The organism is Geobacillus sp. G4 (genome assembly GCF_040327975.1).
In the GTDB taxonomy this organism is placed as follows: domain Bacteria; phylum Bacillota; class Bacilli; order Bacillales; family Anoxybacillaceae; genus Geobacillus; species Geobacillus thermoleovorans.
Map to the genome: position 1 here is coordinate 1 of NZ_JBEPJY010000007.1, position 115,343 is coordinate 115,343.

General features: G+C 52.4%; 95 protein-coding genes, 1 rRNA gene, 2 pseudogenes, 1 CRISPR repeat array and 2 riboswitches (1 of these 101 running past the window's edge). Of the genes and pseudogenes, 67 read left to right on the top strand and 31 right to left on the bottom strand.

Translation table 11 applies throughout. The annotated features are described in order from the left end of the window. Positions 1-76, top strand: a 5S ribosomal RNA gene (gene rrf / locus ABS784_RS09960); the annotation flags it as partial. 253 nt (positions 77-329) lie between these two features. Here rrf and ABS784_RS09965 read toward each other — a convergent pair. Next, complete coding sequence (locus tag ABS784_RS09965; protein ID WP_081132875.1) at positions 330-773, bottom strand: Hsp20/alpha crystallin family protein; 444 nt, start codon at positions 771-773, stop codon at positions 330-332. A gap of 148 nt (positions 774-921) precedes the next feature. After that, positions 922-1,023: riboswitch (purine riboswitch) on the top strand. A 110-nt stretch (positions 1,024-1,133) separates the two neighbouring features. Between ABS784_RS09965 and purE the strand changes: the two genes are divergently transcribed. The 12 genes from purE (at position 1,134) to purD (ending at position 13,994) form a co-directional block, all read left to right on the top strand. Next, a complete protein-coding gene (purE, locus tag ABS784_RS09970) occupies positions 1,134-1,622 on the top strand; it encodes a 5-(carboxyamino)imidazole ribonucleotide mutase (protein ID WP_011229766.1) in 489 nt (162 codons plus the stop codon). Next, positions 1,615-2,763, top strand: a complete 1,149-nt coding sequence (gene purK, locus ABS784_RS09975) for a 5-(carboxyamino)imidazole ribonucleotide synthase (RefSeq protein ID WP_011229767.1) — start codon at positions 1,615-1,617, stop codon at positions 2,761-2,763. The genes purE and purK overlap by 8 nt, the downstream gene beginning before the upstream one ends. Continuing rightward, positions 2,760-4,055 carry an adenylosuccinate lyase gene (gene purB, locus ABS784_RS09980; protein WP_049624735.1) on the top strand — a complete coding sequence of 432 codons (1,296 nt, stop codon included), beginning with the start codon at positions 2,760-2,762 and terminating at the stop codon, positions 4,053-4,055. The genes purK and purB overlap by 4 nt, the downstream gene beginning before the upstream one ends. A gap of 75 nt (positions 4,056-4,130) precedes the next feature. Next, positions 4,131-4,859, top strand: coding sequence for a phosphoribosylaminoimidazolesuccinocarboxamide synthase (purC, locus tag ABS784_RS09985; protein WP_033009943.1), 729 nt, complete (start codon positions 4,131-4,133; stop codon positions 4,857-4,859). Further along, positions 4,847-5,101 carry a phosphoribosylformylglycinamidine synthase subunit PurS gene (gene purS, locus ABS784_RS09990; protein ID WP_025948703.1) on the top strand — a complete coding sequence of 85 codons (255 nt, stop codon included), beginning with the start codon at positions 4,847-4,849 and terminating at the stop codon, positions 5,099-5,101. The genes purC and purS overlap by 13 nt, the downstream gene beginning before the upstream one ends. Then, complete coding sequence (gene purQ, locus ABS784_RS09995; protein WP_033016682.1) at positions 5,098-5,784, top strand: phosphoribosylformylglycinamidine synthase subunit PurQ; 687 nt, start codon at positions 5,098-5,100, stop codon at positions 5,782-5,784. The genes purS and purQ overlap by 4 nt, the downstream gene beginning before the upstream one ends. Next, complete coding sequence (purL, locus tag ABS784_RS10000) at positions 5,768-7,996, top strand: phosphoribosylformylglycinamidine synthase subunit PurL (protein ID WP_050368120.1); 2,229 nt, start codon at positions 5,768-5,770, stop codon at positions 7,994-7,996. Before purQ ends, purL begins: the two co-directional genes overlap by 17 nt. Further along, a complete protein-coding gene (gene purF / locus ABS784_RS10005) occupies positions 7,972-9,384 on the top strand; it encodes an amidophosphoribosyltransferase (RefSeq protein WP_352512365.1) in 1,413 nt (470 codons plus the stop codon). Before purL ends, purF begins: the two co-directional genes overlap by 25 nt. A gap of 123 nt (positions 9,385-9,507) precedes the next feature. Then, positions 9,508-10,548 carry a phosphoribosylformylglycinamidine cyclo-ligase gene (gene purM, locus ABS784_RS10010; protein ID WP_021321602.1) on the top strand — a complete coding sequence of 347 codons (1,041 nt, stop codon included), beginning with the start codon at positions 9,508-9,510 and terminating at the stop codon, positions 10,546-10,548. Beyond that, entirely contained in the window at positions 10,545-11,177 is a 633-nt protein-coding gene (gene purN / locus ABS784_RS10015; protein ID WP_011229775.1) for a phosphoribosylglycinamide formyltransferase, read from the top strand. Before purM ends, purN begins: the two co-directional genes overlap by 4 nt. Continuing rightward, positions 11,140-12,678, top strand: coding sequence for a bifunctional phosphoribosylaminoimidazolecarboxamide formyltransferase/IMP cyclohydrolase (gene purH / locus ABS784_RS10020; protein WP_144329963.1), 1,539 nt, complete (start codon positions 11,140-11,142; stop codon positions 12,676-12,678). Before purN ends, purH begins: the two co-directional genes overlap by 38 nt. A gap of 23 nt (positions 12,679-12,701) precedes the next feature. Next, positions 12,702-13,994 (top strand): phosphoribosylamine--glycine ligase, encoded by a 1,293-nt coding sequence (gene purD, locus ABS784_RS10025; RefSeq protein ID WP_011229777.1) that lies wholly within the window; start codon positions 12,702-12,704, stop codon positions 13,992-13,994. Here the strand turns inward: purD and ABS784_RS10030 are convergent. From ABS784_RS10030 to ABS784_RS10040, 3 genes are all read right to left on the bottom strand, one after another. Then, a complete protein-coding gene (locus ABS784_RS10030; protein WP_325048220.1) occupies positions 13,948-14,052 on the bottom strand; it encodes an EYxxD motif small membrane protein in 105 nt (34 codons plus the stop codon). The genes purD and ABS784_RS10030 overlap by 47 nt on opposite strands. Before the next feature lie 90 nt (positions 14,053-14,142). Next, on the bottom strand, positions 14,143-14,307 hold the full coding sequence (locus ABS784_RS10035) for a hypothetical protein (RefSeq protein ID WP_011229778.1): 165 nt from the start codon (positions 14,305-14,307) through the stop codon (positions 14,143-14,145). Beyond that, positions 14,304-14,549: a YgaP family membrane protein gene (locus ABS784_RS10040; RefSeq protein WP_011229779.1), complete on the bottom strand. Its 246-nt coding sequence runs from the start codon at positions 14,547-14,549 to the stop codon at positions 14,304-14,306. The genes ABS784_RS10035 and ABS784_RS10040 overlap by 4 nt, the downstream gene beginning before the upstream one ends. 95 nt (positions 14,550-14,644) lie before the next feature. Here ABS784_RS10040 and ABS784_RS10045 point away from each other — a divergent pair, with 95 nt between their 5' ends. From ABS784_RS10045 to ABS784_RS10080, 8 genes are all read left to right on the top strand, one after another. Beyond that, positions 14,645-16,390 carry an adenine deaminase C-terminal domain-containing protein gene (locus tag ABS784_RS10045; RefSeq protein ID WP_352512369.1) on the top strand — a complete coding sequence of 582 codons (1,746 nt, stop codon included), beginning with the start codon at positions 14,645-14,647 and terminating at the stop codon, positions 16,388-16,390. Positions 16,391-16,417: 27 nt separating this feature from the next. Further along, entirely contained in the window at positions 16,418-17,440 is a 1,023-nt protein-coding gene (locus ABS784_RS10050; RefSeq protein ID WP_031212138.1) for a DUF3048 domain-containing protein, read from the top strand. A 92-nt stretch (positions 17,441-17,532) separates the two neighbouring features. Then, the gene (locus ABS784_RS10055) at positions 17,533-17,868 is read left to right on the top strand and encodes a YerC/YecD family TrpR-related protein (RefSeq protein ID WP_011229782.1); all 336 of its coding nucleotides are present in this window, start codon (positions 17,533-17,535) and stop codon (positions 17,866-17,868) included. Positions 17,869-17,965: 97 nt separating this feature from the next. After that, positions 17,966-18,685, top strand: a complete 720-nt coding sequence (pcrB, locus tag ABS784_RS10060) for a heptaprenylglyceryl phosphate synthase (protein ID WP_014194773.1) — start codon at positions 17,966-17,968, stop codon at positions 18,683-18,685. A 28-nt stretch (positions 18,686-18,713) separates the two neighbouring features. Next, the gene (pcrA, locus tag ABS784_RS10065; protein WP_011229784.1) at positions 18,714-20,888 is read left to right on the top strand and encodes a DNA helicase PcrA; all 2,175 of its coding nucleotides are present in this window, start codon (positions 18,714-18,716) and stop codon (positions 20,886-20,888) included. A gap of 20 nt (positions 20,889-20,908) precedes the next feature. Next, entirely contained in the window at positions 20,909-22,921 is a 2,013-nt protein-coding gene (gene ligA, locus ABS784_RS10070) for an NAD-dependent DNA ligase LigA (protein ID WP_014194775.1), read from the top strand. Continuing rightward, positions 22,918-24,141, top strand: coding sequence for a CamS family sex pheromone protein (locus ABS784_RS10075; RefSeq protein ID WP_023633361.1), 1,224 nt, complete (start codon positions 22,918-22,920; stop codon positions 24,139-24,141). The genes ligA and ABS784_RS10075 overlap by 4 nt, the downstream gene beginning before the upstream one ends. A 175-nt stretch (positions 24,142-24,316) precedes the next feature. After that, positions 24,317-24,880: an LOG family protein gene (locus tag ABS784_RS10080; protein ID WP_023633360.1), complete on the top strand. Its 564-nt coding sequence runs from the start codon at positions 24,317-24,319 to the stop codon at positions 24,878-24,880. A 22-nt stretch (positions 24,881-24,902) separates the two neighbouring features. Here the strand turns inward: ABS784_RS10080 and ABS784_RS10085 are convergent, their stop codons facing one another. The 3 genes from ABS784_RS10085 to ABS784_RS10095 form a co-directional block, all read right to left on the bottom strand. Then, complete coding sequence (locus tag ABS784_RS10085; RefSeq protein WP_020279425.1) at positions 24,903-26,345, bottom strand: flavin monoamine oxidase family protein; 1,443 nt, start codon at positions 26,343-26,345, stop codon at positions 24,903-24,905. Positions 26,346-26,479: 134 nt separating this feature from the next. After that, complete coding sequence (locus ABS784_RS10090) at positions 26,480-27,253, bottom strand: VOC family protein (protein WP_023633358.1); 774 nt, start codon at positions 27,251-27,253, stop codon at positions 26,480-26,482. Between the two features lie 29 nt (positions 27,254-27,282). Further along, positions 27,283-27,789, bottom strand: a complete 507-nt coding sequence (locus ABS784_RS10095) for a hypothetical protein (RefSeq protein ID WP_011229789.1) — start codon at positions 27,787-27,789, stop codon at positions 27,283-27,285. 158 nt (positions 27,790-27,947) lie between these two features. Here ABS784_RS10095 and gatC point away from each other — a divergent pair, with 158 nt between their 5' ends. The 4 genes from gatC (at position 27,948) to ABS784_RS10115 (ending at position 32,632) form a co-directional block, all read left to right on the top strand. Further along, the gene (gene gatC / locus ABS784_RS10100; RefSeq protein ID WP_011229790.1) at positions 27,948-28,238 is read left to right on the top strand and encodes an Asp-tRNA(Asn)/Glu-tRNA(Gln) amidotransferase subunit GatC; all 291 of its coding nucleotides are present in this window, start codon (positions 27,948-27,950) and stop codon (positions 28,236-28,238) included. A gap of 12 nt (positions 28,239-28,250) precedes the next feature. Continuing rightward, entirely contained in the window at positions 28,251-29,708 is a 1,458-nt protein-coding gene (gene gatA, locus ABS784_RS10105) for an Asp-tRNA(Asn)/Glu-tRNA(Gln) amidotransferase subunit GatA (protein ID WP_011229791.1), read from the top strand. Between the two features lie 13 nt (positions 29,709-29,721). After that, complete coding sequence (gene gatB / locus ABS784_RS10110) at positions 29,722-31,152, top strand: Asp-tRNA(Asn)/Glu-tRNA(Gln) amidotransferase subunit GatB (RefSeq protein WP_031212135.1); 1,431 nt, start codon at positions 29,722-29,724, stop codon at positions 31,150-31,152. 175 nt (positions 31,153-31,327) lie between these two features. Next, entirely contained in the window at positions 31,328-32,632 is a 1,305-nt protein-coding gene (locus tag ABS784_RS10115; protein ID WP_352512375.1) for a homocysteine synthase, read from the top strand. Positions 32,633-32,856: 224 nt separating this feature from the next. Here the strand turns inward: ABS784_RS10115 and ABS784_RS10120 are convergent, their stop codons facing one another. The 4 genes from ABS784_RS10120 to ABS784_RS10135 form a co-directional block, all read right to left on the bottom strand. Then, complete coding sequence (locus ABS784_RS10120; RefSeq protein ID WP_011229818.1) at positions 32,857-33,486, bottom strand: ABC transporter permease; 630 nt, start codon at positions 33,484-33,486, stop codon at positions 32,857-32,859. 254 nt (positions 33,487-33,740) lie between these two features. Beyond that, on the bottom strand, positions 33,741-34,868 hold the full coding sequence (locus ABS784_RS10125) for a betaine/proline/choline family ABC transporter ATP-binding protein (protein ID WP_011229819.1): 1,128 nt from the start codon (positions 34,866-34,868) through the stop codon (positions 33,741-33,743). Positions 34,869-34,884: 16 nt separating this feature from the next. Continuing rightward, complete coding sequence (locus tag ABS784_RS10130; RefSeq protein WP_031206583.1) at positions 34,885-35,787, bottom strand: glycine betaine ABC transporter substrate-binding protein; 903 nt, start codon at positions 35,785-35,787, stop codon at positions 34,885-34,887. A gap of 474 nt (positions 35,788-36,261) precedes the next feature. Then, positions 36,262-36,867, bottom strand: coding sequence for a hypothetical protein (locus ABS784_RS10135; RefSeq protein WP_318538571.1), 606 nt, complete (start codon positions 36,865-36,867; stop codon positions 36,262-36,264). 144 nt (positions 36,868-37,011) lie between these two features. Here ABS784_RS10135 and ABS784_RS10140 point away from each other — a divergent pair, with 144 nt between their 5' ends. From ABS784_RS10140 to ABS784_RS10160, 5 genes are all read left to right on the top strand, one after another. Next, positions 37,012-38,502, top strand: a complete 1,491-nt coding sequence (locus ABS784_RS10140) for a TIGR02677 family protein (RefSeq protein ID WP_062898333.1) — start codon at positions 37,012-37,014, stop codon at positions 38,500-38,502. 2 nt (positions 38,503-38,504) lie between these two features. Continuing rightward, positions 38,505-39,701 carry a TIGR02678 family protein gene (locus ABS784_RS10145; RefSeq protein ID WP_062898334.1) on the top strand — a complete coding sequence of 399 codons (1,197 nt, stop codon included), beginning with the start codon at positions 38,505-38,507 and terminating at the stop codon, positions 39,699-39,701. Further along, positions 39,661-43,782: a TIGR02680 family protein gene (locus ABS784_RS10150; protein ID WP_352512378.1), complete on the top strand. Its 4,122-nt coding sequence runs from the start codon at positions 39,661-39,663 to the stop codon at positions 43,780-43,782. Before ABS784_RS10145 ends, ABS784_RS10150 begins: the two co-directional genes overlap by 41 nt. Further along, positions 43,779-44,999 (top strand): TIGR02679 family protein, encoded by a 1,221-nt coding sequence (locus tag ABS784_RS10155; RefSeq protein ID WP_352512380.1) that lies wholly within the window; start codon positions 43,779-43,781, stop codon positions 44,997-44,999. The genes ABS784_RS10150 and ABS784_RS10155 overlap by 4 nt, the downstream gene beginning before the upstream one ends. A 142-nt stretch (positions 45,000-45,141) precedes the next feature. After that, on the top strand, positions 45,142-46,068 hold the full coding sequence (locus ABS784_RS10160) for an Rpn family recombination-promoting nuclease/putative transposase (RefSeq protein WP_021322012.1): 927 nt from the start codon (positions 45,142-45,144) through the stop codon (positions 46,066-46,068). Positions 46,069-46,163: 95 nt separating this feature from the next. Then, positions 46,164-46,924: a CRISPR direct-repeat array (repeat unit 36 nt; unit sequence GTCATAGTTCCCCTGAGATTATCGCTGTGGTATAAT). Positions 46,925-47,023: 99 nt separating this feature from the next. On the opposite strand, the gene cas2 is transcribed toward ABS784_RS10160, so the two are convergent. The 3 genes from cas2 to cas9 are packed head-to-tail and all read right to left on the bottom strand — an operon-like array spanning position 47,024 to position 51,429. Beyond that, positions 47,024-47,332: a CRISPR-associated endonuclease Cas2 gene (gene cas2, locus ABS784_RS10165; RefSeq protein WP_023633352.1), complete on the bottom strand. Its 309-nt coding sequence runs from the start codon at positions 47,330-47,332 to the stop codon at positions 47,024-47,026. Positions 47,333-47,336: 4 nt separating this feature from the next. Next, positions 47,337-48,236: a type II CRISPR-associated endonuclease Cas1 gene (gene cas1 / locus ABS784_RS10170; protein ID WP_031212129.1), complete on the bottom strand. Its 900-nt coding sequence runs from the start codon at positions 48,234-48,236 to the stop codon at positions 47,337-47,339. Continuing rightward, entirely contained in the window at positions 48,166-51,429 is a 3,264-nt protein-coding gene (gene cas9 / locus ABS784_RS10175) for a type II CRISPR RNA-guided endonuclease Cas9 (RefSeq protein WP_352512383.1), read from the bottom strand. The genes cas1 and cas9 overlap by 71 nt, the downstream gene beginning before the upstream one ends. A gap of 584 nt (positions 51,430-52,013) precedes the next feature. On the opposite strand from cas9, the pseudogene ABS784_RS17390 reads away from it, so the two are divergent. From ABS784_RS17390 to ABS784_RS10195, 3 genes and pseudogenes are all read left to right on the top strand, one after another. Then, a pseudogene (locus ABS784_RS17390) lies at positions 52,014-52,460 on the top strand (IS3 family transposase); the annotation flags it as partial. Between the two features lie 90 nt (positions 52,461-52,550). Next, positions 52,551-53,297, top strand: a complete 747-nt coding sequence (cas6, locus tag ABS784_RS10190; RefSeq protein ID WP_318538577.1) for a CRISPR-associated endoribonuclease Cas6 — start codon at positions 52,551-52,553, stop codon at positions 53,295-53,297. A 593-nt stretch (positions 53,298-53,890) separates the two neighbouring features. Further along, on the top strand, positions 53,891-54,946 hold the full coding sequence (locus tag ABS784_RS10195; protein WP_318538578.1) for a DmpA family aminopeptidase: 1,056 nt from the start codon (positions 53,891-53,893) through the stop codon (positions 54,944-54,946). A gap of 82 nt (positions 54,947-55,028) precedes the next feature. Here the strand turns inward: ABS784_RS10195 and ABS784_RS10200 are convergent, their stop codons facing one another. The 3 genes from ABS784_RS10200 to ABS784_RS10210 all read right to left on the bottom strand — a co-directional run bounded on the left by ABS784_RS10200 (position 55,029) and on the right by ABS784_RS10210 (position 57,598). Then, the gene (locus ABS784_RS10200; RefSeq protein WP_011229829.1) at positions 55,029-56,261 is read right to left on the bottom strand and encodes an MFS transporter; all 1,233 of its coding nucleotides are present in this window, start codon (positions 56,259-56,261) and stop codon (positions 55,029-55,031) included. Between the two features lie 199 nt (positions 56,262-56,460). Next, complete coding sequence (locus ABS784_RS10205) at positions 56,461-57,114, bottom strand: PspA/IM30 family protein (protein ID WP_144329849.1); 654 nt, start codon at positions 57,112-57,114, stop codon at positions 56,461-56,463. After that, positions 57,074-57,598, bottom strand: a complete 525-nt coding sequence (locus tag ABS784_RS10210) for a hypothetical protein (RefSeq protein ID WP_011229831.1) — start codon at positions 57,596-57,598, stop codon at positions 57,074-57,076. Before ABS784_RS10210 ends, ABS784_RS10205 begins: the two co-directional genes overlap by 41 nt. Positions 57,599-57,797: 199 nt before the next feature. Here ABS784_RS10210 and ABS784_RS10215 point away from each other — a divergent pair, with 199 nt between their 5' ends. Further along, positions 57,798-58,121, top strand: coding sequence for a hypothetical protein (locus tag ABS784_RS10215; RefSeq protein WP_011229832.1), 324 nt, complete (start codon positions 57,798-57,800; stop codon positions 58,119-58,121). 384 nt (positions 58,122-58,505) lie between these two features. On the opposite strand, the gene ABS784_RS10220 is transcribed toward ABS784_RS10215, so the two are convergent. The 3 genes from ABS784_RS10220 to ABS784_RS10230 form a co-directional block, all read right to left on the bottom strand. Next, positions 58,506-60,815, bottom strand: a complete 2,310-nt coding sequence (locus tag ABS784_RS10220) for a YhgE/Pip family protein (protein ID WP_352512387.1) — start codon at positions 60,813-60,815, stop codon at positions 58,506-58,508. Positions 60,816-61,469: 654 nt separating this feature from the next. Continuing rightward, on the bottom strand, positions 61,470-62,843 hold the full coding sequence (locus ABS784_RS10225) for a sensor histidine kinase (RefSeq protein WP_352512389.1): 1,374 nt from the start codon (positions 62,841-62,843) through the stop codon (positions 61,470-61,472). Then, positions 62,824-63,495, bottom strand: a complete 672-nt coding sequence (locus ABS784_RS10230) for a response regulator transcription factor (RefSeq protein ID WP_352512391.1) — start codon at positions 63,493-63,495, stop codon at positions 62,824-62,826. The genes ABS784_RS10225 and ABS784_RS10230 overlap by 20 nt, the downstream gene beginning before the upstream one ends. A gap of 173 nt (positions 63,496-63,668) precedes the next feature. On the opposite strand from ABS784_RS10230, the gene ABS784_RS10235 reads away from it, so the two are divergent. From ABS784_RS10235 to ABS784_RS10260, 6 genes are all read left to right on the top strand, one after another. Next, positions 63,669-64,874 (top strand): S1C family serine protease, encoded by a 1,206-nt coding sequence (locus ABS784_RS10235; RefSeq protein ID WP_352512393.1) that lies wholly within the window; start codon positions 63,669-63,671, stop codon positions 64,872-64,874. 71 nt (positions 64,875-64,945) lie between these two features. Beyond that, a complete protein-coding gene (locus ABS784_RS10240) occupies positions 64,946-65,287 on the top strand; it encodes a zinc ribbon domain-containing protein (RefSeq protein ID WP_031212124.1) in 342 nt (113 codons plus the stop codon). Positions 65,288-65,407: 120 nt separating this feature from the next. Then, a complete protein-coding gene (locus ABS784_RS10245; RefSeq protein ID WP_023633339.1) occupies positions 65,408-65,644 on the top strand; it encodes a hypothetical protein in 237 nt (78 codons plus the stop codon). A gap of 36 nt (positions 65,645-65,680) precedes the next feature. After that, complete coding sequence (locus ABS784_RS10250; protein ID WP_236620403.1) at positions 65,681-66,427, top strand: hypothetical protein; 747 nt, start codon at positions 65,681-65,683, stop codon at positions 66,425-66,427. A gap of 125 nt (positions 66,428-66,552) precedes the next feature. Beyond that, on the top strand, positions 66,553-67,068 hold the full coding sequence (locus tag ABS784_RS10255) for a hypothetical protein (RefSeq protein WP_223812544.1): 516 nt from the start codon (positions 66,553-66,555) through the stop codon (positions 67,066-67,068). Continuing rightward, positions 67,065-67,454 (top strand): Mpo1-like protein, encoded by a 390-nt coding sequence (locus tag ABS784_RS10260; RefSeq protein WP_011229842.1) that lies wholly within the window; start codon positions 67,065-67,067, stop codon positions 67,452-67,454. The genes ABS784_RS10255 and ABS784_RS10260 overlap by 4 nt, the downstream gene beginning before the upstream one ends. Before the next feature lie 136 nt (positions 67,455-67,590). On the opposite strand, the gene ABS784_RS10265 is transcribed toward ABS784_RS10260, so the two are convergent. After that, the gene (locus ABS784_RS10265) at positions 67,591-68,457 is read right to left on the bottom strand and encodes an Rpn family recombination-promoting nuclease/putative transposase (RefSeq protein ID WP_011229843.1); all 867 of its coding nucleotides are present in this window, start codon (positions 68,455-68,457) and stop codon (positions 67,591-67,593) included. Between the two features lie 213 nt (positions 68,458-68,670). Here ABS784_RS10265 and ABS784_RS10270 point away from each other — a divergent pair, with 213 nt between their 5' ends. The 12 genes and pseudogenes from ABS784_RS10270 (at position 68,671) to ABS784_RS10325 (ending at position 83,160) form a co-directional block, all read left to right on the top strand. Further along, positions 68,671-69,210: an NfeD family membrane protein gene (locus tag ABS784_RS10270; RefSeq protein WP_023633337.1), complete on the top strand. Its 540-nt coding sequence runs from the start codon at positions 68,671-68,673 to the stop codon at positions 69,208-69,210. Positions 69,211-69,231: 21 nt separating this feature from the next. Beyond that, complete coding sequence (locus tag ABS784_RS10275) at positions 69,232-70,749, top strand: flotillin lipid rafts scaffold protein FloT (RefSeq protein ID WP_011229845.1); 1,518 nt, start codon at positions 69,232-69,234, stop codon at positions 70,747-70,749. A 142-nt stretch (positions 70,750-70,891) separates the two neighbouring features. Beyond that, entirely contained in the window at positions 70,892-71,812 is a 921-nt protein-coding gene (locus tag ABS784_RS10280) for a diacylglycerol kinase (RefSeq protein ID WP_047817736.1), read from the top strand. Between the two features lie 77 nt (positions 71,813-71,889). Continuing rightward, on the top strand, positions 71,890-73,263 hold the full coding sequence (rlmD, locus tag ABS784_RS10285) for a 23S rRNA (uracil(1939)-C(5))-methyltransferase RlmD (RefSeq protein ID WP_352512398.1): 1,374 nt from the start codon (positions 71,890-71,892) through the stop codon (positions 73,261-73,263). A gap of 37 nt (positions 73,264-73,300) precedes the next feature. After that, positions 73,301-73,426 (top strand): annotated as a pseudogene (locus tag ABS784_RS10290) (DUF4351 domain-containing protein); the annotation flags it as partial. Between the two features lie 387 nt (positions 73,427-73,813). After that, the gene (locus ABS784_RS10295) at positions 73,814-73,981 is read left to right on the top strand and encodes a hypothetical protein (protein ID WP_023633335.1); all 168 of its coding nucleotides are present in this window, start codon (positions 73,814-73,816) and stop codon (positions 73,979-73,981) included. A 12-nt stretch (positions 73,982-73,993) separates the two neighbouring features. Further along, positions 73,994-74,191, top strand: a complete 198-nt coding sequence (locus tag ABS784_RS10300) for a hypothetical protein (RefSeq protein WP_227016103.1) — start codon at positions 73,994-73,996, stop codon at positions 74,189-74,191. Between the two features lie 798 nt (positions 74,192-74,989). Beyond that, complete coding sequence (locus tag ABS784_RS10305; protein WP_352512400.1) at positions 74,990-76,447, top strand: type I restriction-modification system subunit M; 1,458 nt, start codon at positions 74,990-74,992, stop codon at positions 76,445-76,447. A 9-nt stretch (positions 76,448-76,456) separates the two neighbouring features. Then, positions 76,457-77,638 carry a restriction endonuclease subunit S gene (locus ABS784_RS10310; protein WP_352512402.1) on the top strand — a complete coding sequence of 394 codons (1,182 nt, stop codon included), beginning with the start codon at positions 76,457-76,459 and terminating at the stop codon, positions 77,636-77,638. Positions 77,639-77,681: 43 nt separating this feature from the next. Then, the gene (locus ABS784_RS10315) at positions 77,682-81,023 is read left to right on the top strand and encodes a DEAD/DEAH box helicase family protein (RefSeq protein WP_352512404.1); all 3,342 of its coding nucleotides are present in this window, start codon (positions 77,682-77,684) and stop codon (positions 81,021-81,023) included. 121 nt (positions 81,024-81,144) lie between these two features. Next, the gene (locus ABS784_RS10320) at positions 81,145-81,309 is read left to right on the top strand and encodes a hypothetical protein (protein ID WP_014194840.1); all 165 of its coding nucleotides are present in this window, start codon (positions 81,145-81,147) and stop codon (positions 81,307-81,309) included. Between the two features lie 381 nt (positions 81,310-81,690). Continuing rightward, positions 81,691-83,160: an alanine/glycine:cation symporter family protein gene (locus tag ABS784_RS10325; RefSeq protein ID WP_352512407.1), complete on the top strand. Its 1,470-nt coding sequence runs from the start codon at positions 81,691-81,693 to the stop codon at positions 83,158-83,160. 411 nt (positions 83,161-83,571) lie between these two features. Here the strand turns inward: ABS784_RS10325 and ABS784_RS10330 are convergent, their stop codons facing one another. The 3 genes from ABS784_RS10330 to ABS784_RS10340 all read right to left on the bottom strand — a co-directional run bounded on the left by ABS784_RS10330 (position 83,572) and on the right by ABS784_RS10340 (position 84,768). Further along, entirely contained in the window at positions 83,572-83,919 is a 348-nt protein-coding gene (locus tag ABS784_RS10330; RefSeq protein ID WP_023633795.1) for a hypothetical protein, read from the bottom strand. Positions 83,920-84,008: 89 nt separating this feature from the next. After that, complete coding sequence (locus ABS784_RS10335; RefSeq protein ID WP_062898352.1) at positions 84,009-84,380, bottom strand: ArsR/SmtB family transcription factor; 372 nt, start codon at positions 84,378-84,380, stop codon at positions 84,009-84,011. Further along, positions 84,343-84,768 carry an SRPBCC family protein gene (locus ABS784_RS10340; protein WP_013522911.1) on the bottom strand — a complete coding sequence of 142 codons (426 nt, stop codon included), beginning with the start codon at positions 84,766-84,768 and terminating at the stop codon, positions 84,343-84,345. Before ABS784_RS10340 ends, ABS784_RS10335 begins: the two co-directional genes overlap by 38 nt. 254 nt (positions 84,769-85,022) lie before the next feature. On the opposite strand from ABS784_RS10340, the gene rlmD (ABS784_RS10345) reads away from it, so the two are divergent. Continuing rightward, on the top strand, positions 85,023-86,411 hold the full coding sequence (rlmD, locus tag ABS784_RS10345) for a 23S rRNA (uracil(1939)-C(5))-methyltransferase RlmD (protein WP_023633793.1): 1,389 nt from the start codon (positions 85,023-85,025) through the stop codon (positions 86,409-86,411). A gap of 172 nt (positions 86,412-86,583) precedes the next feature. Here the strand turns inward: rlmD (ABS784_RS10345) and ABS784_RS10350 are convergent, their stop codons facing one another. Together ABS784_RS10350 and ABS784_RS10355 are read right to left on the bottom strand one after the other, a co-directional pair. Continuing rightward, the gene (locus tag ABS784_RS10350; RefSeq protein WP_014194845.1) at positions 86,584-87,348 is read right to left on the bottom strand and encodes a sporulation protein; all 765 of its coding nucleotides are present in this window, start codon (positions 87,346-87,348) and stop codon (positions 86,584-86,586) included. A gap of 229 nt (positions 87,349-87,577) precedes the next feature. After that, positions 87,578-88,759 carry a Gfo/Idh/MocA family protein gene (locus ABS784_RS10355; protein WP_011229863.1) on the bottom strand — a complete coding sequence of 394 codons (1,182 nt, stop codon included), beginning with the start codon at positions 88,757-88,759 and terminating at the stop codon, positions 87,578-87,580. 291 nt (positions 88,760-89,050) lie between these two features. On the opposite strand from ABS784_RS10355, the gene ABS784_RS10360 reads away from it, so the two are divergent. From ABS784_RS10360 to ABS784_RS10400, 9 genes are all read left to right on the top strand, one after another. After that, the gene (locus ABS784_RS10360) at positions 89,051-90,094 is read left to right on the top strand and encodes a nucleotidyltransferase family protein (protein ID WP_011229864.1); all 1,044 of its coding nucleotides are present in this window, start codon (positions 89,051-89,053) and stop codon (positions 90,092-90,094) included. Beyond that, a complete protein-coding gene (locus tag ABS784_RS10365) occupies positions 90,091-91,278 on the top strand; it encodes a glycosyltransferase family 4 protein (RefSeq protein WP_352512411.1) in 1,188 nt (395 codons plus the stop codon). The genes ABS784_RS10360 and ABS784_RS10365 overlap by 4 nt, the downstream gene beginning before the upstream one ends. Then, the gene (locus ABS784_RS10370) at positions 91,259-92,374 is read left to right on the top strand and encodes a hypothetical protein (RefSeq protein ID WP_011229866.1); all 1,116 of its coding nucleotides are present in this window, start codon (positions 91,259-91,261) and stop codon (positions 92,372-92,374) included. Before ABS784_RS10365 ends, ABS784_RS10370 begins: the two co-directional genes overlap by 20 nt. Next, positions 92,325-93,734, top strand: a complete 1,410-nt coding sequence (locus ABS784_RS10375) for a phosphomannomutase/phosphoglucomutase (RefSeq protein ID WP_023633790.1) — start codon at positions 92,325-92,327, stop codon at positions 93,732-93,734. The genes ABS784_RS10370 and ABS784_RS10375 overlap by 50 nt, the downstream gene beginning before the upstream one ends. 215 nt (positions 93,735-93,949) lie before the next feature. Then, positions 93,950-95,602 (top strand): LuxR C-terminal-related transcriptional regulator, encoded by a 1,653-nt coding sequence (locus ABS784_RS10380; RefSeq protein ID WP_352512413.1) that lies wholly within the window; start codon positions 93,950-93,952, stop codon positions 95,600-95,602. Positions 95,603-95,938: 336 nt separating this feature from the next. Continuing rightward, entirely contained in the window at positions 95,939-96,421 is a 483-nt protein-coding gene (locus ABS784_RS10385) for an ATP-binding protein (protein WP_352512492.1), read from the top strand. Beyond that, the gene (locus ABS784_RS10390; RefSeq protein WP_223812669.1) at positions 96,318-96,602 is read left to right on the top strand and encodes an STAS domain-containing protein; all 285 of its coding nucleotides are present in this window, start codon (positions 96,318-96,320) and stop codon (positions 96,600-96,602) included. The genes ABS784_RS10385 and ABS784_RS10390 overlap by 104 nt, the downstream gene beginning before the upstream one ends. Positions 96,603-96,608: 6 nt before the next feature. Further along, positions 96,609-98,135 carry a PP2C family protein-serine/threonine phosphatase gene (locus ABS784_RS10395; protein ID WP_014194852.1) on the top strand — a complete coding sequence of 509 codons (1,527 nt, stop codon included), beginning with the start codon at positions 96,609-96,611 and terminating at the stop codon, positions 98,133-98,135. A gap of 286 nt (positions 98,136-98,421) precedes the next feature. Beyond that, complete coding sequence (locus ABS784_RS10400) at positions 98,422-98,835, top strand: RDD family protein (RefSeq protein ID WP_042381023.1); 414 nt, start codon at positions 98,422-98,424, stop codon at positions 98,833-98,835. 42 nt (positions 98,836-98,877) lie between these two features. Here the strand turns inward: ABS784_RS10400 and ABS784_RS10405 are convergent, their stop codons facing one another. The 5 genes from ABS784_RS10405 to ABS784_RS10425 form a co-directional block, all read right to left on the bottom strand. Continuing rightward, a complete protein-coding gene (locus ABS784_RS10405; RefSeq protein WP_023633787.1) occupies positions 98,878-100,083 on the bottom strand; it encodes a type III PLP-dependent enzyme in 1,206 nt (401 codons plus the stop codon). Then, entirely contained in the window at positions 100,071-101,309 is a 1,239-nt protein-coding gene (locus ABS784_RS10410; RefSeq protein ID WP_013144228.1) for an MFS transporter, read from the bottom strand. The genes ABS784_RS10405 and ABS784_RS10410 overlap by 13 nt, the downstream gene beginning before the upstream one ends. 12 nt (positions 101,310-101,321) lie before the next feature. Beyond that, positions 101,322-103,328 carry an IucA/IucC family protein gene (locus tag ABS784_RS10415; protein WP_352512416.1) on the bottom strand — a complete coding sequence of 669 codons (2,007 nt, stop codon included), beginning with the start codon at positions 103,326-103,328 and terminating at the stop codon, positions 101,322-101,324. Continuing rightward, positions 103,325-105,256 carry an IucA/IucC family protein gene (locus ABS784_RS10420; RefSeq protein WP_023633785.1) on the bottom strand — a complete coding sequence of 644 codons (1,932 nt, stop codon included), beginning with the start codon at positions 105,254-105,256 and terminating at the stop codon, positions 103,325-103,327. The genes ABS784_RS10415 and ABS784_RS10420 overlap by 4 nt, the downstream gene beginning before the upstream one ends. Positions 105,257-105,611: 355 nt before the next feature. Further along, entirely contained in the window at positions 105,612-107,987 is a 2,376-nt protein-coding gene (locus ABS784_RS10425; protein WP_352512417.1) for a M14 family zinc carboxypeptidase, read from the bottom strand. 361 nt (positions 107,988-108,348) lie between these two features. On the opposite strand from ABS784_RS10425, the gene ABS784_RS10430 reads away from it, so the two are divergent. The 5 genes from ABS784_RS10430 to ABS784_RS10450 form a co-directional block, all read left to right on the top strand. After that, complete coding sequence (locus tag ABS784_RS10430) at positions 108,349-109,602, top strand: methyl-accepting chemotaxis protein (RefSeq protein ID WP_023633783.1); 1,254 nt, start codon at positions 108,349-108,351, stop codon at positions 109,600-109,602. 135 nt (positions 109,603-109,737) lie between these two features. Next, a riboswitch (TPP riboswitch) is annotated at positions 109,738-109,851 on the top strand. A gap of 171 nt (positions 109,852-110,022) precedes the next feature. Then, positions 110,023-111,711 carry a phosphomethylpyrimidine synthase ThiC gene (thiC, locus tag ABS784_RS10435; RefSeq protein WP_352512419.1) on the top strand — a complete coding sequence of 563 codons (1,689 nt, stop codon included), beginning with the start codon at positions 110,023-110,025 and terminating at the stop codon, positions 111,709-111,711. Positions 111,712-112,309: 598 nt separating this feature from the next. Beyond that, a complete protein-coding gene (locus tag ABS784_RS10440; RefSeq protein ID WP_352512421.1) occupies positions 112,310-113,488 on the top strand; it encodes an aminotransferase class I/II-fold pyridoxal phosphate-dependent enzyme in 1,179 nt (392 codons plus the stop codon). Beyond that, positions 113,485-115,140 (top strand): thiamine pyrophosphate-binding protein, encoded by a 1,656-nt coding sequence (locus tag ABS784_RS10445; protein WP_352512423.1) that lies wholly within the window; start codon positions 113,485-113,487, stop codon positions 115,138-115,140. The genes ABS784_RS10440 and ABS784_RS10445 overlap by 4 nt, the downstream gene beginning before the upstream one ends. Positions 115,141-115,210: 70 nt before the next feature. Then, on the top strand, positions 115,211-115,343 hold the 5' portion of the coding sequence (locus tag ABS784_RS10450) for an aldehyde dehydrogenase family protein (RefSeq protein ID WP_068896326.1). Its footprint extends 1,349 nt past the window's final position; only the first 133 of its 1,482 coding nucleotides appear in the window; the start codon lies at positions 115,211-115,213; its stop codon lies off the right edge, out of view.

Genomic DNA, 115,343 nt, shown 5'->3' on the forward strand with positions numbered 1-115,343 from the left:
GAACACGGAAGTTAAGCCCTCCAGCGCCGATGGTAGTTGGGGCCAGCGCCCCTGCAAGAGTAGGTCGCTGCTAGGCAGGCAAAAAAATGAGGGAGCTGAATGGTTCTCTCATTATTTTTGCCTAATGGGAAATGAGTCATTTTGAATGACGCCATTTTCAATCCTCTCCCCCAAAATGTAAAGCGTGATCATCGTTTCCTAGACCCCCTTTTTCATAAAAGCGATAGGAAACGGAAACTCGCGTAAGGGTGTCCTGTACGGCATGGACACCCTCTTTTTTACTTTTTTTGGAAAGATAGGTATCTTCTTTTTTTGCACTCGTGGGGAGATTATTCGCTTTTTTTGATGACAATTTTCTTTTTCGGCTCGTCAGGGATAAGTCGATGCAGGTGGATGAACAACAGGCCGTTATGGTATGTTGCTTCGATGCGGTCCTCTTTGACGGCGAACGGCAGTGGGATTGTTTTTTGGAATTGGCCTTGGAAAAGGCCTTCTTCTACTAGCTCAAACCCTTTGAAGTTTAGATTAATGGTTGCTTTCACTTCCAACGTTTTGTATGATACATACACTTCTGCATCTTCGATTTTTTCGAGCCCCGGGAGGCTGATGACAACGAGCAGCTCGTTGTCTTTTTTGTAAATGTTCATGCCGGATGATGGCTTGTTCGATGACGGCAGCAACGGCTGGATGCTTCCCCAAAAATCATTTTGGAAAAATTGTTGCCAATGTTTTGTCCAATCGGAAAACGGCATAAATGGATTTTCGTTGGTCATAACGTCTCCCTCCTCCGCTCCTTCATCATATGCCGTCTTCTTCGTTTGGTGATTCAAAAAACACGAACATTTGCTTTGGTGAAATACTAAATGTTCGATTTTTTCCTTGACACGCCGAAAAAAAACCTGCTACTATAAAGGTAACTTCATAGTGTATGAGAAGATCCCTCATATAATTTTGGGAATATGGCCCAAAAGTTTCTACCCAATCACCGTAAATGATTGGACTATGAGGGAAAGGATCGGTTTTGGCTTTTTTTCGATCAGCAACTGTCAAAGCCCAGAACGATGCTTTCCCTCGTTTATGAACGGGAACGCATGTTCTGGGTTTTGTTGTGCTAGCAAAAGGAGTGAAACGGTATGAGCCCGCTCGTTGGGGTGATCATGGGAAGCCATTCGGATTGGGAAACGATGAAACATGCTTGCGCTATTTTGGCGGAATTGGGTGTTCCGTTTGAGAAAAAAGTCGTATCGGCGCACCGGACGCCGGATGAGATGTTTCGGTATGCGGAGACAGCCGAGGAGCGCGGCATCCGCGTGATCATTGCCGGCGCTGGCGGAGCGGCTCACTTGCCGGGGATGATCGCGGCGAAAACGACGCTGCCGGTGATTGGGGTGCCCGTGCAGTCAAAAGCATTGAATGGACTTGATTCGTTATTGTCGATTGTGCAAATGCCAGGCGGGGTGCCGGTGGCGACGGTGGCGATCGGCAAGGCGGGGGCGACCAACGCCGGACTGCTCGCCGCATCGATTCTTGGACTGCTTGAGCCACGCTATATGGAGGCGCTCAAAGCGCGGCGGGAAGCGATTCGCAAACAAATCGTAGAAAGCAGTGATCAATTTGACTAAGCAACGGATCGTTCCTGGGCAGACGATCGGCATCATCGGCGGGGGGCAGCTCGGGCGGATGATGGCTTTGGCGGCGCGCGAGATGGGTTTTCGCATCGCCGTGCTCGACCCAACGCCTGACTCCCCGTGCGGGCAAGTGGCCGATGTGGAGATTACGGCGCCTTATCATGATTTGGACGCCATCGCTGAACTGGCCCGCGTGAGCGATGTCATTACGTACGAATTTGAAAATATCGATGCGCGAGCGCTTGAGTGGCTGGAGGCAAACGCCTATGTCCCGCAAGGAAGCCGACTGCTTGCGGTGACGCAAGACCGGGCGCTGGAGAAAGCGGCGATCGTTGATGCCAGCTTGCCGGTGGCGCCCTATGTCGAAGTGAATGGAGCGGAGGAACTTGAACAGGCCGTTCAGACGATCGGTTTCCCGTGCGTCTTGAAAACGCGGCGCGGCGGCTACGACGGCAAAGGACAATATGTGCTGCGCGGCGAAGGCGATCTAGCCAAAGCGGCTGATTTGCTTGGGCTTGGCCCATGCATTTTGGAAGGCTGGGTGCCGTTTGTGAAGGAAATGTCGGTCATTGTCGCCCGCAACCTCGATGGTGAGACGGCTGTTTTTCCAGTGGCGGAAAATATTCATATCGAGAACATTTTGCATCAAACGATCGTTCCGGCTCGAATTCCGGAAAGCGTGCAAGAGCGGGCCATTCGCTACGCGGAAGTGTTGGCCGCATCGTTTTCGCTCGTTGGGACGCTGGCGGTGGAAATGTTTTTGACTGCGGACGGGGATATTTATATTAATGAGCTGGCCCCTAGACCGCACAACTCCGGACATTATACAATCAATGCATGCGCGACGTCGCAGTTTGCCCAGCACATCCGCGCCGTCTGCAACTGGCCGCTCGGATCGACCGAATTGTTGAAGCCGGCGGTGATGGTCAATATTTTAGGCGAGCACGTCGAGCCGGTCATTCGGCATATCGGTGCGTTCGACGGGGGGACCTACGTCCATCTGTACGGCAAACACGAAGCGAAGCCGAAGCGGAAAATGGGGCATGTGACGGTGCTGGCAGACGATGTCGAGGCGGCGTTGGCGAGAATCGAATCGTGGCAAATTTGGCATGATCGGAGGCTGGAACGAGGATGATTGAACGTTACACAAGACCGGAAATGGGAGCGATTTGGACCGAGGAAAACCGCTTTAAGGCATGGCTTGAGGTGGAACTGCTCGCGTGCGAGGCGTGGGCCGAGCTTGGCGTCATCCCAAAAGAAGATGTCCGCCGCCTGCGTGAAAACGCGTCGTTTGACGTCAACCGCATTAAGGAAATCGAAGAAGAAACGCGCCACGATGTCGTCGCCTTCACCCGCGCCGTTTCTGAGACGCTTGGGGAAGAACGAAAATGGGTGCATTATGGTCTCACGTCGACCGATGTCGTCGATACGGCGCTCGGCTACTTGTTAAAGCAGGCGAACGCGATTTTGCGGCGTGATTTGGAAAACTTCATTCAAGTGCTGAAAGAGAAAGCGCGCGAACATAAATACACGGTCATGATGGGGCGCACGCACGGCGTTCATGCCGAACCGACGACGTTCGGGCTGAAGCTGGCGCTTTGGTATGCCGAGATGGTGCGAAATTTGGAGCGGTTTGAACAAGCTGCCAAGATGGTGGAAGTAGGGAAAATTTCCGGCGCAGTCGGCACGTACGCCAACGTGGATCCGTTTGTGGAGCAGTATGTGTGTGAAAAACTCGGCTTGACGCCGGCGCCGATTTCGACGCAGACGCTGCAGCGCGACCGCCACGCTTACTATATGGCGACATTGGCCTTAATTGCGACATCGATTGAAAAATTTGCCGTCGAGATTCGCGGCTTGCAAAAAAGCGAAGTCCGCGAAGTCGAAGAGTTTTTTGCCAAAGGACAAAAAGGCTCATCAGCGATGCCGCATAAGCGCAATCCGATCGGTTCGGAAAATATGACCGGCATGGCGCGCGTCATTCGCGGGTATATGGTGACGGCGTATGAAAATGTGCCGCTTTGGCATGAGCGCGACATTTCCCATTCGTCGGCTGAGCGCATCATTTTGCCGGATGCGACGATTGCGTTGAACTATATGTTGAATCGGTTCGCGAACATTGTGAAAAACTTGTTGGTCTACCCGGAAAATATGAAGAAAAATATGGAACGCACGTTCGGGCTCATTTACTCGCAACGCGTGTTGCTTGCTTTGATTGACAAAGGGATGACGCGCGAGGAAGCGTACGATTTGGTGCAGCCGAAAGCGATGGAAGCGTGGGAGCGACAAGTGCCGTTCCGCTCGCTGCTTGAGGCGGATGAGCGGATTACAAGCCGGCTCACCAAAGAGGAACTCGATGATTGCTTTGACTACCGCCATCATTTGAAACACGTCGATACGATTTTTGCCCGCTTAGGATTGGATTGAGCAGAAAACGGCTGGCTTTGGGCCGGCCGTCCGAGCGGAAAATTTTCAATCTTCTGGATAACGGAGGCGTTCATCATGCCGACAAAACAACAGCTGCTGTACGAAGGGAAAGCGAAAAAGATTTACGCGACCGATGCGCCGGGCGTGCTTTGGGTCGAGTACAAAGACAGTGCGACCGCATTTAACGGCGGGAAAAAGGCGACGATCGCCGGCAAGGGGCGGCTCAATAACGAGATTTCCAGCTTGTTGTTTTTGAAGCTGCGCGAAGCCGGGATCGCCAATCATTTTCTTGAAAAGCTGTCGCCGACCGAGCAGCTCGTCCAACAGGTGACGATCATTCCGCTTGAGGTGGTCGTGCGCAATGTTGTAGCGGGCAGCTTAGCGAAACGCATCGGCTTGGCGGAGGGAACGCCGCTTGAGGCGCCGCTTGTCGAGTTTTACTACAAAAACGATGATCTTGGCGACCCGCTGCTCGTGGAAGACCATATTGCGATTTTAAAACTTGCCAGCCGCGAGGAGATTGACCAGTTGAAACGCGAAGCGCTCAAGGTGAACGACGTGCTGGGCGCCCATTTTGCGGAACGAAAGGTGAGATTAATTGATTTTAAGCTGGAGTTCGGCCGCACGGCGGACGGGGCGATTGTTTTAGCCGACGAGATTTCGCCCGATACGTGCCGGCTGTGGGACGCTGACACGAACGAGAAGCTCGATAAAGACGTGTTTCGCCGCGATCTCGGCAGCTTGACGGAGGCGTATGAAGTCATTTTACAACGATTAGGGGGAGAATCGGCATGTACAAGGTAAAAGTATATGTGACGCTGCGCGAAAGTGTGTTGGATCCGCAAGGGACCGCGGTGAAAGGGGCGCTGCACAGCTTGTCATATACGGAAGTGAAAGATGTACGAATCGGGAAGTTCATGGAGCTTGTGATGGAAGAGAGCGGCCGCGACATCAACGAGCTCGTTCGCGAGATGTGCGAAAAGCTGCTCGCCAATCCGGTGATTGAAGATTACCGCTATGAAATTGAGGAGGCCGTCGCCCGATGAAGTTTGCCGTCGTTGTATTTCCGGGATCGAATTGCGACGTCGACATGTATCATGCGATCGCCGATGAGCTTGGCGAGGAAGTCGAGTACGTCTGGCATGATGAGGACAACTTGGACCGGTTTGACGCCGTTTTGCTTCCGGGCGGATTTTCGTACGGCGATTACTTGCGTTCCGGAGCGATCGCCCGCTTTTCGAAAGTAATGGCTGCCGTCAAACAGGCGGCTGATGCCGGAAAACCGGTGCTTGGCGTGTGCAACGGGTTTCAAATTTTGCTTGAAGCCGGCTTGCTTCCTGGGGCGATGCGCCGCAATCAAGGGTTGAAGTTCATCTGCCGGCCGGTGCAGCTTGTGGTGGAAAACAATGGGACGATGTTTACATCCGCCTACGAAAAAGGGGAAGTCATTACGATTCCGATCGCCCATGGCGAAGGGAATTATTATTGCGATGAACAGACGCTCGAGCGCTTAGTGGAAAACAAGCAAATCGTGTTCCGCTACCATGGGGAAAACCCGAACGGCAGCCTCATGGATATTGCCGGCATCGTCAATGAGCGGGGCAATGTGCTTGGCATGATGCCGCATCCGGAGCGGGCGGTCGACGCCTTGCTCGGCAGCGCGGACGGGCTGAAACTATTTCGATCGATCGTCAACTATTGGAGGGAGACGCATGTCGTTACTGCTTGAGCCGAGCGCGGCGATGATCAAAGAACAACAATTGTACCGCGAGATGGGATTGACGGATGACGAATTTGCGCGCATTGAGGCGATTTTAGGAAGGCTGCCGAACTACACGGAAACCGGCATTTTTTCGGTAATGTGGTCGGAGCACTGCAGCTATAAAAACTCGAAGCCGGTGCTGAAAAAATTCCCGACCGACGGCCCGCACGTGCTGCAGGGGCCGGGCGAAGGCGCCGGGATCGTCGACATCGGCGACGGGTTGGCGGTGGCGTTTAAAATCGAAAGCCACAATCACCCGTCGGCGATCGAGCCGTATCAAGGGGCGGCGACCGGGGTCGGCGGCATCATCCGCGACGTCTTTTCGATGGGGGCGCGGCCGATCGCGCTGCTCAATTCACTTCGGTTTGGCGAACTGACGTCGCCGCGCGTCAAATATTTGTTCGAGCAGGTCGTCGCCGGCATTGCCGGGTACGGCAACTGCGTCGGCATCCCGACGGTCGGCGGTGAAGTGCAGTTTGATCCGTCGTATGAAGGGAATCCGCTTGTCAACGCCATGTGCGTCGGGATCATCCGCCATGAGGATATTCAGCGCGGCATTGCGACTGGAGTCGGCAACACGGTCATGTACGTCGGGGCGAAAACGGGCCGCGACGGCATCCACGGGGCGACGTTTGCATCGGAAGAGTTGAGCGAACAGTCGGAAGCAAAGCGCCCGGCCGTGCAAGTCGGCGATCCGTTTATGGAAAAACTGCTGCTGGAGGCGTGTTTGGAAGCAGTCAAGTCGGATGCGTTAGTCGGCATTCAAGATATGGGGGCGGCAGGGCTCACGAGTTCATCCGCCGAAATGGCAAGCAAAGGCGGATTTGGCATTGAAATGAATTTGGATCTCGTCCCGCAGCGCGAGACCGGCATGACGCCGTATGAAATGATGCTGTCTGAATCGCAGGAGCGGATGCTGCTTGTCGTCAAGCAAGGGCGGGAAGACGAAATCGCCGCGATTTTTGCCAAGTATGGGTTGGAAGCAAAAGCGATCGGCAAAGTGACCGATGACAAAATGCTTCGTCTCTGGTTCCGCGGCGAGGTGGCGGCGGAAATTCCGGTGGACGCGCTGGCGAAAGACGCGCCGGTTTACCATAAGCCGTCGAAAGAGCCGGTTTACTACCGCGAATTTCAAGCGATGCCGCCGTATATTCCGCACATCGAAGACTACAACCAAACATTGCTCGGGCTCCTCGCCCAACCGACGATCGCGAGCAAAGAATGGGTGTACGACCAATATGACTACATGGTGCGGACGAATACGGTCGTCGCCCCAGGATCGGACGCGGCCGTCGTGCGCATCCGCGGCACGAATAAGGCGCTTGCGCTCACCACGGATTGCAATTCGCGCTACTTGTACTTGGATCCGGAAGTGGGCGGGAAAATCGCCGTCGCCGAGGCGGCGCGCAACGTCGTTTGTTCGGGGGCGAAGCCGCTCGCGATTACGGACTGCCTTAACTTTGGCAGCCCGGAAAAGCCGGAGATTTTCTGGCAGCTCGAAAAAGCGGTCGACGGGATGAGCGAGGCGTGCCGGGCGCTCGGGACGCCGGTGGTGAGCGGCAACGTCTCGCTGTACAATGAAACGAACGGTGTGGCCGTCTACCCGACACCGGTCGTCGGCATGGTCGGGCTCATTGAGGACCTTTCGCATATTACCACCCAGCTATTTAAGCAAGTGGGCGACCTCATTTACGTGATCGGCGAGGCGAAGCCGGAGTTTGGCGGCAGCGAGCTGCAAAAATGGCTGGAAGGCCGCATTTTCGGAAAAGCACCGGAGATTGACTTAGAGGTGGAGGCAAGACGCCAGCGCCAGCTGCTGGCGGCGATCCGCGCTGGGGTCGTGGCGTCGGCGCATGATGTGGCGGAAGGTGGGTTGGCGGTCGCGTTGGCGGAGTGCCTGATGGGGGCTTTAGGGCTTGGCGCCAAGGTGACGGTCGGCGGCGACCTCGTCAGTGAACTGTTCGGCGAAACGCAATCGCGCTTTGTTGTTTCAGTGAAAAAAGAACATCAGGAAGCGTTTGAACAGCTCGTGGAAGCGAAGCGAATCGGCGAAGTGACAGGCGACGGCATCTTGACAGTGAACGGGGAACAGGGGGAAACGGTCATCCGCCTTTCGGTTGACGAGATGCGAAACGTCTGGAAAGGGGCTATTCCATGCTTGCTGAAATCAAAGGATTGAACGAGGAGTGCGGCATTTTCGGCATTTGGGGGCATGAAGACGCCGCCCGGCTCACATATTACGGGCTTCACAGCCTGCAACACCGTGGGCAGGAAGGGGCCGGCATCGTGGCGGCGCATAACGGGAGCTTATCCGGTCATAAAGGGCTGGGGCTGGTGACGGACGTGTTTCAAAGCGGCACGCTCGATGCACTCAAAGGGGCGGCGGCCATCGGTCATGTCCGCTATTCGACGGCGGGCGGGGGCGGCTATGAAAACGTGCAGCCGCTCTTGTTCCGCTCGCAAACCGGATCGATGGCGCTCGCCCATAACGGCAACTTGACGAACGCCATCGAGTTGAAGCTCGCGCTTGAAGGACAAGGAAGCATTTTTCAGACGACATCGGATACGGAAGTGTTCGCCCATCTCATCCGCCGCAGCCAAGCGCCGACGTTTGTCGGGCAAATGAAAGAGGCGCTCAGCCAGATCGAAGGGGCGTTTGCGTTTTTGCTGCTGACGGAAGAAGCGCTCTATGTGGCGCTTGACCCGCACGGCTTCCGGCCGCTGTCGCTCGGCCGGCTCGGCTCGGCATATGTCGTGGCGTCGGAAACGTGCGCGTTCGACGTCATCGGCGCCACATACGAGCGGGAAGTGGCGCCTGGGGAATTGCTCATCATCAGTCATGAAGGGGTGCGTTCAGAACGGTTCGCTCCTAGGCAGCCGCGGTCGATTTGCAGCATGGAATACATTTACTTCGCCCGCCCGGACAGCCATGTCGACGGCATCAACGTCCATACGGCCCGCAAAAACTTAGGGAAACGGCTGGCGCTTGAGGCGCCGGCAGAGGCCGACATCGTCACCGGCGTGCCGGACTCGAGCATTTCGGTCGCCATCGGCTATGCGGAAGCGAGCGGCATCCCCTATGAATTAGGGCTCATCAAAAACCGTTACGTCGGCCGGACGTTCATCCAGCCGTCACAAGCGCTTCGTGAGCAAGGCGTGAAAATGAAGCTGTCACCGGTGCGCGGGGTTGTGGCCGGCAAGCGGGTCGTGATGGTCGACGATTCGATCGTGCGCGGGACGACAAGCCGGCGCATCGTCACGATGCTCCGTGAAGCGGGGGCCGTGGAAGTGCATGTGCGCATCAGCGCCCCGCCGATCACCCATCCTTGTTTTTACGGCATTGATACGTCATCAAGGGAAGAATTGATCGCGGCGAAATATTCGGTCGAAGAGATTCGCCGCTTGATCGGTGCGGATTCACTGGCGTTTCTCAGCCAGGAAGGGATGCTTGAGGCGATCGGGCGCCCGGACGTCTCGCCAGAGCGCGGGCAATGTTTGGCATGTTTCACTGGCCAATATCCGACCCGCCTCGGTCAAGCGGCGCGGCCATGTCTGACGATGAAATGATGGAGGAAGTATAACCGGTGCAGCTGACGAATGTGGTGGCGCGTTTCCGCGAGAGAAACGCTGCGCAACAAGAGCGTCGCCTGGCGTCCTGAGCGTGATGGGCGGCGAAAAGGAGGAGTTGACGTGGCAAAGGCATACAAACAAGCAGGGGTCGACATCGAGGCTGGTTATCAGGCCGTCGCCCTCATGAAAGAGCACGTGCAAAAAACGATGCGTCCCGAAGTGCTGGGCGGGATCGGCGGGTTTGGCGGCTTGTTTGATCTATCCGCGCTTGGTTACCGCCAGCCGGTGCTCATCTCCGGCACGGACGGTGTCGGAACGAAGTTGAAACTAGCGTTTTTGCTTGACCGGCATGATACGATCGGCATCGACTGTGTCGCTATGTGTGTCAACGATATTATTGTCCAAGGGGCGGAGCCGCTCTTTTTCCTCGACTATATCGCTTGCGGCAAGGCGGTGCCGGAGAAAATCGCCGCCATCGTCAAAGGGGTGGCCGACGGCTGCGTCGAAGCCGGCTGCGCCTTGATCGGCGGGGAGACCGCGGAAATGCCAGGAATGTATGATGAAGATGAGTATGATTTGGCTGGGTTTGCGGTCGGCGTTGCGGAAAAAGAGCGACTCATAACCGGAGAGACGATCCAAGCGGGCGATGCGCTTGTCGGCCTGCCATCAAGCGGCCTTCACAGCAACGGCTATTCGCTTGTGCGCCGCATCGTGTTTGAACAAGCGAAATTGTCGCTTGATGAGATTTACGAGCCGCTTGATGTTCCACTCGGCGAGGAGTTATTGAAGCCGACGCGCATTTATGCGAAACTGTTGCGCTCCGTGCGCGAGCGGTTTACGATCAAAGGGATGGCGCATATTACCGGCGGCGGGTTGATCGAAAACATTCCGCGCATGCTGCCGCCGGGAATCGGCGCGCGCATTCAGCTCGGTTCATGGCCGATTTTGCCGATTTTTGACTTTTTGCGTGAAAAGGGCAGCCTTGAGGAAGAAGAAATGTTTTCCGTCTTTAATATGGGCATCGGCCTTGTGCTCGCTGTCAGTCCGGAAACGGCGGCTCCTCTTGTTGAGTGGCTTTCGGAACGAGGCGAACCGGCGTACATCATCGGCGAAGTGGCCGAAGGAGCGGGCGTGTCGTTTGCTGGAGGGGGCCGGGCATGAAGCGGCTGGCGGTGTTCGCTTCAGGAAGCGGCACGAACTTTCAAGCGATCGTGGACGCGGCCAAACGCGGCGATTTGCCGGCTCGTGTGGCGCTTTTGGTCTGCGACCGCCCTGGTGCGAAAGTCATTGAACGAGCGGCGCGCGAAAACGTGCCGGCGTTTGTGTTTTCCCCAAAAGACTACCCGTCCAAAGCGGCGTTTGAGAGCGAGATTTTGCGTGAGCTAAAGGGGCGCCAAATCGACTGGATTGCGTTGGCCGGCTATATGCGCTTGATCGGGCCGACGCTGCTTTCGGCTTATGAGGGGAAGATCGTCAACATCCATCCGTCGCTGTTGCCCGCGTTTCCGGGCAAAGATGCGATCGGCCAAGCGTATCGGGCTGGTGTATCGGAAACGGGCGTTACCGTTCATTACGTCGATGAGGGAATGGATACCGGGCCGGTCATCGCCCAGCGCGTTGTTCCGATCGTGCCGGGCGAGCCGATCGAGGCGCTTGAGGAGCGCATCCATCAAGTCGAACACGAGCTGTACCCGACGGTGTTGCGCATGCTGCTAGGGGAAAAGGAACAACAGGAAGAAAGGATCGAGAACGATGGCAGTGAAACGAGCATTGATCAGCGTGTCCAATAAGGAAGGCATCATTCCGTTTGCGAAGCAGCTGGCTGAACTTGGCATTGATATCATTTCGACCGGTGGGACGAAACGAGCGCTTGAAGACGCCGGCGTTCCCGTCATTTCGATTTCCGATGTCACCGGCTTTCCGGAAATTTTGGACGGGCGCGTCAAAACATTGCATCCGGCCATTCACGGCGGCATTTTGGCGGTGCGCAGCGATGAGCGCCACCAAGCAGCGCTCGCAGAGCATGGCATTCGCCCGATCGATTTGGTCGTCGTCAACTTGTATCCGTTCCAACAAACGATCGCCAAACCGGATGTGACGCTCGCGGAGGCGATTGAAAACATCGATATCGGCGGCCCGACGATGGTGCGTGCGGCGGCGAAAAACTATGCTGATGTCGCGATTGTCGTCGATCCAGCCGACTATCCGATGGTGATTGAAGAACTGAAAACGACCGGTTCGATCCAAGCAAAAACGCGGCAACAACTGGCGGCGAAAGCGTTCCGCCATACGGCGGCGTATGACGCGATGATTGCGGAGTATTTGACAAACCTCACCGGAGAGAACTATCCGGAAACGCTCACGGTCACGTATACGAAAAAACAATCATTGCGCTATGGCGAGAATCCGCATCAATCGGCAGCGTTTTATGCCAAGCCGCTCGGTGCGGCGTTCTCGATTGCCAACGCGGCACAGCTGCATGGCAAAGAGTTGTCGTACAACAACATTAACGACGCCAATGCGGCGATCAACCTCATTCGCGAATTTCAAGAGCCGGCTGTGGCCGCCATCAAACATATGAACCCGTGCGGCGTCGGCGTCGGCGCGACGCTTCTTGAGGCGTTTACGAAAGCGTACGAAGCGGACCCGGTGTCGATTTTCGGCGGCATTATTGCGGTCAACCGTGAAGTGGACAAAGAAACAGCCGAACGGATGCACGACATCTTTTTGGAAATCGTCATCGCTCCGTCATTCAGCGACGAGGCGTTTGCCATTTTGACGAAAAAGAAAAACATCCGTCTGTTGGCGCTTGATTTTACCGCGCCGGACGTCAAGGAAAAAATGCTCGTTTCCGTCAATGGCGGCTTGCTCGTCCAAGAGGCCGATACGTTCACGCTCGAAGACGCTGAATGGAACGTCGTTACGAAGCGCGAGCCGACCGAGGCTGAGCGCGAACAGCTTCGGTTTGCTTGGAAGGTTGTCAAACATGTGAAATCGAATGCGATTGTACTGGCCAAAAACGGGATGACAGTCGGCGTTGGCGCCGGGCAAATGAACCGGGTCGGCGCGGCCAAAATTGCGATCGAACAAGCCGGGGAACAGGCGGTTGGCGCCGTGTTGGCCTCCGATGCGTTCTTCCCGATGGACGATACGGTCGAGGCGGCGGCGAAAGCCGGCATTACCGCTATCATTCAGCCGGGCGGCTCGATTCGCGACGCGGATTCGATCCGCAAAGCGGATGAATACGGCATAGCCATGGTCTTCACCGGCGTGCGCCACTTTAAACATTAAGCGTGGCAAAGGAGAGGGAGACGATGAATGTACTGGTCATCGGACGAGGCGGGCGCGAGCACGCCATCGCCTGGAAAGCGGCGCAAAGCCCGCTTGTTGGCAAGCTGTATGTAGCGCCGGGAAACCCGGGCATCGCGGACGTGGCGGAACTGGTCCATATTGATGAGCTCGATATTGAGGCATTGGTGCAGTTTGCGAAACAACAGGCGATCGATTTGACGATCGTCGGGCCGGAAGCGCCGCTTGCTTCCGGCATTGTTGACCGTTTTATGGCCGAGGGGCTTCGCATTTTCGGCCCAAGCCAGAGGGCGGCGCTCATCGAAGGAAGCAAGGCGTTTGCCAAAGAGCTGATGAAGAAATACGGCATCCCAACGGCGGACCATGCGGCCTTTACGTCGTACGAAGAGGCGAAAGCTTATATTGAACAAAAAGGCGCGCCGATCGTCATTAAAGCGGACGGATTGGCCGCCGGAAAAGGCGTCACCGTCGCCCAAACGGTGGAAGAAGCGCTTGCCGCGGCGAAGGCAGCGCTTGTCGACGGACAATTCGGCACAGCCGGCAGTCAAGTTGTCATTGAGGAGTATTTAGAAGGGGAAGAATTTTCGTTTATGGCGTTCGTTAACGGCGAGAAGGTGTATCCGCTCGCCATCGCCCAAGACCATAAGCGGGCGTATGACGGAGACGAAGGACCGAACACCGGCGGCATGGGAGCCTACTCGCCGGTGCCGCAAATTTCGGATGAGATGATGGATGCCGCGCTAGAGGCCATTTTGCGGCCGGCGGCGAAAGCGTTGGCGGCGGAAGGACGGCCGTTTCTTGGCGTGCTGTACGCTGGATTGATGGCCACGGCAAATGGGCCGAAAGTGATCGAATTCAACGCCCGCTTCGGCGATCCGGAAGCGCAAGTCGTGCTGCCGCGTCTGAAGACCGATTTGGTGGAAGCGGTACTAGCGGTGATGGATGGAAAAGAGTTGGAGCTTGAATGGACGGACGAGGCGGTGCTTGGCGTCGTGCTGGCGGCTAAAGGCTATCCCGGGGCTTACGAGCGCGGGGCCGAAATCCGCGGGTTGGACCGAATTTCCCCTGATGCGTTGTTGTTCCATGCTGGCACCAAACGAGAAGGCGGCGCATGGTACACCAATGGCGGACGCGTTCTCCTGTTAGCGGCCAAAGGGGAGACGCTCGCAAAAGCGAAGGAAAAAGCGTACGAGCAGTTGGCGGCGATCGACTGCGACGGCTTATTTTACCGGCGCGACATCGGCCGGCGCGCTATCGAACGCGCCTCCGCCGCATATACACGTATGAAAGGGCGATAATGCCGCCGATTAACGCGGCCAATACGAACGACATATCGGTCATATACTCGAGCAGCATGGTGGTTCACTCCTTTGTAGTCGAAGGTGTCCCAAGTATGGGACACCTTTTTTGATGATGTTTGGCTAGTCCACAATGCCAAGCCGCAGATCATTTTGCTTTCTTCTCTTTCGTTGACAGTTGGCACTCTTCATTGGCCGTTTCGATACATAGCAACACGTATCGCTCACGATGCGAAAAATGTTGCCGAATGACGGTGGAATGGAAGACATCGGCAAAAGCGGTGCGCAACGTCGGACGGATGTCCTCCCTCATGTCGGATTGACGACCGCTTCCTTTTCCTCTTCAAACAGCTGCCGGCGCTGCATATTGTCAAACAGGGCGGTCATCGGACAAAAACGGGTGATCCCTTCTCCGACTTTCATCGCCCCAAGCAAAGCGGCCCACAAATACGATGTGCACCATGGCCGCCGGGCGAGGCGGGCGGTGGCCCAGGCGATGACAGTCAGGCCAACCGTGATGCGAATGAATGCGTTCACAATGCCGATATTCGCCATCGGTCTGTCCCCTCCTTATATTTTTATTGTGAAAGTCGCTTTTGTGCGTTAAAATGGTTGTATGGAACGATTAGGAAACAAGGGACGGGGTGTCAATGGGCGAACAACGTTACCGATGGAAAGGCAGCGAACTGCGTGCACAAGCAGCGGTGATTGATGGCAAACAATCGCCGACGAAAGTATTGGTGAACGCCACATATTTGCATTCGTATTTTCGTGAATGGGTAAAAGGAAACATATGGATCCATGGCGACCGCATCGTGTATGCCGGAGAGCGTCTTCCCGATCGTGTCGACGAGGCGTGTGAGATCGTCGACTGCCGTGGGTACGTGCTCGTTCCCGGCTACATTGAGCCGCATGTTCATCCGTTTCAATTATATAATCCCCATTCGTTTGCTCGTTATGCAGCGGCGCACGGAACAACAACGCTCATCAACGATAACTTGTTTTTGCTTTTGCAGCTCGATGATGAAGACGCGCTTTTATTTTTACAAGAAATGAATGCGCTTCCAACGTCGATGTATTGGTGGTGCCGGTTTGATGGGCAAACGGAGCTCGAGCGCGAAGAGGAACAAGTGTCCAATGCTCGGATCAAGCGCTGGCTTGACCAAGAGGTGGTGCTTCAAGGCGGTGAGTTGACCTCATGGCCAAAAGTGGCGAGCGGCGACGACATCATTTTGTATTGGATGCAAGAAGCGCACCGGCGCCGCCGCAAAATTGAAGGGCATTTTCCGGGGGCGTCGGAAAAGACGCTTGTCAAAATGGCGCTCTTTGGCGCAGATGGCGATCATGAGGCAATGACGGGAAAGGAAGTGCGCATGCGCCTTTGGCACGGCTATACCGTCGCGCTTCGGCATTCCTCGATTCGCCCGGATTTGCCGGTGCTGCTTGAAGAGATGAAAGCGCTTGGCATCCGGCATTATGATAAATGCTTGTTGACGACGGATGGCTCGCCGCCGGCGTTTTATGAGAATGGGGTGATCGATTGGCTGATCCGCATCGCGATCGAGCATGGCGTGCCGGTGATCGATGCCTATGCGATGGCGACGATCAACGCTGCCCGCCACTACGGCATCGAGCATCTTCACGGCAGCATTGCCACCGGCCGCATCGCTCATATCAACTTTTTGCGCTCGGCTCACGATCCGACGCCGGCGCAAGTGCTCGCCAAAGGCGAATGGGTGAAGCGCGATGGAGAAGCGCCGCCTCTCTGGCCGGCGCCGGAATGGTCTCGGTTTGGCATTCGGCCGCTTTCGTTGTCATGGGAGCTTGAATGGGATGATTTGCAATTTTCGATGCCGATGGGGCTGCGCATGGAAAACGCCGTCATTTTAAAACCGTATTCCGTGTCGATCGATACGTCGCGCGACCGTTTAGGGCATGACCATGATGAGTGTTTTCTGGCCTTGTTTGACCGAAACGGCCGCTGGCGCGTCAATACGATGTTAAAAGGTTTTTCATCGGTGCTTGGCGGGCTGGCGAGTTCTTACTCGAACACCGGGGATTTGATTTTGATCGGCAAGCATAAGGAAGATATGATGCTCGCCTTCCGGCGGATGAAGGAGATCGGCGGCGGTATTGTGCTCGCTGAGGACGGAGAGATTTTGTTTGAGCTCTCGCTTCCTTTAGGCGGCATGATGTCCTCCTTGGAGGTGGATGAATTGATCAACGAAGAAAAAACGTTCGTCCGTTTGTTGCGCGAGCGTGGATATCCGTTCGAAGACCCGGTGTATTCGTTGCTCTTTTTGCAATCGACCCACCTGCCGTATGTGCGCGTCACCCAACGCGGCATTTATGATGTGATGCACAAAACGGTACTCTTTCCTTCGATAATGCGGTAAAATAAAAAAGAAAAGGTTGTGTGTCCATTGAAACATTGGCTGTTCGTCATCAGCTGCGCGGCATTGTTGTTGTTAGGGGGCTGCACGACCAAAAGCGAGCCGAAGCAGGCTGAACCAGCCAAACCGGCTCCTCGGCAGGAGCAGCCGTCCAAGCCTCCGGCGGAGGAAAAACAAACGTTCCCGCTGACGGGGCTGCCGGCGAAAGGGAACATCCATCAACGGGTCGTCGGCGTGATGATCAACAATCACCCGAAGGCGCGGCCGCAATCGGGGCTTCGTGCGGCGGACATCGTGTATGAGGTGCTTGCCGAGGGCGATATCACCCGTTTGTTGGCGTTGTACCAAAGCGAATTGCCGGAGCGGGTCGGACCGGTGCGAAGCGCGCGTGATTACTATATTGACTTGAGTGAAGGCTACCATGCACTGTATGTATGTCACGGCTGGAGTCCGGAGGCGAAAGCGCGTCTTGAGGGAGGCGGAATCGACTATTTGAACGGATTGTTTTACGACGGCACATTGTTTCAGCGCGTCCCGTTCCGCAAGGCGCCGCACAACTCATACATTTCATTCGCCAACATCGAAAAAGGAGCGAAACAAAACGGGTATGCTTGGACGGACCACGTTGCCCCGCTATCGTTTCGCACCGATGAGCCGAGCGGCCAAAAGGTCGAGACGGTTCACATCGCCTATTCGCATCGCGCCTATGCCCAGGTTGAATACCAATATGTTCCTGAACAAAAGGGGTATTACCGGTACAGCGGCGGCGAGCAAACGATCGATTATGATACGCATAAGCCGGTTGTCGTGCAAAACGTCATGATTATCGCTGCCCGGCATCGAGTCATCGATAGCCACGGACGGCGCGACATCGACCTCGCCTCCGGTGGCAAGGGGTACTTGCTGCAGGGCGGCGTCATGCAGCCGATCGAATGGAAAAACGTCGACGGCCGGCTGCTGCCGTACCATAACGGGGCTCCGATCGGATTCGTGCCGGGAAAAACGTGGATCAATATCGTGCCGGAACTGGCGATCGTCCAGTGGAAATCATAACCGCCTTGTCTGTTGCAAGGCAAAGGGGCGGTGGATTCGCAGATTGGTTGGCTACAACATTTTTCCCGCCAAAACGCAAGGAGGAAGCAGCTATGCAAATTGACAAACTGCGCGGCAGAGAGTTGGATCAACTGTTTAAAGCGATTTTATCGCTGCGCGATTTAGAAGAGTGTTACCGTTTTTTTGATGATTTATGCACCGTGAATGAAATCCAGGCGCTCGCCCAGCGGCTCGAGGTCGCCCGCATGCTGCGCGAAGGATATACGTATCACAAAATCGAAACGGAAACCGGAGCGAGCACGGCGACGATTTCGCGCGTCAAGCGCTGCCTCAACTACGGCAATGATGCTTACGCCATGGCGCTCGATCGCATTAAAGAGGAGCAACAGCAAGAAGAGAAAGAAGCCAACGAAGCGGTCACAGACTGACGCGGCAAGGAGATTCCTTCCATTTGCAAAGGAACTCCTTTTCTTTTTGCGGATTTGTTATAATGGAACAATGGAGACGGAGTGGAGGGTTGCCGCTATGGAGGAGATTCGCGCTTGGCGCCATGTGTTTAAACTCGACCCGAATAAACCGATTGATGACGAGCGCCTTGAGCGCCTTTGCGAGTCGGGAACGGATGCCGTCATCGTCGGCGGAACCGACGGGGTGACCATCGACAACGTGCTTGATTTATTGGCTCGCATCCGCCGTTTTTCGGTGCCATGCGCGCTCGAAGTCACCGACGTCGAAGCGCTGACGCCGGGATTTGACGTATATTTGGTTCCGATCGTGTTAAACAGCCGGCAGGCGGAGTGGATCATCGGCCGTCATCACGAGGCGGTGAAACAATACGGTGATATGATGAACTGGGATGAGATTGCCGCAGAGGGCTATTGCATTTTAAATCCGGAATGCAAGGCCGCCAAGCTGACGAGAGCCGATACGGAGCTTGACGTCGACGATATTGTGGCCTATGCCCGTTTGGCTGAGCATTTGTACAAGCTGCCGATTTTTTACCTTGAGTATAGCGGAGTTTATGGAGATCCGTCTGTCGTGGAAAAAGTGAAACAAGCGCTTGATCAGACGCAGCTGTTTTACGGCGGCGGCATCACAACTCCTGAGCAGGCGGAGCATATGGCGCGCTATGCCGATACGGTGGTCGTCGGCAACGCGATTTACGACGCGTTCGAACAGGCGTTGGCGACGGTGGCGGCGGTGAAGCAGATGGCTGGTCAACGCAGCGGCGATGACGGAAAATAGAACATATGTTTTGTTGGTGGTGGACATGATGAATTTTTTATCGGAAAAGCTGCTTGCGCATTTAAACAAAGAGCAGCAAGAAGCCGTTAAAACGACAGAAGGCCCATTGCTCATCATGGCGGGAGCGGGCAGCGGAAAAACGCGCGTGCTGACGCACCGGATCGCCTATTTGATGGCGGAAAAACAGGTGGCGCCGTGGAATATTTTAGCCATTACGTTTACGAACAAAGCGGCGCGTGAAATGAAGGAGCGGGTGCAGGCGCTCTTAGGCGGGGCGGCGGAAGACGTGTGGATTTCGACGTTCCATTCGATGTGCGTCCGCATGTTGCGCCGCGACATTGACCGCATCGGCATCAATCGCAATTTTTCCATCCTTGACCCGACGGATCAGCTTTCGGTCATCAAAGCGATTTTGAAAGACAAAAATATCGATCCGAAAAAATTTGAGCCGCGGACGATTTTAGCGACGATCAGCGGGGCGAAAAACGATTTGCTCACGCCCGAGCAATTCGCAAAGCGGGCATCGACGTACTACGAAAAGATCGTCGGCGACGTGTATCAAGAGTATCAACAGCGCCTTCTCCGCAATCATTCACTCGATTTCGACGATTTGATCATGACGACGATCCACTTGTTTGACCGCGTGCCGGATGTGCTTCAATATTACCAGTATAAGTTCCAGTACATCCATATCGATGAGTACCAGGATACGAACCGCGCTCAATATACGCTGGTGAAAAAGCTCGCAGACCGGTTTCAAAATATTTGCGCCGTCGGCGATGCCGACCAGTCGATTTACCGGTGGCGCGGGGCGGACATTCGCAATATTTTATCGTTTGAGCGCGACTACCCGAACGCGAAAGTCATTTTGCTTGAACAAAACTACCGCTCGACGAAACGCATTTTGCAGGCGGCAAATGAAGTCATTGCGCATAACGTCAATCGAAAACCAAAGCGGTTGTGGACGGAAAACCCGGAAGGGAAGCCAATCGTCTATTATGAAGCGATGAACGAAGTGGACGAAGCGCAATTTGTCGCCCGCCGCATTCAAGAGGCGGTTGAGAGCGGGGAGCGCCGCTACCGCGATTTTGCCGTGCTTTATCGGACGAACGCCCAGTCGCGCGTCATCGAGGAAATGTTTTTAAAAGCGAACATTCCGTACCAAATCGTCGGCGGCTTAAAGTTCTATGACCGGAAAGAAATTAAAGACATTCTCGCTTACTTGCGCGTCATCGCCAACCCCGATGACGATTTGAGCTTGCTTCGCATCATCAACGTGCCAAAGCGTGGCATCGGCGCCTCTACGATCGACAAACTTGTCCGCTATGCGGCCGAGCATGAGCTGTCCTTGTTTGAAGCGCTCGGCGAGCTGGAGATGATCGGCTTCAGCGCGAAGACGGCCGGGGCGCTCGCCGCGTTTCGCGGACAGCTTGAGCAATGGACGCAGCTGCAAGAATACGTTCCGGTGACGGAACTTGTGGAGGAAGTGCTCGACCAATCGGGCTACCGCGAGATGCTCAAGGCGGAACGGACGATTGAAGCGCAAAGCCGGCTTGAGAACTTGGACGAGTTTTTGTCGGTGACGAAGCATTTCGAAAATGTAAGCGACGATAAATCGCTCGTCGCCTTTTTAACCGACTTGGCGCTCATTTCTGATTTGGACGAGCTGAATGGGACAGATCAGGCGGCCGAGGGCGATGCCGTCGTCTTCATGACGCTGCACGCCGCCAAAGGGCTTGAGTTTCCGGTCGTGTTTTTGATTGGCATGGAAGAAGGCATTTTTCCGCATCTTCGTTCACTGGAGAATGAGGATGAAATGGAAGAAGAGCGGCGGCTGGCGTATGTCGGCATCACTCGGGCCGAGGAAGAGCTCGTATTGACGAACGCGCAAATGCGGACGCTGTTTGGCAACATCCAAATGAACCGGCCGTCGCGCTTTTTAGATGAGATTCCCGCGCATTTGCTGGAGACGGTCTCGCGTGGGAAACCGTCTGTTTCCCGTTCAGCGTCCGCTCGCTTGCAGGCAGGCGGCGCCATCAGGGTGTGGAAAGTCGGAGACCGGGCGAACCATCGGAAATGGGGAATCGGTACGGTTGTCAGTGTCCGTGGCGAAGGTGACGACCAAGAACTCGATATCGCCTTCCCGAGCCCGATCGGCATTAAACGTCTGCTCGCTAAATTTGCGCCGATTGAGAAAGTATAGAAAGGAGAACGGGTGAACGTATGGACCGCCAACAAGCCGAACGGCGCGCGGCCGAGCTGCGCGAACTGCTGCACCGCTATGGCTACGAATATTATGTGCTCGACCGGCCGTCCGTCCCGGACGCCGAGTATGACCGGCTCATGCAAGAGTTGATGGCCATCGAGGAACAGTATCCGGAATTGAAAACGAGCGACTCGCCGACCCAGCGCATCGGCGGCCCTCCGCTTGAGGCGTTTCGCAAAGTGACGCATGTTGTTCCCATGATGAGTCTCGCGAACGCGTTTGACGAAGGGGATTTGCGCGATTTTGACCGCCGCGTCCGCCAAGAGGTCGGCGAAGCAGCGTACGTGTGCGAGTTGAAAATCGATGGTCTCGCTGTCTCCGTCCGCTATGAAGATGGTTATTTCGTCCAAGGGGCGACGCGCGGCGACGGAACGACCGGCGAGGACATTACGGAAAATTTGAGAACGATCCGTTCACTGCCGCTTCGGCTGAAGGAGCCGGTGTCGCTGGAGGCGCGCGGCGAGGCGTTCATGCCGAAAGCGTCGTTTTTGCGCTTGAATGAGGAGCGAAAAGCCCGAGGCGAGGAGCTGTTTGCCAACCCGCGCAACGCTGCGGCTGGCTCGCTCCGCCAGCTCGATCCGAAAGTGGCGGCGTCGCGCCAGCTCGATTTGTTCGTTTATGGTTTGGCCAATGCTGAAGAGCTTGGCATTGAGTCGCACAGCGAGGCGCTCGACTACTTACAGGCGCTTGGGTTTAAAGTGAATCCCGAGCGGCGGCGCTGCGCCAACATCGATGAGGTGATCGCCTTCGTCAACGAGTGGCACGAAAAACGGCCGCAGCTGCCGTACGAGATCGACGGCATCGTCATTAAAGTCGACTCGTTCGCCCAACAGCGGGAGCTTGGTGCGACGGCAAAAAGCCCGCGCTGGGCGATCGCCTACAAATTCCCAGCCGAGGAAGTGGTGACGACGCTCATCGGCATTGAGGTGAACGTCGGCCGCACGGGCGTCGTCACTCCGACAGCGATCTTAGAGCCGGTCCGCGTCGCCGGCACGACCGTGCAGCGCGCCACTCTTCATAATGAAGATTTTATACGGGAAAAAGACATTCGCATCGGCGATGCGGTCATCATTAAAAAAGCGGGCGACATCATCCCGGAAGTGGTCGGCGTCGTCGTCGACCGGCGCGACGGGGATGAAACGCCGTTTGTGATGCCGACGCATTGTCCGGAATGCGAAAGCGAGCTCGTCCGCCTAGATGGAGAAGTGGCGCTCCGTTGCTTAAACCCGAAATGCCCGGCCCAGCTGCGCGAACGGCTCATCCATTTTGCCTCAAGAGCAGCGATGAACATTGAAGGGTTGGGCGAAAAAGTCGTCACCCAACTGTTTAACGCTGGCCTCGTCCACGATGTCGCCGATTTGTACCGGCTGACGAAAGAACAGCTCATCGGTTTGGAACGGATGGGCGAAAAGTCAGCAACCAACTTGCTTGCAGCGATTGAGGCATCGAAGCAAAACTCGCTCGAGCGGTTGCTGTTCGGTCTTGGCATCCGCTACGTCGGAGCGAAAGCCGCCCAACTTTTGGCTGAGCATTTTGAAACGATGGAGCGGCTGGAAAAAGCGACGAAAGAGGAATTGATGGCCGTGCCGGAAATTGGCGAGAAAATGGCGGACTCGATCATCGCCTTCTTTTCCCAGCCAGAAGCGGCCGAGCTGCTCCATGAGCTGCGGCTTTACGGCGTCAACATGGCATACAAAGGGCTGAAGCGGGCGGCTGAAGCGCCTGCTGACTCCGCCTTCGCCGGCAAAACGGTCGTCTTGACCGGCAAACTCGCGTCGATGTCGCGCAATGAGGCAAAAGAAGAGATTGAACGGCTCGGCGGGCGCGTCACCGGCAGCGTCAGCCGCAGCACCGACATCGTCATCGCCGGTGAGGACGCCGGATCGAAGCTGGAGAAAGCCCAGCAGCTTGGCATTGAGATTTGGGACGAATCACGATTTTTGCAAGAGATCAGCAGGGGGAAACGATGAAACGAATCTCACCACTTCGCAGTTTGGTTGCCTGCCGTTGGACGAATCGGGCCCGAAAGCGGTTGGCCGCTGTCGGCCTCGCTTCGATTTGTTTGTTGTCTGCGTGTGCGCCGAAGTTTGACAAAGGTGAGGAAGTCGTGCAAGACAAAGGCAGCAAACAGCAAGAAGCCGTCATCCCGAAATACAACATTGCCGACTCGTATTACCGCGTCATCCTTCCGTTCAAACCGTCCGGGGCCCGTGGGGAGGTCGTCAATGATTTAAATACGCGCCTTGATGTCGACGAATTTGAGACGGGGCTCATGCGCTTGGCCACTGAGCAGTTTCCGTCGGATGAGTACTTGTTCCAAGAGGGGCAATATTTAGACAGCGAGACGGTTGGAAAATGGCTCGCTCGCAAGAAGACGACTCGCCAGCTGAAGGAAGAGAAAATGAAGCCGGAAGACAACATCGGCTTAAACCCACCGATCAGCGACACGGGAACAAACGAACAAAAAAACAAACAAAGCCCGATTTATTTGGCGAGCATTTTGGAACATGATTATTTGGTGAAGATCGACAACGACAAAGTGAAGCTCGGCGGCATCGCTATCGGCCTGGCGTTAAACTCCGTCCACTATTATTCGACCGAGCAAGGCTATCCGCGGGAGGTCAAAATCAAAGACGATGTCATCGAACGGGAAGGAAAGCGGATCGCCGCCGAGGTGCTGAAGCGGCTGCGGAGCATGAAAGGGCTTGGGAACGTGCCGATTACGATCGCCCTGTACAAACAAGCGCCCCGTTCATCTGTTGTTCCAGGCCACTTTTTCGCCGTCGCCCATGTCGATGAAGGAAGCAGCACCATCGATGATTGGGAGGCGGTGAATGAGGAATATTATTTATTCCCGTCTGATGAGGCGGAAGAAAACCACCGCGACGACTGGCTGAAATTCAATAATTTTAAATCAGACGTTGAGGACTTTTTCCCGAACTACACGGGCATCGTCGGCAGAGGGCTGTATGTCAACGACCAGCTTCAGAAGTTAACGATCAACATTACGATGCCGTTTTACGGCAAAGCGGAAGTGATCGGCTTTACCCAATACGTGACCGGCTTGGTGATGGAAAAATTCCCGGACTACATCACCGTCAACGTCTACATCGCCTCGGCCGGCCAGCCGGAAAGCCTCATCGTGCGCCAGGCGAAAGCAGACGAGCCGTTTGTGCATATTTATCAATGACAACGTGCCACATCCCCTCTGGACGAGCCAGAGGGGATGTGTTTTTTGCGATGTTGCGGTTCGAAAAGGCTGGTGTAAACGGATTCGGTGGCAGCCTGTCGGTGTGATTTGCCGGATGGGGGACAGACTGATAAAATAATGAAGACCTAGATGCGAGTAAAGGTGTGTCACGATCATGAAAGCCATCTGTGTGTTTTGCGGATCAAGTTATGGACAAAGCGTAAAATACAAGGAAGCGGCGAAAGAGCTCGGAACGTTTTTAGCCCGAAGCGGCATGACGCTCATTTATGGCGGCGGAAAACGCGGCTTGATGGGGGAAGTCGCGGAGGCGGCGCTTCGGCATCAAGGGCGCGTGGTTGGGGTCATTCCGCAATTTTTGAAGGATCGGGAAGTGGCGCATAATCGATTGAGCGAACTGTTGGTCGTCGATACAATGCATACGCGCAAAGCGAAAATGTATGAGTCGGCCGATGGGTTTATCGCCCTGCCAGGAGGGTACGGGACGTATGAAGAGCTGTTTGAAGTGCTCTCATGGTCGCGCGTCGGCCTCCACCAAAAACCGATCGGCCTGCTCAACGTGGACGGGTTTTTCGACCCCCTTCTTCATTTGCTTCGGCATACAGTCGAAAACGGATTTGCCGCGCCGGAAGATCTCGATCTGATTGTCAGTGCTGAGGATGTTTCGACGCTGTATGAGCGGATGAAGACGTTCCGCCATCATCGCTGTTCTGGAACATGAAGGAACGGGTTGCCGCTTCCTGCTAAGCTGGCAAATTGTTCACTTCATAAGCGGCTCGGATGCCGGATTCAATGGCGCCTTGAATCCATCCGTGGTGGGTGGAAGCGTGTTCCCCGGCAAAATGCACCCTTCCTTCGGGAGCGGCGATATACGGCGACAGCTCCGTCACTTGATTCGGCTTCATCATCGTGAAGGCGCCGCCGGAGTACGGATAGCGAACCCAGCTATGGCTTGTTCCGGTTTCAAATTCACGGTACACTTGTTCGCCATGGAGGACAGCTAAGTTTTTGAGCGTGTATTCAAGCCGCTCTTCATCGCTTAAGCTGTCCCACGGGATCGTGTCGTCTTCCCACGTATAGCTCGCCAATACGACGCCAGGCCCTGCCGTGCCGATGCCTTGGCTCGGATATTGGGTGTATCGAATCGGCAAGTCCGAGACCGTTTTGCCGCCGAACATCCCTTCTTTTTCCCAAAATCGTGTTTTAAATTGGATGCCGGTTTTCGTCGAGCCGACGTAATGCAGTTCGCGGATCGCTTTCCATTTGTTTTCGGAAAACGAATGGCGCGGCTCCATTTCGATAAACTGCAAAATCGAAAACGGGATGGTGACGATCACGCGATCTGCGGTGATTTGAAACGGCTGGAGAATTTTTGTATGGGTGGCGTGGATGGTGACGCCGTTTTCGTGCTGGACGATTTTTTGCACTTTATGGCTAAAGAAAATCTCGTCCTTCAGCTGCGGCAAAAAAGCTTTGGGAAGCCGATCGTTGCCGCCGACAATTTCATAAAAGCGAATATTCGGCGTAAACAGCACCATCAGTTCGCGCAGCATCTCCAGAAACGAAAGTTCAGGGAATCCTTCTAACGAGAGAACGGCTTTGATCATATCGATGGCTCCCACGGACAACGGTAGACCGAATGGGTTGTAGCGCAAATAGGCGTCCAGCGAGTAGCGGTCGAGCTGTTCAATGACAATCGGCCAATGTTTTTCCGGATTTTGTTCGATGAATTGAATGACCGGACGAATCGCCATCTGCAATAATTGGGAAGCGGTTTTGCCTCGTTCATGCGGGGCGACCGGAAAGCCAAAGAGGTCGGGATGCCGCTCATATTCACCAAGGCGCGCTTTCACGCCGCGAAAATACAGAATGTCGCGCGGAGTGCTGTTGATAAACGGGTGAAGCGGCAAGTTGAATTTTTTGATGTATTCCAATGTCAATTGATGGGTGTGCGGGATGCGCATGGCGCCAGCTTCAAGATACTGGTCGTCGCGAAAGTTGGAGCGGAGCGTGTAGATTCGGCCGCCGACCCGCTCGGACGCTTCAAGAATTGTGATGCGATGGCCGGCTTGCTTCAGCAATGACGCTGCGACAAGTCCGGCCATTCCGGCGCCGATAATGACGATGTTTTGAGGGGTGGATGTTTTCGTCAACCCATTTCGGATGATCGCAATCATCGTTTCCATTGGGAGTTTCGGAAACACATAAGGATGTGCCACGTTTGAATCCCCCTTTGCCGTTTTCACCGCGCGAGGATGAAGGTGCGGTTATTCCATCTTATTCCGCGGCAAAGGGGAGTATGTGAGAATAGGAATGCCCGTCACGGCCTGGAAACGATATACGTCCCGCCATCGATTTCGATGCGGCGCTGCTCCTGCATGCCCACAAGCCGGCACAAAAAAGGGCGCGTTGACGGTCGATGGTCGGCTTCATAAAAACAAAGGGCGATGCCGCCGACGGCTAGTTCAGCGTACGCCCCTGCCTCATCGCGCCCAAAGCGAGGGACAGGAAGGCCAAACAGCCGCCGATACGCGTCGATGGCGCGGCGAAGGTCAAGCGTATAGACGCCGATGGACGACAAAGAAGAAGCCCCGATTCGATGGTGCATGAGCGGCGCCAGCTCGTTCATCCGCACGTCATCACCGTCGCCCCATTGGATGAAAAACGGATAGCGAAATGCACCGTCTGTGTCGTCTTCGATAAACAGCATCGACCATGTCAGCCGCTTGCCGTCATCGCGCTCGCGGCTGCCGGGGAGCGGACCGATTGGGGTAAACCCGTTTCGTTTGAGATGTGCCGCCACCGCTCCGATGTTGTTCGTGCGGAAGGCAAATTGGGAGAAGCCGTTTCCTTCTTGGCGGTCGGCGACAAGCTGGGCGATGAGCGGATTTCCGCATGTTTTCGCCGTCTGCTCATCGGCGATGCCGATCCACTCAATGTAGCGCAAATGCTCGAAGCAGCATAATGCGTTATACGTTCCCCATGACGGATGGCGGCCGCCGTGGATGGCTGTAAACCCCCATTGTTCAAACGCCGTTTTCGCTTGCTCCGGTCGTTCGGTTAAGTGGACGAGATGGTCAAACGCGACATTCATGGCGGCGACCTCCTCCTAGATGGAATCGATCAGCGGAACAACATTTCTTTCAGCTTGTAAATGATTCGTTCGTTGTCGACGGTGCGGTGGGCGATAAAATTCAAGTCCAGCTTGATGTCTTCGATTTGGGCAGCCAATTGTTCGTAACGGGAGTCCATTTTTTGTTCGAGGCGGTCCACCGTTTGTTTCAATGAGGCAAATTCCTGGTGAAGCTGGTGGACGTCAGCGGCGAGAGCTTCCAGTTTGGCGTCTGTTTCGTCTTGGCGGTGGAGAAGAGCGGCCACGATGCCGTTCAATTCCTTTTGCCCGGCGCGAAGCGAATCTTGTTCTTGACGCAGACGCTGTTGTTCCAAACGGATTTCCTGCTGCTCTTTTCGGATTTCTTGTTGTTCTTTTCGAATTTCTTCTTGTTCCTGGCGAATGGCGATTTGTTCCCGCTCGAGCCGCTCTTGGCCTTCCACGAGCTTTTGCAGCGTCCCGTCCATCGCGTTCAAGCGGTCAAGCACTTGGGCGAGCAAAGCGTCACTCATCGTCATTATTCCCCCTTTTTTGTCCGTTATGGCCATTATAGTACATATGTTCGTTTTCGTCAACGGGCAACTAGGCAAAAGAGGGCCAGACGGTTGCTTTATTTCCTAAACGTTTGGTATCATCATAGTATTGTGGAAGGTCGACCATGTCGGAGGTGAATACAATGTCGCGAATTTCGATTGAACAAGTGAAACATGTCGCCGATTTGGCGCGGTTGGCGATTACGGATGAAGAGGCCGAGATGTTTACGAAACAGCTCGATGCGATTATTACGTTTGCCGAGCAGCTGAATGAATTGGATACGGAGAACGTTCCGCCGACTTCGCACGTGCTTGATATGAGAAACGTGATGCGCGAGGATATTCCAGAACCGGGGCTGCCGCGCGAAGAAGTGTTGAAAAACGCGCCAGATCAGCAAGACGGCCAGTTCCGTGTGCCGGCCATTTTAGAGTAAGGAGGGGGATTTATGTCGCTTTTTGACCATTCCGTGTCAGAATTACATACGTTGCTGAAGAAAAAAGAAGTGTCGATTTCCGATTTAGTCGACGAATCGTACCGCCGCATCGATGAAGTGGAAGAGAAAGTGCAAGCGTTTTTAACATTAAATGAAGAACAGGCGCGGGCGAAAGCGAAAGAGTTGGATAACCAGCTCGCCAAAGGCGAAGAAACGAACCCGCTGTTCGGCTTGCCGATCGGCATTAAAGACAACATCGTCACAAAAGGGCTGCGTACGACATGCGCCAGCAAAATTTTGTACAACTTTGACCCGATTTACGACGCCACTGTCATGGAGCGGTTGAATGCCGCAGGGACGATCACGATCGGGAAGTTGAACATGGACGAGTTCGCCATGGGCTCGTCGACGGAAAACTCCGGGTTTCAGCTGACGCGCAACCCGTGGGACTTAGAGCGCGTTCCGGGCGGCTCAAGCGGCGGTTCGGCGGCGGCGGTGGCGGCCGGCGAAGTGCCGTTTGCTTTAGGTTCTGATACGGGCGGTTCGATCCGCCAGCCGGCGGCGTTTTGCGGGGTCGTCGGGTTGAAACCGACGTACGGACGCGTCTCGCGCTTCGGGCTTGTTGCGTTTGCGTCGTCGCTGGACCAAATCGGCCCGATTACGCGCACGGTCGAAGACAACGCGTATGTATTGCAAGCGATCGCGGGCGTCGACCCGATGGATTCGACTTCAGCGAACATTCCAGTGCCGAACTATGTGGAGGCGTTAACGGGCGATATCAAAGGGTTGAAAATCGCTGTGCCGAAAGAATATTTAGGTGAAGGCGTCGATGAAGGCGTGCGCCAGTCAGTGCTTGCGGCGCTTGCCGTGCTTGAGAAGCTTGGCGCGGCGTGGGAAGAAGTGTCGCTGCCGCATTCAAAATACGCCTTGGCGACGTACTATTTGCTCGCTTCGTCCGAGGCATCAGCGAACTTGGCTCGCTTTGACGGCGTCCGCTACGGCTATCGGACGGACAACGCGAAAAACTTGATCGATATGTATAAACTGACGCGAAGCGAAGGGTTTGGGGCGGAGGTCAAGCGCCGCATTATGCTCGGGACGTTCGCGTTAAGCTCGGGCTATTACGATGCGTATTACAAAAAAGCGCAAAAAGTTCGGACGTTGATCAAGCGCGACTTCGAAAACGTATTTGAACGATATGACGTCATCATCGGCCCGACAACGCCGACGCCGGCGTTTAAAATCGGCGAGAAAACGAGTGATCCGCTGACGATGTACATGAACGACATTTTAACGATTCCAGTCAACCTTGCGGGTGTACCGGCGATTTCTGTGCCGTGCGGCTTTGTTGATGGCTTGCCGGTCGGCTTGCAAATTATCGGCAAGCACTTTGATGAAAGCACCGTCTACCGCGTCGCCCACGCTTTTGAACAAGCGACCGACTACCATAAGCAAAAACCGGTGTTGTAAGGGAGGTTAGGTGATGAACTTTGAAACGGTCATCGGACTTGAGGTGCACGTCGAGCTGAAAACGAAATCGAAAATTTTCTCCAGCAGCCCGAACGCGTTCGGCGCGCCCCCGAACACGCAAACGAACGTCATTGACTTAGGGTATCCAGGCGTGCTGCCGGTGTTGAACCGACAGGCGGTCGAGTTTGCGATGAAAGCGGCGATGGCGTTAAACTGCGAAATCGCGACCGAGACGAAATTCGACCGCAAAAACTACTTTTATCCGGACAACCCGAAAGCGTACCAAATTTCGCAATACGATCAGCCGCTTGGCCGAAATGGCTGGATTGAAATTGAAGTAAACGGAAAAAAGAAAAAAATCGGCATCACCCGCATCCATCTCGAAGAAGACGCCGGCAAGCTGACGCATACGGGCGACGGCTATTCGCTCGTGGATTTTAACCGTCAAGGGACGCCGCTCATTGAGATCGTCTCCGAGCCAGACATCCGCTCGCCGGAAGAAGCGTACGCCTACTTGGAAAAATTAAAAGCGATCATCCAATATACCGGCGTTTCCGACTGCAAAATGGAAGAAGGGTCGCTTCGCTGCGACGCCAATATTTCGCTTCGCCCGCTCGGTTCGGACAAGTTCGGCACAAAAACGGAATTGAAAAACCTCAACTCGTTCAACTTCGTCCGCATGGGGTTGGAATACGAAGCGAAGCGGCAGGAGAAAATTTTGCTCTCGGGCGGCGTCATCCGTCAAGAAACGCGGCGCTTTGATGAAGCGACGAAAACGACCGTTTTGATGCGCGTCAAAGAAGGTTCGGAAGACTACCGCTACTTCCCAGAGCCGGACTTGGTGATGCTCTATATTGACGACGAATGGAAAGAGCGCGTCCGCGCCTCGATTCCGGAGCTGCCGGACGCCCGCCGGAAGCGGTATGTCGAAGAGTGGGGCTTGCCGGAGTATGACGCCAAAGTGCTCACACTGACAAAAGAAATGGCCGACTTCTTTGAAGCGACCGTCGCAAACGGCGCCGATCCGAAACTGGCGTCGAACTGGCTCATGGTCGAAGTATCCGGGTACTTAAACGCCGAGCAAAAAGAGCTCCATGACATCGCCTTGACGCCGGAAAGCTTGGCTGGAATGATCAAACTCATCCAAAACGGCACGATTTCGTCGAAAATCGCCAAAAAAGTGTTCAAAGAACTCGTCGAACACGGCGGCGATCCAGAGAAAATCGTCAAAGAAAAAGGGCTCGTGCAAATTTCCGACGAAGGAGCGCTGCGCAAAATCGTGCTCGAAGTGCTCGACGCCAACCCGCAGTCGGTCGAAGACTATAAAAACGGCAAAGACCGCGCGCTTGGCTTCCTCGTCGGCCAAGTGATGAAAGCGACGAAAGGACAAGCGAATCCGCCGCTTGTCAATAAGCTGTTAGTAGAGGAAATTGGAAAACGATAATGAAACAATAGGAGGCCTGCCCACCGGCAGGCTCTGTTTTCAATAAAAATTTTTGCACTATTAAAAAAATACAATTGACAAACGTTGTGATCGAATGATAGATTTTTTATAAGAAAAAACCAATTGATTTAGTAGGATATGAAATCTCGAAGGGTCAAAGAGGGGAGAGGAAACGATGAGCAATGAACAAACCTTCCGCCCGGAGACGCTCGCCATCCACGCCGGGCAAAAACCGGATGCGGAAACGGGCGCGCGGGCGGTGCCGATTTACCAAACAAGTTCATATGTGTTCCGCGACAGCGAGCATGCGGCCAATTTGTTTGGTTTGAAAGAGGAAGGTTTTATTTATACGCGCATTATGAACCCAACGAACGATGTGCTTGAAAAACGGATCGCGGCGCTTGAAGGCGGGATCGGGGCGCTTGCGCTCTCATCAGGGCAGGCGGCGGTGTTTTATTCGATCATCAACATCGCCTCGGCGGGCGATGAAATCGTCTCGTCCTCGTCCATTTACGGCGGCACGTACAACTTGTTCGCCCATACGCTGCGCAAGTTTGGCATTACGGTGAAGTTTGTCGATCCGTCCGATCCGGAAAACTTTGAGCGGGCGATCACCGACAAAACGAAAGCCTTGTTTGCGGAAACGATCGGCAACCCGAAAAACGATGTGCTCGACATCGAAGTGGTGGCCGACATCGCCCATCGCCACGCCATTCCGCTCATTGTCGACAACACGGTGGCCAGTCCATACTTATTGCGGCCGATTGAATTCGGCGCCGATATCGTCGTCCACTCAGCGACGAAGTTCATCGGCGGGCACGGCAATTCGATCGGCGGTGTGATTGTGGACAGCGGCAAGTTTGACTGGAAAGGGAGCGGCAAGTTTCCGGAGTTCACCGAACCTGATCCGAGTTATCATGGTTTGGTGTATGTGGACGCCGTCGGCGAAGCGGCGTACATCACGAAAGCGCGCATCCAGCTCTTGCGCGACTTAGGGGCAGCGCTGTCGCCGTTTAATGCGTTTTTGCTTTTGCAAGGATTAGAGACGCTTCACTTGCGGATGCAGCGTCATAGCGAAAATGCGCTCGCTGTTGCTAAGTTTTTGGAAGAGGAAGAAGCCGTCGAATCCGTCAGCTATCCAGGGCTTCCAAGCCATCCGTCACATGAACTCGCGAAAAAGTATTTGCCAAACGGGCAAGGTGCGATCGTTACGTTTGAAATCAAAGGCGGCGTCGAAGCCGGGAAAAAATTGATCGACTCGGTGAAGCTGTTCTCGCATTTGGCCAACATCGGCGATTCGAAATCGCTCATCATCCACCCAGCCAGCACGACGCACGAGCAGCTGACCCCGGAAGAACAGCTGTCCGCCGGCGTCACCCCAGGCCTTGTGCGCCTGTCTGTCGGCACCGAAGCGATCGACGATATTTTGGACGACTTGCGCCAAGCCATTCGCCAGAGTCAGACGGTGGGGGTGAAATAGTTAGGAAGGACGAAGTCACCCGGCGAGCGGGTGGCTTTCAAAGTGCGGGGAGTTCTATACGGAAAACGCTTGACGATGGTTCTTTATTCGAATATGCGTTCCCTATTCGCATGATCTGAGGGAGAGACTCATTAGTATTGACGCCAGCCTGTTCCGGCCGTTCCGAGGTGGAAGGGCAGGGACGCGGTGTTCGAATTCTTGTTGGGGTGGCGCCAAAGGGCTGATTACAGCCCCTTGGGCGTCACTTTCTTTTCCACTTTGCGCAGCAGCCAGTCAAACACAATCGCCAACATGGCGGCTGGGATGGCGCCGGCTAAAATTAAGTTTTTGTCGGCGATGCGCAGACCGCGGTCGATCAAGTCGCCAAGCCCGCCGGCGCCGATAAACGTCGCTAAGGCGGCGACGCCGATCGTCAGCACCGTCGCGGTGCGCACGCCGGCCATAATGACGGGAAGCGAGAGGGGAAGCTCGACCATCCATAAAATTTGCCGCGATGTCATCCCCATCCCTCGTCCGGCGTCAACGAGCGTCGGGTCAACGCCGAGAATGCCCGTGTACGTGTTACGCAAAATCGGCAATAGGGCATAAAGCGTCAAGGCGATAATCGCCGGCAGTTTGCCGATGCCGAAAATCGGCAGCATAAACCCAAGCAACGCCAAGCTCGGAATCGTTTGGATGATGGCGGCAATGCCGATAATCGGCTCGGCGAGTTTGCGATACCGCGTCAACACCACACCGAGCGGCACGGCTATGACGATCGCAATGCTCATAGCGATGGCGGATAAGAGCACATGTTCTTGAAAGGCGATCCAAATATCATTCTTTCGTTCGATAAACGTCTGCAATAATTCCATCGTATCCCTCCTTGGCGGAAAAGCGGCAGCGGGTGGCTGCCGCTTGGTCATGGGCTGAGACCGAAAACTTGAAAAGGTTTTGGTTCACTAGCGGAACGAATCCCATCGGCAAGCCCGCTTGGAGCGGCCTTGTCTTTTCAAAATGAGACGTGTGATTCAGGCGGGGCGACGGCCGCGGCAACGTTTCTGGCTAGATGACAAGAAACGGGGCGGCATCGTTTTTTCAAGCCCCCATTCGCCCGTCTTCGTTGGCATTAGGCATGTTGCTGGAACGTCCACTCCGCGAGTGCGCGCATCATGCTCGAGCGCGTGATCCCGCCGACGAGCCGGTCGCCGTCCAACACCGGAATGATGCGCACATCCGGGTCTTGGAACAGGGCGGCGACGTTGGTGACGTCCGCTTCTTTCGACAACGTCGTCACATCGTAGTCGGCGATGTCGGCGACTAATAAATGTTCTTCTTGGTAGCGCTGTTCGATTTGTTTTAAGGTGACGATGCCGAGAAAGACCTGCTTTTTATCGACGACGACCAAACTGTCGACCTTTTTCGCTTTCATCAATCGGAACGCTTCGGCCAAGCCGCGCCGCGGCGAGATCGTCGCGACGTCAGCCGACATTAAATCCTCCGCCGTCGGCACGGCCGTATGGCGGATCCGCAGCCTGTCTTCACCAATAAACTCGCGGACAAAGGAGTTCGCCGGCCGCCGAAGCATTTGGTCCGGCGTCGCAAACTGGACGATTTCCCCGTCTTTCATGAGCGCAATCCGATCGGCGATTTTAATGGCTTCATCCATATCATGGGTGACAAAGACGATCGTTTTGTGAATCTCCTCTTGCAAGCGGACGATGTCATCTTGCAGCTGTTCGCGGCTGATCGGGTCAAGAGCGCTGAACGGCTCATCCATCAAAATGATATCCGGTTCTGCGGCCAACGCGCGAACGACGCCGACGCGCTGCTGTTGCCCGCCGCTGAGCTCCGACGGATAGCGATGCTTGAACGTCGCTGGATCCAATCCGACGAGCTCAAGCAATTCGTCAACCCGTTTTTCATAGGCGTGTTTTTCCCACTTTTTTAGTTTCGGCACAAGTGCGATGTTTTCTGCGATCGTCATATGCGGAAACAGCCCGATTTGCTGGATGACGTAGCCGATGTTGCGCCGCAGCTCAACCGGGTCAAGCTGGGAAATGTCTTGCCCATCGATGTACACTTTGCCTGATGTCGGCTCGATCAAGCGGTTGATCATCCGCATTGTCGTCGTTTTCCCGCAGCCGCTCGGCCCGATGAGGGCGACAAGCTCGCCTTTGCGAATTTCAAGATTGATATTTTTTAAGGCGACAAAGCCGTCCTCATACTGTTTCGTGACGTTTTCAAATCGAATCATCCAAATTCCTCGCTTTCTAGTCGATCAGTCCTTCCGCTTTTAAGAAGTCAATCGCCACTTCACGCGGCCGTTTTCCTTCCAAGTTCACTTCGCCGTTTAGTTCCATCATTTTTTCATCGGTCAAAATGTTGGCCAACTTGTTCAGTTTTTCTTCGAGATCCGGGTTGGCATCCAACACTTCCTGGCGGATGATCGGCACGGCGTGGTACGGCGGGAAGTACTGTTTGTCATCTTTCAATACGACCAAATCATATTTTTTTATCCGGGCATCGGTCGTGTAGGCGGTGATGACGTCAATCTCTCCATTTTTCGCTGCTTCGTATTGCAAGTCTGGGTCGATCGTCACTTTTTTCTTGAACTGAAACCCGTACGTATCAACAAGCCCGTCATAGCCGTCGCTTCGCTCAAAAAACTCGGCGTCTGACCCAAAGGTGAGGGAAGACGAATGTTTCGCCAAATCGGAGTACGTTTTCACCCCGAGCTTTTCCGCGAGGTCCCTGCGCATGGCCAAGGCGTAGGTGTTGTTAAACCCGAGTGGTTTGAGCCAAGCGATGTTGTATTTTTCCTTATATAATTTCTTTGTTTCGTTGTAAATTTGTTCGGGCGTCTTTTTAGGATCGTACGGCTGTTTTAAAATGTTCAAATACCCTGTCCCCGTGTACTCGACATACATGTCGACATCGCCATTTTCAATGGCCTGCTGGAGCATAAACGCGCCGCCTAGACTGTCCTTCACTTCCACGTCCAAATCGGTGTTGGCCTTCACATACTCCGCCAGTAAATGCGTCAAAATAACTTGCTCGGTAAACTTCTTCCCACTGATAACAATTTTTCCTTTCGCATCACTCGTTCCGCTGCAGGCCGCTAGTCCAAATACAAGCCCGACAGCGAGCAAAATCATCATCCATTTTCGCAACACAATTCCTCCTTCTTTTTCAGCTGATATCATACAAATGAACGGGGATAAAAAAAGCAGCAAAAGGACGCGGAGGGAGGTGAAAAAGCGTCACAAACAAAGGATACCGTAATTTGGGTGCGGCTGGCAAATTTGGTATCGGCCGATATGTTTGCTTCTCGCTTGCTCTCGCGGCGATGAGCGTTCTCTCCTCCTTGATCCTGAAAAATGCTCGGGAATGCTTGCGAATCCTCCTAGATGCTCCGAATTCGAGATGTTTGCATAAGCCTCGTGTTCATCCATCGATGCGCCAGCCAGGCATGACCCGCGCCGTTCATCGAGAGTGCGGGGTGATGCTACCACTTGCCGCGAGAAGGCCGGCGCCTTGGCAAATGGTCAAGGTGAAGGCTAATCGATAAACACTCGAACAAAAAAGGCAGCTCACGGCTGCCTAGTGAAAAGGGAATAGGTGTTGAACATTTCTCTGTGGGGAACGTGTTACGCATAAACAAGGCGATGAAGGGCGCTTTCCGTTTTGAAGACGCGGGCGTTTAAAACAGAGAGTCCCGCTTCATGTTCGGCGAGGGCAGGCAGCACTTTGTCTTCAAGGATGGATGTGATACGGGTGAGGTCGCCTTTCATATGATGAAGGTCGTGCGCCATCGCCTCGTATTTGGCGGTCAGCACTTCTTGCCCATGGCGGAGCGCTTCAACGATCGCCTTCGTTTCGTTCGTGCGCTCATCAAGCAGGTCGATTCGCCGTGCAAGCGTGTTCGTCTGTTCGTTCAGTTGGGCGACTTGGTGTTCGACGGTGCCCATGCGTTCGCTCAGTTGGGCGACTTGGTGTTCGAGGTTGCTTGTCCGCTCGTTCAGCTGAGTGAATTGTTGCTCAAGGGCGCTCGTCCGCTCATTGAGCTGGGCCATTTGCGCTTCGAGAGCGCCCGTTCGTTCATTAAGGTTGGCCGCCAGCACTTCAAGGGCACCCGTTCTTTCATTGAGATTGGCCACTTGTCCCTCCAAGGCGCCAACCCGCTGCTCGAGCGACTCGACCGCCGTGCGCGTCGCTTTCACTTCATGCAAAATTTCCCGCAGCAACGCTTCCATTCGTTTCACCTCCTTTTCCCCTCTATTTTACAAAAAACGCGCGCCGATGGCGAGAAAAAATAGGAAAACGGTTTTTGCTAGAAAAAGAGCGGAGAAAATCGTTACAATAAACATAGGAAAAAACCGAAGCAAAGGTGGACGGAGATGGACGCCACGTGGTTGAAGCCCATTGTCGAAACAAAATATTTATCGACGGAAAACGCGCACCGCTACCGGGCGATTTTGCGCTATTTCTACATTCAGCACGAGCGGATGCGGCAATATTTGTTTCCGGAAGAAGTGTACGCCTTTTTAAAGCAGCACGAGGAGTTTGCCGATTACACTGAGGAAGAGCTGCAGCAAGACCTCGACCAGCTCGTCAAATGGAACAACTTGATCGCCCGTCAAGAGACTTCTCACGTGCGGACGATTGAAGAGTTTAAGAAAAAGCGGTTCCGCTATCAATGCAGCCCGTACACGGTCGAAATCGAACGGATGATCCGCACGCTCGAGCAGCTTGGGGATTCATTTGGGGGGTCGCTCGAGAGAACGCGGTTTGACCGTTTGTATGCCTCTCTTTCTCGCATGGAAACGATCATCGCCTCTGATTTTCAAGAGCAGCCGGATGAAATGCATCAAGTATGGGAAGAGACGTTCGATTATTTCAAAAAAATCATCCAAAATTCCGCCGACTATATCGCTTATTTGCACGGTGAAAATTTGGAAGAGCGGATGACATCGGAGTCGTTTCTCGTTTATAAAGAGCAGTTTACTGCTTATTTGCGCGATTTTATCGTCGCCTTGCAAAAAACGTCGATACAGATTGAGCAATTGCTTGAAGACTTGCCGGAAGACGGGGTTCGGCAGTTCATCGAGCATGTCGTCGACTATGAGAGGTCCATCCCTCGCTTTGCCGATGCGCTGCCGCCGCGCGCTGTCCAGATTGAAGAAAAATGGGAGACGTGGCGCAGCCTGTGCGAATGGTTTTTAGGCCGCGATGGGCACGAGAGCGAGCTTTCGTTTTTGCAATACCAGACGAATGAGGCGATTCGCCGCCTGACGCGCGTCGTGCAACGGCTTGGCGAGCGGCATCACCATTTTCGCAGCCGCAAAGGCGACTACTTGCATTTGGCCCGTTGGTTTTCCCGCCTTGAATCGATTGAAGAGGCGCACTGCCTGTCAGCGGTCGTGTTCGGTTGCTTCCATACGAAACATCTCGTCGCCGATTTCGGGGCGACAGACAACATATACCGCGACGTATGGGACGAGCCGCCAGCCGAGTGGGTGACGAAACCGCGCGTCCGCCATTATGGGGAAAAGAAAAAGCCGCAGGCGATTGAAGACAAAGAACGGGAGAAAGAAGAAGCGCGTCTTCGCTATTTGGAAGAAAAAGCGCGCGAGGAAGCCGAGCTGAAGCAATTTGTGACCGACGGGAAAATCGTGCTTGCCGACCTTCCTGAGGTGACCCCATACGTACGGAAAACGCTGCTCGGCTGGATCGCCAAAGCGATGGGGCGCGAGGGGCAAGCAATGAAGACGGAAAACGGGTGGGTTGTCAACGTGGTGAACAAAGAGGGGACGATTTGCCTTCGCGCAGAAGATGGAGAACTCGTAATGCCGAACTACGAAATTCATGTGCTTTCGCGAGGTGAGTGAGGATGGAAACGGCGTTTGACGACAAGGCGAAAGAGGCGCTCGCCGCGCTGTTCGAACAATTTTGGATCATTCGCGACAAAGAGCCGGATTTGTATCAGCTCGTCCGTGAGCGCGAACATGTGTTGAAAAAGTATGTGGAGGAGAAGTTTGGCTATCGGCTCATCGTTCACCGCTATTTTGCCAAGCTCGAGAAAATTCCCGCCGAACCGGAGCCGTGGATGGGCATCGAGTCGTTTCAAGAGCCGCTTGACTATGCGTTGTTTTGCTGTTTGATGGCGTATTTGGAAGGAAAAGCAGTGGAAGAAAAGTTTTTGCTTTCTGACGTATGTGAAGAAATCCGCGCCATGTACCCGGGTGATCTACCGGTCGATTGGACGAACTATTCGCATCGGCGCGCGCTCATCCGCGTGTTGAAAACGGCGGAACAAATCGGACTCGTCCGCCGGATGGATGGGGAGATTGAGGCGTTCGCCCAGCATGTGGAGGAAGAGGCGTTGTACGAAGTGCCAGTGTTGGCTCGTTATTTTATGCGCACGTATCCGAAAGATTTGTTGCAATATGAATCGATCGACGAATTGCTCGCCGAGGAGTGGAAAGCATCACCGCAAGATTATCGGCGCCATCGCCTGTATCGAAAGCTGTTTTTATCCCCGGCGGTGCACCGGACGGAAGGGGACGAGCAAGACTTTTACTACTTGCGCAACTTCCGCCATCGGCTGCGGGATGATATCGAAGCGCATACGCCGTTTCGGTATGAATTGTACAAAAACGCCGCCATGTTGACGCTTCCCGAACGGCAGGCGCCGTACACCGTATTTCCTGATCAGAAAGGAACGTCGGAGGTCATCCTTCATTTTGCCGCCTTGGTGCGCGAGCGGCTTGGGGAATATCCGCCGGATGAATACGGCCGCATACGATTGACGCCTGAACAATTTTCCGCCTGGCTTGCCGATTGCCGGCGCCGCTACGGGGCTGGGTGGGGGAAAACGTACCGCGACATGTCGGCTGCCGAGCTTGTCCGCGTAGTGCTTGCGGCGCTCAACGAATGGCGCATGGCCGATGTGGAGCACGACACCGGAATGATCGTCCTTTATCCCCTCCTCGGGCGGATGTCGGGACGGTATCCGGATGATTTTGACGCGAAAGAGGGAGGAGAACATGGCGAATCCATGGGTGCTTCATCGTGCGGGGCTGATTAATTTTTGGTATTACGACGAGCAGTATTTTCATTTCGCTGACGGTAAGCTGCTCTTGCGGGGAAGCAACGGGGCGGGCAAGTCGGTGACGATGCAAAGCTTGATCCCGGTGCTTTTAGACGGCAAGAAGACGCCCGATCGCCTCGATCCGTTCGGTTCACGGGCGCGGCGCATGGAAGACTACTTGCTTGGGGAAAAAGATGTCGTCAATCGCGATGAGCGGACCGGGTATTTGTTTTTGGAATATAAACGGAAAGAATCCGACCAATACGTCACAACGGGCATCGGCCTGCGCGCGAAGCGGCAAAAAAGCCTCGATTTCTGGGGGTTTGTCCTCTTTGACAACCGCCGCATCGGCTATGACCTTCAGTTGTATAAACAAGAAAAAACAGGTGAAAAAATCCCGCTGACCAAGCGGGAGCTGGCCACAGCGCTCGGCGCGGGCGGGACGGTCGTCGAGACGCAAAAAGACTATATGGAGCTCGTCAATAAGCATGTGTTTCGCTTTGAATCGCTTGAGGCGTTTCAAGAATTGATCGAGCTGCTCATTCAACTGCGCAGCCCGAAGCTGTCCAAAGACTTTAAGCCGACCGTGATTTATGAAATTTTGGAAAGCTCGCTGCCTCCGTTGACCGACGACGAGCTCCGCCATTTATCGGACACGATCGAAAACATGGACCAGGCGAAGCAGCAGCTTGAGCAGCTCGAACGCGACGAGCGGGCGTTGAAGCGTCTTTGCGATCAATACCGCCTTTACAACGAATATATGATCGCCGAAAAGGCGACAGAATACGTAAAAGCGGTCAAGCAAGCTGAACAGCTCGCTGCTGCACAACACCGCCTTCACGATGAAGAAGAGCAGGCGCGAAAGACGCTTGATGAGCTTGATGAGTCCATCACCCGCCTCCGCCGTGAAGAAGACGTGCTGCGTTCACGTGAAATCGACTTGGCTGGCCACGAAGTGTTCCAGCAAGCGGAGAAGTATGAACAGTTGAAATCGGAGAGGGAGCGTCTGCAGGAGCGGTGGGAGCGGCACGAGCAGACGATCGCGGAAAAAGAACGGCTGGAACGCCAACATCGCCGCCGCCTCGATGAATCGGAAGCGCGGCTGGATGACCTTGAACGGAAACTTGAAGACGAGTTGGCGCAGCTGCGAGCGGATGCGGAAGAAGGAGCCTTTTCTTTGCATGAAACGAACGAAGACGATTTTCACCGCCATCGCCAAAAGCAACAAGAGTTTTCGTTTGCCGCTTGGAAACAGGAAGCTGACCGCCATATCGAGCAGCTCGAGGAGTTGGCGCGCCTTTGGCGCAGGCATGACGATGTGAAACGACGCTATGAAGAAGCGAGCACCGAAGCGGGCGAGCGGCGGCGGGAAATGGACGAATGGCGTCATCAGCAACAGAAATGGGAAGAGCTGCTCGAGCAGGAGAAAGAGCGGTTTGAACAAGCCGTGCTTGCCTGGGTCGAGCAAGGAGGAATCGACGTTTCCGAAGCGGACATTCAGGCGTTTTTGCGACAAATGGGCGCCCTCTATGAGCTGTATTCGCTCGATGATCTGAAGCGCCCGTTCGTTCAAGCGTATTACGATGCCGTCGGTAAGAAAAAGGATGAGAAATGGCGGCTCGAACATGACATCCGTCTGTTGGAAGAGAAACGGGCAGAACGTGAGGCCGAACTGCGTCAATGGCGGGAACAACGCGACCCTGAACCCGAACGGGATGAACAAACGACAGCCGCCCGCTTGGCATTGGAACGGGAAGGGATTCCGTTTGTCCCGTTTTATGCCGCGGTCGAATTTGTCGACGATGTGCCTGACGATGTGCGCGAGCGGATCGAATCGGCGCTTTCGCACGCTGGGTTGCTTGACGCCCTCATTGCGGCCCGCGATGTCGACGTCGACTGCGACCGTGTGCTCATCCCGAAACCGGTTCATATGGTGCATACGTTGGCCGATTATTTGCGCCCAGATGCGGATGCCCCTGTGTCAATGGAGCGGATTGACGAAGTGCTCCGAAGCATCGTCATCACCGATGCCGACCAAGAAGGCGGCATGACGATCGATGAAACGGGGCGCTATTCGCTCGGCCTTGTCCGCGGCCATGCACCGCGGGGATCGAAGGCGGCGTTCATTGGCCGTGCGGCGCGCGAGCGGTGGCGGCTTGAAAACATCGCGGCGCTGGAAGCGGAGATCGCCGCGATGGGGCAAGAGATCGACCGTCTGCGTGGGGCGCATGCGGCCGTGGAAGCGGCCATTCAAGCGCTCGCCGACTGGTTGGCGTCCTTCCCGGCGGACCGCGACGTGCGCACCGCGTTTGACGAAGCGCAAGAAGCGCGCCGCCAAGCGGAAAGCAAAGAGCGGGAATGGAAGCGGCAAGAAGAAAAAGCGGCCCTCCTTGCGCGCGAATGGAAACAAATCAAACAGCAGCTTCGTGACGAATCGGCTGAGCTTGATTTAGCCTTCACCTTGGACGGCTGCGAACAAGCCATGCTCGCCATGAAATCGTACGTCCGCCATTTGCACGAACTCGAAGTGCTTTACCGCGAAACGCGCCATACCGAAGCCGTGATCGCTCAGCAGCGCGAGCAGCTTGCGGTGCTGGAAGCGGAGATCGACGAGGCGAAAGGCGAACGAAATCGACTTCGGGATGAAACCGAGCGGCTCGCCTTGCGAATCGCGGAGATGGAGCGGACGCTCGCACAAATGGGAGCGGATGACATTCGCGCCGAAATCGCCCGCATTCAAGAACGGTTGGCGTCTTTGCGCCGCGAAATTCCGCGCCTTGTCAACGAACGGGCGCGGACGGAACAGCAGCTCATGCGCCTGGCCGAAGAACGGGAAAAAGAGGCGCGGCGGGAAGCGTTCGCCCGCGAGCTCGCCGCGATGTGGGAAAAGTCGTTTGCCCGTGAAGCGGCGCTTGGGCTTGTGGATCTTGATCGTTCCCGCTCCCTCCTGGAGCAGGCGAAAGAAGCGAAACAACGGTACGAAGCAGTGTTAAAAGAGACGCGTTCCTCGCTTCTGGCGCGGCTGAACACCGTCTTTTTCCAAGAGTCGTCCAACTTGACCGAATACCGGGCGTCCTTCGAGCCGCTGGAAGAACAAACGAAGCCCGAATGGACCGCCGCTGCCCCAGACGATGAGATGGCCATGAAAGCCGCGGACTGGCGGGAGAAACAAGAACGGCACGTCATTTACCTCGACTACAAAGGCGAGCGCGCCACGCCGTTTGCGGTGCTGGCGGAAGTGGAGCGCGACATCGTCTTGCAGCACGAGTATATGAAAGAACAAGACCGCGAGCTGTATGAGGACGTCATCTTAAAATCAGTCGGCCGCATTTTGCGCAGCCGCATTCAGCGCGCCGAACGGTGGGTGAATGATATGAATAAACTGATGGGCGGCCTCGACACATCATCAGGGCTTGTGCTGTCCATTCAATGGAAGCCGAAAACGGCGGAGACGGAAGCGGAGCTCGATACGAAAGAATTGGTGCGCCTGTTGCGGCTCGATCCGCGGCTGCTTAGAGAGGAAGATTTACAGCGAGTGACGAACCATTTCCGCTCGAAAATCGCCCGCGCCCGCGAATTGCTTGAAGAGCGCGGCCAAGGCAGCACGCTCCATCAAATCATTAAAGAAGTGCTCGACTATCGGAAATGGTTTTCCTTCACTTTGTACTATGAAAAAACAAACGAGCCGAAACGCGAGCTGACGAACCACCGCTTTTACCAATTCAGCGGTGGGGAAAAGGCGATGGCGATGTACATTCCGCTTTTCGCCGCGGCGTATTCGCGCTACCAAGAAGCGGGCGATGATGCCCCGTACATCATTTCGCTCGACGAGGCGTTCGCCGGCGTCGATGAAAACAACATCCGCAACCTGTTCGGACTTGTCGAACAGCTCGGCTTTAACTATATCATGAACTCGCAGGCGCTTTGGGGCGACTACGACACCGTGCCCGCGTTGTCCATTTGCGAACTCGTCCGCCCGCGCAATGCGTCGTTTGTGACCGTCATTCATTACCGTTGGAACGGCCGCGTCAAACAGCTGATGGTCAATGATAAAGAATGGGAGACGATCGAGACGTGAGCACGGCCAAGGAGGCGGCTGCCTTTTTCCGCTCTGAACCGGGCTTCCGCCGTCTGTTTATCGAGATGAAGCACAAGTACGAGTCGCTCGGCCGCGTCGGCGGCGCGGTGTCTTTAGAGGCGTTCACCGATGAAGAGCGGGAGGCGGTGGCCGCCTTTTTCGGCAAAGACGTCTCCCGCGTCTCCCTTATCGCGTTTGAAAAACAGCTCGGACAGACGAGGTTTGCGGGCGTTGGGCTTGTCGAGCTGCTTGAACAGTACTTCGGCGCCCCGCTTGTCTCAAACAAAGAACGGCGCCAGGCGGAGGAAGAGGAACGGGATCGTTTTTTTGCGCGTCTGACCGAGGAGCATCATTGGGTTGAGTCGGTCCGCCCTCAGCGCTTCGTCCAAACGGCGTACGAAACCGACCGCCGCAGCCTGGAGGAGGCCATCCGCCTTGTCAGCGCGGCTCTCGGCCGCCTCCCGCTCCCGTCATACATGCGCCTCCCGCTCTTTGCCCAGCAAGTGGCGGGCGACCCGCATGCGTTCGATTTGTCCACGCTACCGGGGAGATTGTTGCTTTCGGCGTTGCAAGCGACCGTGCCCGGGGATTGGGACATGGCATCTGTAGAGAGCGTCAACGAGTTGCTCCAGTCCGTCGGCTTGCTCCGTGAGGATATCCTGAACTTTGTCACATGCGCCAACATTCTTGCTGAAACCAAGGACGGACCGCATCCTGTTTTCTCCGCTGCCTGGGAGGCGAACACGGCGCTGAACATGCCGCTTAGAGATGTGCTGTCGCTTGTCCGCGCCCGCCCTGCCCATGGGGGGACGGTGTACATTGTCGAAAACGCGGGCGTCTTTTCGACGCTGCTTGACACCCGCGCCCCGCTTGTCAGCACGAACGGGCAAATGAACTTGGCGACGATGAAGCTGCTCGATCTTCTCGCCTCTTCAGGCGCCAAGCTGTATTACTCCGGCGACTTCGATCCGGAAGGATTGGCCATGGCAGAGCGGCTGCTTGAACGGTATGGACAGGCCGTCACGCTCTGGCGCTTTTCCTTGGACGATTATGCGGCCGCCAACCCAGTCGTTGAACTCACAACCGAGCGCCTCGCCAAACTCGCATCCGTCACATCGGAACCATTGCGGCCGGTGAAAGAAGCCATCGGGCGAAAGAAAAAAGCCGGGTATCAAGAGGCGATCATTGGGAGGTTGACAGGGGATATCAACGGGTAGTCCATTCACGAGCTAGAGGAAGGACAAGGGAAGGAGCCCAAAGCGATCGGGTCTCCTTCCTAAAAAGTTACATTCATGAGAAGGAATTGCGTCGCGTAGAGCGAATACATATCGTGAATTCCATGTCGCAAGGAGGGAAAACGTGGCCAAACAGCGAATCGATCACGACCGGTTGTTCAAAGAGCTGCTGTCGACGTTTTTCGAAGAGTTTTTGCTTCTTTTCTTTCCCAACGTGTACGAGCACATCGACGTTCACCACCTTTCTTTCCTCACAGAAGAACTGTTTACCGACGTGACGGCCGGAGAGAAGCACCGCGTCGATTTGTTGGTGGAAACGAAGATGAAAGGGGAAGACGGGCTCGTCATTGTTCATGTCGAACACCAAAGCTACGCACAGCGGACCTTCCCCGAGCGAATGTTCCTCTACTTCAGCCGCTTGTTTCAAAAATACCGCCGCCGCATTGTTCCGATCGCCATCTTCAGCTATGATGAACACCACGATGAACCTTCCTCATTGGTCGTCCAGTTTCCGTTTTTGACGGTTCTCGATTTTCGTTACTTGACGGTGGAGCTGCGCAAACTGCCGTGGCGCGCGTACATCCGCCATGACAATCCCGTCGCCGCTGCCTTGTTAAGCAAAATGGGGTATAATGAAGAAGAAAAGGTCGAAGTGAAAAAAGAATTTTTGCGCATGCTCGTCCGCCTTGAGCTCGATGAGGCGAAACAGCGGCTGTTGTTCGGTTTTTTTGAAACGTATTTGCGGTTGTCCGAAGAGGAGGAAGCGAAACTGCGAAACGAGGTGAGCCAAATGGAGACGAAGGAGGCGAAGCAAGTGATGGAGCTCATCGTCTCGTACGAACAGCGGGGAATGGAAAAGGGAATCGAGAAGGGAATCGAACAAGGGGTCAAACAAGGGATCAAACAAGGTATTAAACAAGGGCGCCAACAAGGGATTGAGGAAGGGAAGCTCGACGTGGTGAAGAGAATGCTGGCGAAAGGGTATGATGTCGACACGATCCACGAACTGACCGGGCTGCCGGTTGAGAAGATCGAACGGGTGAAGGGGTAAGCAGAGCAGACTCTTCGCCGTCGAGCCTCACATTGTCGTCGACCCCCAATCGTGCAAAAATCCCGGGGGATCGACGACAATGGTTTTATGCGTTTGTCATAGTTCCCCTGAGATTATCGCTGTGGTATAATAGATTTTGGATATACGATGTTCTAAAAACAGTCATAGTTCCCCTGAGATTATCGCTGTGGTATAATCATTCTTCTACTTCTGAGTATGATGTTGTAGTCATAGTTCCCCTGAGATTATCGCTGTGGTATAATGTGAGTCGCGCGCAATTATTCAAGCGGAAGGTCATAGTTCCCCTGAGATTATCGCTGTGGTATAATAATGCTACTATATTTTGTATTGTTTCGTAAGTCATAGTTCCCCTGAGATTATCGCTGTGGTATAATTCCGCCGCGCCCACCTGTCGCATTTATCTGGTCATAGTTCCCCTGAGATTATCGCTGTGGTATAATGACTTAAAGGGTGGGCTGGCGTTTCAACGGGTCATAGTTCCCCTGAGATTATCGCTGTGGTATAATTACGTGCTGCGATTAAACTTAGCGAAGCTAGTCATAGTTCCCCTGAGATTATCGCTGTGGTATAATCGCTTGCTTGCTCGTTCGACCGACGAAATCGTCATAGTTCCCCTGAGATTATCGCTGTGGTATAATTACATAGCGGCGTACAAGTTAGGAAAACTCGTCATAGTTCCCCTGAGATTATCGCTGTGGTATAATTTCTATCCGAAAGTTTAGCCTGTCCAAACTGTCATAGTTCCCCTGAGATTATCGCTGTGGTATAATGAAGAAGTATCGTTGGCCGATTTGTTGCCGTCATAGTTCCCCTGAGATTATCGCTGTGGTATAATACACATCTAAAAAAGCCTGCAATCTCAAGGATCGCAGGCTTTTTTGCTTTCAAAAAATGCAAATATGCTTATGCAAAAAAGGGGACCATTTCCGTTTTTTTAAAAAAGTGTAAGTTGGGTGGATGTGATTTTCTTTTCTTGTGCTGTCGGTTCCCCAAGAAGCAGCTGCATTTTTGCGTACTGCTTTTCCGTTACGACCATCGCCCGAATCGATCCTCGAGGAGGTAAGTTGCGTTTTAATCTTGCCAAGTGTTTGTCCGTTGCTTCATGTCCGTGGCAGACGCGGCTGTAGACCGAAAACTGCAACATATCGTACCCTTCGTTTAGCAGGAATGTGCGAAATCGCCGGTATTCGCGCTTCTCCCGGTTGGTCACGACGGGAAGATCGAAAAAGACGAGCAACCGCATAAACTTACTCATACACGTGCAGTTGTAACGGGAGAAGTTCCGGCAATTTCAACAACGAAGGGTCTTGGCTTCGGCTTGCAGTGACGAAGCTTTTTGTCATTTCTTCCACCGCGTTCACGACGGTCAGTTTTTCTCCATTCACTAGTATGTCCATGTTGGCTAAATTATATAAGTCTGCCCGAATGGACGGAGAAAATTCATCGTCCGGTTGAATGTGTTGGGCCACGTATAGGTCAACGAGCGGACGCAATACTTCCATAAAGTCGTCGGCGAGATTAAATTTGTTCAACTCGTTATCATGGTAAATTCCTAAGCATGGGAAAAAACCATACCCAACGAGAGAGCGGGCGACGAGTCCCCGCATAATGGCGTATCCGTAATTTAAAGAAGCGTTCACCACTGAGTCGCTTCGTCGGGTAAATTCACTGCCAAATAAATACTGGAAGTACTTTTTGGCTCCATACGCTTCACGGTTATTGCTGTCTCCAGAGTCGACGGTTTTGCTGATGCGGTATAGCTCGTCGGCTCCTTCTTTGTTCAGGAACTCCAAACACTTTCCTTGATTGATGAGTTTTTGGATCACGACCCGCTGCCAAATTCGCTTTTTAAAAGGCTTGGAGTAGGCGTACTGCATGTGCAGCACGCCCACTTGACGAGAATGTTTTTGGAACGGCTGCAGAACCCCATTGGGGAGCCGTTTTTGGTCACAGGTGAATAATGCAATGTTATGTTCGGCCATTTTGCTTAAAGCGACTGCTGTAACGCTGACAGCTTGCTCCTCGATGATAATGGAACAAATATCCTCCAACGGGATAGAAACTTTTTCTTCCTGTTCAATCACGAGTTGATTGTAACGGACGGATAGTTTCCCCGGTTTTCGAATGAGCAGATGACGCCAACCCAACTCTCTTTTCCCCTCTCACTTTGTAGATGTTGCCGAGCACATCTACTTGATATTTCTCGAATCGTTTGAGGGTTCTTGAACCGACGCCACGGAGCGAGAAACTGTTGTCATGGCTGATCAACTCTAATCCCCCGTTGGCTGAGTCAATCGTTTTGTAGTAGACAAACATATCTTTAATGTTGATCTCTTCGCCTGCGGCTGTTTTCACTGTTTTTTCCCGAGGAAGCTCAATGCGAATGAGATCATTCGGGTACAAGCTGAATCGGAACGTATAGTCTTCCGTCATTTCCTTCCACTCAGAGTACGGTTTGTTCGGCTCGATGGCTTTGTTTGGCAAAACACCTTTCATGATGTCCATTGTATAGACGGGAACACAATAGTATTTCCCATCTTTTTCAAATACGTCAATTCGAACGATGTTGCTGTTGTAGGCGACGGTTTTGCCGTCATTGAGCGGGATGACTTGGTTTTTTGTGTCGATGATTTTCACTGTCCGAATGATAGGCCCTGGTTCCCCGTTCTTTTTCGGTTTGTACAGAGGTTCCTGGAATGCTTTTTTCGGATCATTGTTATGCTCAAGCAACCGCTGGCGGATCGCTTCGTATGTCCTTGGGTCACTTTCTTTGCCGTACATAGGAAAATGTCCGCTTGCATCCAGCTTGATTTCGGACAGTTTCGTTTTGACAACAGTTTGGATTTTCCCGCTCCGTTCATCGATGCCAATATAACGTCGCAATGTCTCTTGATGAGCCGCCCCTGTGACGCTCCGCTTCGGCATGCGGGATACAAAAACCGGCTGCAACGATTCGAGTTTCTGATCATCATAATTTCCAAGATTGAGAGCTTTTATACTCTCTTTCGGATGTTTTGATAAACGCGCCCGCAGTTCATCGGCGAAGTGCGGCCAAGGTTGCGGAAACTGCGGTTCGGTCTTTTTGGCCAGTTCTTTGTTTTGCTCGCGCCGTTGGTAAAAGGCGGTGACTTTGGCGATATCGCTTGGCGTTGTGCAAGCGACGATGGCGGCATCTACTGCATGATGCAAATCGGATTCTTCACGGTTTTTGTTGAAATCCCAGCGGCTGCGCAAATGGGAGGTAACACGGCCGTTGACCGTATATACTTTTTGCTTGTCGTCACTTTCGGCGAACTTCAGATGTTCACGAATAAAGTTGGCGAAAAAGCGTGAAATATACCGAGTGTCATTTAAATTTCGGCTTTTAAATTCCATTTCTTCATTTTCATCGTAATGAAGCCGGAGCAGTCGATCCCGTTTCTTTTTGGAAAACTGCTTGTTTGTTAACACAAACGTTTCAAACTGCTGCCAGCGTTCAGTTCCGACACCTAAATACTCGGCAGGAATGCGGTTGCCTTTTTCGCGGTTTTCTTTTGTCAATACCAACACTTTATTTGTATAACTGTCGTCCAAACTGCGGCTGTACGGGATTACGTGATCCACTTCTACATAACCCGGTTCAAGCAGCCGCTCGATTTCGATCGGTTGAAGCGAGTAGGCGCATCTCCCGTTTTGTTCGCTCCACAGTTTGAATTTGACAATGTCAAGACCGGTTGGATTTAGCGTCAGCCCGTATTCCATGAGCTGGCGGATGGCGGTTTCGTTTCTCTTCCGGTTTTCATCTTGTTCTCTTTTTGTTTTGCGCCGTTCGTCAAACGTTTGTGATAAATCGCGAGCTAGCTCGATATGAATGGATACCGGCGAACCATACTTTTTGATAATGGCATTCACCACTTTTCGCGCCTGTGTCAATGCGCGCATGACAACCGGATTGACGATCGGCGGAATAGTCGGAAGCAGCACCGTTTTTTGTTTTTTCTTTGGCCCTGTAAATGTATATCCAGCCTTCTCGCAAGCAGAAGAGTAGACCTCACCTTGTTCCATATACGGGAGAATGTTGCGGAGCGCCTTTAGCGACAAATGGCCGAATTTTGTAAATGACAAGTTCAACAGTTCTTCAATCAGTTCGTTGTCATATACCTTGTTCGCCAAATTTGCTATCCGTTTCCCGTTTTGTTCATATTCGTTTCGCAAGTAGCTGCGAATATCGGCATCATCTTTAAACAACGTCAAGGCATAACCGAATGTATCGAAATCGATGGGAAGAAACGAACTTGATTTTCCTTTTCCATACACTTTATCGATGGCTTTCCGAATTTGATGATAGGCGTCGAGTTCGAGGAATCGGATGTTTTCGTTTTGCTTTAGCGATTCGCCCCAATCGTACACAATGCCTTTAAAGTAGGTATCATCAGGCAAATGGAGCAATGTCCGTATATCATGATAGGTAATTTTGTTTTTTTGGAACGCCTGTTCATACAAAAGGCGGCGCTCCTTATCAGTGAGCCCCCGTGTGCCTGATGGGGAGACGAGCCGCAATTTATTGATGTGCTCCCAAGCGATGAATGACTGGAATGTGTATGTTGCTTTTGGCGCCCGTTTTTCTTTCGGTTCAAATGTACAAAAGCCCACCTTTTTCTCGATATCATCTTTGGAAGCGACAGGACGTTGCGAAGCCCAAATGGTGATATATTCATTCTCAAACTCTTCCGTGCAACGCATGTTTCCAAACTCACGCTGTTTGGAGAAAATGAGTCGGATCTCATGTTCTAAGTCATCGCGGGCGATCGTGTTTGTGTAATTTTCGCCTTTATTGCGTTTATGGAGCGTAAACTTTGGATCTTTCACAATCATTTCGCCGACGGTCCGATAGCCTGAGAGAATGGCCCGGTTTTCTTCGATATGTTTGAGCATCGTGCTGTTTTCTTTGTTGCTGCGCTCGCTTTGGCGGTTGGATTTGAAGCCGCGCCGCTTGGCTAGATGAAGGAGGACACGGACTAATTCATCGTTATTTAGTTTTCGATCCAATGCTTCAACGCGCAGTTGCCAGACGTCGATTTCGTGTTTCTCCTCGAATAGCTTGTCCAGTTCCTCTTTCGTTAAAATTCCTTCACGAATGACCAAACGGCGAATGCGCTCCAGCCGATGCTTGCGGCGGCGCAATCGACGCCGGGCTGAGCGAGCGAGGCGGCGTGGAAGAGCTAGTGATTCTCCTGTCTTTGGATTTTCTGCACTATCAAAAATGCGGACGCCCAAATCTTCGATGCGAGGAATATCCAGATTAATGACTGCCCAACCCACAGAGGTAATGCCGATATCAAGGCCAATTTTGTATCTCATGTCAATCCCCTCCCGATAGCTATGTAGTAAAAAAGACCTTAGCGTTTTCCGCCAAGGTCTGAGTTTGCGCAAGGATGGGGAATGCCCGCTAAAAGCGGGCGACAGGCGATCCCCAACGCCACGGGTCAGTCTGCCTTAGGCAGAAAGCCCTTATCATAGTAACCCTGAGATCATTGCTGTGGTATGATCCTATTATTATAATAATGGGGAAATTCGGGAAATGCAAGTGCTTTTTTCCACGTATTCCTTAAAATCGGTGCATTTGAGTAAAATCATGTTTGAAGGAAAAAGTGAAACGTACCCGTGGTGCTAGACTAAAAAGTGAACACGGAGAATCGAGAGTGTGAAAATAAAATCAAATGGATTCGAGGTGTCTAAAATGGGTAAATCGTACGACAAGGAATTCAAATTACAAACCATTCGAATGATTCTGGAAGAAGGCAAGCCGGTGGCACAGGTCGCCGGGAACTGGGAATCAACGACAATACCTTGTACCGCTGGGTGGCAGGGTACAAGCAGAGCGGACAGTAAGCTTTTCCAGGAAGTGGAAAACTGAAGTCCGATGACCAAGTGATCCGCAACATGAAGGCTGGCTATATTTGGCGAGCATTATGGATCTATGTACGCGTAAAATCGTCGGTCTCCATATGGACGAGTGGATGACGAAGGAACTGGTCATCCAAGCGCTGGATCAAGCCTACCACCTCCAACGACCGCGCGGTGAAGTGCTGCATCATTCCGATCGCGGCAGCCGATATGCGTCGCGTGAATACTAGGCGCGTTTGAGAAAATACGGGATGACCAGCAGTATGAGTCGCAAGGGCAATTGCTACGAGAATGCCTGTATCGAATCTTTTCATAGCGTGTTGAAGAAGGAACTGATTTACCTGGAAAAATTCCAGACGCGTGAACAGGCGAAAAAGCACATTTTTGAATATATCACTTGTTTCTACAACGGGAAACGGATTCACTCTGCGATTGAGTACTTGACGCCCAATCAATACGAACGTATGTATCGTATTTCTGCGTAATTCTCTCGATTTTTTGTGTCCATTCTGTTGACAAAGGTCCAATTCATTCTATAAGTCAAATGGTATACAATAAGGAAGGCAGGAAAAAACATGAGATTGACAGTGACCATGAGCGGACGGCAAGGGACGGTTTCCTTGCCGCTGCATTATCAGCATTTGTTGCAAGGATTATTGTATCGTTCGTTAGAAAATGAACAATTAGCCGCGTTTTTGCATGACAGGGGATTTCGCCACGAGAAACGTTCATTTAAACTGTTTACCTTTAGCCGTTTATTTGGAACGCATCAAGTGGATCGAGAAAGGAAAACAATTCATTTTTTGGGGGATTTCCAATGGCATATCGATACCGCTCTTCCAGAGCTGACTCAACAACTTGGGCAGAGATTCTTGGTGCAAAGGGAGATTGAGCTTTACGGACAGTTGATTGAAGTGAAAAGTGTCAAAATGGAGAGCGTTGACATACGGGGGCATGAAATTGACGTTGTCATGCTTTCTCCACTGACCGTATACAGCACATATGAGACGATGGATGGGAGAAAGAAAACGCAATTTTTTGATCCTGATGATGAGGTATTCCCCCACTTGATTGAATTGAATTTCTGTCACAAATATGCAGCGTACTATGGTGTTCCGCCAGCGGAACGATTATCGATTCAACCGATTTATGTTCATCGGCGTCATCGTGTGGTCACACTATTCAAGGACATGTATATTACAGGCTGGATGGGACATTATCGTCTTTGTTCTTCGCCAGAACAGTTGACATTTTTGTACCACGTCGGTCTTGGCAGTCGAAATTCACAAGGGTTTGGAATGTTTCGCCTCGCAAGTGGATAAACTAGCCGCAAGATTGTCGTCGACCTCCAATCGTGCAAAAACCCCGGGGGATCGACGACAATAATTTTTGGCGGTTCAGACTTACAGCCACCGAGGTTGAAGGGTATTGACAGAATTTTTGGAACGTGGTACTCTGAAAACAGTGTTAGATCGAAATGCTTGATACAACAAGCATTTTTGGGTTTTTATCGTACCTACGAGGGATTGAAATGAGCTTTGATATAAATGCTGTCTCCTTGTCCAACGTGTTTTTATCGTACCTACGAGGGATTGAAATTCAAAGGGACAAAAGATCGATCATATTGTGTTTTTATCGTACCTATAAGGGATTGAAACTTTGAAATAAAAGAATCATTCGAACCCGATGAGCAGGTACAAGACTGGTTGGGTTGCAGCCAAACCAAAGAAATGATGATGTCGATTCAACAAAGATATGGAAAAAATATTTGGAGATTTATCATCTCGCGCTGAGGAGACCCCCACTTCCACGCGTGGGCGTAGGTGGGAGAGCGTTCAATGTCCGAGCTTTTGGTTCGTTTGGAGTTGTTTCCATCAGTTGGCTTCACATCATTCGGAAGTAAATGGAGGTTGCAATGCGCTCTAAACTTCGCGATCTTGGTTTTTCCATCGGCACGCTTCCGACAGGGGAGCGCAATCAAGTCACCGATGTGCCTGGGGTGCGGGTCGGTCATGTGACGATTCGGGAAGATATGAATGAGCGGACAGTGATCCGCACTGGGGTGACGGCGGTGTTGCCGCATGGGGGCAACTGGTTTTTGGAGAAGGTGCCCGCGGCTTGTTTTGTTTTGAACGGTTTTGGGAAAACGGTCGGGTTGGTGCAGGTCGAGGAACTTGGGTTGATCGAGTCGCCGATTATGCTGACCAATACGTTCAGTGTCGGCGCTGTCTGGCAAGGGACGCTTGAGTATATGCTTGCGATGACGCCGGAGATCGGAGATACGACCGGGTCGGCCAACATTGTCGTCGGGGAATGCAATGACAGCTATTTGAATACGGCGCGGGCGCTTTCGGTGACGAAGGAGCATGCGAAACAGGCGATTGCCGAGGCGCGCGTCGATATGGAAGAAGGGGCGGTCGGCGCGGGGACGGGTATGATGTGCTTCGGCTGGAAAGGGGGCATTGGCAGCTCGTCGCGGATCGCGGGCGGGATGTATACGGTCGGAGCGCTTGTCGTGAGCAATTTCGGGCGGCGTGAAGAGCTGCGGTTTGTGCCGTATGTGCCGCCGTCGTTTGATGAACGGGATGTGCCGGCTGGTTCGATTATGATGATCGTCGCGACCGATGCGCCGCTTGATGCGCGGCAGTTGAAGCGGCTGGCGAAGCGGGCGGCGGTGGGGCTGGCGCGGACGGGAAGCCACGTTCATCATGGCAGCGGCGACATCGTCATCGCCTTTTCGACGGCATACACGGTTCCGCATTTTGTGGATTCAGCGCATCAGGCGCTGCCGCCGCTTGTCCGCGATGATGCGCCGCTCATGAACGAGTTGTTTCAGGCGGCTGTTGAGGCGACAGAGGAAGCGATTTGGAATTCATTGACGATGGCGGAGACGACGACCGGGCGAAATGGACGCGTCGGGGAAGCGATTCCGTATTCGTTGCTTCGATGGATCAAATGGACGGAGAAATGAAACGATGAGAGGAAACGGCCCGAAAGGAATGGTTCTTCGGGCCGTTTCGTTTTTTCTGCCGCGCCTCTTGCCGCTGTGGTTGTCAGTACCGACTATGGAGACGATGTGTCCAAGCGGCGATCTTCTCTTTCATTTCCTCGCGCCATGCACGGTCATGCGTCGCATACCCGACCAATGCGCCGGTGGCGATCAACAAGAGACCAGATAAGACGAAAATGGAGGAAATGGAAAAGAACCCTGCGATCGCGCCTGCGGCGGTCGGGCCAGTCAAGTTGCCGAGGAAGCGGCTGCTTGCCGTGACGCCGAACACCCGCCCTTGAATGCGGCGCGGGCTTTGCGCGTTGATGAGCGCTTGAATAGACGGCCATACGCCGCCAACAACAAGCCCTTGCAAGAAGCGCCACACGTACAGCTCATAAATGTTGTCCGTCCATACTTGCGGCAAGGCGAACAAGCCGGACAGCACAAGCAGTATCGGTAATGTTTTCTCCTGCCCGATCCGGTCGCCGAGTTTCCCTAAGTACGGTGCGCCGATGATCGTCGCGATGCCGGTGATCGACGAGGCGAGGCCGGATAGAAAGGCGAGATTGCTAGAATGGCCGATGAGCGATTGGACAAAAATCGTCATCATCGAGTTGACGCCAAGAACCGCGATTTGCACGAGAAACGTGGCGATAAATAAGACGATGAGCGGCCGGTGTCTGAATACTTCTTTGAAGCTGGCCTTGTTTTCTTTTGTCTGCGGCACGACGGGATCTTTTTCGAGCCAAAAAATGACCGGCAAGAGCGTCAGTAAAATGCAAAGCCCGGTCACGAGAAACACCGGGCGGAAGCCGAACAGGTCGGATAAGGCGCCGCCGATGAGCGGCCCGATGATGTTGCCGGCGATGCTTCCCGTCTGCAGCGTCCCGAGCGCCTCGCCGCTATGGTCTCTCGGCACAACGCGGGCCAAGTATGAAAACGAGACAGTGATAAATCCAGAGAAAAAGCCGACAAGAAATCGGAGAGCAAGCAGCGTCATCGGTGAGGCGGCGAACGCCATGCATCCGGTGATCAAGCCCATGCCGATCCCCGCGCGGATGAGGTTGGCGCGCTGGCCGTACTTATCGGCGAATACCCCCCAAATCGGCGCCATGACAGCGGCTGATAGGAACGTGACGGAAAACACAAGTCCTGTCCAGATGCTCAAGGCGTGGTGCTCAGTGACGCCCATTTGCCATAAAAAGAGCGACAAAAAGGGAATGACCATCGTCATCCCGGCAGAAACCATGAAATTGCACAGCCAAAGAACGCGGACGCTTCGCTTCCAGTTCATAGGAGGTCATCTCCTGTATTATTTCGTTTCTCTAATGATTTTACCACGATGGAAAAACAAAGGAAACGATTTTGCTTCCGAACGGGGGAAAGCGAGAGTCAGGCCGTGCGACGGTGGGGAGCGGTGCCACTTCCCTGAACAAACACCATCCCCCTTGCCTGCCCGGCAAGGGGGTCATCTATGTCAAAGGGGGAGGGGATTAGGCGTTATTGGCTTGGGCTTCCTTCCATTTCGCTAATTCACGTTCCACTTCTTCCTCAAACGGCACGGGGGACAACGCAGCATTCGTCCCGAACCGGGCGGCGGCCGCTTCGGCTTCTAAGGCGATGACGCGCTCTTCCATGCGGGCGAAGCCGCGCAGCGCCTCATCGGCAGAAAACGAAGCGAGCGCCGTGTCGATTTGTTTCAACGCTTGAGCGGCGTTCACCCGCGCCGCGAGCTCGAGCTGCTTGGCGGCGAGTTCGTCGTACCGTTCGCGTAGTTGGTTCAAGCGATTGGCGACCTCAACTGTTTTCGCTTTGATGGCTTCGTATTGTTGTTTGTACGCCTCCAGCTTTTTCTCGTACAACAGTTTATCACGCAGCGCCAGTTTGGCGACCGATTCTTCGTTGCGCTCGAGCGCCAGTTTCGCTTGGCGGCTTCGTTTCTCAATGGTCGCTTCGGCTTGGGCGATGAGCGTCTCATAGCGCCGCTCGGCGACCCATTGTTGGGTGAGCGCTTGGCGGCCTTGTTCGAGTTTTTGCTCAAGCTGGCGCAAATATTGTTTCGTCATGGCAACGGGGTCTTCCCAGCGGTCAATTTGTTCATTCGCCTCAGCGAGAATAATCGTTTTGATCCGGCGAAAAATGCCCATGTTGTTTGGCCTCCTTTTGTATTGTTTTTTCCCATTCATCCAACCAATCGACGGGAACGGACGGCAGTGCTGGCGCCCATACTTCGGCAATTGCCGTTTTTCGCGCTTGACGGCGCCCTAAGGTGTACACGGCGGCCAGCGCCAGCAAGATCAGCACCCATTTCGGCAAGATCGCAGCAACGCCTAAAGCGACAAGCGCCCAACCGATCCAGCGCTTCGACCGCGCCGCGGCGAGCCATATCGCCCCCGCGCCCACGAGCAAAAACGGAATGAGCCACCACATGAACAAACCTGCCATCATCCAGCCTTCGCGCGATCCCATGCCGAACTCTCGATGGTGATGTCCGAATCCATCGTGCACGCCGGCAAATGGAACGCCCGGACGGCCGTGCGCCATCACTTCATGCGGCGTCAGAACATGAAACGCGCTCCATCCAACGAGAGCAGCGAGCGCGATGAATAGGAACGTTTGTGCCTTTTTCACATCGTCACCTCCTTTTTTCGGCAGTGGACTGGCTTACGGTTTGTATTGTAGAGGGGGAAGGAGAAAATTAGGTGAAAAGCGAACATTTTTTTGAAGGATTTTTGAGTATATCATGAATAGGGGATCCGCCGCGAGATGGACGATGATTTTGACGGGCATCTGTTTTTTCTGACATTGTGGGGACGAAGGAGGGGAAGACGTGGTTCGGTCGTATGGGCTTGATGTTGGCGGCGCTTTGTTTGTGTTCTTGTTTTCCTTTTTGTTTCCGACGTTTGATGTCGGATATTATGCGTACGGCTCGTTTCTCGGATTCGCCATCGGCTCGTTGATCGTCGGCTTGGCGAGAATTCGATGGAATCCGCATGCGCGGTTGGGTGGCGCTCTAATCGGTTTGTTCCTCATCATCGCGATCTCTGTCATCATCATCCGCCTGTTTCCCATCGAAATCCGAGATGTCGGAGACTTGGTCATGCCCTATGTCAATGCCATCGTGAATGCGTGTTTTTGTTGCAACTTGTTCTAGGGGCTGTATAATTTCACCGTATGTTTCTAAAATCTTTCCCGATTTTTTATCGACTAGGCTAAAGGATTTTTTATCTCGCTTTTCAGAATAACGTTTTGGCCAACACGACTAGCGATGGCAATCTTTTTTGACCATCGTTAGTCGTTCCGTATCATGTTAGACGTGGATGCTCTCATCCATGTCCATATCCGTCAAGTTCAGCGTTAAAAATCGCTCTATCCATACATAGTGTTTGTGCCATGGGATGAAGAAAAGAATATTTCTCATTTTAGGCATGGGACTGACTCAAAAGGAAATTCATTTGATATCAGAACGAAAAAATCCTCCCGATTTTCGTCGGGAGGGTGCGAAATGTGAGGTGAAAAATAAAGCTTCTGAAGCATATTATGCCTCAGAAGCTTGTTCGACGGCTGTTGCAAATCGCCGGCGATGTTGCATCGTAAAATACGCCATCGTTCCAACCATCATGGCGACGATAAACAGCAGCAACTTACCGATGTTTTCCCACATAAATGAGAAATCGCCGCTTGAGATGACCGCTTTGAATCCGAAAACAGAATAGGTCATTGGGAGCCATGCGTTAAAATGCTGCAACGAACGCGGAATGAGCTCGAGCGGGAACGTTCCGGCGCTTGTTGTTAATTGCAAAATTAATACGACAATCCCAATAAACCGTCCCGGATCCCCGAAGGTTGTGACGAGAAATTGAATGACAGATAAAAAGGCAATGCTTGTGACGACGCTAAACAAGATAAAGAACGGAACGCTTTTCACTTGTAAGTCAAGTCCGTAAAGCAATACGCTATCGGCCAGAAGCGCTTGAAAAATCCCAACCCCAATGAGCACACCAAATTTTGCAAAAAACCAATGAAATGGCGAACGTGGAACCGCTGCTGGTTCGCGAAGCGGGAAGACAATCGAGAGTAAAAGCGCCCCAACAAACAAGCCTAACGACAAGAAATATGGTGTAAATCCTGTTCCGTAGTTTGGCACTTCATTCACTTTTTCATTTTTTACTTTCACCGGTTCTGCAAACATGTCGTATACGTCTTTATTTGCTTTTACGTCGCTTGGTTTTTTGGCCCCTTCTTTTAACTGATCCGCTAGTTCTTCCGAGCCGTCTGTCAGTCGATTCATCCCATTTTGCAAATGCCTTGTCCCACTCGTTAATTCATTCATTCCGCTTGCTAGTTGCTGCGAACCATTCGCCAATTGATGGGCGCCGTCTTGCAGCCGATCAGCTCCTTGAGCAAGCACTTGCAGACCAGAGGTCAGTGTTTGGCCGCCATTCGCGAGTTTGTCAGCTCCTTGTTCCGCTTCTTTCATTTTTTCGTGCAACGTGTTCATGCCTGCGACAAGCTTTTCTTGGCCGTTCAAGAGTGCATTGGCGCCATTGACAAGCTGCTGTTGTCCAGAAAGCAGTTCGTCGACCCCGCGGTCGAGAGCAATATGCCCTTCATGCAGCTGTTTCGCCCCGCTGTTTAACGACGCTGCTCCTGATTGTAATGCTTTGGCTCCATCGTTTAACTGCGCAATGCCGTTTTCGACTTGTTTGCTTCCGAATGATAATTTCTCAACATTTTCCTTTAGCCGCTCATACACCGCCTTTTGTGTCGGATCGGGGGTTTGAGCAATGAGTGCATCAAGCTGCGCCGCTAACTGTTCAAGCCCGCCTGTTACTTGGGTCGCCCCTGTTTGAACCCGAGCCGCCCCTTGTTGCCATTGCGCAAGCGATGATGCTAGCTTTTCGGCTCCCCCGCTTAATTGTTCCGAACCTTGCAAAAGCTGCGGCATGCGGGCATCGAGTGTTTGCATTCCTTCATATACGCGTTTTGCACCGGAAGCAAGATTTGCGGTTCCCTCTTGCGCCTGTTTTGCTCCGTCAAGCAGCTGCCCTTGCCCGTCGACCATGTGTTTCATCCCGTTGTCAAGCATTTGAACCCCTGCTTGAACTTGCGTGGAACCATTGACTGCTTGATTCAATCCGTCAGTAAAGGCCATGGATTTTTCGGCAAGTGTCGCTAAATGATGATGCAAATCTTTGGATCCATCCTCCGCTTTTTTCATTCCATCATACAGTTTGTTTGTTCCATTTTTTGCCTCGCCGAGACCATCATGTAATTGTTTGGCTCCATCGCTCGCTTTTGTTAACCCGTCTGCTAATGTTTGAATGTTTTCAAACATATTTTCTGCGTACGTTTCCGTTAACGTTTTGGCTACTTCTGTTTTGATTTTTTCAACCGCTGTTCCGCCAATTTGGGCTGATAAAAAGTTAAATCCTTCATTGGGCTTGTAAATAAGTTGAAGTTTTTTCGGGTGATCGTCTTGCAACGTCGTCGCATTTTGTGAAAAATCTTCAGGGATTTGAATGAGCATATAGTACTTTTGTTCTTTTAATCCTTTTTCCCCTTCATGTTCGTTTACAAAATGCCAGTTAAACTGTTTTTTTTCTTTTAACTTTTCAACAAGATCATCGCCGAGATGAAACGCTTTCCCCTCAAACGTTGTCCCCTTGTCTTTGTTTACCACGGCGACAGGAAGTTCGTCCAAATGATCGTATGGATCCCAAAACGCCCATAAAAACATGCCGCTGTATAGAAGCGGAATAAATAAGACAGCTATAATCGGAATCAGTGTTTTCCGATTGGATGCAACTGCTTTCCATTCCTGCATCCATAATTGAAATGCACGCACATGCGGAACCTCCTTTTTAATAATATTGACCGATTTGTCCATTTAGTCATTTTTTTTGTAAAAAAGAGAAGGATGGTCATGGAGACAATCCTTTTTACCGATATCAGCCGAACCGTTGGGCAATCTTTTGTTGAAACAATGGTTCGCGTTCCTTCCCCCAATCAACGTTTAAAGTCATGTGCCATTCACTCTGATGAGTTGTTGCATCAATCATTTGTTTCTTTTTATCTAACAGGGGCGTTCATCTTTTTGACCAAATGGACGTTTTGGTCATTTCGTTTTATATCTTATCATAAACAATACCTGCATGCAACAAGCAGAAATGATTCATTCATGTTTGAAGTGCGATAAAATATAAAGCCCATCGTTCATCTATAAAATTTCCGATTTTCCGTTTTCATCTTCCATACAAGCTGAGTGTGAAACGTGGCGAGTAGCCAGCTGAATGCAAAATCAATTTCATCATGTTCAAAAAGAAGGCGCGCCTTGCCGCCTATCAATGACAGCGCGCCGCAAGATCTAAAAGGCTGGTGATTTAGTACAAAATGCTGCTAGTTCCATCTATTTCCCAATTAGAAAAACCTTGCGAAATCAGCCTTCTTTTTTGGCGAAATGCCGCTGATTTGCTCGTGACAGCCGTTTTTCACCGGCCTTCTAAGCAGGCAGACGGACAAGAAACTCCGACCCTTGCCCGAGTTGGCTTTGGACGTGGATCGTGCCGCCGTGAGCCTCGACGATCCATTTGGCGATCGACAGCCCAAGGCCGTGGCCGCCTTGTTGGCGCGAGCGCGTTTTGTCGACGCGGTAAAAGCGGTCGAAAATGCGGCCGATGTCTTCAGGCGGGATGCCGATGCCGGTGTCTTTGACAGAAAGGATGAACTGCTTCGGCTCGGTGCGGATCGATAGCGTCACGTCTCCGCCTTCCGGGGTGTATTTGATCGCGTTGTCAAGCAAAATGTACAGCAGCTGCGTCAATTTGTCCGGGTCGGCGGTGACAATCGCCTGTTCTGGGGCGTGAAAATGCATCGTGATCTGCTTTTTCGCCGCGAGTTCCGACACGAGCTGAAACGTGCGCTCGGCGTGCGGGCGAAAATCAAACGTCTGTTTCGAAAGCTCCAACGCGGCGTTCTTCGCATCGGCACGGGCGAGCGTCAACAAATCGTTCATCAGTTTCGTGATCCGCTTCAACTCTTCGCGCAGGCGGTCGAGCAGGCGGCGGGCGAAGTCGTTTTTCATCACATCCTCTTCCAACGCGAGCGCCTCCACGGACGAGAAGACGACGCTCAGCGGCGTCCGCAGTTCGTGGGAGGCGTCAGCGACGAACTGGCGCTGCCGCTCGTATGCTTCTTCAATCGGGATGAGCGCTCGCTTGGACATAAAGTAGCTGAGCGCCACCCCGACGGCGAGAAACAGAACGGCCAGGCCGATGAGCACAACGAGCAGCCAATGGAACACCCCGAAAAACGACGTGACGTCCATCCCGATATAAAGCATGCCGGCAAAATCCCCATGAATGATAAGCGGATAGGCAACAGCGAGCACCCGCCAGTCGCGGGCGGCGGCGCGGGCGAGGCCGGGCATATGCTCGGGCAGCGACACGGTCACATATACAGGGGTGCGCTCGCCTGTGTCCATGCGGGACAAGACGTTCAAAAAATACGGGCGCAGGCGCGGATGAATTTCATCCCCAGCAAGCAGATCGCCGTTTGGGCCGATTACGTAAAAGAAAAGTTGATCTTCACTAAGCAGGACGACGCTTTCGTCATGAAACAAGTCAAAATCGCTCTGCTTCAGTAAAAACTGCTCGATCGTATTCGCCTCTTGCTCGGCGAGGCGGGTGATGCGCCGCTCTTGATCGGACGTGGTGATCCAGTAAAACAGTGCAGCGGCGATTAGGATAAACAAGGCGAGAAACAAGGTGAAAATGCCGCTATAGAGCGCTGTCAGCCGCCAATGGGCGCGGCGGAACAAGTCGGCGCTTCCTAAGCGGCGCAGCCAGCCGCGCCATTCATTCCATCGATTTATCAATTTTATATCCCACCCCGCGCACCGTTTGAATGACATCGTCTTTCAACTTTTTGCGCAATAGTTTGATCGTTGCATCGATCGTTTTCATCGACACATCCGCATCCCACCCCCAGACGCGGTCCAAAATCGTCTCCCGCGGAACGACTTGGCCTTGGTTTTGCACGAGCAGGTCAAGGAGCTGAAATTCGCGCGGGGTGAGGAAAATTTCCTCATCGCCGCGGTGCAGCGTATGGCTTGTCCGGTTCAATGTGAAGCCGTGAAACGTCACTTTTTCCTCTTGGAGCGGGACGAACGTGCGCCGGGCGAGCGCTTTTAAGCGCGCGACGAGCTCATCGATTTCAAACGGCTTGACCAAATAGTCATCCGCCCCGGCTTCAAGCCCGGTGACGCGGTCTTGCACCGCGTCTTTCGCCGTCAGCATCAAAATCGCACCCGTATAGCCGTTTTGCCGCAGGCGGTTGCAAATGTCCACCCCATCGCCGTTTGGAAGCATCCAATCGAGCACGACGACGTCGTAAAACTCCGCCATCGCGTAATCGTATGCGTCTTCGCCCTCTTGAACCCAATCGATATGGTCGATTCCTTTCTTTTTTAATAAGTGCACAATCAACTCCCCTAAATGGAGATCATCTTCCGCAAGCAAAATTTTCATCGCCTTTCCTCCCGTTCCAGTTTCCTTGTTTTTATCATACCAAACATCCGTGAAAAAACGGTGAAAAAGCTGTGTGCTTGGCTTCGCTCGCTAATGGAAGGGAAGGAATTTCACCATTTTTTCACTTTCCATGGTTATGATGATAGGCGAAGAGGAAAAGGAGGAGATGACAAATGGACATGATGCCATTTGAACCAACACCCACTCCGCAGCCGAAACGCCGCGGCCGCTTCGTATCGTGGCTTGCCGCTTCCGTCGCTGGAGCGGTGATCGGCAGCGCGGCGACATGGTATGTAGCGCCGAAATGGATTTACGGGGAAACCCATTCCCAAACGGAAGCGGCGGAAACGACCGCAAAAAGCGAGGCGCTGCCATTGCAGCCGACGGCGAACGTCAAAACGAATATGATTGACGCCATTAACAAAGTGGCCGATGCGGTCGTCGGGGTCGTCAACATTCAGAAGCAAGTGGACTTTTTCTCTGATCAAGCACAAGATACTGAAGCGGGAACGGGTTCGGGCGTCATCTTTAAAAAAGAAGGCAATGTGGCCTACATTGTGACGAACAACCATGTCATTGAAGGAGCGAACAAAGTGGAGGTGGCGCTCCCGAACGGCAAAAAAGTGAAAGCCGACATCGTCGGCGCGGATGCACTCACTGACCTCGCCGTCTTGAAAATCCCAGCCAATGGCGTAACGAAAGTGGCGAGCTTCGGCGACTCGTCGAAGGTAAAAATCGGCGAACCCGTGGCGGCCATCGGCAACCCGCTTGGTCTTGATTTGTCGCGGACGGTGACGGAAGGCATCGTCAGCGGCAAACGGACGATGCCGGTGTCCACCTCAGCGGGCGACTGGGAGATTGACGTCATCCAGACGGATGCGGCAATCAACCCGGGCAACAGCGGTGGGGCGCTCATTAACAGCGCGGGTCAAGTGATCGGCATCAACAGCATGAAAATCGCGGAAACGGGCGTCGAAGGGCTCGGCTTTGCCATCCCGAGCGAAAACGTCAAGCCGATCATCGAACAGCTCATGAAAGACGGCAAAATCAAACGCCCGTACCTTGGCGTCCAGCTCGTCGATGTGGCCGATTTGTCCGATGAAGTCCGCGCTGATGAACTGAAATTGCCGTCCAACGTGACATATGGTGCGGCCATCACGTCGGTCGAACCGTTCTCGCCGGCGGCCGATGCCGGGTTGAAGTCAAAAGACGTCATCGTCGCCATCAACGGCGACAAAATCGACAGCGTCAGCGCCTTGCGTAAATATTTGTATACGAAAACATCGGTGGGCGATCGCATCAAACTGACGATCTATCGCGATGGGTTTGAGACGACCGTATCGGTCACCTTAAAAGCGAGAGACAGCAGCCAATCGTAAGAAACAGCGCCTCTTTTCAGCCGAAGCGGCTGGAAAGAGGCGATTTTCATTTTCGTGTGGAGCGCTTGCTCATGATGCTGGAGTATAAAGCGAAAGGAGACGGCTGTACGTTGATCCGTGTCGTCAGCACTTTGTATCGAGTCTGCTCATATTGCGAGAGCTGGCATGACGACGCGCAGCCGCTGCATGTCCGAGAGTGGGTGCGCCCGCAATGCAGGGCGCACCATGACCCGGATCATAACGCCGCTCGGAATGATGTTGAAGGAAGGGCTTCGTTTGCTGTCGTCACAAGGCAGCCGAACCGTGGGACGCACGGGGGCGGCTTGGCTGGCAGCCTGCCGTGGGGCGGGTATTTCCAAGAATTCCCCAACTCTAAGCGTGAGCGCAGATGGGAGAGTGTTCGTCCCCTCTAATTTTTGTGAATATATGACTATTTTTCCATTAGTAATAAATACTCTTTTTTTTTTTTTTTTTGAATTTCTAATAGAATTTTAATTACAAATATATTCATTTAACGGAGGTGTTTGTATTTTATGAAAAAATCTGCCTTGCTCTCTCCACTTGTCGCTTTGAGCCTCATTTACACATCGGGTGTTTCGTTGACGTATGCTGATTCGGGGGAGAAAGCAGATAAGGTAAAACTCCAGATGGAACAAGAAATGGACAAGAAACAGCTAGAAGAGCGTCAGGAAATCAGAAATTTAATCAATGAACCTGTTGATCAGGGGGAAAATCTCTCCATAAAGAAGGAAACGTGCTCCATTTCATAGAACATTACAACCATCAAGGCTGGAAGGGGATTCAACATGGGCCCAAGTGCACCGCTATGGATGTCAATGTTGTACTACCTCATGTGCACCGCGACGTTGCTCGCCGGTGTGGTGATGCTGGTGAAAGGAACGGTTCGCCGCTTGTATTCGCTCGCTGCGGTGCTTGCGGTGCCGCTCTTTTTTCTGAACAATTTTCACACGATCGCCAGGGTCGGTGTCGATCCGTTCGACTATTGGCAGCAATCCCTTATCGAAGGGCAATGGTGGGCGTGGCTGTCGCTTGCGTTGTTCCTTTACATCGTATGGTACTGGGGATTGCTTGTCCAGCGCATAGGAGGTAAAAAGGAAGGGCAGGCTTGGTGGAAGCGGCAGAGATGGATATGGGTTGTGCTGGCGGCAGCCGCGCCTGTCATCGTATATTGGGTGCAGAACATTGACAATTCCGTTGTCTCCTCGGTGCGGACGTACGAACCGTCCAACGCTCATTTGCCGCACGGTCCGTCAGCGCGTATTTTCTTTTTGTATTCTCACCCGTTGGAGCGGGAGTCATATATCGTGGAGGCGGACGAACATCATGTGCGCAAAGTGGTGACGCTGAAAGCAGTTGGAATCTCTCACCTTTCGCCCGCTTCTTCAACAAAGGAACTGTTGTTGTGGTCCGATTATACAGGAAAGTATGTGTATCGACTAAATCCAGACACATGGACGGTTGTCGATCAAAAGCGGTCTCCAGCCCTCTTTCCTTTGCCTCATTGGAGGGAGAGTGGGATATTCGTTCGCTGAACCAAGATGTAAAAACCAATAAACTAGAAGTAAGAAAAGAGGGAAAATTGTTATTTTCTAAACGATTCCCTCCCTACGTTCTTCAAGTTTTGCACGTAGCGCCGTATTTCTATGTGTTCGCCGATGTGATTGAAAAGGAACAAGGCGTATTGTATGTGATCGATCAACGCGGTGAGGTCGTGAAAGAAATTCCGTTGCTCACTTCCTCCGCCCGATCGATGGCGGCTTTCCGCAACTACCTTGTCATCGCCACGAAACCTCGTCTCACAATCATTGATCCGCATTCATGGCGAGTGACATATTGGGACATGGGGCAAGAGGAAACACGATTCGATCAGCTCCAAGTGAAAGGAGACGCGCTGTGGGTGAGCTATGTCCAGAGGGAAAAGTCGGGGTGGATTGCTTTGAACGATCAGTTCAAGCTGATCGAAAAGCATGAACTGCCTTCTGTGTACTGGGAAGCACGGTTTCACGGCGATTATGTGTATATATTGTTCGAGCCGCAGGAGGGGAACAAGGCGGACAATGCAGGAGAAATGAACATCTTCCAGCTGCGTACGGCCCAACTTGCCGCCAAGTTTACTGTGCCGAAACAAAAGCACAACTTGCAGACATTTTACGTGATGGATGAAATACAATGATAGTGCAGGAGATGACGGCAAGGGGGGAGAGGGACATACAATTCCGAGACTATGAAGAATTTTGGCCGTTCTATTTGACCCAGCATCGCAAACGAGCGACGCGGCGCTGGCATTTTGTCGGAACGAGCTTTGTCTTTTTGTTCATCATCATCGCGGCTGTAACGGGAAACGCATGGTGGCTGCTTGGCGCGCCGATTGCCGCCTACACGCTCGCTTGGTTCAGCCACTTTTTCATCGAAGGAAACAAACCCGCCACCTTCGGCCATCCGCTTTGGTCGCTTCGAGCTGATTTTCACATGTACGGGCTGATGCTTGCGGGACGCTTGGGGCGTGAGCTTGAGCGGATTGGGCTTTCAGAGGATCGGGATGTCAGCCAAAATGGATAAGAATCACGTTGAGAGGCCTTTCTCCCGACTGATTTCTTCTATCAGTGATTGTCGTCGATCCTCAAGGCTTTTGAGGGATCGAAGGACGACGACAATCCGGGATGAAATATCAGGGAGAAAGGCCCTTGTCCCCGCATTACTTCTTCATTTGTTCAATCTTTTCAAGCGGCAGCCCGGTCAGTTCATGAATCGTGTCGGCATCATATCCTTTTGCCAACATTCGTTTCGCAACATCCATCTTTGCTTTTTCCATTCCTTTCTCCATTCCTTTCTCCATGCCTTTCTGCTCGTATGAAACGATGAGTTCCATGACTTTGGCAGCCTCCTTCTCCTCCATTGTATTCACCTCATTTCGCAGTCGGATTTCTTCTTCATCCGATAACCGCAAATATGTTTCGAAAAAGCCGAACAACAGACGCTGTTTCGCCTCATCGAGCTCGAGGCGGGTGAGCATGCGCAAAAATTCCTTTTTCACTTCCACCTTCTCATCTTCATTATACCCCATTTTGCTTAACAGGGCGGCGGCGACCGGGTTGTCATGGCGGATGTACTCGCGCCACGGGAGTTTGCGCAATTCGATGGCCAAAAAACGGAAATCGAGAACAGCCCAAAACGGAAACTCCACAGTGAAAGAGGAAGGTTCATTACGGATGGCGTCATAGCTGAAGATAGCGATCGGAAGAATACGGCGGCGGTGTTTTTGAAATAAACGGCTGAAATAAATGAACATTCGCTCCGAAAAAGCGGGTTGGATGTAGCTTTGGTGTTCGATGTGGACAATGATCAGTCCATCTTCCCCTTTTAGCTTTGTCTCGATCAATAGATCGACTCGATGTTTTTCCCCTGCAGTAACATCAGTCAACACTTCTTCTGATAAAAAGGAAAGATGGTTAAAGTCAACATGCTCGTATACGCGCGGGAAGAAGAGGAGAACGAATTCTTCAAAAAACGTGCTTAACAACTCTTTAAACAGGCGATCATGGTCAATGCGCGTTTCTGACATGGTCTCCCTCCCTATTTATTTTTGAACTCCCATTTGTTTTATTCGATCCATGCAAGGCAAAATCCTGCCTGATCACAGCTTTTTCACAGAAGTTTTTTGTTCGAAGACAGGAAATAAGAGAAATGCTGTCGAATTTTGATGCTGATGGAAAAATGATGAAACCAACTGATGCTTCGGCCGTATGAATCATTGACGGGAAAGGAGGGGAGGGGGATGTGGTTCGGTCATCCGCCTGAAGTCGTATACGGAGCGGTGTTGGTGGTCAGTGCGCTGCTGACGGTGTTGTATTTTTTCTTCAGCGACGTGCTTGACGGCCTGTTCGATGTAGCCGATCATCCGCTGTTCAGCCCGCAGCTCATTTTATCATTTTTCATCGTCGGCAGCGCGGTCGGGCTGTTGGCGGAAATGTATACGGATTGGGCATCAGGTTCTATCATTTGGCTTAGCATTGGGGTGGCGCTTGTTGCCGTGTTGCTTTTGCACTTTTTCGTTTTTTTGCCGCTCCGCTCGGCCGAGGCGTCGCTTGGGTATACGGACGCCGATTTGGAGGGGGCGCTTGCTAAAGTGATCGTCTCGGTGCCGCCTGACGGGTTGGGCGAAATTCTCATCTCCCGTAAAAGCGGCGCGGTGGCCAAAGCGGCGAAAAGCGCAAATAATGAGGCCATTCCGTCAGGGGAAGAGGTCATCATCGTACAAATGGAAAACGGCGTCGCTGTGGTGGCGAGGCACGATCCGTATCACCTTTCCATCTAAAACAAAGAAAGGGGACCTGTCATGGTTGCGCCATGGTTGATTGTCATTGGTGTCGTCGTCCTGCTTCTTGTCGGACTCATTGCCATTTTCATCGCCCGCTACCGCACGGTCGGGCCGGATGAGGCGCTTATTGTCACTGGCAGCTATTTAGGAAGCAAAAACGTCCACGTGGACGAATCGGGAAACAAAATTAAAATTGTCCGCGGCGGCGGCACGTTCGTCGTGCCGATTTTCCAGCAGGCCGAGCCGCTTAGTTTATTGTCGATCAAATTGGATGTACAAACGCCGGAAGTGTATACGGAACAAGGCGTGCCCGTGATGGCGGACGGGGTGGCGATCATCAAAGTCGGCAGCTCGATTGGCGAAATCGCGACTGCGGCCGAGCAGTTTTTAGGCAAAACGCGTCAAGACATGGAAAACGAAGCGCGTGAAGTGCTTGAAGGCCATCTTCGCTCCATTCTCGGGTCGATGACGGTTGAAGAAATTTATAAAAACCGCGACAAGTTTTCGCAAGAAGTGCAGCGTGTCGCCTCGCAAGATTTGGCGAAAATGGGGCTTGTCATCGTCTCGTTCACGATCAAAGACGTGCGCGACAAAAACGGTTACCTCGATGCGCTCGGGAAGCCGCGCATCGCCCAAGTGAAGCGCGATGCTGACATCGCCACGGCCGAGGCGGAAAAAGAGACGCGCATCAAGCGGGCTGAAGCAGACAAGGAAGCGCGCAAGGCGGAGCTCGAGCGGCTGACGGAAATCGCGGAGGCGGAGAAAATCAACCAGTTGAAGCTCGCTGAGTTCCGCCGCGAGCAAGACATCGCCAAAGCGCGCGCCGATCAGGCGTACCACCTCGAAGAAGCGAAGGCGAAGCAGGAAGTCATGGCGCAACAAATGCAAATTAAAATCATCGAGCGGCAAAAACAAATCGAGCTGGAAGAAAAAGAAATTTTGCGCCGCGAGCGCCAGTACGATTCGGAAGTGAAGAAAAAAGCCGACGCTGAACGCTATGCGATTGAACAAAAAGCGGCGGCGGAAAAGGCGAAGCAAATCGCCGAAGCCGATGCGCAAAAATACCGCGTCGAAACGCTGGCGAAAGCGGAAGCGGAGCGCATCCGTCTCGACGGGCTGGCGAAAGCCGAGGCCGAGAAAGCAAAAGGGGAGGCAGAAGCGGAAATTATCCGCCTGAAAGGTCTCGCCGAAGCGGAAGCGAAACAAAAAATCGCCGAAGCGTTTGAGCGCTACGGCCAAGCCGCTGTGCTCGACATGATCATCAAGATGCTTCCAGAATATGCAAAACAAGTGGCGAGCCCGCTTGCGAACATCGAGAAGCTGACGATCGTCGACACTGGCTCAGGGGCAGGAGGCGGCGCCAACCGTGTCACGGGCTATGCGACGAACTTAATGGCGAGCTTGCAGGAGACGTTAAAAGCTTCGACGGGCATCGATGTGAAGCAGCTGCTTGAGAATCTCACGACAAGCGGTGCATCATCGGCCGTCACGGCCAAGCCAACCGTTGCCGAAGAGGCGAATGCGAGCCAGTCATGAACATGGTGTGCGGCGCCCTTGATCGAACGAAGGGCGCTTTTTTCGTGGTCATACTTGCGACATTCTTCGGAGTTGCGTATTAAGCATTGTTTCGCTATGATGGGAACGAGTGGAATGGAAAAAAGGAAGTAGGTTGAGGATGATGAAACGAGCTCGAATCATTTATAACCCGACATCAGGGCGGGAGCTGTTTAAGCGCCATTTGCCTGATGTGCTCGTGCGGTTGGAAAAGGCGGGCTATGAAACGTCGTGCCACGCCACCGAAGGGCCGGGGGATGCGACGGAAGCAGCGCGCCAGGCCGTCCTGCGGGAATTTGATCTCGTTGTCGCCGCAGGGGGCGACGGAACGATCAATGAAGTCGTCAACGGCATCGCCGATCAGCCGCATCGGCCGACACTGGGCGTCATTCCCGTTGGGACGACGAACGATTTCGCCCGCGCCATCGGCGTGCCGCGCTCGATCGAAGGGGCGTGCGAGGTGATCGCCACGGGCGAGCCCGTACCCATTGACATCGGCTGTGTGACGAACGAAGACAAAACACGCTATTTCATCAACATCGCCGGCGGCGGCCGCCTGACGGAGCTCACCTACGAAGTGCCAAGCAAGCTGAAAACGATGCTCGGCCAGCTGGCCTATTACTTAAAAGGGATCGAGATGCTTCCGTCCATCAAGGCGACCGAAGCGCAAATCGAGTACGACGGCAAACTGTTTGAAGGCGAGATTATGATGTTTTTGGTTTCGCTCACGAACTCGGTCGGCGGTTTTGAAAAACTGGCGCCCGATTCGTCGCTCAATGACGGTCTGTTCGATTTCATCATCGTCAAAAAAACGAACTTGGCCGAATTCATTCGCCTTGTCACGCTCGCCGCGCGCGGCGAGCATATCAACGACCCGCATATCATTTACACGAAAGCGAACCGGGTGAAGGTGCGGTCGCCGATGCAGCTAAACTTAGACGGCGAATTCGGGGGCATGCTTCCAGGGGAATTTGTCAATTTGTACCGCCATTTGGAAGTCATCATGCCGAAAGACAAGGCGGAACAAGTGAGAACAGGAAGATGAGCCTGTTCTTTTCTTATGCCTCTAAGCCAATAAGGGAACGCTAACGGTATAAACCGATCGACAGAAAGGAGACGGACATGACCAAGCAGCAAGCACCAGTCGCCAAAAATGAATATTATGACGTCGTATTCACGGATTTGACCCACGACGGGCTCGGGGTGGCGAAAGTCGACGGTTTTCCGTTGTTTGTGAAACACGCGCTTCCCGGCGAGCGGGCGAACGTAAAAGTCGTCAAAGTGAAAAAAGGCTACGGGTACGGCCGGCTTATCGAGCTGTACGAACCGAGCCCCGACCGCATCGAGCCCCCGTGCCCTGTCTATCGTCAATGCGGCGGCTGCCAGCTGCAGCACCTGAGCTACGAAGGGCAGCTGAAGGCGAAAGAGAAGCAAGTGAAAGAAGTGCTCGCCCGCATCGGCAAGCTAGAAGGCGTCACCGTCCATCCCGTCATCGGGATGAAGAACCCATGGCGGTATCGAAACAAGGCGCAAGTGCCCGTTGGCGAGCGCGAAGGGGGCTTGGTGGCGGGCTTTTACAAAGAACGGAGCCATGAGATTATCGATATGGATGCCTGTCTCATTCAACAAGAGAAAAACGATGACGTCGTCCAAGCGGTGAAACGGATCGTCGAGCGCTACGGCATCCCGTCATACGATGAACTCGCCCATCGCGGCGTGCTCCGCCATATTGTCGCCCGCTACGGCGCGGCAACAGGCGAGGTGATGGTCGTGCTTGTCACTCGCACGAACCATTTGCCGCATGAACAAGAGATCGTTCGCTCCATCGTCCGTGAAATCCCGGACGTGACATCGATCGTGCAAAACATCAACCCCGAGCGGACGAACGTCATTTTTGGCGCCAAAACGCGGGTGTTATGGGGGAGCGAATACATCACCGATCGCATCGGCGACATCCAATTCGCCATCTCGGCCCGCTCGTTTTATCAAGTTAACCCGGAACAGACGAAAGTGCTGTACGACAAAGCGCTCGAGTACGCTGAGTTGACCGGATCGGAGACGGTCATGGACGCCTACTGCGGCATCGGCACGATCTCGCTCTTTTTAGCGAGAAAAGCGAAGCATGTCTACGGCGTCGAAATCGTTCCCGAAGCGATCGAAGACGCCAAGCGCAACGCCGAGCTGAACGGCATCACAAATGTCACCTTCGAAGTCGGCGCCGCCGAAGACGTCATCCCGCGTTGGTATCAAGAAGGCATCCGCGCTGACTGCTTGGTCGTCGACCCGCCGCGCAAAGGCTGCGACGCCTCGCTGCTTGAGACGATCATCGCCATGAAGCCGCCGCGCGTCGTTTACGTCTCGTGCAATCCGGCGACACTCGCCCGCGACTTGCGCATTCTAGAAGACGGCGGTTACGAAACGATCGAAGTCCAGCCGGTCGATATGTTTCCGCATACGGCGCATGTGGAGTGTGTGGCGAAGATTCAGTTGAGATAAGGCAACGGGCCGGTTGATCCGGCCCTGTTGTTTGTAATTTACGATCCAATTTCCGTTCTTTACTGTTCTTGACTTCCGCTTTCTAACGGTGGAATTGCGCAAACTGCCGTGGCAGGAGTACATCCGCCATGACAATCCGGTTGCCGCCTTAGTAAGTAAAGTCCTATAAGACGAGTTATGTTAACTTAAAAATCAAAAGGTTCATATCCCATGTGTCAGCGCCTATCCCTTATATTCATTGATGTGTTTTTGAATGTGAAAAGACACGATGTCAATCATTGAGTCTTTCGATCAAAAAAGAGGTAAATAGGCTATGATGATATTGTGAATATTGAAATGATATGTATTGCGATCATGATAAGACGTGATTCCTCTTCATTGATTTATTCTCTTCTTTGCGTCATTGAGATATATGTTTGTTTACTGTCTTCCCTTTTCCAGATATAATAATGATAAGAACTTGTAGAGTTTGTCCAAAATCCATCATTCTAAATTGTTTTCCCTATGGATATACTGGTACCACCTACATTCTTGATTAGGTGGTGGGAAAATGAAGAAAAAGGAGCGTGAAGACATGACTCCAGCAACAGAAATCAAAAAACCAAGTCTTCAATCATTGATTGAAAGCGGCAAAGTAAAAGTATTTAAAACAGATGATGAAGGCCGGGTTCTTTTGAATCCTGATGATCCAGATGATTTGGAATGGTTTGAAGATTGATGAGGGATCATAATGAACGTCAAGCCTGGAGATATTTATGATGTTTATTTCGGCTTCGAAGATCAACCGGGCGGAAAATTTCGCCCGGTTCTTATTGTGGAGATAGAACATAATATTGCTGCTGCCGTTGCAATCAAAATAACATCAAAAGGACCTAAAGCTCCTCCCACCATACATGATCAATATCGAATTGAGATTCAGTATTATTAGGAAGCGGGATTAACGAAAAAATCATGGGCAAGATGCGAAAAATTCAGGATATTTCCATTATCTGTATTTAATGAGACTAATAAACGTGGCACATTGCATCCTGATGACTTTGAAAGAGTTTACAGTGAATATTGTAAATTACGATTTTTTGAGTGATAGTATAAGTTGAAATTTTATTTTCCATCCAGCCGATCACTCGCCACGTTATATCAAAGTCGACTTGTATGGAGGTAAAACAGAAACGAACAATCAGAAATTCTTTATTGCAACTTATATATAGCATTTGTTAGATCGATATTCCCTCTCTCCTGTTTGCAAGATAAAAGGGAGGAGGTGAAATGATGCCCGCCATCCCACGCTGACTTGAATGGCGCCATCAACATCGCCAAAGCGATTTCGGGTTTGAGCGCCTAACCTAGCGCACTGGTCACAGGCGCGCCGTCCATCGGGGTACATGCTAACCCGATGGGACGGGCTGATGACACAGCCCCAAACTTGGGCGTTGTCCGAACCCGAAAGGGATGAGGACGCGAACGCCCCAAGAATCCCACGCCTTTAGGCGTGTGGAATGTCAAATCAATCCTATTGAGAATCCACAACACTTGCAAGCGTTCCTCAAACGGTTATTGTGAACGACTCCCACTTCAAGCAAAGCGAAGAGGGAGTTTCTCCGTTCCACCACGAAAGCCACCTTCCGTCTTCCTGAGCATCAGCAGGCATAAAACTTATTTTTCTTCCCTTTTTTGCGCCGAAAACAGTATATAATGGAGAGTGGAAATAACAAGGAGGTACATAGGCATGCTCACAGGCGAATTGCGCAATAAAGTCGATAAAATATGGGAAACGTTTTGGACAGGCGGGATAACAAATCCGTTGACGGTCATTGAGCAATTTACATACCTTTTATTTATTAAAGGCCTCGATGAAGCTGAAACCCAAAGAGAACAAGAGGCTGCTTTATTAGGAATTGAGTTTGAACGAATCTTTCCTGAAGATAAACAACACTTGCGTTGGAGCAAGTTTAAAAATCTAGAAGCTTCCCAAATGTATGAAATTGTATCTAAGGAAGTATTTCCTTTTATTAAAAGCTTGCATGGCAATAAAAATTCCGCATATGCCAAGTATATGAGCGATGCAATTTTTATGATTCCTACGCCGCAAATGCTTTCCAAAATTGTGGACGGCATTGATAAGCTCCCGCTGAAAGACCGTGATTTACAAGGGGATTTATATGAATATTTGCTATCCAAAATCGCGACAGCAGGTACGAACGGGCAATTCCGCACACCGCGTCATATTATCAAGATGATGGTAGAGTTAGTCAAACCGACACCGGAAGATATTATTGTCGATCCAGCCGCAGGTTCCGCAGGTTTCTTAGTAGCGGCAGGAGAGTATTTGCGTAAACATCGCAGCGACTTATTTTTAGTGCAAAGTTTAAAAGAGCATTTTAATAACCATATGTTCTACGGTTTTGACATGGACCGCACGATGCTGCGGATTGGCGCGATGAACATGATGCTCCATGGCATTGAAAATCCGAATATCGAATATCGCGACTCCTTGTCGGAACAAAACAAAGATAAGGACAAATACACCCTTGTCCTTGCCAATCCGCCGTTTAAAGGCTCGTTGGATTACGAAGCCGTTTCCAGCGACTTATTAAGAGTCGTTAAAACAAAGAAGACAGAGCTTTTATTCTTGGCGTTATTCTTGCGGATTTTAAAAACGGGCGGGCGCTGTGCCTGCATCGTGCCAGATGGGGTATTGTTCGGCAGCTCGAAGGCGCATAAAGATATCCGCAAAGAAATTGTGGAAAATCATAAATTAGAAGCGATTATTTCGATGCCAAGCGGCGTATTTAAACCATATGCCGGGGTTTCTACGGCGATCATGATTTTTACAAAAACAGGCGTCGGCGGAACGGATCAAGTATGGTTCTATGACATGAAAGCGGATGGCTATTCATTGGATGACAAGCGCACCCCGATTGAAGACAACGACATTCCGGACATCATTGCGCGCTTCCATAACCGTGAAGCAGAAAAAGATCGGAAACGGACAGAGCAATCGTTCTTTGTGCCGGTGGAAGAAATTCGTGAAAATGGCTATGACCTTTCGATTAACAAATATAAAGAGATTGAGTATGAAGAAGTGGAGTATGAAGCGCCAAGTGTGATACTTGAAAAAGTGGAAGCCTTGGAAAAAGAAATTATAAATGGATTAGAGGAATTAAAAAACTTAATAAAGGGATAGAGTGATGCTATGTTTAGTAAATATCAGGACAAGAAATCTTTAAGAAGTTTGCAAAAAAATCCTAATTGGAAGTTATTAAAATTTAGCGATGTTTTAAGAGATGAAACTAAGAATGCAAAAAAAATAAAAAAAGAGGAATACCTTGCACAAGGAAGTTATCCAATTATTGATCAGGGAAAAGACTATATTGCTGGTTTTACCAATGATGGAGACGGTATCTATGATAAATCTCCATTAATCATATTTGGTGATCATACAAGAATATTAAAGTATATTGATTTTCCTATATTTATAGGCGCAGATGGTGTAAAACTACTAAAAAATGTATTCTCGGAGGAAGAAGTTCTTACGAAATACATTTATTATTATCTTCGCACAGTGAATATACCAGACACAGGATATAATCGTCATTTTAAATTTTTAAAAGAAGTTGTAATTCCAATCCCTAGTATAGACTTACAGAAGCGCATTGTTTCTGTACTAGATAAAGCCCAAGAACTCATCGACAAACGAAAAGCTCAAATTGAAGCGTTAGACCAGTTAACGCAAAGTGTGTTTTTAGAGATGTTTGGGGATCCAGCTACTAATCCTAAGAAATGGCCAATGGGTTTTATAAAGGATTTAGCTCTAAAAACACAATATGGTACAAGCAAAAAAGCAAGCGAGGATACAGGGAAATATCCTATATTGAGAATGAACAATATTACGTATGAAGGACATTGGGATCTCACAGATCTTAAATACGTTGATTTAGATGATAAGGAAGTTGAAAAATATCTGGTTCATAAAGGAGAGCTTTTATTTAATAGAACAAATAGTAAAGAACTAGTAGGAAAAACAGCTGTGTATCGCTTCGAAAAACCAATGGCCTTTGCAGGATATTTAGTGAAGTTAATTCCAAATGAAAAAGCCAATGCCGAGTTTATATCTGCGTACTTAAACTCGAAGTACGGAAAAAGTATTTTATTTTCAATGGCTAAAAATATCGTAGGGATGGCAAATATCAATGCTGAGGAACTAAAATCAATAAAAATATATATACCTCCAAAACAACTCCAAGATCAATTCGCTGAGATTGTACAAAAAATAGAATCTCAAAGAGAACTTTTTAAAAAAGGATTAGTCGAGTTAGAAAAAAACTTCAATTCCCTCATGCAACGTGCATTTAAGGGAGAATTATTCAACGATTAGTAAGTGTAAAAGGAATTCGTGTTGGTCGAGGGAGGGGGATTTGTTGTTATCCAACTTTCAGTTTTTAGTAGGCAAGCCTCATTATGAGAGCTTTACGAATGCGTGTTTAGAGGCGGAGAAAAGTTTGGTTGTGAGTCCGGCGACGTGCGCGATTTTGACGCGCCGTGCGCTGGAACTTGCCGTTAAGTGGGTGTACAGCTTTGACAGCGCTTTGAAAGTTCCGTATCAAGATAATCTTTCCAGTTTGATTCATGACAACGTCTTTTTGTCCATTATTGATGAAGACTTGTTGCCGTTGTTGCGTTACATTGTCAAACTGGGAAATGTCGCGGTTCATACGAACTCGATGATTACGAGGGAAGAAGCGATTCTTTCCCTGCATAATCTTCATCAGTTTGTGTCTTGGATTGATTATTGTTATTCAGATGAATATACGGCTACGGACTTTGACGAATTATTGCTGCCAATCGGCGAGGAAAAGCGCGAGCGTCCGGAAGAATTGAAAGATTTATACGAACGGCTAAGTTCCAAAGACAAGCGTCTTGAAGAGATGATGAAAGAAAACGAACAGCTTCGCGCCCTTCTCACCGCCAAACGGGAAGCGAATACAAAAGAATATCACTTCCAAGTCGATGAACTAAGCGAATGGGAAACAAGAAAGAAATATATTGATTTAGATTTGAAGCTGGCGGGTTGGGAATTTAAAAAGGACGTTATTGTGGAATATCCTGTCGTTGGCATGCCAAATCAAGAAGGAGTCGGCTATGTGGATTACGTCCTTTTTGGCGACAACGGGAAGCCGCTTGCGGTTATCGAAGCGAAACGGACAACCGCTGACCCAAACAAAGGAAAGCAACAAGCCAAGCTATATGCCGACTGTATTGAAAAAATGCACGGCCAACGTCCGATTATTTTTTACACAAACGGTTTTGAAACGTATATTTGGGACGACCTTAACTATCCGGCGCGGAGAGTTTCCGGCTTTTACAATAAGGAAGAATTAAGCTTGCTTATTGATCGTCGGACGATGAAGAAGCCGCTAAAAAATGTGCAAATCAATGACAACATTACGAATCGCTATTACCAAAAAGAAGCGGTGTTAGCAGTCTGTGACGCGCTTGAGAACAAACGGCGCAAAGCATTGCTTGTCATGGCGACGGGGAGCGGCAAAACCCGGACGGCGATTTCGATTGTCGATGTTCTCACTCGCCACAATTGGGTAAAAAATATTTTGTTTTTAGCGGACCGCAAAACGCTTGTAACGCAAGCCAAAAACAGCTTTAGCCATTTGCTGCCGAACTTGACGCTTTGCAATTTGCTCGATAACAAAGACAATCCAGAGGAAAGCCGCATGGTGTTTTCGACGTACCCGACAATGATGAACGCGATTGACGAAGCGAAACGAAAAGACGGCAAACGCCTCTTTACCGTCGGGCATTTTGATTTAATTATCGTCGATGAATCCCATCGCAGTATTTATAAGAAGTACCGAGCAATTTTTGACTATTTTGACGCAATATTGCTTGGGCTTACCGCCACACCAAAGGACGAAATTGACCGCAATACGTATGAAGTGTTTGATTTAGAAAACGGTGTGCCGACCTATGCCTATGAGTTAGATCAAGCGGTTCAAGATGGCTATTTAGTGGATTATCGTACCATTGAAACAAAGCTTAAATTTCTTGAAGAGGGCATTCATTACGATGAGCTATCTGATGAAGAAAAAGAACGATATGAAGAAACATTTGATGATGAAGTAGGTGAGGATATTGACAGTGCCGCGTTAAATGAATGGCTGTTTAATGACGATACGATTGATACGGTACTCAGAGATTTAATGGAAAAAGGAATTCGCGTCGAAGGCGGAGACAAACTCGGCAAAACGATTATTTTTGCGAAAAACCATCGCCATGCGGAACGAATCGTGGAGCGCTTTGATCAATTGTTCCCTGAATACAAGGGCGGCTTTGCACGGGTCATTGATTACAGCGTGAACTACTACCAAACATTAATCGATGATTTTTCCGACCGCAACAAATGGCCGCAGATTGCCGTATCGGTCGATATGCTCGATACGGGAGTGGATATTCCGGAAGTCGTCAATCTTGTGTTCTTCAAGAAAGTACGATCCAAATCAAAGTTTTGGCAAATGATCGGGCGCGGGACCCGTTTATGCAAAGACTTATTCGGAGTCGGGAAAGATAAAACGCATTTCCTTATTTTTGACTATTGCGGCAACTTTGAGTTTTTCCGGGAAAATCCGAAAGGAATCGAAGGAAAAGCGGTGGAAAGCTTAACGGAGCGTCTATTTAATGCCAAAATCGAAATCATTAAAGAACTGCAACATTTACAATACCAAGAAGAAGAGTATATTGCCTATCGCAATGAATTGATTGACGAGGTGCTGGCGGAAATCAATAAGTTAAACGAAGAAAACTTCCGCGTACGCCAACATATTCAATACGTACACAAGTTTAAAAACCGGGCTAAATGGGACTCCTTAACAGCGATAGATGTTAATGAAATCAAAGAACATATTTCGCCGCTGATTGTTCCGCTAAACGATGATGAATTGGCGAAACGTTTTGATTTGCTCATGTACACGATCGAATTGGCGAAGCTGCAAACGAAAAATGCCACAAAGCCGATTCGGAGTGTGATTCGCACCGCAGAGGCGTTATCTAAGCTCGGTTCAATTCCTCAAGTGATGGAACAAAAATACATTATTGAAAAAGTACAGACGGAAGAATTTTGGAGCGAAGCCGATATTTTCGAATTGGAAGCCGTTCGCGAAGCGTTGCGTGATTTAGTGAAATTCCTTGAAAAAGAAACGCAAAAAATTTACTATACGAACTTTAAAGACCAAATTTTAGAGGTCAAAGAAAACGGCCCGATGTTTAATGTCAATGATCTGAAAAATTATCGGAAAAAGGTGGAACATTATCTGCACGAACACCGCGACCAGATGGCCATTTACAAGCTGCGAAATAATAAAAAGCTAACCGTCCAAGACGTAAAAACGTTGGAACATATTCTTTGGAATGAGCTTGGCACACAGGAAGATTATCAAAGAGAATTCGGAGACACGCCGATTACAAAGCTCGTCCGCCAAATCGTCGGCCTTGACCCACAGGCCGCCAACGAAGCGTTTTCCGAATTTTTATCAAGCGAACGATTGAACATCCAACAAAGCCGTTTTGTCAAATTGATCATCGATTACTTTGTGAAAAACGGAGTCATGGACAAGCGGGTGCTGCAGGAAGAACCGTTCAAAACCGTTGGCAGCATTGTTGAACTCTTTCAAGACAACATGGATGACGCGCGGAGGATCATTAGCATTATCGATGGGATCAACCGGAATTCGGAAGAAATTGCGGGGGCGTGAGCGATGGGCGGCATCAACCGGGAAGAGGTTCTCGCGGGAATGGATCAATCGCTGGTTGTGATGGCACGGATGGAGATGCGCTGTCTTTCCTAGGGGCAGTGCACGATAAGGAGCGCTGAACGTGAGCATTTCGTCTCTCATTTTGCTTTTGTTGATCATGTCGATCGTGTTGTTCGTGTATGGCGTTGTCCAAAAGAGCAAAGCCGCCAAACGGATCGCCTTTGGTCTCTTCATAGCATCGGTCGGATTAGCGGGTTTTGTCGTGTTTCTCATCGGTTATATGTAACGGAAAGCCAAAGCCGAACACGCTGTTCTGTGTGTTCGGCTTTGCGTTTGCGGCGCTTCGGGAGGGAATCATTCGGAGAAGATGGGGCTCGTGCTTAAAGGCCTCAAGGACTGGGACCCTGCTGCAAGGGGAGGCGGCCGTTCAGGGCGGGTTCACCCGCCTTGCTTCATCTACCATTTTTTGGTTTGGTAGTTATTTTAAAAAAACAACGAAGAAAGTGATTCATTTTTTTGCACAAGGAAAAGTGTAGGGGATATAAAGAAAATGCAGAAAAGAATGATATATAAAAAAATTATTGAAGCAGAAGTGTGTAGTATTTATAATATTATTTGGTTATGTGTTATACAACAAAAGTAATCAGCTGGCATAGGAGGGATTGGATTGATTGAAAAGCTCGTGGAAACGGTGAACGGGTGGCTGTGGAGCCCTTTCTTAATTGCTTTTATTGTCTGTTGTGGTTTGTATTTTAGCATTCGCACCCGCTTCCTGCAAATCCGCCACGTGAAAGAGATGATCCGGCTTGTGACGACGGGGAAGGGCTCTGAGGCCGGGGTGTCTTCTTTCCAGGCGTTGACGATGTCGTTGTCCGGCCGCATTGGCGTTGGGAACGTGGCAGGGACGGCGACGGGGATTGCGTACGGGGGGCCGGGCGCTGTCTTTTGGATGTGGGTCATCACCTTTATCGGAGCGGCGACGGCGTATGTCGAGTCGACGCTGGCGCAAATTTATAAAGAGGAACAAGACGGACAGTACCGCGGCGGTCCGGCTTTTTATATTGAAAAGGGCCTTGGCTGGAAATGGTTTGCGGTTGTGATTGCCGGGGCGATCATTCTCTCCATGGCGGTGTTGATGCCGGGGATTCAGGCGAATTCGATCGCGGATGGGTTTTCGAATGCGTTTGGCATTCCGAAATTGGTGACGGGAATTTTCGTGATTGCCGTTCTTGGCTTTACGATTTTTGGCGGAGTGAAGCGGATCGCCAAAACGGCGGAAATTGTCGTTCCGTTTATGGCGGTTGGCTATTTGTTGGTCGCGATTGCGATTATTGCGGTGAATATTGAGAAAGTCCCGGATGTGTTTGGCCTGATTTTCAAAAGCGCGTTTGGCGCTGATCAAGTGTTTGGTGGAATTCTTGGGTCGGCCGTGATGTGGGGGGTCAAACGCGGCCTTTATGCGAATGAAGCGGGGCAAGGGACGGGCGCCCACCCGGCAGCGGCGGCGGAAGTGTCCCACCCGGCCAAGCAGGGGCTTGTGCAGGCGTTTTCGATTTATTTGGACGTGTTCTTGGTCGTGACGGCGACGGCACTGATGATTTTGTTTACGGGTCAATACAATGTGATCAATGAAAAAACAGGCGAGCCGATTGTGGTTCATTTGAAAGGAGTGGAGCCGGGCGCAGGGTATACGCAGGCGGCGGTGGACACGCTCTTCCCGGGATTCGGGTCGGCCTTTATTGCGATCGCTCTGTTCTTCTTCGCGTTTACGACGATGTACGCGTATTACTATATTGCCGAGACGAACCTCGCCTATTTGGTGCGCAGTGAAAAGAGGGGAACGGCCTTCTTTGCCTTGAAGCTCGTCTTTTTGGCGGCCACGTTCTATGGAACGGTCAAAACGGCGACGACGGCGTGGGCGATGGGCGATATCGGGCTTGGAATCATGGTTTGGCTCAACTTGATTGCGATCCTGTTGTTGTTTAAACCAGCCTATATGGCCTTAAAAGATTACGAAGAACAGCTGAAGCAAGGCAAAGATCCAGAGTTCAATGCGTCAAAATACGGAATCAAAAACGCGGCGTTCTGGGAAAATGGGTATAAGAAAGCCGGAGAAAAGAAAAAGGAAGCTTTATGATGATCGCCTTGTTGCAGCCATCCATGTCTAAGGTTCACCGTACGTTGGTGAGGTTGGTGGTGTTGAGAGCATACGGCGCGAAACCGATCGTTCCTGAAGCGGAGGAGTCTTGCCTCGTTTGATTTTGCTTTCCTAAAAAAACGTTTTGCTGTGAAGGTGAGGTGATTGTTCACCGGTCTTCTAGCAGTCAAGGGTGTCCCGTTGCTTTTGGGACACCCTTTTTCTATTACCATCGATTCACTAGGAGAGCGGTGATTTGCTAGTGCAACCGTTTCCTAGAATCGTTTCTTAAGTAGAGAAACCTGTCGCGTCGGTTTTGCTTTTCGCACGTTTCCCCATCAATCAAGGGAAACAACTGTTTTTCCATCAGCCTTCTAGAGACCCTTTTTCTATGAATTCCTTTTTCGGCGGTCATTCTTTTTTCTTCACCTGAAAGCGTCCCTTTTTACACAGAATGATGGCGTTTGCCCGCTCATACATCCAATAAATGGGATAGAGTGTGACGAGAAACACGATGATTGTTGGCACGTGTTCGACCACGGGCCAATAAGCTGCTGCAAACGCCTTGATTTGGACTGTCAGGAAAAGAAACAACGGGACGATGCCGGCTGCGGCCAGCAGCAAAAACGGCGTGATTCTCGTTTCTTTCAGCTTCACATCGCAATACGGGCATTTCATGGTCCAAGGCGAAGAAAAATGCATGACATCTTTAACAGTAATGGGATTCGTGCACTGCGGGCAAGAGATGAAAGGATCCATCTTCCCGTTCTCCTTCCTCTATAAGATGCAGCTGTTCGTCGTCATTGAAACCGCCTTTGCGCCCCCGTGAATCCATGCGATTTTTGTCATCATGATGACTCCTCATCCGCTTCCACCAAATGCTTGAGAGCCGCAAGCCGTTCATCCCAATACTGTTCAAAGAAGGAAAGCCATGTTTTCAATTCGGCGAAGGGTTCGGGATTGAATCTGTACCTCGTTTCGCGCCCGGCTTTTCGACGGCTCACTAAACCTGCTTCCGCTAGGATATGAAGGTGCTTGTTGACGGCTGTACGGCTGATCGGAAACGATTTGGCAATCGCGGCGATCGACAGCTCGTTGTCGGCCAGCAGCTGCAACATCTGGCGGCGAGTCGGATCGGCGATGGCGTGAAACACATCGTGTTTTGGCACGGAAACGGTCCGTTTATCCTTTGAGATATGCAGGAAGTTTTTGGTTGACAATGTTCTCCCACCCGTCATCCATAATCTTGCGAACGACTGTGTGAGGCTGCCCAAATTCGGTTGTTTTGTCCGCATCCCATCCGGAATGGATCAGGGTGAATTCTGTTTTTCCGTCTTCTAATGCTTTTAATTCAAACGTAAGGTGCCAATCCTTTCCCCAGTCAAACCCCAAGCGGTTAGGTGGATCGAGCTCTGTCACTTTGCATGGCGAATCGCCGAATGGCCCTGCGTGCAAAACAAACTGGTGACCTAAAATCGGCTCAAACGTATTGGGCATCCACCACGCCGCAATACCTTCGGAGGTCGCCACCGCTTTCCATACTTTTTCAATGGGGGCATTCAGCACAATCGTTTTGCGGATTTCCGGCAATGTTTGCTTGGTTTCCACAAGAACTCCTCCATTCACTGGATATGACACCAATAGGTTTCAAAATAAATATATCACCTTTTAGTGTTAAAAGCAAATGAAAACGAATGCAGCTCCCATCGATCGGGAATGATGTTCTGCCGTTTTCAATGAAAGTCGTTCCTTGTTATAATGAAAAACGTATGTTTCCGCCAAGCATAAGTCCGTTGCGACAAAGTGCACAATACACTCAAGAATGAAATAAGGCCGATTCATTTCGAAAAGGAGGGAAACCATTGGGCGGTGTGACGAAACATTCGTTTGTGGCAGAAGTTCATCAGTTGGATAAAAAAGGAATTGGACAAGCCGTCGTTTGGCGTGAAGAGGACGGAAAGAGAAAGAAGCTCAAACTCGCCATTCCGTCTACACTTCCCGGTGAGAAGGTGCGAGTCGTTGTCGATGAGCCAAAACGGCGCAGAGTTCAGGCGCGGTTGGAAGAAGTGATTGAGCCGCATCCGGAACGGCTTGCGCCTTCGTGTCCGCACTTTGACCGCTGTGGCGGCTGTGTCTGGCAGCACTGGCGCTATGAAGGGCAGCTGCGCCATAAAACGGAGCATGTCAAGACGCTCTTGAAAGAGCACGGATTTGACCCTGGCGTTGTCCGCGATACGATTGGCATGGAACATCCGTGGCATTACCGCAATAAAATGGAGTTTACGTTTTCTCCGGAAGGGTTGCTTGGACTGCACGAGCGAGGGAACTTCCGGCAAGTCATTTCGTTGGAGACATGCCTCATTGCCGGCGAGAAGATCGTCAAAGCGGCCATGGAGGTGGCGCGTTGGGCGCGCGATCATCAGCTGCCTGGTTATCACAAAGATACCCACGAAGGGCTGCTTCGCCACGTCATGGTGCGCGAGTCGTTTGCGACAGGAGAGGTGATGGTGGCGCTCTTTGCGACCGAGGCGCCGGAAGGGGATCTGAAAGAAGCGGCGGCCGATTTGACGGAGCGGATCACCAAAATGCTCCCGCAAGTGAAAAGTTTGCTTTGGCTCGAGAATCGGGCGTGGGCGGACCGCACCCAAGCGGAACAAACCCATGTGTTGGCCGGACGTGATTTCATTTACGATGAATTGTGCGGCTTCCGCTACCGCCTTTGGTTTGATACGTTTTTTCAAACAAACCCAGTGCAGGCGGCCAAATTGGTTGAACTGGCGTTGGAGATGGGCAAACCGCAGCCTCATGAAAACATGATCGACCTCTTTTGCGGAGTCGGGACGTTTTCCCTGCCATTTGCGAAACGGGTCAAAGCGTTAGCTGGCATTGAAATTGTTGAAACGTCGATTGAGTCGGCGAAGCGAAATGCGAAGGACAACGGCATTGATAATACGTACTTTTTGGCTCGGGATGCAAGACGCGGGATTGATGAAGTGTTGGAACAGTTCGGGCGGCCGGAGCTGCTGCTTTTGGATCCTCCACGTTCGGGGGCGGGCGGGAAGGTGATGCGCAAAATCGGCCGGGCGCGGCCGGAGCGGGTTGTGTATGTCTCGTGCAATCCGGAGACGTTTGCGTCAGACATTACGGAGCTAGTCTCGTTCGGCTATACATTGAAAACCGTCCAGCCGGTGGACATGTTTCCGCATACGGCCCATGTCGAGTGCTGTGCGTTGCTTGTTCGGGGATCATGATGGAAGGAATCCCGTTTCTCGGATAGGGAGAAACGGGATTTATTGCTTTTGCCATCCTTTTTTGAAACAAATAGAAATCATTTACAGGGATAGATGTGCAACCTATGCCCCACCTACAAACTTCAGAAGCGGAAGGAAAAAGATGGCGGACGGCCCTTTTCGTTTTTTCCGTCTAACTGTACTTCTGGATCGCATCTGCCAGTAATTGCGGCAATGCCGGGATGTCGCCTGTGCCGTATGTGAACCGGACAAACGTCTCGTCCATATCGAGCGCCTCTGCGAACAACCCAGAAAGTCCACGTGCCTTGCGGTCGATTTCCAGCAAGACTTCTACGCTGTTTTCAGACAAAAAGAAGATCGCTTCCAATTCATCAAGACAGCCTTTGAACGGTCCACTTGCCGGCTTGAATTCAAACTCTTGGACAAACGGCAACCGCCGTTGCCAATAGCGCGGCGCTTGTTCGCACTGCACATGGTGGAGGCGGAATCCTAATTGGCGGGCTGCCTCGAGAAACGCGGCGACGAGCGGGTGCGGTTCGATGGCGAGATGGTCGCGGTCTTGCGGGTCGAGCGCCATTTTAATGTCAAGGCCGGTTTGCAGCCATACCCGCGAAGAGCCGAGCGTGACGGGCACGTCGTACGGCAAGGCGAATTGAAACGGGATCGTTTTCGTTTCGTTCGGCCCAATCGTCAGCGAGCCGCTTACTTTGTACCTTGCCAGCACCGCTTTTTCCTCGTGTTTCTTATCATCGATTTCTCGAAGGTAGGTCGTCACTAACGCTAAGTAAATTTCGTCGATATGCTGCTCGATGCTGCCGCCGCGAATGTCGACAATCCCTTCGACTGTTTCGCCTTGGACATATTGCGCTTTCGCTAATTTCGTATCAACAGTGGCTGCTCCGATGCCGATAGAACTTAACAGTTTTTTGAACAACAAGTTCTCCTCCTTGTCATCGATTTCAGTTGAGAATACGGAGCGCCTGGTGAAAAGGTTCCGTCCTTCTTAATTAAAAAGGTGGGAACGATACCGTCCCGCCAAGAGTCTGACGCCAAAGGGCGATGTTCAAGAAGCGAAACGCAATATATTGCTTTTTAACAATTATATACGGCAATCAAAAAAGGTGCCCCGATCTTTTTGGGACACCTTTCCTTTTTGTTTCGTTGTGTTAACGGATGCCGAGCGGATCGGTTTCTTCATCTGCAACGGTGCACGCTTCCGCCAAAGCGAGGTCGGCGGCGGCGTCTTCGGCAGTGACGAGGACGCGCCAGCTCGGGTTCTCGATCAAACGGCAAAAATCAAGAAAGCGCGTTTGGGCAATCGCTTCGTACCACCCGTGGCGGTCCGAGAGCACCACGGTGCGCTCGTACGGGATGCGCGGGGCGTCTGACCGTGGAACCGACGGCAACAGGCGGTTGGCCGCTTGCCTGACTTGTTCGATGGCGCGGGAGGACGGTTGTTTCGGAATGGCATCAAGCAAAGCGTCCATATGCGCTGCCTCATCGGTTGAGACGAGGCCGGAGACGGATAGCTGCGTCGGAATCCAGCCTTCAAGCACGATGCGCCCGCGTGCCGTATGAATGTCCCAGTGCGTCGATTCCGAAGCGGCGGGGTCCATCGTAAAGCCGTGGTAATAATGGACGGGGATGCGCCAGCCGTTGCTTTCATGAATCACCGTAGCGCCGACGCGCGGCCGTGTGCCGTCTGGTTCTCGCAACGCGAATCCGCGTGCGGAAGCCGCTTCGCCAAACCAGTCGCGTCCGACTTCAAAAAAGTGGACGCCGTGCTCGATCAGGATGCCGCCGCTTCGCCGCTCGTCCCAAAACCAATGGCCTTCCGCGACACGGTGAGCCGCGTTGTGAAGGCTTGCGTAGTCCACTGGGCCAAGAAACGCGCGGTGGATGAGTTGCTTGACGGCTTCTGCGAGCGGGTGGTAGCGAAGGACGAGATTGACCGCCAACGCCCGGTTTTGGCGGGCGGCGAGCTGGATGTTCGCCCGCAGCGCCTCGGCGGTGAGGCCGCCTGGCTTTTCAAGCAACACATGTTTGCCTTCCTCAAGCGCCCGCTTGGCAAGCGGGGCGTGCAAATGCGGCGGGGTGGTGAGAATGACGATGTCAACATGCGGGTCAACGATCAATTCTTCAGCTTCGCGGTATTCGCGCACGTCGCCCGCCTGTGCCTGACGGCGGCGATAGGCGTCGATGACGCGCTGGCGTTTTTCGTCCGTCCGCCCGGCGACAGCGGCGAGATGGAAGGAAGGAAGTGGGGCGAGCGCGCCGGCGAGAAATTCAGCGAATGCGCCGGCACCGGCAATGCCAACATGGTAACGGAAAGATGATGAAGAAATCATGGCGTATTCTCCTCCTCCCTCACATATATATAGCATTAACGATACTCATTATACCGCAAAGAAAAAGAAGAACGAGAAAATGAAAGTTTTGAAATTTGCAAGCATCAATCATTCCTCATCGACACCATCCGACAATTATTTCGCTTGCATAGAAGGAGGAATATTATGTATATTATTATTAGCAACCATCGCAGCCGAGTGCTAGCAATCTATGAACTACTTTCATTTTCTCGTTCATCCGTCAAAAAAGGTGTCTATTTTTGTGAAAAAAAGATATGGAGGGATGACGAAATGAAAGCATTGTTGCTGGCAGGAGGATTAGGTACGCGTCTTCGTCCATTGACCGAAAACATCCCCAAACCGATGGCCCCGATTGCGAACCGGCCATGGCTTGAACACCTCATCGTTCATCTTCGCGACCAAGGAGTCAACGAATTTGTCATCGCCGCACATCATTGTTCAGAAGTGATCCGTCGCTATTTCGAAGATGGGAAGCGCTGGAACGTCAAGATTACATACGCGCTCGAACCGTTCCCGCTCGGAACGGCTGGGGCGATCAAAAACGCCGAGCGCTGGCTGAAGGAACGGTTTCTCGTGTTTAACGCCGACATTGTGCATTTGCCGCAATTGATCCCGCTGCTTGATTTCCATCGTCAACATGGCGGTTTGGCGACGATTGTCTTAACGGAAGTAGACGATCCTTCTTCCTATGGGGTGGTCGAACAAGACGATCGTGGGCAAATTTTACGCTTTGTCGAAAAGCCGCGCCGCGAAGAAGCGCCATCGAACCGCATCAATGCCGGCATGTATATTTTCGAGCCGGACGTGATGCGTTATATTCCGGCTGAGCGGGAAGTGTCGATCGAGCGTGAAACATTCCCGCTGCTGATCGAGAAGAATGTCGGTGTATATGGCATCGTCAGCACCGGATACTGGCGTGATATGGGGACGCCGGCCCGCTACCGCCAAGTGCATTGGGATGCGTTGAGCCGGGAGTTTCCGATTCCGCTCAAAGGACGTGAAATTCAACCGGGCGTGTTTGTTGGTGAAAACGTGGAGATTGGGTCTGGCGTCTTGTTTGTGCCGCCTGTGCTCATCGGCGACCACGTGAAAATCGGTCCGCAGGCTGTCATTGGCCCAAATGCGGTCATCGGCGACCGCTGCCAAATTGGCGCCCGCGTCCATTGCGCGCAGACAATCGTTTGGGACCGCTCTGTCATTCGTGACCGCAGCCGTTTGCAAAACAGCATTTTCGGCTATCGGACGGTGACGCCGGCGGGAGAAGTGTTCGAAGATTCGATTATTAATCAGTTCAAGGAGGCGGTGCAAGCATGATTCGAATTGCCTACGTCAGCACGTACCCGCCGCGGCGGTGCGGGCTGGCGACGTTTACGGAACATTTGCGACAAAGCATTGACGGCGTCCGGGGCCCGTCCGACGGCGACCGCGTCATCGTGTTGTACAACGAAAGCGACGGCGATGACGCCTATCGCCACAACCCGGCGTATTGGCCGCTTCCGGCGCAAAACCGCGCGGCGTATGCCGAGATGGCCAAAAGGGTGAATGAAAGCGACATCGACGTCGTTTTATTGCAGCATGAGTTCGGCATTTTCGGCGGCGAGGCGGGCGAATACATTCTTGATTTCATCGCCGCGCTCAACAAGCCGCTCGTAACGACGTTCCATACGGTGTTTGCCGACCCGCCGTTGCCGTATCGCCCGATTCAAGAGAAAATCGCGGCGGCAAGCGATGCGATCATCGTCATGAACCGGCAGGCGATTCCGTATTTGGTCAAAGCGTTTGGCCTGCCGGAAGAAAAAATTGTCTACATTCCGCACGGTGCTCCAGGCCCAAGCAGCGAAAATCGCGATTCGCTTCGCCGACGCCTCGGATTCAGCGGCCGCAAAGTGATGTTGACGTTTGGGCTGCTCAGCCGCGGCAAAGGGATTGAATCGGTCTTGGCCGCATTGCCGGGCGTTGTGCGCAAGGTGCCGGAAGCGCTGTATGTCATCGCCGGACAGACGCACCCAGAAGTGAAAAAGAGGGAAGGAGAAGCATATCGCGAGGAGTTGAAATCGCTCATTCACCGTTTAGGGCTTGAGCTCCATGTCTACATGGAAGATCGGTATTTCAGCGAAGAGGAATTGATCGATTATTTGACGGCGTGCGATCTATACGTCACCCCGTACCCGGGCATGCAGCAAATCACAAGCGGCACGCTTGCCTATGCGGTCGGTGTCGGCCGTCCGGTCGTTTCGACGCCGTATGAGCATGCGCGCGATTTGTTGCAAGGTTGTGAAGAGCTGTTGTTGCCGTATGGCGATACGACCACCTGGGAAGAGCGGCTCGGGCAGCTGTTGGCCGACGAGGCGGCGCTGAAGCGATGGGAGGAAAAGGTGCGCCAAATCGGGGCAAACACGCATTGGCCGCGCGTCGGCGAACAGCATGTCGCCTTGTTTGCGCGCATGTGCGACGCGAAACGTGGGGAGGTGAAGACCATTGGCACCGTCAGTCATTAAGTTCGACCATCTCGAGCGCATGACTGACGACACCGGATTGCTTGAGCATAGCCTTGGCCGCATCCCGCGCCGTCGCGAGGGTTATTCGACCGATGACAACGCCCGCGCCATCTGGGCGTGCCTGGAATGGATGGCGCTATGTGAAGACAAAGGAGAGAAAGAGCGGCTGCACCGTTTGCTTGACCGGTATTTGGCGTTTTTGCTTTGGGCGCAAAACGATGATGGCACGTTCCATAACAACTTTTTCTTCGATCGGACAAAAGAAGAGGAAACGCCGTCAGACGACTGCTTCGGGCGGTCGTTTTGGGCGACGGCGTTGGCTTACGTTCGCCTCAGCGATCCGGCGCGGCGCGAGGCGGCAGCAGATATGTTGCGGCGGGCCATGCCGGCGGCTTGGGAGCTTCGTTCGCTGCGCGGCGTCGCCTGGGGGGTGGCCACTTGCGGCGTCTTATTGACAGAAGGACGCCCGCTTGGCGTCGATCAAGAGGAAGTGGCAGCTTTGGCTGCACGGCTTGAGCAGCGGCTGCTTGCGGCGTATTGGGAGCATGCTGGCGACGATTGGTATTGGTATGAGCCGGAGTTGACGTACGCCAACGGGGTGCTGCCGTGGGCGCTTTGGACGGCATATCGGCGCGCGCCTCGGGATGAGGTGAAGGAAGTGGCGGAAAAAAGCCTTGCTTTCCTTATTGAAAAAATGAGCGGACCGGGAGGTGTCATCCGTCCGGTCGGCAACCGCGGCTGGTGCAGCCGCCGCTACCGCGCCGATTGGGATCAACAGCCGCTTGATGTGATGAAGCTCGCTTTGGCGGCGCGCGAAGCGTATTGGGCAACGGACGACGAGCGTTATCGCGGCGTCGTCCGCCGCTGCCTCGCTTGGTTTTACGGACAAAACGACGGCAACGCGCCGCTTGCCGACCCAAGCGACGGCAGTTGCTGCGACGGGCTTGGCCCGAACGGCCCGAACCCGAATCGGGGGGCGGAGTCAACATTGTCGTACTTGTTAACAGCAGCAATCGCTCAATCGATTTCGGTGGAGGTGGTTGTCGATGAATACGTCAACAACGAAACCGTTCGCATGGCCGGCACACGTGTTTAAAGAATACGACATCCGCGGACGAGCCGGAGAGGAGCTCGATGAGTCGTTCGCGTATTGGCTCGGACGGGCCTTTGCCGACATGATGCAAAAGGAAGGCGAGAAGAGGGCGGTTGTCGGTCATGACAATCGTCTATCATCGCCTGGCTTGCATCGGGCGCTCAAAGATGGGCTGCTCGATGGCGGCTGCGATGTCGTCGATATTGGGCTTTCGACGACGCCGATGTTTTACTACAGCTTATACTACACGAACATTCCATGCGGCATGATCATCACCGCCAGCCATAACCCAGGGGATGAGAACGGATTTAAAATCGCCATGGGAAAAACGACAATTTATGGCGAGCGCATCCAAGCGTTGCGGCGGGCGATGGAGCGGCTCAGCCAGGAACAGCCGCGGCCTGAAACAGCGCGCGGGCGCGAGGAAACGTTGGACCTTGCTCCGGCATATATCAATATGTTGAAGGAGAAAATCCAACTCGGTCCGCGCAAGCTGAAGGTCGTCGTCGACTGCGGCAACGGCACCCCATCGATCATTGCGCCACAAGTGCTCAAAGAGTGGGGATGCGATGTCGTCCCGCTTTACTGTGAATCCGATCCAACGTTTCCGAACCATCATCCGGACCCGGTCGTGCCGGAGAACTTAACGGCCTTGATTGAGATGGTGCGCAAGGAGCAGGCTGATCTTGGCATCGCGTTTGACGGCGACGGTGATCGGATCGGGGTTGTGGATGAAACGGGTGCGATCCGTTGGGGCGACCAACTGATGGTGCTGTTCTGGCGCGAGATTCTTAAGCGCTATCCGGGAGCCGACGCGCCCGTTGAAGTGAAATGTTCGCAAGCGCTTGTTGAGGAAATTGAGCGGCTCGGCGGGAAACCGTTCTTCCATCGCACCGGCCATTCGCACGTCAAAGCGACGTTGCGCCGTCGTCCGGAGATCCCGTTTGCTGGTGAAATGTCTGGCCATTTGTTCTTCAATGATGAGTTTTACGGCTATGACGATGCACTGTACGCCGCTGGGCGCCTGCTTCGATTACTGTCGCACGATGAGCGCCCGCTGTCCGAGTGGTTTGCCGATGTGCCGCGGTACGCGGCGACGCCGGAGACGCGAGTTGCTTGTCCGGAAGAGAAAAAACCAGCTGCCATTGCTGCGGTGAAAAACCGGTTCGCTGGCCGCTATCCGGTTGTTGACGTCGATGGCGCCCGCATCCAGTTCCCGGAAGGCTGGGGGTTGGTGCGGCCGTCGAACACGCAGCCGATTCTCGTCTTACGCGCAGAAGCGAAGACGGAGGAAGCGCTGGCGGAGATTAAGCGGCAACTGGCTGATTGTCTCCATGCTCTTGAATTGTGCATCGATTGGTGATGTTCATTTCCAAGCTGCCCGAAATGCTTGGGCCTGTTCTTGATGGTGCGCTCTGTTTGGCGCAAAAACTCTTTTCCGGCGCGGCGCCCGCTATCTCGTGCGGGCCGCCGGCGCCGGTTTGTTTTTGCTGTCGCAGGGGGTTAAAGCTTGATTTCTTGCCAGTTATTTGTCCATAATAGATAGGGGTAAAAACGAGTTGTAGGAGAGTTGAAGGCGTGGTGATCCGTGAATCGTTGCAATATATTCAAGATGCATACGCGGCATTGACGGAGTTGAGCATGCTTATCGTCGATGATCACGGCGCTCCCGTGACGAAAGTATCGAATATGACCGAGCTGGCGGAGCTCGTTTTGTTTGCAGCTGAAAGGGAAGCGCCATCGTTTTTCTGCCCGCGAGAACTTGTTATTGACGGATGGCAGCGTCCATCGGTCGTACCGGTCGGGCGTTTTGGCATGAAAAGCATCGTCGCTCCCGTGTTTGTCGATGAGAAGGCGGAATATTGGATTTGGGCGGGCGTGTTTATCGAGGAAGAGACGAAATGGCTCATTTGCGAACAGCCGCTGGCAGCCGGCGGAAAGTGGGTGTCAGCCATCGAACGATCGGTGGCGCTGCCGGCGCGGGCAGTCGAAGCGAAGTTAAAAGATATAGAAAAGATGGCGGTCATATGCGGGGAATTAATCAGCGGCGAGCGCCGCAAGCAGCAATGCTGTGAATACGGAAAACGGCTCGAAGCAGTGGTCACGGACAGCTCCGCCCTAGCGGACGTGGACAAGCTGCTTTTTGAGTTGCGGGCGTTCGATGAACGCGTCGATATGGCGTTGTATATCGCCAAGTGTCCGCAAGGATGGATGGTGGCGGCGGCAAGCGGGGAAAAGGCCGGAAAGCTGCGCGGCAAGATGATCGATGCGTTGTTTCCGCCGCTTTCGTCTTCGAAGCCGCCGCTTCGTTCGGTTTACGTTCAAGATGCCGCTTTGGATCCACGCTTTTCCTTTTTTGTCCGCCATGGCATCCGCCCGAAAGCGATGATTGCGTATCCGGCGATGTACGGGAAAACAATGGAAGGATGGGTCATGATCGGCAGCGAGGCGGCCTCTTCACTGCCAGCGGCGCTTCGTTCGGTCGGCTCCGCCCTCGTTCAACATTGGCTGCTTCTGGCTAAATGTACAGAGGCCGATATGAAAATGGACCGCCATTTGATGCGCCTTTCGATGTTGATGGAAATTGGACGGGCCATGCGTATGGTGCAGAACGAGGAAGAAATCATCCGGATGATGGCCGAATTCGCCGCGGAGCTCGCTTACGGCGATTTCGTCTGCGTGGTATGGTCTAGCGATGGCCAAACAGCCGTTGTCCACGAAGGAGCGATGGACGTAGAAATGGCCGTTCGTTATCGGGATGATGTCTGCCGTCGCTATGGCTGTCACGGCGAGAAGGCGAAAAGCGAGGTGCCGGCGTTGCTTGATGTCGAGGGCAAATCGGTGATGGAAGTGCCGTTTTTCGTCGGCGATGGCCGCTATGGCGTTCTCGCCGTTCATATAAAGAAAGGAAGGGAAGCGAAAGAGGCGGAAGTGTATATGACGGCGCTGGCCGCGATTGGTGCGATGATGATTAGCGGCAAGGCCCACGGTGGGAATGATGGGACGGTCAATATCGACATGCTGTCCGAGCAGTTGACAGCCCGGGAGATGGATGTATTGGAGCTGCTCATTCAAGGCTGCAGCAACCGCGAAATTTCAGAACGGTTGTTCATTAGCGTCCATACCGTGAAAAATCATATTACGAACATTTTTCAAAAAATTGGCGTCAATGACCGGTCGCAGTTGATCGCCCTTGTGTATCAACTAAACCACCACCGGCAGCGCCGCTAAGGGGACATCATTGGACGATGGGTGCCATGATGTCTTTTTTTTTGGATGTAGGAAATTGGAATGAACCCCATTTTGTATTATAATGAGTTGTAGTAAATAAGAACTATTTTTCGATAGATGGAACAATAAAGGAGAAAAATAGCATTCGAATCCGTTTTCCCCAGCGCTGGAACGTGGGATAGTGGAAAAGCTGCCATGTTGCTTTGGCCGGCGCATAAGCATAACAAGGATAGGGGAATGCCGATGAAGCCCAAGGCCATGATCCGAACGATGGCGATCGTGAAAACGGCGGACATTTTAAAAGCGATGGACATTACCGAGGAACTGGCGAAGAGAATGGGGTTTTTGCCGCGCGATTGCCTTTTTCTTCGGCTCGCGACAGAGGAAGCGTGCACGAATGCGTATGAATATTGTCAAAAAACGAGAAAACTGCCATTTAGGATATTTTGGAAAATTGATGCGAGACAGTTTATGATCATTGTCAAACAGCGAGGAGGATGCTTCTCCGTAGCCCAAACTGATGTCGTCAACACTGGGCCGCGCGGCAGGGGGCTGCAGCTGATCACCCATATCGTCGACGATGTATACGTGAAGCAAGCGGGAAACAACGTCTTGTTTTGCATGTGCAAATGCAAAAAAAAAAAGAGTGACTATTGGAGGAAACAAGATGGAGACAAAACAAGGGGCAATTTGCACGCTGACATGGGCAGAAGATATTACCTTAAACAATGTCGAATCGTTCCGTCAAGCGCTGGAAAAGTTGCTGGACAAACAGGCGGATCAATTGATCGTCAACATGGAGGGGGTCAAATACATTAACAGCGCCGGACTCGGGGTCATCGCTGACAGCGTCATGGCGGCGAGAGCCCGACAAAAAGAGTTGGTCATTGCCGGAGTGGAAGGGTCGCTTGCAGAAATTTTCCATATCGTCAAATTTTCTTCGTTTATCAAACTATTTGCCACAGAGAAGGAAGCCATGGATTATTTCAGTGGAGAATGACGTTCTATGGTGGATGGGTTTTGGGAACATGTTCAACGTTATGACCACCTCGCGTGGCGAGAGTTGCTTCTCGGCTTGGAAAAAATGAATGTATTCGTTGGGCCGGGCGATTATGTGTATTGGCTCGCAGCGCCGGAACAAAGGCGGCTCTTGTTCATTTCGTCATCATGCGAGCAGCTGTACGGCCTGCCTCCGGACGACTTTTACCGCGATCAAGACATATGGGCAAAAGTGTCCTACCCGGATGACCGCGCCAAGGCGGAAAGAAAATGGTCGCTTCTTTCGGGGGCGGATGCGGGTGCCCAAACGTATCGCATCATCAATCAGCGGGATGGCTCCGTCCGCTGGGTGCTTGAACGGACGTTTCCTGTGCTTGGCCAATTCGGGGAAGTGAGGCTCGTCAGCGGAGTTGTCGCTGATCTGACAGAAGCAAAGCGAAACGAGAATGAACGGCAGCTCGCTGAACAAGTGTACAAAGCGATGGAACAGGCGATGCTCGTAACCGATGGCCAGTTTGTCGTTCAGTTTGTCAATCCGGCGTTCACAAAAATCACTGGCCATGGTGTAGAGATTGTCGGTCAGCCGCTGCATACGCTTTACGCGGGTTATTACGAGGCCTGGCTTTATGAGGTGATTCAAGCGGGAACTGGGGAAAGTGGAGAATGGAGGGGGTGGGTGCGCTGGCGGCGGAAAAACGGTTCGGTCTATGTCAGGCAGACGACGGTGCGGGCTGTGCCTGGCCATGATGGAGGAATCGCTTTTTACTTGTTTTTATTTGCCGGTCCAACTTATGAGAACCCATACATCGCAGCGATGAAAGATGACTTGCGGCTGGCCCGCGAGGTGCAAAAGCGCGTGTTGAGCAAGCCGTTGTCGGCCAAAGGAATCCAGATTGCCGGAACGTACATCCCATCACGGGAGCTGGGGGGCGATATGTACGCCTGGTATCCGATCGACAAACAGCGGTACGGCATTTTTTTAATGGATGTGATGGGTCATGGGGCAGCGGCTTCACTCATTTGCATGTCGGTCCGCTCGCTCTTAAACGGCGTCATCCGCAAAGGGATCGTTCCGACGGAAGTGTTTCGCGAGTTGAACCGCCATATGCGCCAGTTGTACCATGAAAACGGGCGGATGACGTATTATTTCACCGCCGTGTATGTTCTTGTGGATGTCAAGGAACGGATGATTGAATATGCATCAGCCGGCCATCCGCCGGGGTTTTTGTTCCAACCGGACGGAACGGTGGCGGAGTTGGACCGCGGCTGCGCGCCGATCGGGCTGCTTCCGCGCCTTTTTGTCGACAGCGGCCGGTTGCGCTACGAGCCGGGGGCGACGCTTGTGTTGTATTCCGACGGGGCGATTGAAGGGGGGGCGGGATCCGTTCGGCAAAAGATTGAAGCGTTCCGCGATGCGCTAACGCCGCATATTTTATTGGACGAGCAGGTGCTTTTGGACCATCTGCGCCGCCATTTTGCGCAAAAAGGGCCGCTTCCGGACGATTTTTCGGCGGTGGTGGCCAAGCTTGGCTAAACGAGGGGAAAAGCCGCCTGTATTCGGATGATCGATCCGCTTCACAAGCTGCTTTTTCTTTATGTATGAAACGGCACGGCAGCCAACTGTGTCTCGGTTGCAAAAATGGCCTTTTGGGCTATCTTTTTTACGGATCGTGAAAAGACGCATTCACTCCTGCTGCCCAATAATGGCGGCAAACACCAAACTATAGTATAGATTCCTTTCCACAATTCAGGTTAAAATAAAGACAATTACGCTGTTGATTGCGAATACAATATAGAAAAGGCAACAGGAGGGAAGACATATGGCGGTGACGAATCCGGCTGGATTTTGGAAGCGGCTGTTGGCTAACTTGTTGGATGCGATTGTCGTTGGCATTCCGATTTCGATCATCGGCTATTTCATCACTGGCAGTTGGGAAACGAACTGGTTTACGTCATTAGCGAACATCCTTTACGCGTTAATCGTCCCGGCTGTTTGGTACGGATATACGGTCGGCAAGCGGATGCTTGGCATCCGGATTGCGAAAGTCAACGGCGGAAAAGTTGGGGTCGGCACGATGTTTTTGCGCACGTTCGTTGGCGGACTCGTATACTTTATCACGTTTGGCATTGGTCTCATTATTAGTGCGATTATGGTAGCTGCAAGAGAAGACAAACGGTCGATTCACGATTTTATCGCTGGGACGTATGTGACAACGGAAAAACCGACGGTGTAAACAATGGAAAAAGGCGGGCTTCCGAGTGGAGGCCCGCTGTTTTTACATCGACGATTCGAGGTAAATAAATTCCGGATGCGGATGGCTTAAAAAATCATGATGAGAAATGTCCCAGCCGTAGGCGCCGGCGCAGCGGAACAATACGATGTCGCCAACGCGAAGGCGGGCGCAAGGCACATCCCGAGCCAATATGTCGTTTGGCGTGCACAATTCGCCAGCTAACGTCACCCGCTGGTTATGTAAAGATGGGCGGTTAAAGGGGTATGGCCACTCATCAATAGGAATGACGAGAAAGGGATGGTTCATTTTCCAGGCTGCCGGCAGCCGAAGATGGTGGGTGCCGCCGCGAATAATCGCAAAATGCGTTCCGTAATTGGTTTTCAGGTCGAGCACCTCCGCGGCGTAATACCCATTATGGGCGGCAATAAAGCGGCCGAGCTCGAAAATGACTGTCCAATGAGGGGGGGCTTGACGGCGCAGCAACAGGTTCAGCTCTTTGGAAAACCAATTCCAACGAAATTGCCGGTCCGGTTCGTTGTAATGCACGCCGACTCCGCCTCCGACGTTAACGACCGAAAACCGCCGCCCGTACGTCGTTTCCGCTTGCGCGACAAATGACAGGCACGTTTCGATAAAAGAAAGATGGGCCTGCTCGTCGGTATGATTGGACATCGAATGAAAATGGAATCCTTGCAGATCAATAGACGGAAGAGTCAATGCCGTATGGATCGCTTCGGCGATATGTTGTTCGTCGATGCCAAATTGGGTCGGTTTTCCCGCCATATGCAATGTGGCGCCTGAGGCGGCTTGCCGCAAATTGACCCGCAGGAGTACACGCACGGTTGTTTGCCTCCTGGCGGCGATCCAATTCAGCCGCTGCAATTCCCATACGCTTTCGACATGAATGAGAGCAACACGTTCCTCAATCGCCGCGGCCAGCTCCTCATCTGTTTTTCCCGGACCGCCGAAAATGACTGGAGAATCGGCAAACAGGCGGCGGACTTTTTGCAGCTCGCCGCCTGAGGCGACTTCAAAACCGGTGACATACGGCGCGACTGTTTTCAAGATGCGCTCATCCGCGTTCGCTTTCACGGCGTAAAAGAGCCGGACGGAAGGAGGAAGCGAGGCGGACAAGCTTGCTGTATGGACGCGGAGGTTGTCTAAGTCATATACATAGGCGCAAAGTGGGCCCTGCTGTTTTGCCTTGCGTTCTATAATGGCTTGAATGACGGTGTTCAATCGTTCCATATTCGTCCTCCTGTAGAGATGTTCCATAGTTCTTTTCGCCGCCAAAAGGCAAGGGCGCAAAGAAGGCAGAGCCATCCCATCGCATAGCCAGCGATTTTCGCTCCAACATACTCGGCAAGAGTCGTAAGCAAAAGGGTGCCTAGCGGGATGAAGCCGCGGTCCATTAAAGCGATGCTCATGACCCGTCCGCGCAACCGATCCGGAACGACCAGCTGGATGGCCAGGCGGCATAACGTCCGGTATAGCTGCCCGGTCAACCCGGCCAGTGCCATGGCGGCTAAGCAAAGCAGCCAATGTTCAAATAAGACGATCCATAGAAGCAACGATAGAGAAAAAGCGAGCAAAGAGACGATGAGCCATTTGCCGATCGCCTCGACCGGCCGGAAGGAAAGCCAGATCGTGCCGAGCAATGCCCCGGCGGATGAGACGGAGAGCAACACGGCGAAATCCCCGGCATCGCCGTTGGCCAACGCGTCAACAAGAAGAGGGGTGACCGCCGAATAGGCAAAGCCAAACGTCATCGGGATGATTGAAAGAAGAAGCAGCCCCCGAACGAGCGGGGTGCGCTTGATGTAACGGATCGCCTCCCCTTTGCTGCCGTCTGTTGGACGCGCAGCTGGACGGCGGGGGCGGCTCTCTTCTAATGACAATACAGCAAAAGCTGCGATAACGAGCATCGTGCTGTAGACGATAAGCAGTGAAACGCCGCCGAGTGAAGAGAGCCCCCATCCGGCCGCTGCCGGGCCGATGATTTTCCCGATGTGAAGAGCGGCGGTATGCAACGAAATGGCGCTGGAGAGCGCCTCGATTGGAACAAGGTCTGCGATATAGGCGTTGCGCGCTGTCGTTTCCATGGCCATAAAGATCGAACGGACAAAGACAGCGGCAAACAGCCAAATTAATGAAGACGGCTCGCGCAGCAACCAAGCAATCACCAAAGTAAAACCTGCCATGCCCAGCAAGGAGGCAGCAAGCACTTGGCGCCGGGACAGGCGGTCGGCGAGCACGCCGCCGAGCCAACTGAATAGAAAGATCGGCAACAGCCGGCAGACGTTGAGAACGCCTAGATCGAGCGACGAGCGGGAAAGCTGCAACACAGCCCAGTTTAGGATGACGAAATCAGCCCACTCCCCGATGCGCGCCGGCAACGTTCCGCTCCAATAAATCCGGAACGGGCGCCAAAATAGCGCAAAAGAGGGGGATGGTTTTTTCGATGTAAGAAGCATGTCAACTCCCCCTTATCGACTCGTTGCTAACGGATTGGGAACGGAAACGACACAATACGTTTTCGCTTCTGGCTGCAGCCGCATTTTTGCCAGCGCCTTATGATCGATGTGCGGCCGGTATAAGGCCTGGCGGTCTTCGTCTACTGCTCGTTTTAGGTTTGGGTCTTTGGCCAATTTGGCAAACACCTCATCACATTGGCGGCGGACGCATATCCAGCATTGTTCCTCGGCAATGCCCCACTGGCGGCTGATATGACGGATGATTTCGCCAAGCTGATTTTGAAAGACTGTATAAAACACTTTGTTTTGCGCTTCTCGCAAATCATCCGTAATCGTGATTGAATCGGGACGGACATCGATATTGAACCCTTGGCGCTCAAGGCGCGGCCGGTACAAACGGATGCCTCCCCAGTCGCGGAACAGCAATTTCATCGGTTTCCCTTGCCGGAAAACGGGAACGGTATTTTGCAAGTGTCCTTCCAGGCCAATGCCGTACTTGACGAGCAACGTTAGAAAGCCACGGACGGCGATGCCGACGTATTCGCGAAGAAAGGAAAGCGCCGTTTCTTGAGATGATGGACGGCCGATTCCCTTGGCATATGCTTCAATAATATCGTTGATAATCGGCCGGCCGCTGAATGGTGACGAGGCGTATAAAGCGGTGCCGGCAATGGCGATTTCCCCTTCATTGACAAAGCGATCCAGCCCTTCCCGATAAATGACCGATAAGTTCCGTGCTTTATTTGGATCTTCAGAGCGAAACGAGCAGCCGCCGATTTCACAAACAGGAAGAAAGATAGCGGACAAGTCCCTCTCTCTTTCCAAAATGGCGCGAAGCAGCCGGCTGTATGTTGCGCCGTTGTTGGCTGACTGGGGGGAAATGGACCTGACCGTCGAGGTCATTTGACTATGGACGGCAGTCTTTATATACAGCGGTGCTTCTTTCGCCAAAACGGTTCGGAACGAGGCGGTCGCCTGCGTTGGGATCACCGCTCCTTCGATCAGCCAAAGGAGGCCGTCGCGCAATTCCGCACGATAGACGTTAGGAATGACATGTTCGTATTGCCAAGGATGGACAGGCACGAGCACATAGTCTTCTAGCTTCTTTTTGGTTTGCTGGAAGCATTCTTCAACCGGGCCGCGCAGCGACGGAAAATGGTCGAGCAGGAATGTGTTCGGATCCTCGTATCCGTCAAAGTGGAAATCGCACAAATTGCGTCGGACGGCGACGATCCGCAGCTGCGGTTGACCGCCAAACTCAGCCGAGTAAGCAAATACGTCTTTAGGGGACATCGGCAGTTTCGTTTTGGCGCCTGGATGAAGATGATGCCCTTCAATGCAAAGTTGCTCGAAAAACAGCGCCGGGCAAAACGATGGATCGCTTTGTCGTTGTTCGATATAGGTGAACAAGTTGTCCGCTTCCTTCCGCATCGTTTGGCATTCCTTTTCAAAATGCCAATAAGCCAACGCCAAGTTGGAGGTTCCGTTTTCCAATTCTTTCGCCAGCTGCGCCCATGCTTGTTCCTCGCCGGCCGCCTTGATGAGCGGCGTTAGCAACGAAAGGAAGGAAAGGGCGTCCCGCACCGTTTGGATGCCTTCGCCGATCCAAACGACCTCCTCGCCGATGTCGCATTGGCGGAAAGCGGATTCGCCGCGGATCGGGATCAGCAAACATTGGCCGGGGGCAACGGGGAACAATTTATACATGATCCCTTCCTGCAAGTTGGCGGCCGGCAGCTGGCGGACGACCGCTTCCCATTCCGGCGTCAGCCCGCGCCAGTTCGTGATATACACTGAGTCGATCACTTGCAAATTGTAGGAACGGGAGTATAGACCGAATACGTCCTCCCGCAGCAACGCAGCTGCGGTTCGTTGCAAGATCGTCGTCCGTGCCCGCATGACATGGCGGACATAAGCGGAGAGATGTTCAGGAAATCGTTTTTGGATGAACTCGACGCATTCTTGTTCGTATGGATAAAGGATGATATCAGCTGTCCGGAGGGATAAACGCGTGTTCATCGTTCCCATTCCTCCCTTTTCCATTTGGCCAGCGGATTAGCTGTTTCAATGAATCGGTTGCGAAGATCATTGGTTAAGCGCATAGCGACAAGTGCTTTCATCGGCAGCACCGGGGAAAAGAGCGCGTCCCGATCTTGCCTTGCCTGTTCTTCTGTTTCACTGTCACGGGTCAACGCGGCAAATGCATTCTCCATTACATCCGCTGTGGCCTGCCAAAGAAGTGTCTCGTCGATAGAGAACGTGCGGGAGAGGCAGGCGATCAGCTCGCCAAGATGGTTGTGAATGACGGCATGGGTGAACGTATGCCGCAACTCGTTAAGATCTGCTGTCACGATGCTTGAAGGCGCGAGCTCGTCAAGCGGATAGCGATGGCGACCGAAGCGGCCGCAATGAAGGCGGATTCCTCCCAAGTCGCGAACGTGCATTGACTGGGGCGCGCCGGAGCGAAAGACAGGAAGGCTATTTTGCAAGTGAGCTTCCAAGCTGATTCCGTACTTGCATAAAAGCAAGAGCAACGGCGGAACGAGCATTTCCGCATACTGCCGGAAAAACCATACAGCCGCCTCGCGCACGGAGCTTGCCCCCTGATTGGCTGCATATTCCTCAACGAGCTCAGCTGCCACCGGTTTGCCGCTCAGGAAGGAAGGGGCAAGGAGCGTCACGGCTGGCATCATGATATCCCCTTCCGCCAAATCGCGCTCCGGATTGGTTCGGACGATGGCCGAGAGCTGTTTGGCAAGAGCGGCATCCTCGTTGTCTGTCCGACCTTGCGGCGAGAAAGAGATGCCCGCTGTTTCGCTGACGACCCGAAAGCGGGGGGCAAGCCGCTCTTTGACGAGCACATCGTTCAGCCAAAGCGATAAGCGTGGTCCGTTGGCCGCTGCCGCCGGAGATACAGTGCGGATGGCGCTCGTCATTTGCACATTGATCGGAGTTTTCAAATGATCACCGGAAGCGCCGGGGATCATGAACGTCCGCACGGAAACGAGCGGATAAGCAGGCAGTACGCCGCCATCGATCGGAACGATTGTTTGTGCGGCCAGTTCGTTTTGGAAACGCTGTTGGATGACGTGTTTCCATTGCCATGGATGGACAGGGATGACGTCGTATTCGCATTCAGACAGGCCGTATGCCCGCAACGTGTTTTGCACAACGGACTGCAACGTTTTATCTTGTTCGTAAACCCAATCTGCCATCCGTCCATAGGAAAAGGAAACGAAACGGCAATGGCTGCGACGCACCGCCAGCAAGGGGAGAGCGACTTTCGCTTCCCATTCCGGCGAATAGTCGATCATGTCTTGGACGCTGAAGCCGAGCCGCGTTTTGGCGCACGGGTGCAGTGTATGCCCGTCAATGACCGTTTGTTCGTAAAAGGTGAGAGGGCTGAACGGCCGCGGCTGGGCACGCACCCACTCGAGCGAAGACGAGTACGTTGCTCCATATGTATCGCGCCATCGACAGCGGCGCCGCTCGGCCGCGGCTTGGGCAAGCGCGTCGTTGATCACGCTGTTGGCGATTTCGGCGCAAAACTCGTCCCAATTTGGTGCACAACTGATGAGCCCTTCGCGTTGAAGCAGCTCGAGCAGCTCCAAGGGAGAGGAGAGAGACTTTCGCTCCTTCTGATCAAGCAGCCAAAGGCGCGCAACGGTAAACTGCCCTAAGGAAAACTGTTCCATTACCGCCGCTGTGATTTGTTTCTTCATAGAGAGTAGGATGGAAAGCTCCAATTTGTGGCCGGTTTGTTCCCAAACAACGCGATCTGGGCTGAGGAGCTGTTCGCGAATAAGCGCCTGCAGCAGTCGGTTGGCTATGCGTTGACGGCTGTTCGGCAAGGTGGCCAAAAACAAACCAGCCAACGATGGATCGACCGTTTGCAAATATCGATATGTTTCTTCTTCCTCAGTGAGAAAGAGGATGGACGAATTCAATCGGATCCCTCCATTTGATAACGATTATCAATTTCGTTAAATATCATAATATAAATGATTATCATTTTCAATAAGGAATTAAAAAATAGTCTTTCCGTCTAAGAGATAGGGAGGAGAGTAAGAAAAACTGACTAGTTCGATTGATGGGAGGGAGAATATAGAGGTTCCGCCTAAGAGACTGGTAATTTAAGAAAAAAATGTTCCGGTGTGGGACTTTCGCTAATGAATCAACAGCCTTTCCACGCGTTCATGAATCAACCATTTTAAAGAAAATGCGGTTTTTCTCTAACTCTCTAAAGCGGGGCGACAAATCAAAAACGGGAACTCCATTGTCGGAGCCCCCGCTTTTGATTCATTAGTTTCCCCAAATGGCGTTCGCCATCAGGCGGAATAGGTAGTCGGTATGGTCCCGGAATCCAGCTTCGAGCCCGATCAACGTGACGTCGGCGTTTCGTTCGCGGACAATGACAGCAGCCCCTTGGGCGGCATCGCGGTTTTTCCAATGCCCGGCGACGAAGAAGCCCGGATCGTTTATAAATGTCGCTTCGACGATATCATTGTCCGTATTCGTATACCATACCGGACGATACACAAAGCCGATGTCGTTCTGTCCGTAGCCGGCTGTCGTCCCTGTGCCGCTGTAGTCGACACGGACGATGCCGTTGCTGTTCGAGCCCCCAACGTTAATTGTATCGTCGGTGAGACCGAGTGTTTTGGTTGCTCTTGATGCCCCAGCGCCAACAGCGATGTATTTGCCGCCATTTTGGACAAACGCGGTGACGTTTGCCTTAAAGGCATTGTACTGCTCTTCATTTTGCAAGCCAAACTCTTTATTAGCAGCACTCAATTTGAGAGAAATCAAATTTTCCGTGCCGCTGTAAATAAAGACGTCAAATCCATTAAGCCCGTTCGTCGCCACTTCGACAGGCGTCAATTCGGCCACTTGGAAGCCGAGACGCTGCAACGCCAGCTTCGTGCCGGAATGTGATTGCTGCTTATTCATCCCCCCGTCTTTCAACAAGGCGACACGGACGCTTGTAATCGGTTTGGCATCAGCCGGAACCGCTGCTGTCGAAATGTGAAGCCCCGATTCTTTCACAGCTGCTGAAATGCGGTTGGCCGGCGCTCCCACATAGAAGTTTCCGCGCTCATCGCGTTTGACGGCAATGCCTTGTTGCAACAGCGTATTCACGAGACGGACGGCGCTGACCGAGCTGTTCGGAATGAGGTATGGGCCTTTCCCGGTTAATGACCCTTGCACTTGGACGTTTCCTACGTTTGTCGTCGGAACGTTCACTTCCTCGTTAACAGGGATAGCCGCAAATCCCCATAATTCCGGCAAGCTCCATGCTGAGATGTCATACATCGCCGGCGTATCGTCCGTAATGTCTTCGCCGTCCCAAAGCATCGTGTTGGCTAAGCCGGCTTTCGCCTGATCCATTGGAACGATGTACGTTCCTTTCGGGTACGTTGTCCCGCCTATGGTAAACGGCTGCGCTGCTTGTTTCACTTCAATGTCATTGCGGAGCAGATGCTCGACCGCTTTTAGTGTGACGGTTGGATCTGTTTCATTGACCGGCAAAAGATAGGCGTTCGGGAAAAAGCCTTCTGGATGATGCGGATGGTTGAACGTAATCCCGCGTTTAAACATTTCAATCTGGTCGGCGATCATTTCTTGTTTATGTTCAACGGCGAATTTCAACGCGCCCATAATGGCGTTATATTGCCAGCGCACGCCGTCCCAGTCGTTGGTCGGTGCTTCGAGCGTATGGCCGTACGCGCCGTGGTACATGGCGTACATTGGCGTGAAAATCGGCGGATAGTCATCCCAGCCGGCTGTATCGTCCCGGTACGGGATATAGACGCCTTCCATCGATTTGTACAGTTCACCTTGATAAGATGCTTTGTCGGCTAGAATTTCCGCTTCCATCGCTTTCGCTTGCTCGAGCGCCCATTTGATGTATAAATCGTATTCATAGTTTGGATTGTGCGGGGGTGTGCACGGTTCAATCAATCCTTGTTTGTTGGGCGCATAGTTTTTGACATATCCGTGCGTATCAAGAAACACCATCGGATTCCATTCTTTAATTAATTCTACCGTTTCCCGTGTTTCCGGTTGCGATTGGGTGATGAAGTCGCGGTTCAAGTCGATTCCCGCACCGTTAAACCGTGTCGCCTGCACGCGCCCGTCCGGGTTTTGCACGACGTTAAAAATGAGGACGGTGTTCGCTAAAATCTGCTTTGTTGCGTCATCGTTTTGTGTTGCAAACCGCTCGATCAGCTGAAGAATTGCGTCAGTGCCGACAAATTCGGTTCCATGGATCGAACCGTTGATCATAATCGGGACTTTGAAGTCTTCGTTGTTTGCCACCCATTCCTGCGCTTTGCCCGGGTTTTTGAACATTTGTTTGCGGAGCGCCTGAATTTTGCCGAATTTGCCGCGCGTCGACGGATCGGCAATTGTGACGACATAAAGCGGGTAGCCGTTCGCTGATGTTCCTCTTACTTCCACTTTGACGCGGTTCGACTGTTTCTCGATTTCTTTCAGTTTGGCGCCGATTTGCGAAAACTTGACAAAGTCATAGTTTTCTTGGTTGAATAAGCTCCCGTTTTGTTCTTCAAACGCATTGACGTTCGTCCATTTGATCGGCTCAGCTTGCGCGGCCGTCCAAGGGGAGAATGCCAATAAACTGAAGGCAAGTGCCCCGCCAATCATCTTCTTTTTATTCATGGATGATCCTCCATTTTATTGATCTAGTAAATGAATATTTATAACACAATTACTATTTTAATACAATCCCTTTTTACTGGCAATAGAATTTTTACATGAATCTGTGGTAAAAACGTGTCCAAACTGCTGAGAACACTGAATAAATATAACGTTTTTTGCTTTTCACTCAATAAATGAAGATTCGAAGAGGGGCTAAAACCTTGGTATAATAACGTTTTCTGATACTTTTGATGAACTCCTGTCATATAAAGGATGTCCGGTTGGGCGCTAAAGAAGGAAAACCAATGCACGTTGACGAATATGTCAATGCTATAGTAGTAGTATAAAGTTTTTTGATGATAGAAAAAAGGAGGAGAATGGATTGTCGTTAAGCGCTTATATCATTCGCACAATGTTCGTTGTCATTCCTGGCACAGCGGCGATCGGCATGGCCACATGCCTGGTCAACGGCATTCGCGGGGCGGCATTTTGGTGGACGCTTGTTGCTACGGTGCTGTTTGGCGCGATGCTCGGCTTCGTTTCGGCAACGCTCAACTATCGACGGTTTGTTGCCCCGATTGCCGTTATTAACGAACATTTAGGCAAGATGACAGGCGGAGATTTGACGGTGCGCATACCGCTTGATCGCGTGCAGCAGCTGCGGCCGATTGCGGCGTCGTTAAACGATATGGCAGACGCTTGGCAAAGTGTGATGGGGCAAATCCAACATCATGCCGAAGAAGTAGCGCAATATTCTCAGCAGCTTGCCGCTGTCGCCGAACAGACGACGAAAGCGACAGAGCAAATTGCGACAACGATGGAAACGCTTGCGGCAAGTGCGGAGGAACAGGCCGATGCTGTCCGCACCACCGCCGCGTCCGTGCATGATATTTCCCAAACATTGAGCGACGTCGCTTGCCATACGAAAGATGTGGCGCACCGCGCCGAGAAAACGTCGGCGAAAGCAGAGGACGGCAAGCAGTCAATCGGACAAATGTCCGAGCAAATGCAGTTCATTTACGATCATGTGCAAACGCTCGGCCAGGTGGTGAAAGGGCTTGGGGAGCGCTCCAACGAGATTGGACAGATTACGGAAGCGATCACCGGCATTGCGTCGCAGACGAATTTGTTGGCGCTCAATGCGGCGATCGAAGCGGCGCGCGCCGGCGAGCAAGGGAAAGGGTTTGCGGTTGTCGCGGACGAAGTGAGGAAGCTCGCAGAACAATCAGCGCGCTCAGCGCAACAAATTTCCGAGCTGATCGGTTACATTCAAGAAGAAACGAAGCGGGCAGTTGCGTCTGCCGAACAGGTGATCGCCGAAGTGGCGAAAGGATTGAACGTTGCGGCGGCATGCGGCCAATCATTTGCCCATATCCGCGAGGAGGTCGGCCAAGTGAGCAAACAAATTGGACAAGTATCGTCCGCCATCGAGCAAATGACGGAGCATGCTCGTCAAGTGAACGACGCACTCCAACAGATGACCAATATTGTCGAACAGTCAGCGTCTGGTGCGGCCAACGTATCGGCAGCGACCCAGGAACAAATGGCTTCCGTCGAGGAAATCGCCTCTTCGTCGACATCGCTCGGTCAGATGGCGGACGAGATGCGGGCAATGCTGAAGAAATTTTCTGTGTGAGTGAGGAAAAGGACGCTTTCTTCGAGAAAGAGGGGCTTTCAAACGACGTGTGGGAGTCAACGTTTGGAATAAAATGGTTTGCATCTTTGCCAATTGCCTGATAGAATAAAAAAAGTCAGTCATCATTGTGATACGCTTATCTGCTAGGGGAGTCCGAGAGCCGGGCTGAGAAAAGAACGCGATGAAGTTCTTTGACCCTTTGAACCTGATCTGGGTCATGCCAGCGTAGGGAAGCAGGCAGCGGGAACAGATGGACGTGTCTTGTTCATTTGGCCTTTTGCCTTCGATCAGGTTCCGGTGTCGGAACCTGTTTTTATTTTGAATCGGCCGCCATCGCCTATTCTCGTGTTTGCCCCGCTTCAGACGGTGTGGCTTCAGATCTGATTTTTCATCATTTTATGTTGAAAGGGGAAGCCACGCATGGAAAACATCCGCTCGTTTATGTCGTTTCCGGAAAGCCGCAAAGTGTACATCGAAGGGTCGCGCCCGGATGTGCGCGTGCCGATGAGAGAAATTGCTTTATCGCCAACGAAAACGCCGCAAGGAATGGTGGAAAACAAACCGGTGCGTGTCTACGATACGACGGGCCCGTATACGGATCCCGATTTTGAACCGGACGTGGAGAAAGGCTTGCCTCCTCTTCGTCGCCGCTGGATTGTCGAGCGCGGCGATGTGGAGGAAATGGAGCGGTCTTCTGTTGCGATCCAACGTTCGCTTCCGTTTGTGCGCCGTCCATTGAGGGCAAAGCCCGGAAAAACAGTGACACAAATGCATTACGCCAAACGGGGGATCATTACGCCAGAAATGGAGTTTGTCGCGATTCGTGAACAAATCGATCCAGAAATTGTCCGCCAAGAAGTCGCCGCTGGTTGGGCCATTATTCCGGCCAATATTAACCATCCAGAGAGCGAACCGATGATCATCGGACGTCGTTTCCATGTGAAAATTAATGCCAATATCGGCAACTCGGCTGTTTCTTCATCGATTGAAGACGAAGTGGAAAAATTGCTTTGGGCAGTGCGTTGGGGCGCCGATACGGTCATGGATTTATCGACCGGCAAACACATTCATGAAACGCGCGAGTACATCATCCGCAATTCGCCGGTCCCCGTGGGAACGGTGCCGATTTATCAGGCGCTCGAAAAGGTAGGAGGGGTGCCGGAGAAGCTGACATGGGACGTGTACCGCGAGACGCTCATCGAGCAGGCTGAACAAGGAGTCGACTACATGACGATCCACGCCGGTGTGCGGCTTCATTACATTCCGCTCACCGCCAACCGGACGACCGGAATTGTCTCGCGCGGCGGCTCGATCATCGCCCAATGGTGTTTGGCCCACCATGAAGAAAACTTTTTGTATACGCATTTTGAAGAAATCTGCGAGATTTTGAAACAATACGATGTCGCGATCTCCCTTGGCGACGGCTTGCGCCCCGGCTCCATCGCCGATGCGAACGATGAGGCGCAGTTTGCGGAACTCAAGACGCTCGGCGAGCTGACGAAAATCGCCTGGAAGCATGATGTGCAGGTGATGATCGAAGGGCCGGGGCACATTCCGATGCATAAAATTCGCGAAAATGTCGAGCGGGAACAGGAAATTTGTCATGGAGCGCCGTTTTATACGTTAGGGCCGCTTGTCACCGACATCGCGCCCGGGTATGACCATATTACGTCAGCGATTGGCGCCGCCATCATTGGCGCTTATGGAACGGCGATGCTTTGTTACGTAACGCCCAAAGAACATTTAGGGTTGCCGAATAAAGAGGACGTACGCGCCGGGGTCGTGGCCTATAAAATCGCCGCCCATGCGGCTGATCTGGCAAAAGGGCATCCAGCCGCTCAGCAGCGTGACGACGCGCTCTCGAAAGCGCGCTTTGAATTTCGTTGGAACGATCAGTTCAATTTATCCCTCGATCCGGAACGGGCCCGCGAGTATCATGATGAAACATTGCCGGCTGAGGCGGCGAAAACGGCCCATTTTTGCTCGATGTGCGGGCCGAAATTTTGTTCCATGAACATTTCACATGAACTGCAACGGAAAATCAAAGAGGAGGGGATGAAAGAAAAAGCGCAACAATTTATTCGGCAAGGGTCGTCGCTGTATCAATGACAAGAAGCGGGCTGCGATGCTCGGCATGGTGGAGAGGATACGGAAGTTCGATCAACGGAAAAAGCATGAGCTGGAAAACGCTCGGTGCTGATCGAAGCAGCGGAGGGGGGCGAACGTTCATCGCCCCTCTTGTTTGTTCTGCAAATTGGTGCGGTTCCTTATTATTTTAAAAATATATAATTTTTAAAAAATATATTTACAAATCGTTTCGGATTGATTATGATAATGGCATAAGGTGCAAATTTCTAGTCATAGAATGATCATGCGGGGAAAACTGCGCAGTCTATCGCGGCGCCTTCGCCGGCGCTTCGCTTCCATAGACAGCGGCCAGTTGCGTCATCGAACCGTGGATGATGCCGGCCGCTTCTTTTTATGGCGAAAGGGCCGGGTTTCAGAAGGTTGATCGCGTTTTTCTAGCAGCTTAGTGAAAAAATAACCACTTCTCCTGCATCGACCGCTTTTCGAGAAAAAAGATTTTGATGATGTCTTGATGTGAGAAAGCCATTGGTATGATAGGCTGCTTCTTGAACGTGAGACGGGCATGAGGGTGATGGGCGTGCGCATAAACTGAAACGAAGGGCTATGAGGAGGGATGGGATTGAACACATTTTCCGATATTGTGCAGACGATGCCGCCATATTTGTTCTCCCGATTTCAGAAGAAAAAAGAAGAATTGCTAAAGCTCGGGGTCGATGTCATTGATTTAGGGATCGGCGCCCCCGATTTGCCGCCCCCTTCCTTTGTCATCGAAGCGTTGAAAGAAGCGCTCGATGCGCCAGAACACTATACGTATTCGCCGTATGGCGGCTGCAGGGAGTATCGGGAAGCGGTCGCGCGTTTTTATGAACGGGAATATGGCGTCAAGCTCGATCCGGAGACCGAGGTGTTGGCGTTAATCGGCTCGAAAGAAGGAATCGTCCATTTGCTGCAAGCCGTTCTCAATCCCGGCGAGCTCGCCTTAGTGCCTGATCCGGGCTATCCTGTCTACCGGACGGCCGTCCATTTTGCCCGCGGCCAGGGCCTATCGCTGCCGCTCGATGCGCAACATGGTTATATTCCTCGGTTTGATGCGCTTCTCTCGTCCGTTTATGACCAAGCGAAAATCATGTTTCTCAATTATCCGAGCAATCCGACGGCCGCCGCTGTCGATTTGGATGTATTTGCCGAAGCCGTTTCACTTGCCCGTCAGCACCAGATGTTCATTGCTCATGATGCGGCCTACTCGTTCGTGACGTTTGCCGGTTTTCAAGCGCCGAGCATTTTGCAGGTGGACGGGGCAAAGGAAGTGGCGGTGGAATTTGGATCGTTGTCCAAAAGCTATAACATGGCCGGCTGCCGCATCGGATACGTAGTCGGAAACCGGGACATGATTCGAGCGCTTTCGGTGATCAAGAGCAACACGGATACGTGCCAGTTTATTCCGATCCAGAAGGCGGCGGTGGCCGCTTTGACGAACGGACGGACGTTTATTCGAGAAAATAGCCGCATTTATGAACAACGCATGAATATGATGGTCGAGAGACTTCGAGAACTGGGCATCGACGTGCAGCGGCCGAAAGCGACCTTTTTCTTGTGGATCCCGGTCTATGACGGATACTCGTCCGAACGATTTGCCGCCAAATTGCTGGAAGAAGCGGGAGTCATCGTAACACCGGGAACAGCGTTTGGATCCGCAGGGGAAGGATATGTCCGCGTATCGCTGTCAGCGCCGATGGAGCGTCTGCAGCAAGCCGTTGAACGATGGAAGCAAGTGGATTGGGAGGAATCGGCGCGATGAAGAGAACGATGCGTCACATCACGGTGGCTCAAGCCATCGTCGAATGTTTCAAACAGGAACAAATCCGTTATGTGTTTGGTGTGCCGGGGGAAAGTTATTTGCCCCTGCTTGATGCCATCTATGATGAGCCATCCATCGAGTTCATCTCCGCCCGCCATGAAGGGGGTGCTTCCTTTATGGCGGAAGGGTATGCGAAAGCGTCGCGGAAGTGCGGCGTCGTGCTGGCTACAAGGGCGGTTGGCGGGGCGAACTTAACGATCGGCGTCCATACCGCCAGGCAAGATTCCACTCCGATGGTCGTGTTTTTGGGGCAAGTGAACAGCCGCTTCCTAGGACGTGAAGGATTTCAGGAAGTCGATATGGAAGCGTTTTTTCGTCCGATTGCAAAATGGGTGGTCGAAATTCGCGAAGCCGAGCGGGTGCCAGAGCTGGTGCAACGGGCGTTTCGCACCGCGAAAACAGGGCGGCCCGGCCCCGTCGTCGTTTCACTGCCAGAAGATGTATTTTCCAAAACGATAACGGAAGCAGTGATGGCCGAGACCTATGTGCCGAAGCCGGCCCCAAGGCAAGAGGATATACGGAATATAAAGGAGCGGCTCGAGCGCGCCAAAAGGCCGCTCGTGATTGCCGGCGGCGGCGTCAAATGGTCGGGAGCCGAGCAGCTGCTGCGCTTATGGGCGGAAAAGTATGCACTTCCAGTCATGGCGGCGTTCCGGAGGCATGATGTGTTTCCCCACAACCATCCGTGCTATGTCGGCCACCTAGGCCTAGGGACGCCGAAAGAGGTCATGGAAACGGCTGAGCAGGCCGATGTGGTGATTGCGTTGGGGACGCGGCTGTCGGAAGTGACGACGCAAGATTACCGTTTGCTATCTCCAACGCAGACGCTGATTCATATCGATATTGACAGCGATGGGCTCGGAAAAGTGTATGCACCGGATATCGCGGTTTGGGCTGACTGTCGGGAAGCGCTGTCCCGTTTGCTCGATATCGCGGTGCAGCCGTCTTGGCAGGAATGGGCGGCTGAACGGAGGGAACGGTACGAACAAACGGCCGCGCTGCCGCTTGAAAAACGAACTCTCCATGAAGCGGTCATGGCGAGTTTAGGTCACCATTTGCCGAAAAATGCGGTCATTACGAACGATGCTGGGAATTTCGCCGGTTGGCTTCACGCCTTTTTCCCGTTTGGGGATGGGCACACGTACATCGGCCCGACGTCAGGAGCGATGGGATATGGCATGCCGGCTGCCATTGGCGCGAAAATGGCCTTTCCCGACCGGACCGTCGTTTCTTTATCCGGGGATGGCGGCTTTATGATGACGGTGCAGGAGTTGGAAACGGCCGCTCGATACGATATTCCGATCATTAGCATTGTGTTTAACAATCATATGTACGGCACCATCCGCATGCATCAAGAATTGCAGTTTCCGGGGCGGGTCATCGGCACCGATTTAGGCCGCGTGTCGTTTGCCCGGTTGGCAGAATGCTTGAACAGCTGCGGATTCCAAGTGCAGACGGAACAACAGTTCACGGAAGCGCTTCTGTTGGCGCTTGAAGCCAAGAAGCCGACGGTGATTGAAGTGTTGACCGATCCGAACCACATTTCGGTGGCGGCAACGATCCAAGACTTGCGGGCCAAGAGAAAGTCCTGACGATCATCGCTCGGCGTTCAATGTATAAATTATCTCAATAAATCATCTAGAAAAATGGGGGGAGTATACAGTGAAAATCCAAAACTATATCAATGGAGAATGGAAGGAGCCAAGCACCGGGCAATTTGCGCCGGTGATCAATCCGGCGACGGGGGAAACGATTGCCGAGGTGGCGATGTCCGGGCCAAACGATATCGATGAAG

Coding starts and splice junctions, on each gene's coding strand:
- ABS784_RS10250 (WP_236620403.1), top strand. CDS start 65,681: ATGGGCCCAAGTGCACCGCTATGGATGTCAATGTTGTACTACCTCATG.
- ABS784_RS10280 (WP_047817736.1), top strand. CDS start 70,892: ATGAAACGAGCTCGAATCATTTATAACCCGACATCAGGGCGGGAGCTG.
- ABS784_RS10030 (WP_325048220.1), bottom strand. CDS start 14,052: ATGCTGCTCGAGTATATGACCGATATGTCGTTCGTATTGGCCGCGTTA.
- ABS784_RS10275 (WP_011229845.1), top strand. CDS start 69,232: ATGGTTGCGCCATGGTTGATTGTCATTGGTGTCGTCGTCCTGCTTCTT.
- ABS784_RS10230 (WP_352512391.1), bottom strand. CDS start 63,495: ATGAAAATTTTGCTTGCGGAAGATGATCTCCATTTAGGGGAGTTGATT.
- ABS784_RS10055 (WP_011229782.1), top strand. CDS start 17,533: ATGCAAATTGACAAACTGCGCGGCAGAGAGTTGGATCAACTGTTTAAA.
- purC (WP_033009943.1), top strand. CDS start 4,131: ATGCCGACAAAACAACAGCTGCTGTACGAAGGGAAAGCGAAAAAGATT.
- purE (WP_011229766.1), top strand. CDS start 1,134: ATGAGCCCGCTCGTTGGGGTGATCATGGGAAGCCATTCGGATTGGGAA.
- ABS784_RS10415 (WP_352512416.1), bottom strand. CDS start 103,328: ATGAACACGCGTTTATCCCTCCGGACAGCTGATATCATCCTTTATCCA.
- pcrA (WP_011229784.1), top strand. CDS start 18,714: ATGAATTTTTTATCGGAAAAGCTGCTTGCGCATTTAAACAAAGAGCAG.
- rlmD (WP_352512398.1), top strand. CDS start 71,890: ATGACCAAGCAGCAAGCACCAGTCGCCAAAAATGAATATTATGACGTC.
- ABS784_RS10120 (WP_011229818.1), bottom strand. CDS start 33,486: ATGGAATTATTGCAGACGTTTATCGAACGAAAGAATGATATTTGGATC.
- ABS784_RS10075 (WP_023633361.1), top strand. CDS start 22,918: ATGAAACGAATCTCACCACTTCGCAGTTTGGTTGCCTGCCGTTGGACG.
- ABS784_RS10115 (WP_352512375.1), top strand. CDS start 31,328: ATGAGCAATGAACAAACCTTCCGCCCGGAGACGCTCGCCATCCACGCC.
- ABS784_RS10295 (WP_023633335.1), top strand. CDS start 73,814: ATGAAGAAAAAGGAGCGTGAAGACATGACTCCAGCAACAGAAATCAAA.
- gatC (WP_011229790.1), top strand. CDS start 27,948: ATGTCGCGAATTTCGATTGAACAAGTGAAACATGTCGCCGATTTGGCG.
- ABS784_RS10045 (WP_352512369.1), top strand. CDS start 14,645: ATGGGCGAACAACGTTACCGATGGAAAGGCAGCGAACTGCGTGCACAA.
- ABS784_RS10395 (WP_014194852.1), top strand. CDS start 96,609: ATGGTGGATGGGTTTTGGGAACATGTTCAACGTTATGACCACCTCGCG.
- cas6 (WP_318538577.1), top strand. CDS start 52,551: ATGAGATTGACAGTGACCATGAGCGGACGGCAAGGGACGGTTTCCTTG.
- ABS784_RS10035 (WP_011229778.1), bottom strand. CDS start 14,307: ATGAGGGAGGACATCCGTCCGACGTTGCGCACCGCTTTTGCCGATGTC.
- ABS784_RS10150 (WP_352512378.1), top strand. CDS start 39,661: ATGGCGAATCCATGGGTGCTTCATCGTGCGGGGCTGATTAATTTTTGG.
- ABS784_RS10245 (WP_023633339.1), top strand. CDS start 65,408: ATGAAAAAATCTGCCTTGCTCTCTCCACTTGTCGCTTTGAGCCTCATT.
- gatA (WP_011229791.1), top strand. CDS start 28,251: ATGTCGCTTTTTGACCATTCCGTGTCAGAATTACATACGTTGCTGAAG.
- ABS784_RS10445 (WP_352512423.1), top strand. CDS start 113,485: ATGAAGAGAACGATGCGTCACATCACGGTGGCTCAAGCCATCGTCGAA.
- ABS784_RS10405 (WP_023633787.1), bottom strand. CDS start 100,083: ATGGAACGATTGAACACCGTCATTCAAGCCATTATAGAACGCAAGGCA.
- purB (WP_049624735.1), top strand. CDS start 2,760: ATGATTGAACGTTACACAAGACCGGAAATGGGAGCGATTTGGACCGAG.
- ABS784_RS10235 (WP_352512393.1), top strand. CDS start 63,669: ATGGACATGATGCCATTTGAACCAACACCCACTCCGCAGCCGAAACGC.
- gatB (WP_031212135.1), top strand. CDS start 29,722: ATGAACTTTGAAACGGTCATCGGACTTGAGGTGCACGTCGAGCTGAAA.
- ABS784_RS10090 (WP_023633358.1), bottom strand. CDS start 27,253: ATGAATGTCGCGTTTGACCATCTCGTCCACTTAACCGAACGACCGGAG.
- ABS784_RS10260 (WP_011229842.1), top strand. CDS start 67,065: ATGATAGTGCAGGAGATGACGGCAAGGGGGGAGAGGGACATACAATTC.
- purF (WP_352512365.1), top strand. CDS start 7,972: ATGCTTGCTGAAATCAAAGGATTGAACGAGGAGTGCGGCATTTTCGGC.
- pcrB (WP_014194773.1), top strand. CDS start 17,966: ATGGAGGAGATTCGCGCTTGGCGCCATGTGTTTAAACTCGACCCGAAT.
- ABS784_RS10140 (WP_062898333.1), top strand. CDS start 37,012: ATGGACGCCACGTGGTTGAAGCCCATTGTCGAAACAAAATATTTATCG.
- ABS784_RS09965 (WP_081132875.1), bottom strand. CDS start 773: ATGACCAACGAAAATCCATTTATGCCGTTTTCCGATTGGACAAAACAT.
- ABS784_RS10375 (WP_023633790.1), top strand. CDS start 92,325: ATGAATACGTCAACAACGAAACCGTTCGCATGGCCGGCACACGTGTTT.
- ABS784_RS10365 (WP_352512411.1), top strand. CDS start 90,091: ATGATTCGAATTGCCTACGTCAGCACGTACCCGCCGCGGCGGTGCGGG.
- thiC (WP_352512419.1), top strand. CDS start 110,023: ATGGAAAACATCCGCTCGTTTATGTCGTTTCCGGAAAGCCGCAAAGTG.
- ABS784_RS10195 (WP_318538578.1), top strand. CDS start 53,891: ATGCGCTCTAAACTTCGCGATCTTGGTTTTTCCATCGGCACGCTTCCG.
- ABS784_RS10355 (WP_011229863.1), bottom strand. CDS start 88,759: ATGATTTCTTCATCATCTTTCCGTTACCATGTTGGCATTGCCGGTGCC.
- purH (WP_144329963.1), top strand. CDS start 11,140: ATGGCAGTGAAACGAGCATTGATCAGCGTGTCCAATAAGGAAGGCATC.
- purL (WP_050368120.1), top strand. CDS start 5,768: ATGTCGTTACTGCTTGAGCCGAGCGCGGCGATGATCAAAGAACAACAA.
- ABS784_RS10300 (WP_227016103.1), top strand. CDS start 73,994: ATGAACGTCAAGCCTGGAGATATTTATGATGTTTATTTCGGCTTCGAA.
- ABS784_RS10305 (WP_352512400.1), top strand. CDS start 74,990: ATGCTCACAGGCGAATTGCGCAATAAAGTCGATAAAATATGGGAAACG.
- ABS784_RS10145 (WP_062898334.1), top strand. CDS start 38,505: ATGGAAACGGCGTTTGACGACAAGGCGAAAGAGGCGCTCGCCGCGCTG.
- ABS784_RS10135 (WP_318538571.1), bottom strand. CDS start 36,867: ATGGAAGCGTTGCTGCGGGAAATTTTGCATGAAGTGAAAGCGACGCGC.
- ABS784_RS10095 (WP_011229789.1), bottom strand. CDS start 27,789: ATGACGATGAGTGACGCTTTGCTCGCCCAAGTGCTTGACCGCTTGAAC.
- ABS784_RS10400 (WP_042381023.1), top strand. CDS start 98,422: ATGGCGGTGACGAATCCGGCTGGATTTTGGAAGCGGCTGTTGGCTAAC.
- purS (WP_025948703.1), top strand. CDS start 4,847: ATGTACAAGGTAAAAGTATATGTGACGCTGCGCGAAAGTGTGTTGGAT.
- ABS784_RS10265 (WP_011229843.1), bottom strand. CDS start 68,457: ATGTCAGAAACGCGCATTGACCATGATCGCCTGTTTAAAGAGTTGTTA.
- ABS784_RS10270 (WP_023633337.1), top strand. CDS start 68,671: ATGTGGTTCGGTCATCCGCCTGAAGTCGTATACGGAGCGGTGTTGGTG.
- ABS784_RS10310 (WP_352512402.1), top strand. CDS start 76,457: ATGTTTAGTAAATATCAGGACAAGAAATCTTTAAGAAGTTTGCAAAAA.
- ligA (WP_014194775.1), top strand. CDS start 20,909: ATGGACCGCCAACAAGCCGAACGGCGCGCGGCCGAGCTGCGCGAACTG.
- ABS784_RS10240 (WP_031212124.1), top strand. CDS start 64,946: ATGATGCTGGAGTATAAAGCGAAAGGAGACGGCTGTACGTTGATCCGT.
- ABS784_RS10085 (WP_020279425.1), bottom strand. CDS start 26,345: ATGGAAACGATGATTGCGATCATCCGAAATGGGTTGACGAAAACATCC.
- ABS784_RS10360 (WP_011229864.1), top strand. CDS start 89,051: ATGAAAGCATTGTTGCTGGCAGGAGGATTAGGTACGCGTCTTCGTCCA.
- purN (WP_011229775.1), top strand. CDS start 10,545: ATGAAGCGGCTGGCGGTGTTCGCTTCAGGAAGCGGCACGAACTTTCAA.
- ABS784_RS10125 (WP_011229819.1), bottom strand. CDS start 34,868: ATGATTCGATTTGAAAACGTCACGAAACAGTATGAGGACGGCTTTGTC.
- ABS784_RS10330 (WP_023633795.1), bottom strand. CDS start 83,919: ATGGATCCTTTCATCTCTTGCCCGCAGTGCACGAATCCCATTACTGTT.
- purQ (WP_033016682.1), top strand. CDS start 5,098: ATGAAGTTTGCCGTCGTTGTATTTCCGGGATCGAATTGCGACGTCGAC.
- ABS784_RS10425 (WP_352512417.1), bottom strand. CDS start 107,987: ATGAATAAAAAGAAGATGATTGGCGGGGCACTTGCCTTCAGTTTATTG.
- cas9 (WP_352512383.1), bottom strand. CDS start 51,429: ATGAGATACAAAATTGGCCTTGATATCGGCATTACCTCTGTGGGTTGG.
- ABS784_RS10205 (WP_144329849.1), bottom strand. CDS start 57,114: ATGGGCATTTTTCGCCGGATCAAAACGATTATTCTCGCTGAGGCGAAT.
- cas2 (WP_023633352.1), bottom strand. CDS start 47,332: ATGCGGTTGCTCGTCTTTTTCGATCTTCCCGTCGTGACCAACCGGGAG.
- ABS784_RS10200 (WP_011229829.1), bottom strand. CDS start 56,261: ATGAACTGGAAGCGAAGCGTCCGCGTTCTTTGGCTGTGCAATTTCATG.
- ABS784_RS10385 (WP_352512492.1), top strand. CDS start 95,939: ATGGGGTTTTTGCCGCGCGATTGCCTTTTTCTTCGGCTCGCGACAGAG.
- ABS784_RS10040 (WP_011229779.1), bottom strand. CDS start 14,549: ATGGCGAATATCGGCATTGTGAACGCATTCATTCGCATCACGGTTGGC.
- purD (WP_011229777.1), top strand. CDS start 12,702: ATGAATGTACTGGTCATCGGACGAGGCGGGCGCGAGCACGCCATCGCC.
- ABS784_RS10410 (WP_013144228.1), bottom strand. CDS start 101,309: ATGCTTCTTACATCGAAAAAACCATCCCCCTCTTTTGCGCTATTTTGG.
- ABS784_RS10080 (WP_023633360.1), top strand. CDS start 24,317: ATGAAAGCCATCTGTGTGTTTTGCGGATCAAGTTATGGACAAAGCGTA.